The organism is Rhodanobacter thiooxydans, from assembly GCF_021545845.1.
In the GTDB taxonomy this organism is placed as follows: Bacteria; Pseudomonadota; Gammaproteobacteria; order Xanthomonadales; family Rhodanobacteraceae; genus Rhodanobacter.
The window spans coordinates 2,444,364-2,557,421 of sequence record NZ_CP088923.1 but is presented as its reverse complement, the minus strand read 5'-3'; the positions used below and the strand labels follow the sequence as shown (position 1 = coordinate 2,557,421).

The window sequence follows — 113,058 nt, the reverse complement described above, 5'->3', positions numbered from 1 at the left end:
GGTGCCGGTGCGGATGCCGGCTCGGGTTTCGGCGGCGGCGCTTCGGCCACGGTGTTCGGTGCGCGTGGCTCGTCCACGTTCCTGACCCGTGCGACCGGCGTCCTGGCTGGCCTGTTTTTCCTGCTTAGCCTCGGCATGGGCATCTACCTGCACAGCAACGGTGCGCCGCACACCAACACGCAAGACCTGGGTGTGATGGGGTCACTCGCCGACAAGCCTGCCGCCGGCAAGACGACGCCGGCCAAGTCGGCGGCTGGCACGGAAGTGCCGTCGGCGGTTCCCGCGGCAACCAACAATGCCGTTCCGGCCGCACAGCCGACGGCAACTCCCGCCCCGTCCAAGAGTCAGGGCGAGGTACCGGCAGCCACCGAGCCGCCGGCGAAACACTGAGCAACACACCTGCCCAGGTGGCGGAACTGGTAGACGCACTACCTTGAGGTGGTAGCGACGCAAGTCGTAGGGGTTCGAGTCCCCTCTTGGGCACCATATTGATGGCTTCGCTGAACGTCGCAGGAGCTTAAAAAAACCGTCTTTGGCGGTTTTTTTTGTTTGCGACGAGCGGGAGGGGAAAACGCCCTGACCAAAGGGCGCAGGTCGGCACGACGAACGCATGCTGGGGATAGGTGCGGATATCGCAACACGCTTCCCGTACAGGGAGCGTAGGCGCCGGCCGACATATCCGCTGCCATCGCCGTGACACATTGCGCCGACCACGAGGGTAGGCCGGCTGTCACGCCGCTGCAGGCTCCTCGCGGCAAGGGGGATGGGGTCCATGGTGACGATTTCGCTGGGGCAGGCGGCTGCGGGTGACTGGAATGTTCGTCGCGGCCAGGTCACGTTGTTCAGCAACCTGCAGCTCGCGGCTGCAATCAAGCTTGCCCGCGAGATGGCTCGCGATGAGCACGGGCGCCTCGGGCATCCGGTTTGCGTGGAAATGCCGGGGCCGACCGGCGCGATCGTGCTGGCGCAATACGGCTGGGGCGACACCAGTGATGCCGTCGCGGCGCTGGCGAGCTAAGCCATTCGCTGATGTTGGAACCCACCGGTGCAGCTGCTTCCGGAGGGCATCCCGCACCGTGAGTGTCGAGCGACGAGCCACTTGCAAAGGTGCCTCGCGCAGCCTAATTTCATGCAGCCCAACCAAGGAGGGCGTCAAGTGATCAATGTGGTCCTGGTGGACGATCACGAGCTGGTTCGCACCGGCTTCCGAATGATCCTGCAGCAACAACCGGACATCCGTGTTGGTGGCGAGGCGGGCAGCGCCGAGGAGGGCCTGCAGCTGATCCGGAGCCTGAGGCCCGACATCGCCCTGGTCGATGTACATATGCCCGGTATGAGCGGGATCGAGCTCACCGAGCGCGTCTGCCGCTCGAAGATGTCCACCCACGTCGTCATCGTGACCGTGGTCGATGACGCGCGTTTCCCCAAACGCCTGCTCGACGCCGGCGCGCTCGGTTACCTGACCAAGGGTTGCGGCGCCGACGAACTGGTGTCCGCCGTGCGCCAGGTGGCCAATGGCCGCCGCTATCTTGCCCCGGCCGTAGCGCAGCAGCTGGCGCTGGCCACTCTCGACGGCAGTGCCTCGCCGTTCGACGTATTGTCCAGCCGCGAACTCGAGGTCGCGATGATGCTGGTGCGCGGCAAACCGCTGACGATCATCGGTGAACAGCTCAACCTGAGTCCGAAGACGGTGTCCACCTACAAGCAGCGCCTGATGGAGAAGCTGCACGTGGACCATGTGCTCAGCCTTGCCCACCTGATGACGGTGCATGGGCTGATCGATACGCCGAATCATCATGTTGGTACGTGATGCCGCGCAGTCGGTGGCTTGAAGCGAAAAAAAACCGGACCCAGGTCCGGTTTTTTTGTCGTGCTCCACGGCGTGGCGGCTCAGCCGTTCGAGTCGCTCTTGTGGGCGTCGGACTCGCCGCGCGACTGTGGCGATGCAGCTTCGCTTTCCTCGGTGGATGGAAGCAATCTGGTCTGAGGCCCCGATTGCGCCAGCAGATCGCCCTGCTTGGGGGGCGTCAGCGAAACCGCAGGCTGGGCTGCAACCGGCGTTTCGGGCATGCCGGCAACGGGAGACACCACGCTCGTCGACGGGCTGGCCTCATGGACAAGTGAAGCGGTCGGTGCCGGAGCTGTCGCCGTTGCGGCCGGCGTGGCGATCGTCGAGCTTGCCGGGGTCACCGCTGTCGAAACGGGTTCTTCACCCGACACTGCGACGACCGCTGATGACGTGGTGTCGGAGGCCGCTCGACTGAGCGTCGTCGGTGTTGCCACGGCGGTGATGACAGCCGCCGAAGCGGGATCGGCCTTGGCGACCTGTGTATCCACGCTGTTCACCGCGACGCTGGTGGCTGGCGACATTGGCGCAGGTGTGCTTACCGGGGCGACCCTGACAAGCTCGTGTTCGTCAGCTGCGGCCATCGTCGCGGCGGACTTCACCGACTCCGGAATCGGCGGCAGCGGCGGCAGGTTGAATGCCGTGGCGACCGGCACCGCGCTGCTGGCTGCCGTCGCGACAGGCGTCACGGCTTGCGTTTCGTTCGGCTGAGCAGGCGTCGGTTGGCGCACCGGCGGAATGGTCGGTGCTGCCTCGCCAGCGGCGACCACCGGCGACGATTCATGCAACGACGGTTCGGTGCGCGCGATCGGGACGTCTGCGGTCGCAGTGGTTTCGTCGCGATCCTCGTCGTCGAGCGCCTGGGCCTGCGTGCTGTCGACACCCGTGCCGTCAGCGGCGACTTCATCGTGACGCCGGCGCCGGCGGCCGCCACGACGACCGCGGCGGCGACGCGACTGGTTGCCCTCGGCATCCGTGGTGTTGTCGGCGGCTTCGGGCATGGATGAAGCCGCCGGCGGCGTCAGCAGCAGTTCGGCTTCGTTCGCCGCATCACCCGGTGGTGCGACGGCGGGAAGCTCGTCTGCGGCGACACGCGGTTGGCGTTCCACCTTGGACGGCTGCGCCGGATTCGGCTTGCGCTCTGCGCGCGCCGGGTTGCCCTCGACTGCCGCGGTCGGCTTGGGCTGGCGGTCCGCCTTGGCGGTCTGGCTCTGGGGTTGTTGCGCAGGGCGCGCCTGGGCCTCGTTGCTGCGCTGGCGGTTGCCGCGGGCCTGCTGCGCGGAAGCGGGTTTCGTCGAGCCTGGCTGGGCGGCCTCGCGTCGCGGCTGGCGCGGCGACGATGCACTCGAACCGGTGCCGGAGCGGTTACCCCGCTCGTCACGACGGTTGCGGCCGCCGCCGTCGTTGGCGTTGTCGGTGCGTTTCGGTGCCGGTGCGGGTGCCGCCACCTCCGTGCTGTGGAACCAGCCGAACAGGCGCGAGATGATGCCGCCGCTGGGTGCAGCGGCAGGGGCGGGGGCTGCCGCCGGCTGGCGGCGGACAACCGGCGCTGCCGTGGCGACCGGCGCAACGACTTCCTCGCGCACTGGCGCCGGGCTGGCGGGCACGATGCCGCTTACCGCAGGCTGCTCGCCGCTGCCCAGGGTCTGCCCCATCTTCGGCAGTTCGACGGCGTCCACCGCGGTGAGGCGCTCGTAGCTGGGCTTGCTGTGCTCGCCCATGTCCGCCTCGCGGATGCGCTGGATCTCGATATGCGGCGTCTCCAGCTTTTCGTCGGCGACGATCACCACGTGCGCCTTGTGGCGCAGCTCGATCTCGACCACGCTGGCGCGCTTTTCGTTGAGCAGGAAGTTGGCGACACTGGTGGGTGCCTGCACCAGCACCTGGCCGGTGTTGTCTTTCATCGCGTGTTCTTCGATCAGTCGCAGGGTAGACAGCGACAGCGACTCCACGCCGCGGATATGGCCGTGGCCTTCGCAGCGCGGGCAGGTGATCTGGGTGGCTTCGCCGAGGCTGGGACGCAACCGCTGACGCGACATCTCGAGCAGACCGAAGCGCGAGATGCGACCGATCTGCACGCGGGCGCGGTCCAGTTTCAGAGCATCTTTCAGGCGATCCTCCACCTCACGCTGGTGCTTCGGACTGTCCATGTCGATGAAGTCGATCACCAGCAGGCCGCCGGCGTCGCGGATGCGCGCCTGGCGGGCGATTTCCACCGCGGCCTCGCAATTGGTGTTGAACGCCGTTTCCTCGATGTCGCTGCCCTTGGTCGCCTTGGATGAGTTGACGTCGATCGCGGTGAGCGCTTCGGTCTGGTCGATCACGATCGAACCACCCGACGGCAGGCGTACCTGGCGGTCGAACGCGCTCTCGATCTGGGTTTCGATCTGGTAGCGAGTGAACAGCGGGGTGTCGTCGCGGTACAGCTTGAGCTTGCGCAGGGCGTTGGGCATCACCTGCTGCATGAAATCGCGGGCGTCGTTGTACAGCGGCTCGTCGTCGATCAGGATCTCGCCAATGTCGCTGCGCAGGTAGTCGCGCAGGGCGCGGATGAACAGCTTCGATTCCTGGTAGATCAGGAACGGCGCTTTCTGCTTGCTGGCCGCTTCGGAGATCGACTTCCACAAGGTCAGCAGGTAGTCCAGGTCCCATTGCAGCTCTTCGGCGTCGCGGCCGAGGCCGGCGGTGCGCACGATCAGGCCGACATCGTCGGGCACCGTGACGTGATCCAGCGCCTCCTTCAGCGCCTGCCGGTCCTCGCCCTCGATCCGGCGCGAGACGCCGCCGGCCTTCGGATTGTTCGGCATCAGCACCATGTAGCGGCCGGCCAGGCTGATGAACGTGGTCAGGGCGGCGCCCTTGTTGCCGCGTTCCTCTTTCTCCACCTGCACGACGACTTCCTGACCTTCCTTGATCAGCTCGCGGATGTTCGCCTTGTGCGGGTCCAGGCCCGGGGTGAAGTACTCGCGGGAGATTTCCTTCAGTGGCAGGAAACCGTGGCGCTCGGCGCCGTACTCGATGAAGCAGGCTTCGAGTGAAGCCTCAACCCTGGTGATTCGACCCTTGTAAATATTGGACTTTTTCTGCTCCCGCGAAGGGATTTCGATGTCCAGGTCGTAGAGGTTCTGGCCATCGACAATGGCCACGCGCAACTCTTCACGCTGAGTCGCGTTGATCAACATGCGTTTCATGGTGGTAATCCTCGGCTTGGCCGCGCGTCGCGTGCCACGGTGGCGCCACAATGGCGGCCTGCCGGGGATCGCGCCGCTGCGGTTAAGCGGCAAAAAAAACGGCACCGTTTCCGGCGTCGGGATGATTCGGTCAGCTGCGCCTGCCGCCCCGATACCGCAATGGCATCGGACAAACGACGGCCCAAACCGTTACGATGAAAGGGAGTCGCGACCGGCCGCCGAAAGCAACTGGAGCAATCCTCGCCGACGTTACGGGCGGGCACCCGGCCCGATCCGGACTTCGGTGGGCTGAATGTAGCGCCCGCCGAGTATCCTATTTAAGCAGGTTTTTTTCAATGCAGACGGCAACTTCCCATGACGCACCTCACGGGTTACGTCAGGTCGAGATTGGCCCCGAGCGCGATGGGCAACGCATCGACAACGCGCTGGTGACCCTGCTCAAGGGCGTGCCCAAGAGTATGATTTATCGGCTTTTGCGTACCGGTCAGGTGCGGGTGAACGGCAAGCGGGCCAAGCCGGATACACGTCTCGCTGATGGTGATACGCTGCGTATCCCCCCGGTGCGGGTGGCGGAGCGGCCGGAGGAGCGAGCCCCGGCCAGTGGCCTGGTGGCGTCGGTGGCCGACGCGATCATTTTCGAGGACAAGCACTTCCTGGTGATCGACAAGCCGGCCGGCGTGGCCAGCCATGGCGGCAGCGGGGTCAGCCACGGGGCGATCGAACTGCTGCGCGCCGCCCGTCCGCAGGAACACCTGGAGCTGGTGCACCGGCTGGACCGCGACACCAGCGGCGTGCTGGTGTTTGCCCGGACCCGGGCCGGACTGACCGGCCTGCAGGCGGCGATCCGTGCCGGTGCGGTCACCAAGCAGTACCTGTGCCTGATGCTTGGTCATCCGGCCAAGGCGAAGTTCGACGTGAATGCGCCGCTGTTGAAGTCCGTGCTGCAGGGCGGTGAACGGATGGTGCGGGTCGCCGACAACGGCAAGCCGTCGCTGACCTTCTTCCGCGAGATGGAGCAATACCCCAGCGCCCGGCTGATGCAGGCCACACTCGGTACCGGGCGCACCCACCAGATCCGCGTGCATGCGGCGCACATCGGCCATCCGCTGGCCGGCGACGCGAAGTACGGCGATCGCGAGATGAACAAGCGCTACCGCGAGATGGGCCTGAACCGGATGTTCCTGCATGCCTCGCACATGAGCTTCGACCTGGACGGGCGTTCCTACAGTTTTTCCGCGCCATTGCCCGACGACCTCAAGGATTTCCTCGACGTGCTGGCGGTGAAGGGCAAGCGACTGGTGTGGATGCAGGAAAAGTCGCGCACCGATTTCTGATCAGCGCCCCAGCAGGGCGTCGACCCGCGCCGCGCAGATGAAGTCGTTCAGCGACAGGCCGCCCACGTCGTGGGTCGACCATAGCAGCTGACAGTGGCCGTAGCCGGCTTCGAGGTCCGGGTGATGGTCTTCCTGGTTGGCCATGAAACCCACCGCGTTGATGAAACCCAGGGTGTGGTGGAAATCGGCGAAGCGGAAATCCTTGACGATGGCCATACCGTCGCGGCGCAGCTGCCAGCCAGGTACCCGCTGCAGCAGTTCAGTCACCTGCGCGGCGTCCAGTGCATATTCCTTGCCTTTGCGCGGTTGGCAGTGCCGGCTAGCCAGGTCGTTGGCGTTCATGAGGGTCTCCATCGGAGTTGAGATTCTCGGGACGTGAAGCGTCGAAGTTGCACGCACAAAAGTCAAAGCGGGCGTATGGCTCGAAACTGGACTAAAATAGTGCTGTTTCGCTGGCGCAGCTGCCGGCATCGATTGGATACCCCGGAGCAGGCATGATCGAAATCTCGGAACGTGCGCAGCAGCATTTCCTGCGCCTTCTTTCGCAGCAGGGCATCGAGGGGCTGGGCATCCGCCTGCGGGTGACCTCGCCGGGCACGCCGGCAGCGAACTGTGAGCTGGAGTTCTGCGAGCCGGTGGACCTGGTCGGCGGGGAGTGGACGGTGGAATGCGCCGGCTTCGACTTCCATATCGACGGCGACAGCGCCAGCTGGCTGGACCAGGCCAGCATCGACTTCGAGCCGAACGCCACCGGCGGCCAGCTCAATATCCGCGCACCGAAGATCAAGGGCCATGTGCCGGGCGTGGAAGCGGGCCTGATCGAGCGCGTGCGTTACGTGCTGGAAGCGGAAATCAATCCGAAGCTGGCTTCGCATGGCGGCCGGGTCACCTTGCTGGAGATCGACGCCGACGGTGCGGTGCTGCTGCAGTTCGGCGGAGGCTGCCATGGTTGCGGCATGGTCGACGTGACGCTGAAGCAGGGCGTGGAAAAGACCTTGCGCGAGCGGGTGCCCGAAGTCACCGCCGTGCGCGACGCCACCGATCACGCCTCCGGGGCAAAGCCTTACTACAGCAAGGCGGGGGGCAAATCGGCGCTCGCCTGAACAGCGACATGGCCGGTGCAAAAGCAAAGGGCCCGCCGAGTGCGGGCCCTTTGTTCTTCGGGTGAAGATACGGCGCCTACTTGCTGCCGCTGATGTGGTTCTTGAGGGTGTCGAGCTTGCTCGGCAGGCTGGAGAAGTACGTCGAAACGTCTTCGATGTCCTGGTCGGACAAGGTGGCCACCATGCCCTTCATGATCGGGTTGTCGCGCTGGCCTTCCTTGTACTCGTGCAATACGCGCTGCAGGTAGAGGTTGTACTGGCCAGCCAGGCGCGGATACTGCGGATCCACGGCGTTGCCGTCGGTGCCGTGACAGGCGAAACAGGTGGCGGCTTTCTGCTTGCCGTTTTCGGCGTTGCCTGCAGCAAGCAACTGGGACGAAGCGAACGCCAGGATGGCGCCGAATGAAAGCAGGGTGATTGCACGTTTCATGCGGGAAGTCCTTGGCAACTTACTTGGCGAGGCTGGAAAGATAGGCGGCAATGTTCTGGATGTCCGTGGCCGACATGCTCTGCGCCTGCGCGTCCATGGTCGGGTGCTTGCGGCCGCCGCTTTGGTAACCCTGCAGGGCATTGATGATGTATTGCTCGTTCTGGCCGGCGATCTTCGGCACCGGGTACTGCGGATAGGCGTTGGTGTAGCCGGGTACGCCGTGACAACCGGCACAGGTATAGATCAGTGCGCGTCCGGCAGCCTTGTCGCCCTCGGCGTGAACGCTGGTGGCGGCAAAGAGGGCTGTGGCCAGGGCCAAGCCAAGCAAGGGCAATCGAGTCATCGAGATCATTCCCACGAGTACGACGGATAGGGAAGTACGCAAGTCACCGAGTATAGACGTTGCGTTAACGACCTAACAACACTCGGCTTGACGTTGGTCAATGTTTGCGCAGCACACATCCGATAGGGCCGGCTTGGCCACGCGGCATTGCTGTCGCGAGTGGCGTCCCCATATACTGTTGCGGTCGGATCGTTTTCCCCGGGGGTGTCCTGGCTTCGACGGGGGCAGTGAGATGACTTGGTGCATGCCGAGGGGGCAGCTTTCCTCGTTAATCCAGCAGCAAACTCATAGTTGCCAACGACGACAACTACGCTCTGGCCGCTTAAGGCCTAGCCCCGAACCCACTTGTGCTCATGCTCGTCGGTGTAGGGTCATTATCATGAGATCGCCGAACGCTGCCGCCTGGCGGTTCTAGGCTAAATCAATCAGGCTGGTTCCGCGGTGCGCCTTGCCCATCGTGCTTGTCGCGGAACGAGATCGAACGGTGGGCTACGCATGTAGATCCGGGCATTTAACGCCTTCGGACGGGGGTTCGACTCCCCCCACCTCCACCAACACAAAACCCCCGGTTTGCCGGGGGTTTTCTTTTGTATTTCCTGTGACGGCTTCAGGCCGTGCGGTTGTGCGAGCGCATGGTGCGCTGTTTCTCGATCTGCCAGTCGCGCTGCTTTTCGGTGTCGCGCTTGTCGTGCTCCTGCTTGCCGCGGGCAAGCCCGATCTCGACCTTCACCTTGTTGCCTTTCCAGTACAGCGCCGTGGGCACCAGGGTGTAGCCCTTGCGCTCGACTGCGCCGACCAGCTGGTCGATCTCCTTGCGATGCAGCAGCAGCTTGCGGGTGCGCCGGTCCTCGGCGATGACGTGGGTGGATGCACTGATCAACGGCGGGATCGAGGCGCCGACCAGGAAAATCTCGTTCTTCAGCACGACCGCGTAGGCGTCGCCAAAATTGATCCGGCCCGCGCGCAGGGCCTTCAGTTCCCAGCCTTGCAGGGCGATGCCGGCCTCGAAGCGCTGGTCGATGTGGTACTCAAAGCGTGCGCGCTTGTTGAGCGCGATGGTGCCGCTGCCCTTGTTGTCCTTGTTCTTGCTCTTGGCCATGTCCGCTAAACTTCGGGCCTCTGGCGGCCGCACTGCCTGCGCGCCTTTCAGGGGCAGCGCTTCTTTTGAGAGTGCATCCATGGATGGATGCCCGTTTGATCTTCGCATTCATGGACGAATGCAAAAACTACAGAGTGCGTCCATGGAAGGACGCTTGCCTGATCTTCGCATTCATGGATGAATGCACAAGCTCAAGAGGTTGCCGTGATCGAAATTCGTCGCAGCGCGCTGGTGAAGTACTCGCCGGCGCAGATGTTCGACCTGGTCAATGAGGTCGAAGCATACCCAAAGCGCTTCTCCTGGTGTGCCGGGGCCGAGATCCTCGAGCGCAACGGCAACGTGCTGGTGGCGCGGCTGGATCTCAAGTTTGCCGGGTTTCATCAGAGCTTCACCACGCGCAACACGGTCGATCCGCCGCGGCGCCTGCAGATGGATCTGGTCGATGGCCCGTTCCGCAGCCTGGAGGGCGTATGGGATTTCATTGCGCTGGGCGATGCGGGATGCAAGGTCGCGTTCGCGCTGGATTTCGATTACGCCGGCCGGCTCGGTGGCGGCGCCCTGAAACTGGGCTTCCAGGGGCTGGCCGGACGCATGGTGGATGACTTTTGCCGCGAGGCGGAACGAGTCCATGGCTGAGCGCACGATCCGCGTCGAGGTGGTTTACGCGGGGACGGCAGGGCCGATCCGGCGCCGGGTCGAGCTGGCGGAAGGCAGCACGGTGATGCAGGCGGTCGGCGCCTCCGGGATCGCCGCTGTGCTTCCGGCAGCTGCGGCCGATCCGGCTCGCCTCGGCCTGTTTGCGCGAAAGGTGGCGCCGGAGCGGCAGCTGCGTGAAGGAGACCGTATCGAGATCTACCGGCCGCTGCTGCTCGACCCGATGGAAGCGCGCCGCCGGCGCGCCCGCTGAGGGATCAGGCCGCCCGGTCAGTGCCCGTCATGGCCGCCCGGGTTGCCATCCTGGCCGAAGCCGCCGTCGTTCTTCTTGTCGTTCGGAGACGTGCTCTTGTCGCCCTGGGTCTCGTTGGCCGGGTAGCCGGCGCTGTATTTCTTGCTGTCGTTGATCAGCTGCTGGGCATCCTGCGCGAAGAAATTGCCTTCTGTACGCACCAACGTATCGTTGTTGAAGGTCAGTGTGAGCGTGCGCACCTTCATCGCACCGCCGCGGTGCGACAGGGTCGATACGTAATCCCAGCGGCCCTGGTCGAACGGCGTATTCACCGAGGGCGTGCCCAGTAGCACCAGCACCTGGTGCTTGGTCATGCCGGGCTTGAGCTGATCCACGGTTTTCTTGTCCAGCAGGTTGCCTTGCTGCACGTCCGGCTTGTAGACGATATGGCAGCCGGCGACGGAGAGCGCCAGCATGGCGAAAACCAGCAGGGAGATCAGCTTTTGCATGCGTTTCGCGTCCGGATCATGAAGGTGTCGGATGATACACTACCGGCTCGGAAACGCCGTGTGCGGGGTGGGTCATGGAACAGGAAACCAAAGAGCTGCGCCGGGTCGGCCTCAAGGTGACCCATCCGCGCATGCGTATCCTGCAGGTCTTCGACGAAGAGGGCACGCAGCATCTCACTGCCGAAGATGTCTACAAGAAACTGCTGGCCCACCAGGAAGACATCGGCTTGGCGACGGTATATCGCGTGCTGACCCAGTTCGAGGCAGCGGGCATCATCGTCAAGCACAACTTCGAAGGCGGCCAGGCAGTCTACGAACTCGATCGCGGCAAGCACCACGACCACATGATCGATGTGGACAGCGGCAAAGTAGTCGAGTTCATCAGCGAGGAGATCGAACGGCTGCAGCACGAGATTGCCGCGAAGCACGGCTACGTGATCGAGGATCACAGTCTGGTGCTGTATGTGAGGCCGAAGCAGCGCGCGCACAAAGGCTGAGCGTCCCGAACGCCAGCCCCGGGCGAACAGCCGTGCCCAGGCGGACATAAAAAAGCCGCGGGGAGGACTCCTGTCCACCCGCGGCTGCTCCCCTACCTGTCGGTCGGCGGCGCGAATGGCTCGCTGTCGCCTTTGACTCTCGCCAGGTAGCGGCGAAACGGCATCCTGCCGTTGTTTCAAGGCCCCCGTCCCCACGGTGACCTTGATCCGCCATCTTGCGACGGCGGCTCCCCCACATCGATGAGAAGGATGCTAACGAGGGCTTCACGTTTCCGGTATCGGAAAAATTCCTAGGCTCACTGGCTGCTTTCGGTGAGGTGATTGCTGCCCCGCAGCAGAATCCGCAGGTGGACACCGACCGGGGCGGGACGCAAGCGGAACTGTCCGCCGAGCGAAGTGACCCGGTCGCGCATCCCTTGCAGGCCGCGCCCACCACGGGGCAGGCGGTTGGGCAGGCCGGTGCCGTCGTCGCGCAGGTCGAGCACGGCCACTGCGATGCCCTGGCGCTCTCCGATGCGCAGGCGCAGCCGGAACTCGCTGGCCTTGGCGTGCTTGACGGCGTTGGTCGCGCTTTCCTGCACCAGCCGGTAGATCGCGGTGCGGGTGTCGTCGTCGAGCAGTCGCGGATCGCCGTGCAGTTCGGTGCGGTAAACCATCCCGGCGGCGCCCATCAGATCACGGATCGGGCCCTCGTCGAGCGCGCGCAGCAAACCGAATTCATCCAGTACGGCTGGGCGCAGGTCGTCCAGCAGGCGGTGCAGGGCGCGTCGCATATGCGCCAGGATGGTGTTGATCGAGGTGCTGATGTCCTCCATGCCGGCCTGCAGCAGCCGCGCCTGGGCCAGCTTCACGTGGGTCTGGATTGCGGTGATGTTCTGCCCCAGCTCATCGTGCAGCTCGGCGGCCAGGTGCCGGCGCTGGTTCTCGTCCGTCTGCAGGTTGCCGCGCGCGGCGTCGCGCAATTGATGGGCCAGCTGATCCAGTCGGCGGTTGACCGCGCCCAGGTAGACGTTCTGCTCGGCCACCCGCTCGCTGCTCCGGCGCAGGGCGTCGGTGGCCGAGCCCAACATCAGCGCGCCGGTTCCGGCCACGGCCAGAAACAGGTAGGCCGCGGCGGTCGAGGGAGCGTGCCCCAGGTGCTGGTCGACCAGGGTCATGCCGAGGCTGGTGACCAGCATGGCCAGGCTGGCGCCGCGCCAGCCATGGCGAAAGGCGAAGAACAGCACCGGCGCCAGCGACAGCACGCGGGCAAATTGCGGCTGGGGAGCGGCCTGTTCGGACAGCACCAGCAGGATCGTCATGGACGGCAGCAGCACCAGCAGGCCATCCATGAACAGGCTGGCCAGGGCGCGCCGCTCGATGCGGGTCCGCAGCAGCATGATCATCAGCGGCACGATCAACAGGATGCCCAGATAGTGGCTGAGCAGTTCCTCGCCGAGTACGCCGATGATCAGTTCCGACGAGCCCGGCGTACTGACCAGCGCCAGCAAGGCTGCGTCTACCGCGGTGGTGGCGGTCACCACCAGCACCACCGAGAGCAGCAGGCGGGTCACTTCCTGTGGGCTGTGCAGGCTGGCGTGCAGATTGAACCGTCGTAGCAGCCACAGGCTGGCGGCCATCACCAGTGGTTCGGGCAGTTCGTCGATGGCGAAGCCAAGCCAGCCCCGGGGCAGGCCATGGACCAGGCTGATGCCGGCGGTGGCGACCAGCTCGCCACCCAGCAGCCAGCCCCAGTAACGCACCGGCACCAGCAGCAGCGCACCGAAACGCAGGCCATACGGCAGCATCCAGTATGGCTGCACGGTCAGCCACAGCAGCAGCCACAGCAACAGGTAGCCGGCGCCAAGCAGCGGGCCGGAGTCGGGCAGGCGTAGGGGCTTCAGGCGCATGCGCGGATGTTACATGTGCGCCGCGGCGCGGTGGCCAGCCACGCGGCGGGCCGGATGTGCATGAGCGGGGAGTCCCTGTGTAAAGTAATGGGATGTACAGCATCGTTCTGGTCGATGACCATGCCATCGTTCGCGAGGGCTTCAAGCGGCTGATCGAGATGGAGCCCGATCTCGACGTGGTGGCCGAGTGCCGCAGCGCCGACGACGCGGTCGAGGCGGTGGGCCACTGGCACCCCGACCTGGTCGCGCTCGATCTTTCGCTGCCGGACGGCAGCGGGCTGCCCTTGATCGAACACCTGCTCAGCGTGCATGCGCAAACGCATGTCGTGGTGCTGAGCATGCACGACGGCGAACCCTACGTGTCCGAGGCGCTGCGCCGCGGTGCCAGCGGCTACGTCACCAAGGGGGTGGCGCCGGAGGAACTGGTGGCGGGCTTGCGCGCGGTGATGCAGGGGGAATGTTTCCTCAGCTCCGACCTGCGCCAGCGCCGGGCCGATCGGCCGGATGCAGCGCTGGACCCGATCAGCCGGCTGACCGCGCGCGAGCGCGAGGTATTCCTGCTGCTGGCCGGTGGCCGCGCGCCGAAGCAGGTGGCGGCGGAACTGGGGATCGGCCAGAAGACGGTCTACATCCATCGGGCCAGCCTGATGGGCAAGCTGGGTGCTGGCTCGGAACTGGACTTGTACCGGATGGCCTCCGAGCGCGGCATGTTGCCGCTGGCGAGCTGAGCGGCCGCAGGGATCAGGCGCTCTGCGCCCGCTCCAGCATCTGCCTGGCATGGGCCCGCGTCTCGCGGGTGATCTCAAGGCCGCCCAGCATGCGCGCCAGCTCGTCGCGCCGGCCGGCGGCGTCGAGCGCCTCGATCTGCGTGTGGGTGGAGTCGCCGTCGCTGTGCTTGCTGACCTTGAGGTGCGCGTGGCCCTGGGCGGCCACCTGCGGCAGGTGGGTGACGCACAGCACCTGGCGCTGGGCGCCCAGCGCGCGCAATTTCTGTCCGACCACCTCGGCAACGGCGCCGCCGATGCCGCTGTCGACCTCGTCGAAGATCATGCTGCCGACGGTGTCCTTGCCCAGGGTAACCACTTCGATCGCCAGGCTGATGCGCGCCAGTTCGCCGCCGGAGGCGACCTTGCGCAGCGGTCGCGGCGGCTGGCCGGGGTTGGCGCTCACCAGCAGCTCGCAGCGTTCACCGCCCTGCGGATCCGGCTCGTCGCCGCTGGAGGGTTCCAGCTCGACGCGCAACAGGCCGCCCACCATGCCCAGCTCGCCCATCAGCACGCTGACCTCGTCGCCGAGCCGAGCCGCCGCCGCGGCGCGAGCCTCACTGAGTTTGGCCGCCGCGTGGGTGTAGTCGCCCCGCAGGCGCTCGCGTTGCGCCATCAGTTGTTCCAGCACGTCACCGGCGCCTTCGAGCTCGGCCAGTTCGGCCTGCAAGACGGCGAGCCGGTCGTGCAGCTCGGCCGCGGGCAAGCGGTGCCGGCGCGACAGCTCGTGCAGGCGGGCCAGGTGGTTGTCGACCTCGGTGAATCGCTCGGGGTCGAGGTCGACGTCCTGTGCATAGCGCGCCAGGCCGTCGGCGGCTTCGCCGAGCTGGATACCGGCATTGTCGAGCAGTTCCAGCAGCGGGTTCAGCCGCTCGTCGAGCGCGGCCAGCTTGCCCAGTTCGGCCTGCGCCCGGCCGAGGGCGCGACGCAAGGCGAATTCGCTGTCGCCGTCGAGCAGCTCGACCACGCCGGCGGTGCCTTCGGCCAGCCGGCCAGCGTTGGCGAGGCGTTTGTGCTGCGTCTCGAGTTCGGCCAGTTCGGCGGCAGGCAGCGCCCATTTCTCCAGCTCGCCGATTTCATGGCGCAGCAGTTCGATGCGCTGGTCGCGATCGTCGCCGCCGCTGAGCTTGCGCATGCGCGTGCCGAGTTCGCGCCACCGCACGGCGTTGCCGCGCACTTGCGCCAGCAGCTCGTCGTGGCCGGCGTAGGCGTCGAGCAAGGCAAGCTGGTGCGGGCGCGACAGCAATGCCTGATGTTCGTGCTGGCCGTGGATCTCGACCAGCAGCGCGGCCAGTTCGCCGAGCTGGCGGGCGTTGGCGGGACGGCCGTTGATCCATGCCTTGGAACTGCCCTCGGCACGGATCACCCGGCGCAGCTGGCAGCCGCCGTCCTCGTCCAGTTCCTCGCGCTGCAGCCAGTCGCGCGCGGCAGGCAGTTCGGCCAGGTCGAACTCGGCGGCCAGTTCGGCGCGGTCGCTGCCGGCGCGTACCATGCCGCTGTCGGCGCGGGCGCCGGCCAGCAGCATCAGTGCGTCGACCAGCAGCGACTTGCCGGCGCCGGTCTCGCCGCTGACCACGGTCAGGCCCGGGCCGAAAGCCACCTCGGCAGCTTCGACGACGGCGAAATGGCGGACGTAGAGCGAAGTGAGCATGGGCAGGCTGCTGATGGAGTGGCGGGATTGTAGCGGCAGCCCGGCGGCGCAAGACACCGCTCCACTTGCAAGCTGCGCGCGCAAACCTTATTTCTTTGGGGTCTCAAGGATTGCTACGACAGCATGATCAAGCCACCCGGCCATGACCTCGACGCCCGCGCCCGCCGCCTGTTGCGCACGCTGATTGCCCAGTACCTGGTCGACGGCGAGCCGGTCGGTTCGCGCACGCTGTCGCGTTCGTCCGGCCTGGACGTGAGCCCGGCGACGATCCGCAACATCATGGCCGACCTCGAGGACGCTGGCCTGGTCGCCTCGCCGCATACCTCGGCAGGAAGGGTACCCACGCCGCGCGGCCTGCGCCTGTTCGTCGACAGCCTGATCGAACTGCAGCCGCTGCCGCGCGCCGAGATGGCACGGCTGCAGCGCGAGCTGCCGCCGGGGCCGACCACCACCCGCGACCTGCTCGGCAATGTGTCCACCCTGCTGTCGGCGATGACCCACTTCGCCGGCGTGGTCACGGTACCGCGCCAGGCCGATTTCCCGCTGCGGCACATCGACTTCGTGGCGCTGCCGGATGCGCGGGTGCTGGTGATCCTGGTGTTCAGCGACAACCAGGTGCAGAACCGCATCGTGCAACTGGCCCGGCCACTCGGTGGCAGCGAGCTGGAACACGCCGCCAACTACTTGAACAGCCATTTCACCGGCCTGCGTGTGGACGACATCCGCGCCCATCTGCTGGCCGAGGTGCGCAAGACCGGCAGCGAACTCAACCAGCTGCTCGCCAGCACGGTCGAGCTGGCCACCGCTTCATTTGCACCGCCGGCGACCGGACCGGGCGGCCCCGATGTGCTGGTCAGCGGCCAGACCAATCTGATGGGCTATTCCGAGCTGGCCGACCTGCAGCGCCTGCGCGAGTTGTTCGAGGCCTTCCAGCAGAAGAACGAATTGCTGCAACTGATGGAAGTCTGCGCCCGTGCGCCGGGTGTGCGCCTGTTCATCGGCGAGGAATCCGGCTTCACTGCGCTCGATGGCTGCAGCGTGGTCACCGCCAGCTACGGCGCGCAGGGGCGCGTGCTGGGCGCGGTCGGCGTGATCGGCCCGACCCGGATGGCCTACGAACGGGTGATTCCGGTGGTGCAGGCTACCGCCGGATTGCTCAGCGACGCCTTGAATCGCGCCGCCACGACCCTATAACCCCAGCGGGAGCGGGTTTATCGCGAATTTTTCCAGGGCGGCCGGCATGCATGCTGGCCATGACAACTGTTTTTGGAGTGAGCATGCAGAACAACGATCCGCAGTCGCCTGGTGATACGCCAGTCCAAGGCCAGCCGGGTGAATCGTCGGCCACGGAACTGGAAAGCCTGCAGGCGCGCGTAGCCGGGCTGGAGGCAAGCAACGCCGAGTTGCGCGAGACCGTGCTGCGCGAAAAGGCCGAACTCGAGAACCAGCGCCGCCGGCTGCACCGCGACCTGGAACAGGCCCGCCGCTTCGCCAACGAGAAATTGCTGAGCGAACTGCTGCCGGTCTACGACGGCCTGGAGAGCGGCCTGGCCATCGAAGGCGGCGACGTCGCCTCGATACGCGAGGGCCTTGGCCTGACCCTGAAGGCCTTGCTCAAGGTGGCCGAGAACCACGGCATGTCGCAGATCGATCCGCTGGGCCAGCCGCTCGATCCTGAACGCCACCATGCAGTGAGCATGGTCGAGGCGCCGGGCCAGGCGCCGGGTACCGTGGTCAGCGTGCTGCAGAAGGGTTACGTGCTGAACGATCGCCTGCTGCGCCCCGCGCTGGTCGCAGTGGCGAAGGACTGAGCGGCGCCATTGCCGGCGCCCGCCTGAATGGCGCGGCGGCAGGCATCGTCAAATCGCATCCGGGGCCTTGCCGGCATTGAATCACCCAGGCAGAACCCCATCTGGAAACCATCGCGGCCGCGGGGGCCGCACGCAAAATTCGGAGAGCAATCACATGGGCAAGATCATCGGCATCGACTTGGGTACGACCAACTCCTGCGTGGCCGTGATGGACGGCAGCACGACCAAGGTCATCGAGAACTCGGAAGGCGATCGCACCACGCCGTCCATCGTCGCCTTCACCAAGGACGGCGAGGTGCTGGTGGGCGCCTCGGCCAAGCGCCAGAGCGTGACCAACCCGAAGAACACCTTCTACGCGGTAAAGCGCCTGATCGGCCGCAAGTTCACCGACAAGGAAGTGCAAAAGGACCTGCACATCGTGCCCTATGGCGTGATCGCGCACGACAACGGTGACGCCTGGGTGCAGACCTCCGACGGCAAGAAGATGGCGCCGCAGGAAATCTCCGCCAAGGTGCTGATGAAGATGAAGAAGACCGCCGAGGACTACCTCGGCGAGACGATCACCGAGGCGGTGATCACGGTGCCTGCGTACTTCAACGACAGCCAGCGCCAGGCGACCAAGGACGCCGGCAAGATCGCCGGCCTGGAAGTGAAGCGCATCATCAACGAGCCGACCGCGGCCGCGCTGGCCTATGGCCTGGACAAGAAGGGCGGCGACCGCAAGATCGCGGTGTACGACTTGGGTGGCGGCACCTTCGACGTGTCGATCATCGAGATCGCCGAAGTCGACGGCGAGAAGCAGTTCGAGGTGCTGGCCACCAACGGCGACACCTTCCTCGGCGGCGAGGACTTCGACATGCGCGTCATCGACTATCTGGTCGAGGAGTTCCAGAAGGAGCAGGGCATCGACCTGCGCAAGGACCCGCTTGCGCTGCAGCGCCTGAAGGACGCCGCCGAGCGCGCCAAGATCGAGCTGTCCTCGAACCACCAGACCGACGTGAACCTGCCGTACGTGACGGCCGACGCGTCGGGCCCGAAGCATCTCAACATCAAGCTGACCCGCGCCAAGCTGGAAGCACTGGTGGAAGACCTGGTCAAGCGCACCATCGAGCCGTGCCGCACCGCGTTGAACGACGCCGGCCTGCGCGTGGCCGACATCGACGACGTGATCCTGGTCGGCGGCCAGACCCGCATGCCGAAGGTGCAGGAGGCGGTGAAGGACTTCTTCGGCAAGGAGCCGCGCAAGGACGTCAACCCGGACGAAGCCGTCGCCGTGGGCGCGGCGATCCAGGGCGGCGTGCTGGGCGGTTCGGTCAAGGACGTGCTGCTGCTCGACGTCACCCCGCTGTCGCTGGGCATCGAGACCATGGGCGGCGTGATGACCAAGCTGATCGAGAAGAACACCACGGTGCCGACCAAGGCGTCGCAGACCTTCTCCACCGCCGACGACAACCAGACCGCGGTGACCGTGCACGTGCTGCAGGGCGAGCGCGAGCGCGCCAGCGCGAACAAGTCGCTGGGCAAGTTCGACCTGCAGGGCATCGAGCCGGCGCCGCGCGGCATGCCGCAGATCGAGGTCACCTTCGACATCGATGCGAACGGCATCCTGCATGTGTCGGCCAAGGACAAGAAGACTGGCAAGGAACAGAAGATCGAGATCAAGGCCGGTTCGGGCCTGTCCGAGGAAGAGATCGCCCGGATGGTCGCCGACGCCGAGGCGAACAAGGAAGAGGACAAGAAGTTCCACGAGCTGGTCGCCACCCGCAACAAGGCCGACCAACTGGTGCACGCCACCCGCAGCGCGCTGAAGGAACACGGCGGCAAGGTGCCGGCCGACCAGCTCAGCAGCATCGAGGGCGCGTTGTCCGACCTGGAGAAGGCGAAGGACGGCGACGACAAGGCGACGATCGAGGCCAAGGTCGGCAAGCTGGAGCAGGTGGCGCAGGCGCTGTACGCGGCCGCGCAGGGCGGCCCGGCCGATGCCGGCGCGCAGTCCGCACCGGGCGGTTCGGCCCAGCCGGACGACGTGGTCGACGCCGAGTTCACCGAAGTGAAGGACAACAAGCAATAATCGGCGCCGTCTTCGGCATGGCCGATCGACCAGCCCGCGCCGGCTCCTCCCGGCGCGGGCTGTCTTGCTGGAGGCGAGGGCGTGGCAAGCAGTGTGGATGCATGAATGAGCAAGCGTGACTACTACGAGGTGCTGGGCGTCGAGCGCAGCGTCAGCGAAGCCGAGCTGAAGAAATCCTTTCGTCGGCTGGCGATGAAGTACCACCCGGACCGCTGCCCGGACGATCCCACCGCGCAGGACAAGTTCAAGGAGGCCAAGGAGGCCTACGAAGTCCTGTCCGACACTTCGAAGCGCGCGATGTACGACCAGCATGGTCACGCCGCCTTCGAGAACGGCATGGGCGGTCGCGGCGGTGCCGGCTTCGGCGACATGGGCGACATCTTCGGCGACATCTTCGGCGACATCTTCGGCCGCAGCGGCGGTGGACGTGGCCGTCCGCGGCGCGGCGCCGACTTGCGCTACATCATCGAGCTGGGCCTGGAGGAGGCCGTGTTCGGCGTGAGCCGGCAGATCGAGGTGCCGACCCAGGTCAACTGCCAGCACTGCAACGGCAGCGGCTCGGAGGACGGCAAGGTCAGCAAATGCAAGACCTGCAACGGCCACGGCCAGGTGCGCATGCAGAACGGCATCTTCTCCATCCAGCAGGCCTGCCCGCATTGCGGCGGCAGCGGCCAGGCGATCGAGAAGCCATGCCGCGAGTGCCATGGCGAAGGGCGCCTGGAAGAAGCCCGCACGCTATCGGTGCAGATCCCCGAGGGCGTCGACAACGGCGACCGCATCCGCCTCTCCGGGCAGGGCGAGGCCGGTCCCGCCGGTGCGCCGGCCGGCGACCTGTACGTGGAAGTGCGTGTGCGCGAGCACGAGATCTTCCAGCGCGACGGCAACGACCTGTATTGCGAATTGCCGATACGCTTTTCGCAGGCAGCGCTGGGCGCCGAACTGCCGGTGCCGACGCTGGAGGGCGAAGTGCCGGTCAGCATCCCGCCGGAAACCCAGACCGGCACCCAGTTCCGCCTGCGTGGCCGCGGCGTCAAGTCGGTGCGCAGCAGCCGCCACGGCGACCTGATCTGTCGCGTGGTGGTGGAAACCCCGGTGCGGCTGACCCGACAGCAGCGTGAATTGCTGGAATCGCTGGAAGCCACCTTTGCCGGCAGCGACGCCGGCAAGCACACGCCACGCGCCAAGGGCTGGGTCGACGGCGTGAAGAAATTCTGGTCCAGGGTTACTGCCTAGACCCCGCTGCGCGGTTAGCATGTATGCCCTGTTCCCTGGAGCGTGCCGTCGATGACTCGTCCCCTTCGCCTCGCCTTGAGCGGCGCCTCCGGTCGCATGGGCCGCGCGCTGCTCGACCTGCTCGGCGAGGACGCCGGCGTCCAACTGGTGCATGCCGTGGTGTCGCCGGGTTCGGTCCACGACGGCCAGCCGGTACCCGTTGCCGCGACGGGTTCCCTGCGCTATGCGCATGACTGGACCCAGGCGCCGCCCATCGACGTGGTCGTCGACTTCAGCAGCCCGGCTGCGCTGGCGCCAGTGCTGGACCATTGCCTGGCGCAAGGCACGGCGCTGGTCAGCGGCACCACCGGCATCGACGCCGTACTCGAGGCACGGCTGGACGATGCTGCGCGGCGCATCGCGATCCTGCGTGCCGCCAACTTCAGCCTCGGCGTGGCGGTGCTGATGCGCCTGCTGCGCGAAGCGGCGGCGGCCCTGCCGGGCTGGGACCTGGAAATCGTCGAGGCGCATCACGGCCGCAAGCAGGACGCGCCATCCGGCACCGCGCTGGCGCTCGGCCGGGCAGCGGCGGCAACGCGTGGCACCACGCTGGAGGCCGCGGCGGTCTACAGCCGCGAAGGTCGTATCGGCAGGCGGAGCGAAGGCAGTATCGGGTTTGCCGTGGTACGCGGCGGCGACATCGTGGGCGAACACACCGCCATGCTGATCGGGCAGGGTGAACGGCTGGAGCTGGCCCATCGAGCCACCGACCGCATGATCTTTGCGCGTGGCGCCCTGCACGCGGCGCATTGGCTGGCGGGTCGTGCCGCCGGGTCGTGGCAGTTGGAGGACGTGATCGCCACGCTGCGCTGATCCAGTCGCGCCAGCGCGGCACCCGCGGAGCAGACCTGGGCTCAGTCGCGATGCGAAGCGCTGCGATCGCGGCCTGCGCCCAGCCGGGTGTCGAAACGGCCGAACAGTTTCTTGAACACGCGCGAGAATTTGCCGCGTTTCGTCTTGCGCCGCTTCTCCTCCTCGCTGGTCAACCAGGCCACCTGAATCACCCGCCGCTCGCCTTCATAGGGCAGGTGGCCATGGAAGGAGTTCTCGCAACGCTTGAACACCGCGAACTCGCCGTAGAGCGGAGCCAGCTCCGGCACCACGACGCTGTCGATGTCGTCGATGCTGCGCAGGAAGCGCAGGCAGCCATCGCTGGTGTCCGGCCATCGCGGGTTCAGGTAGATCAGCGCGGTGACCACCTTGGACTTGCTGTCGGTGTGGATGGTGCCGTGGCGCTTGTTGAGCAGGCGGCACAGCGTCACCAGGGTGGGGTACTGCTCGAGGTGGTCGACGCCCAGGCGCTCGCCGATGGCGCGGGCAAACGTCGGCGCGGTCATGTTGTCGATCAGCGCGTTGACGCTCGGGCCGCAGTCGGCCGGGTCGTAGGGAAAAAAGCCGGCGCTGGTGTAGCGGGGAAAGTCGCGATCCAGGTCATCGCGCACTTCGTCCGGCAGTTGACCGTGCGCCATCATGAACGGGAAAGGCTGGTGCTGCACCGTGGTATCCGGGCGATCGAGACGAGCGGGATCGAGCAGTACGGCGGCACTCATGGGGCATCGGCCTCGAACAAGACAAGTGGCTTAGTGTACGCCGCCAGCGCGGTGCGTAAGAGCCAGAGAATTCACCGATTCACGTTCCCTGAGGTGGACAGAAACGGCCCCGCCGCTTATCATTTCCACCCGCCCGAATTTCTTTCCCCACCAAACTCCACAAGCCAGCCATGATGCGGCTTGCGGACTTTGCTGTATCCAAAAGGCGGTTACCCCGATGCCTATTCCTGCCCTGCTGGCCCTCGAAGACGGCAGCGTCTTTCGCGGCCATGCCGTTGGTGCCACCGGCGAAACCGTCGGCGAGGTGGTTTTCAACACGGCCATGACCGGTTACCAGGAGATCCTCACCGATCCTTCCTATGCACGCCAGATCGTCACGCTGACCTATCCGCACATCGGCAACACCGGCGTCAACGCCGAAGACGCCGAATCCACCACCGTGCACGCGGCCGGGCTGATCGTGCGCGACCTGCCGCGCCGCGCCAGCAGCTGGCGCAGCACCGAGAGCCTGCCCGATTACCTGAAGCGCCACGGCACGGTCGCGATCGCCGGCATCGACACCCGCCGGCTGACCCGCATCCTGCGCGACAAGGGCGCGCTCGCCGGCTGCATCGTGGCCGGTGAGCAGGTCGACGCAGATGCTGCGCTGGCCAAGGCTCGCGCGTTTCCCGGCCTGAACGGCATGGACCTGGCCAAGGTGGTCAGCACCGCCGCGCCGTACGTGTGGCAGGAGGGCGTGTACGACCTCGACCGCACCGCGTTCAACCAGCCTGCGATGCGCTTCAAGGTGGTCGCCTACGACTTCGGCACCAAGCTCAACATCCTGCGCCTGCTCGCCGAGCAGGGCTGCGAGGTCACCGTGGTGCCGGCGCAGACGCCTGCCGCCGAGGTGCTCGCCATGCAACCCGATGGCGTGTTCCTGTCCAACGGCCCCGGCGATCCGGCGGCCTGCGACTACGCCATCGCGGCAACCGGCCAGTTCCTCGAGGCGAAGATCCCGCTGTTCGGCATCTGTCTCGGCCACCAGTTGATGGGCCTGGCGCTGGGCGGCAAGACGCTGAAGATGAAGTTCGGCCATCACGGCGCCAACCACCCGGTGAAGGATCTGGACGACGGCCGGGTGCTGATCACCAGCCAGAACCATGGCTTCGCGGTGGATCCGGCCACACTGCCGGCGAACGTGCGGGTTACCCACGTCTCGCTGTTCGACGGATCGCTGCAGGGCTTCGCGCTGACCGACCGACCCGCGTTCTGCTTCCAGGGCCATCCCGAAGCAAGCCCCGGCCCGCTCGACATGGGTTATCTGTTCAAACGTTTCGCCGCACTGATGCAGGAGGCCCGCACCCATGCCTAAGCGTACCGATATCAAGAGTGTCCTCATCATCGGTGCCGGCCCGATCGTGATCGGCCAGGCCTGCGAGTTCGACTACTCCGGCGCGCAGGCGTGCAAGGCGTTGAAGGAAGAGGGTTACCGGGTGATCCTGGTGAACTCCAACCCGGCCACCATCATGACCGACCCGGACACCGCCGACGCGGTGTACATCGAGCCGATCAACTGGCAGACGGTGGAGCGCATCATCGCCAAGGAGCGCCCTGACGCGGTGCTGCCGACCATGGGCGGCCAGACCGGGCTGAATTGCGCGCTGGACCTGGCCGATCACGGTGTGCTGGAGAAGTACCACGTCGAACTGATCGGCGCCCGGCGCGAAGCCATTCGCATGGCCGAGGACCGCGAGCTGTTCAAGCGGGCGATGACCGAGATCGGGCTGGAGAGCCCGAAGTCGGACGTGGCCAGGAATTTCGAGCACGCGGTGGAGATCCAGGCCAGGCTCGGCTTCCCGGTGATCATCCGGCCCAGCTTCACGCTGGGCGGCACCGGCGGCGGCATCGCCTACAACAAGGAGGAGTTCGAGGCCATCGTCAAGCGCGGCCTGGAGATGTCGCCCACCCACGAAGTGCTGATCGACGAATCGGTACTGGGCTGGAAGGAGTACGAGATGGAAGTGGTCCGCGACACCGCGGACAACTGCATCATCATCTGCGCCATCGAGAATCTCGACCCGATGGGCGTGCACACCGGCGACTCGATCACCGTGGCGCCGGCGCAGACCCTCACCGACAAGGAATACCAGCGCCTGCGCGATGCCTCCATCGCGGTGCTGCGCAAGATCGGCGTGGACACCGGCGGCTCCAACGTCCAGTTCGGCGTCAACCCCGTCGACGGTCGCGTGGTGGTGATCGAGATGAACCCGCGCGTGTCGCGTTCGTCCGCGCTGGCGTCGAAGGCTACCGGCTTCCCGATCGCCAAGGTCGCCGCCAAGCTGGCGGTGGGCTACACGCTGGACGAGCTGAAGAACGACATCACCGGCGGTCGCACGCCGGCCTCGTTCGAGCCGTCGATCGACTACGTGGTCACCAAGATTCCACGTTTCGCCTTCGAGAAATTCCCGGCGGCCGACGCCCGCCTGACCACGCAGATGAAATCGGTCGGCGAAGTGATGGCGATCGGGCGCAGCTTCCACGAATCGCTGCAGAAGGCCTTGCGTGGGCTGGAGATCGGCAAGACCGGCCTCAACCCGACCGGCCTGGACCTGGGCACCGACGACGGGCTGGCCGTGCTCAAGCGGGAGTTGCGCGAGCCGCGGCCCGATCGCGTGTTCCACCTGGCCGACGCGTTCCGTGCCGGACTCTCGCTGGAAGAAGTGTTCGAGCTCAGCCGGATCGATCCGTGGTTCCTCGCTGCGTTTGAGGACATCGTGCAGACCGAGGCGGAAATCACCAGGCAGGGCATCACCGCGCTCGATGCGCCGCGGCTGCGCGAACTCAAGCGACTCGGTTTCGCCGACGCGCGCATTGCCGAGCTGATCGGCAGCGACGAAGCCGCCGTGCGCCACCTGCGGCAGACCCTGGGCGTGCGCCCGGTGTACAAGCGGGTGGACTCCTGCGCGGCCGAGTTCGCCACCAGCACCGCCTACATGTATTCGACCTACGAGGAAGAATGCGAGGCGGCACCGACCGGCCGCGACAAGATCATCGTGCTCGGCGGCGGCCCGAACCGGATCGGGCAGGGCATCGAGTTCGACTACTGCTGCGTGCACGCGTCGCTGGCGCTGCGCGAGGATGGTTACGAAACCATCATGGTCAACTGCAACCCGGAAACGGTGTCGACCGACTACGACACCTCCGACCGGCTTTACTTCGAACCGGTGACGCTGGAGGACGTGCTGGAAATCGTCCACGTGGAAAAGCCCAAGGGCGTGATCGTGCAGTACGGCGGGCAGACCCCGCTGAAGCTGGCGCGCGCGCTGGAGGCAGCCGGCGTGCCGATCATCGGCACCAGCCCCGATTCGATCGACCTGGCCGAGGACCGCGAGCGCTTCCAGCACATGATCGAGAAGATCGGTCTGAAGCAGCCGCCCAACCGCACCGCGCGCAACGCCGACGAGGCGCTGGCGCTGGCCCGCGAGATCGGTTACCCGCTGGTGGTGCGCCCGAGCTACGTGCTCGGCGGCCGCGCGATGGAAGTGGTGCACGACGACGCCGACCTGTCGCGCTACATCCGTGATGCGGTGAAGGTGTCGAACGATTCGCCGGTGCTGCTGGACCGCTTCCTCGACCATGCGGTCGAGGTCGACGTGGACGTGATTGCCGATGCCGAAGGCACCGTGCTGATCGGCGGCATCATGGAGCACATCGAGGAGGCTGGCGTGCACTCGGGCGATTCTTCGTGCTCGCTGCCGCCATATTCGCTGAGCGCGAAAATCCAGGACGAAATGCGCCGCCAGGTCAGCGCGATGGCGAAAGAGCTGAAGGTCATCGGCCTGATGAACACGCAGTTCGCGATCCAGGGCGACACTGTCTACATCCTGGAAGTGAATCCGCGTGCCTCGCGCACGGTGCCGTTCGTGTCCAAGGCCACCGGCGTGTCGCTGGCCAAGATCGCCGCCCGCGTGATGGCAGGCCGCTCGCTGGTCGCCCTGGGCGCGACGCGCGAGGTGATTCCCTCGTATTACTCGGTGAAAGAGGCGGTCTTCCCGTTCCTGAAGTTCCAGAATGTCGACCCGATCCTCGGCCCCGAGATGCGCTCGACCGGCGAGGTGATGGGCGTGGGGCGCAGCTTCGGCGCGGCCTTCGCGCGTGGCCACGAGGCGGCCGGGATCAAGACACCGGTGATCGGCAAGGCGTTCCTGTCGGTGCGTGACGCCGACAAGGACCGCCTGCTGCCGGTCGCCAGGGAAATCATTGCGCGCGGCTTCAGCGTGGTGGCCACCGCCGGTACCGCCAGCTACCTGACCGGGCACGGCGTGGCCTGCGAACGGGTCAACAAAGTGCTCGAAGGCCGTCCGCACATCGTCGACCTGATCAAGAACGGCGAGATCGTCTACATCGTCAACACCACCGAGGGCAAGCAGGCGATCGCCGATTCGTTCTCGATCCGGCGCGAGGCGCTGCAGCATCGCGTCACCTATTCCACCACGGTGGCCGGTGCCCGCGCGCTGGTGCATTCGCTGGATTTCCACGGCGACGGTGAGGTACACAGCCTGCAGGATCTGCACAAGGAGCTAAGCGCATGAGTCGCGCCCCGATTACCAAGACCGGTTCCGAGCGCCTGCGCGCCGAGCTGGAGCGGCTGAAGTCGGTCGAACGCCCGCGTATCATCGCGGCGATCGCCGAAGCCCGCGCCCACGGCGACCTCAAGGAGAATGCGGAGTACCACGCCGCGCGTGAGCTGCAGAGCTTCACCGAGGGACGCATCGCGCAGCTGGAAGCGCTGCTGTCGACCGCCGAGGTCATTGACGTGGTGAGGCTGAGCGCCGGCAGCAAGGTGGTGTTCGGCGCCACGGTGGACCTGGAGGACGAGGACTCCGGCGCCACGGTGACCTACCAGATCGTCGGCGACCTGGAGGCGGACATCAAGCAGCGGCTGATCGCGGTGTCCTCGCCGATCGCCCGCGCGCTGATCGGCAAGAGCGCCGGCGACAGCTTCGAATTCACCGCCCCGAACGGCGTCAAGCACTACGAGATCATCGACGTCCGCTACGAATGATCTCCGGCCAGCACCGCCGCTGGCCGGAGATCACTCGCAAAAAAGGCCGCTTTCGCGGCCTTTTTTGTGACATCGTCAGGCTGGGCTCAGCGCTGGCGAGCCTTGAAACGGGGGTTGCTCTTGCAGATCACGAACACCTTGCCGCGACGACGCACAACCTTGCAGTCGCGATGCCGCGCCTTGGCGGACTTCAAAGAGTTAAGCACCTTCACGGCCAGCTCCTGACACTAGACTAAAAATGTAAGCGCGCAAGTATAGCGGGCGGCGTGGCTGCTCACAAGTCCGGCGTGAGGGCGGTTTGCGCCACCGTGGCCAGGAATTGCTGCAGGGCGGGGGAATGGTCGTCGGTCCTGGAAGCCACGGCCAGCAACAGATAGGCATCGGAATCTTCCAGCGGCACGTAGCAAACCCCGACCAGGCGCACGGCACGCATGCTGGCCGGCACCAGGGCCAGCCCCAAGCCGGCGGCCACCAGGGCCAGCAGGCCGGTGATCTGCTGGGCGTGCTGGGTGATCGTCGGCTGGAAGCCGGCCTGCGTCGCCAGTTTCACCAGCCGGTCATAGAGCGTGGCGGCAAGTTCGCGCGGTTGCGACACGAACGCGTCGCCGGCCACTTCGGCCAGGTGCAGGCGGCTGCGGCCAGCCAGCGGATGGCCCGCGGGCAGCGCAAGCAGCAGCGGTTCGCGGTCGATCACGCTGAAGCGCAGGTCGCGGGCGTGCGGGTGCACCGGCTCGTCGCGGACAAAGCCGACGTCGATCCTGCCGGCGAGCAGGGCTGCAAACTGCGGTTCGGTGTACATCTCGTTCAGTTGCAGGCGCACGTCGGGAGCGATCTGGCCAAAACGCAGCAAGGTCCGTGGCATGACCGGGTGGAACGAGACCGAAACGGTGTAGGCCAGCCGCAACTGGCCGGTGTAACCCGCGGCAGCGGCCACCGTCTGGTTGCGCGCCTCATCCACCTTGGCCAGGATCTGCCGGGCCTGTTCAAGGAACACCCGGCCGGGTTCGGTGAGCGCCACGCTGCGTTTGGTGCGTTCCAGCAGGCGCACGCCCAGATCCTGCTCCAACGACTGGATCTGTTGCGATAGCGGAGGCTGGGAAAGGTGCAGTCTCAGCGCGGCGCGGGTGAAGCTCAGTTCTTCCGCGACAGCGACGAAGTAGCGTAATTGGCGAAGATCAAACATATAGTGATATGAAATAAATAACGTTCTAAATATATATTAGATACTTTATTCCGTCGATCATAAAATCACTTCCGTCCCGCCACTTCCCCTCCCCCCTAGTGGCGGCGGCCCTCGCCCCGCAGCGACGCTAAATACAACATCTGGTTCAACTCCCCCCCTGAACCCATGTTGATGCGTCTTCCCTGCGGGGCGCTTTCTTTTGCATGACCGGCACCGCTGCCCGATGGCAACGGTGCCGGCGTGTCGGCGTCTAGATTTCGCTGGCCACACGGGTGCCCTGGGCGATGGCGCGCTTGGCGTCCAGCTCGGCGGCCACGTCGGCGCCACCGATCACGTGCACCTTCATGCCGATCGAGATCAGTTCGTCGGCGAGGCTGCGGTTCGGCTCCTGGCCGGCACAGACCACCACGTGATCGACCGGCAGGACTTGCGGTTTGCCGTCGATGGTGATGTGCAGCCCCTGGTCGTCGAAGCGCTCATAACCGACCTTGCCCAGCATGGTCACCCGCTTCGCCTTGAGTGTGGCGCGGTGTACCCAGCCGGTCGTCTTGTTGAGCCGCGCACCGGGACGCCCCTCGCTGCGCTGGAGCAACCAGACCTGACGTGCCGGTGCTTCCGGATGCGGCGGTTGCAGGCCGCCACGCTGCCGCAGCTGCAGATCCACGCCCCATTCGCGGGTCCAGCGAACCACGTCGGTGGTGGGGGAGGGCGCGTGCTCGACCAGGAACTCGGCCATGTCGAAGCCGATGCCGCCAGCGCCGATGATCGCCACCCGAGCACCCACCGGATGGTGTCGGGCCAGCACATCGAGATAGCCCAGCACGCGCGGATCGTCGCTGCCGGGAAAGCTCACCCGACGCGGCGTGATGCCGGTGGCGATCACCACCTCGTCGTAGCCGCCGGCGCGCAGCGAGGCAGCGTCCGCCGCCTGACCGAGCCGGACGCCGACGCCGACATCCTGCAGTCGGTGGCGGAAATAGCGCAGCGTCTCGTGGAATTCTTCCTTGCCCGGGATCTGCTTGGCGTAGTTGAATTGGCCGCCGATTTCGCCGGCCTGGTCGATCAGGGTCACCGCATGGCCGCGTTCACCCAGGGTGGCAGCACAGGCCATGCCGGCCGGGCCCGCGCCGACCACGGCGATGCGCTTGCGCGCAGCACTGGCTTCGATCTTCAGCTCGGTCTCATGGCAGGCGCGCGGGTTGACCAGGCAGCTGGCGCGCTTGTTCTGGAACACGTGGTCAAGGCAGGCCTGGTTGCAGGCGATGCAGGTGTTGATGCGCTCGCTGCGCCCGGCCTTCGCCTTGTTCGCCCAGGCCGGGTCGGCCAGCAGCGGGCGCGCCATCGAGACCATGTCAGCCTCACCCTCGGCGAGGATGCGTTCGGCCACGTCCGGCATGTTGATCCGGTTGGTGGCGACCAGCGGAATCTTCACCTCGCCCTTCAGCTTCTGCGTGACCCAGGCGAAACCGGCGCGCGGCACGCTGGTGACGATGGTCGGCACGCGCGCCTCGTGCCAGCCGATGCCGGTGTTGATGATGCTGGCGCCGGCCGCCTCCACCGCCCTGGCCAGGCTGGCGACCTCCTCCCAGTCCTGGCCGCCTTCGACCAGGTCGAGCATCGACAGGCGGTAGATGATGATGAAATCGCGGCCCACCGCCTCGCGCGTACGGCGCACGATCTCGACCGGAAAACGCATGCGCCGCGCGGCGTCGCCGCCCCAGGCATCGTTGCGCTGGTTGGTGCGTGCGGCGATGAATTCGTTGATCAGATAGCCTTCCGAACCCATCACCTCGACGCCGTCGTAGCCGGCGTCCTGTGCCAGCCTCGCGCAGCGCACGAAATCGCCGATGGTGCGCTCCACCCCGCGGGTGCTGAGCGCCCGCGGCGTGAACGGGGTGATCGGCGACTTGATTCTCGATGGCGCCACCGACAGCGGGTGATAGCCATAGCGGCCGGCATGCAGGATCTGCAGGCAGATACGCCCGCCTTCGGCGCGCACGGCACGGGTCAGCTTGCGATGCCGCGGCTTGTGCCAGGGCAGGGTGAGGCGGCCGCCGAATGGCTTCAGCCAGCCCTCGATGCTCGGTGAGATGCCACCGGTGACCATCAGCCCGACGCCGCCGCGGGCACGTTCGGCGAAATACGCGGCCAGCTTATCGTAGTCGCGGGCTTTGTCCTCCAACCCGGTGTGCATCGAGCCCATCAGGATGCGGTTGGGCAGGGTGATGTGACCCAGGTCGAGCGGAGCGAACAGCTTCGGGTAATTCATGCGACCCCCTGAAATTCAAACGGCCGTATGAATGTGCCGGGATTCGGCGTTTGAAAGCAAGCGCCGCGTGTGCAAGCCGCCGCAGGCCTCAGGCCAGCAGTTGGTAGACCAGCGCGATGTAGCGCCGCATGGCCTCTTCCTCGAGAACCCCGTTCAGCTGCGCCCAGGCTTCATGCTTGGCGGTGCCGACGAAATCGAAGAAACCGGGCTGCGCCCGCTTGAGATCGCCCTCCGAGCCCTGCTTGTAGAGCGCGTAGAGCTTCAGCAAGGTGTCGTTGTCGGGGCGCCTGGCCAATCGCCGAATGTCTCTGGCAGCCTGCTCGAACTCGCGGCGAAGGTCGGTCATAAGGCGGTGCGGGCAGGGCTGGCGGACAGGGGAGACCGGCTAGATAGCACGCGTTTCCAGTAGGGTCAACGCGTTAAACTGCCGCTTCTCCAGCCAGCCCAGGACTCCGCCATGAGCCATGCTCCCGCCGTTCCCGTACTCACCATTGACGGGCCGTCGGGATCGGGCAAGGGCACCGTCAGCGCGCTGGTGGCCGAGCGGCTGGGCTGGCGGCTGCTGGACTCCGGGGCGCTGTACCGCGCGGTGGGCTACGCCGCCGGCGCGGAAGGGCTGGACCTGTCGGATGTGGAGGCGGTGACCCGCTGCGCGCAGGGCACGAAGATCCAGTTCCGCGCCGCCAGCGGCGGCGAGACCCGGGTGATCGTCAACGGCCACGACGCCACCGACGAGCTGCGCACCGAAACCGCCGGAGCGGCGGCCTCGGCGATCGCCTCGATGTCGTCGGTGCGCGAGGCCTTGGTGGCGCTGCAACTGGGTTTCCGCAGGGCGCCTGGGCTGGTCGCCGATGGGCGCGACATGGGCACGGTGATCTTCCCGGATGCCGCGCACAAGGTTTTCCTCACCGCGAGCGCCGCCGAACGGGCGAAAAGGCGCTATAAGCAGTTGAAGGAAAAGGGACTCAACGTTACACTTGGCGGCCTTCAGCGAGAAATTGAGGCGCGTGACAGCCGCGATGCATCACGTGCGGTTGCGCCGCTCAAGCCTGCCGAAGATGCCGTGCTGGTGGATACCACCGGCATGGGTATCGACGAGGTCGTCGCGAAAGTACTTGCCGTCGTGCAGTCCTGAGCGGATTGCGCGGCGGCTTCTGTGCCCCTGCCGTGGCAGGGGGTTTTGGCCCATGGTGTCGACGGTCGGTTCTGCGGAACCACCCGAAAACACCCACAACCGGTGGACCGGAAAGTCCGTGCGCAACACTCAACCAGGCGCAACGGGCGACGGTCTTTTCCCACTATGGAATCAACATGACTGAAAGTTTTGCCGAACTGTTTGAACAGAGCCAGCAGGCCATTTCCAAGCTGAAGCCCGGTGCCATCGTCACCGGCATCGTGGTGGAAATCCGCAACGACGTCGTCGTGATCAATGCCGGCCTGAAGAGCGAAGGCATCGTCCCGATCGAGCAGTTCAAGAGCGAGAGCGGCGTGCTGGAAGTGCAGGTGGGCGACGAGGTGAAGGTAGCCCTCGAAGCCCTGGAAGACGGCTTCGGCGAGACCAAGCTGTCGCGCGAGAAAGCCAAGCGCTCGATGGTGTGGGACGACTTGGAGCAGGCGTTCGACAAGGAAGAGACCATCGTCGGCATGATCTCCGGCAAGGTCAAGGGTGGTTTCACCGTCGACATCAAGGACGTCCGCGCGTTCCTGCCGGGCTCGCTGGTCGACGTGCGCCCGGTGCGCGACCCGGTCTACCTCGAGGGCAAGGAACTCGAGTTCAAGATCATCAAGCTGGACCGCAAGCGCAACAACGTGGTGGTCAGCCGCCGCGCCGTCGTCGAGACCGAGTTCTCCGAGGAGCGCGAGAAGCTGCTGGAGCGCCTGACCGAGGGCGCCGTGGTCAAGGGCACGGTCAAGAACCTCACCGACTACGGCGCGTTCGTGGACCTGGGCGGCATCGACGGCCTGCTGCACATCACCGACATGGCGTGGAAGCGCGTGCGTCATCCGTCCGAAGTGGTCAACGTCGGCGACGAGCTGGACGTGCGCGTGCTGAAGTACGACAAGGAGCGCAACCGCGTCTCGCTGGGCCTGAAGCAGCTGGGCGACGACCCGTGGGTCGCCATCGCCCGTCGCTACCCGGTCGGCAGCCGCCTGTTCGGCAAGGTCTCCAACGTCACCGATTACGGCTGCTTCGTCGAGATCGAGCCGGGCGTGGAAGGCCTGGTGCACGTGTCCGAGATGGACTGGACCAACAAGAACGTCAACCCGGCCAAGGTGGTGCAGGTCGGCGACGAGACCGAAGTGATGGTGCTGGACGTGGATGAAGAGCGTCGCCGCATCTCGCTGGGCATCAAGCAGACGCGCTCCAACCCGTGGGAAGCGTTCGCCGCCATGCACAAGAAGGGCGACAAGGTCTCCGGCCAGATCAAGTCGATCACCGACTTCGGCGTGTTCATCGGCCTGGACGGCGGCATCGACGGCCTGGTGCACCTGTCCGACATCTCCTGGCAGATGTCCGGCGAAGACCTCGTGCGCAACTTCAAGAAGGGCGACGAGATCGAGGCCGTGGTGCTGGCGGTGGATCCGGAGCGCGAGCGCATCAGCCTCGGCATCCAGCAGATGGAGCAGGATCCGTTCGGCCAGTTCATGGCGGCGAATCCGCGCGGCAGCATCGTTACCGGCACCGTCAAGGAAGTCGACGCGAAGGGCGCCGTGATCGACCTGGGCGAAGGCGTGGAGGGTTACCTGCGCGCCAACGACATCGCCAAGGAACGCATCGACGACGCCACCCAGCACCTGAAGGTGGGCGACAAGGTCGAGGCCAAGTTCACCGGCATGGATCGCAAGGGTCGCCAGCTGGCGCTCTCGATCCGCGCCAAGGACGAGGAAGATGCACCCGACACGTCGGTGGATTATTCGTCCGCGGCCAGCGGTACGACCAAGCTTGGTGCGCTGCTCAAGGAGCAGTTCAACAAGGCCGACTGAGCGCCTGCAGCAGCCTGATACGGGGCGGCGGCTCATCGCCGTCGCCCCGTTGTTTCATGTCACGGACATTGGGGCCCCATGACTAAATCCGAATTGATCGAGGCGCTCGCCAGGCGCCAGACCCATCTTGCGTTCGCGGACGTCGAGATGGCCGTCAAGAGCGTCATCGAGCAGATGAGCCATGCCCTCGCTCACGGCGAACGCATCGAGGTGCGCGGCTTCGGCAGCTTTGCGCTGCATTACCGGCCGCCGCGCATGGGGCGCAACCCCAAGACGGGCGAGGCCGTGGCGCTGCCCGGCAAGCACGTTCCGCATTTCAAGCCGGGCAAGGAATTGCGCGAGCGCGTCAACCAGGATCTGGAGCAGAAAACCGCCTGATATCCTGGCCGCCACACCGGAAAACCAATCGAAGGCAGGCGACGCAAGTTGGTCCTGCCTTTTTGTTGCCTGCCGCCAGGCGACCGCTGGCCCGCGATGAAGCGCTGCCGCACGAGGCGGCCGGTGCTGCCTGTGCCTGTCACGACCAATCGGGTAAAGTCTTGGCCATGCGACTGCTCGCCATCATCGTTCTCGTGATCTTCGTTGCCGCCGGTGTCGTGCTGGGTGCGCTCAATGCCGACCTGGTCGGTTACGACTTCGCGTTTGTCCGGATGCAGTTGCCCAAGGGTGCCGCCCTGCTGGGGGCGCTGGTGATCGGCTGGCTGCTGGGCGGGCTCACCGCCTGGCTCGGTGCAAGCATGCGCCAGCGCCGCCGGCAACCCCGCGCGGACAAGCAGTCGCCGGCCAAACCATGAATCTCCTGTATGTACTGGTTCCGCTGGTGCCGGCTGCCTTCGTGCTGGGCTGGTGGGCCTCCCGTCAGGCTGATGCGCGCCGTTCCGGTGCCGAGGTCAGCGAACTGTCCTCGGACTATTTCCGCGGCCTGAACTACCTGCTCAACGAAGAGCAGGACAAGGCGATCGAGGTCTTCCTCAAGCTGGCCGAGTACAACCGCGACACGGTCGAGACGCACCTGGCGCTGGGCAACCTGTTCCGCCGCCGCGGCGAAGTGGACCGCGCGATCCGGCTGCACCAGCACCTGGTTTCACGGCCGGGTCTGACCGATGCGATGAAGACGGTGGCCTTGCTGGAGCTGGGCGAGGATTACATGCGTGCCGGCCTGCTGGATCGTGCCGAGGCGCTGTTCTCCGACCTGGTGGCGATGGATGCACACGCGCCGTCGGCGCTGCGCCACCTGATCGCGATCTACCAGCACGAGCGTGACTGGCACAAGGCGATCGAGCACGCGCGGCGGCTGGAAGTGATGACCGGTGAGGACGAGGCGCCGATGATCGCCCAGTTCTACTGCGAGCTGGCCGACCGCTCGCGCCAGCACGGCGCCCGCGCCGAGGCGCGCGACTACCTGCGCCAGGCGTTCGAGTGCCAGCCCGGCTGCGTGCGCGCCTTCATGCTGACCGGCCGCCTGCTGTCCGAGGACGGTCAGCACGCCGAGGCGGTCGCTGCCTACGAGGCAGCGATCAAGGCTGATATTGCCTTCACCCCGGATATCCTGCCGCCGCTGCTCAACAGCTACGCCCGTTCGCAGCAGATGGAACGCGCGGAACATTTCCTGCACGACATGCTCGGGCGCTACCACGGCGTGTCGCCGGTGCTGGCGCTGACCCACCTGTACCGCCAGCGCGATGGCGAGCGGGCGGCGATCGACTTCCTGACCGCACAATTGCGCAAGCGGCCATCGGTGCGTGGGCTGATGGCCCTGATCGACGCCACCATGGACAAGATCGAAGGCGAGGCGCGCGAGAATTTTCTGATCCTGCGCGACCTCACCCGCAAGCTGCTGGAAGGCCAGGCGATGTACCGCTGCAGCCGCTGCGGTTTCGGCGCCAAGGCGCATCATTGGCAATGCCCCAGTTGCAAGAGCTGGAGCACGATCCGGCCGATCCACGGCGTCGCCAGTGAGTGAAATGAGCCGAGTGAAGTGAGCCCATTGCAGTGAGCCCATTGAAGTGAGCATGTACACGACCATCGGATGGTTGCTGGCCAGCTTGTCGATCACCCTGCTGCTGGTGCGCGGCGCGATCGGCTACGCGCAGCGGCGCGGCATGCTGGACCAGCCCGGGCCACGCCGCTCGCATCGCCTGCCCACCCCTCGCGGCGGTGGCATCGGCATCGTCGTGGCCATGCTGGCGTGTCTGCCGGGCGTGCTGCGGCATCCGCCGGCGGCGTGGCCGGCAAGCGTGATCGCCAGCCTGCTCGCCGCGCTGGTGCTGGTGGCGCTGGCTGGCTGGTGGGACGACCACCGCTCGCTGCCGATCCTGCCGCGACTGGGCGTCCAATTGCTGGCGGTGGGCCTGTTTTCGCTGGGCCTGCTGACTACCGGCTTGTCGGGATGGTGGATGCCGCTGCTGCTGATCGCCGGCGCCTGGAGCATCAACCTGCACAACTTCATGGACGGCATCGATGGCCTGCTGGCGCAGCAGGCGATCTTCGTGGGCGCCGGCCTGGCCGGGCTGGCTGTCGCAGCGGGGCAATCTGCGCTGGCGGCGGCGGCGGCGGTCTTTGCGGCATCGGCGCTGGGCTTCTGGTGCTTCAACCGGCCGCCGGCGCGGATCTTCATGGGCGACGTCGGCAGCGGCAGCGTGGGCCTGCTGATCTTCGCCTTCAGTGCCATGCTGTGGCGCGTCGATCCCTCGTGGTTGTGGCCGGCGCTGATCCTGTCATCCGCCTTCGTGGCGGATGCCAGCCTGACCCTGCTGACCCGCATGTGGCGCGGGCGGCGCTGGTACACTGCCCATCGCGAACACCTCTACCAGTGGCTGGTGCGACGCGGGGGAACTCACGCACGCTCGGACATGATCTATATGGGCTGGAACCTGCTGGTCGCGGCACCTTCGGCCTGGTTGGCCTGGAGTCATCTGTACATGGCGCTGCCGATTACCATGGCTGTCTATCTTGCAGCGGCAGTCGCCTGGCTGGCGCTGAAACGTCGCTGCCTGCGACGCCATCTGCCCAAGGTAACCCATGTCGCTGCGTAGGCTTGTCGGCTTCATCCATCCGCGTATCGCTGTCGTGCTGCACGACCTGGCCATGGCCGCGCTCGCCTGGTGGATCGCCAAGCTGCTGCGGTATGCGCTGAAACCCGACGAGATCTTCAGTTTCCGGCTGTTCGAGTTTCCGATCGTGCTGCTGGTGCAGGGGTTGATCTTCCGCTGGACCGGGCTGTACCGCAGCGTCTGGCGTTTCGCCAGCCTGCCGGATTTGTGGAACATTGCGCGCGCCGTGGTCGTCGGCTCGCTGTTCATCGGCGTGTCGCTGTTCCTCTACAACCGGCTGGAAGGGGTTCCGCGCTCGGTGCTGGTGCTCTACCCGTTGCTGCTTGCCGCGCTGCTGGGGGTACCGCGCCTGGCCTATCGCTACTGGAAGGACAGCCGCAACGACCTGCTGCAGAACCAGGTCGCCAAGCGCGTGCTGATCGTCGGCGCCGACCGGGCCGGCGAAGTACTCTCGCGCGACCTGCAGCGCGACAACCGCTACGGCGTGGTCGGTTTCGTCGACGACAACCCCAGCCTGCGCGGCGCCAGTATCAACGGTCACCCGGTGCTCGGGCGGTTCGACCAGCTGCCCGAGGTCGCCCGCGAAGTGGCGGTCGACATGCTGCTGATCGCGCTGCCCGGCGCCTCGACCGCCGAGATGCGGCGGGTGGTCTCGCTGTGCGACGCCACCGACCTGCCGTACCGGACGGTGCCGCGGCTGGAAGACGTGGTGGCCGGCCGCGCCCAGTTCAACCAGATCAAGGAAGTGGCGATCGAGGACCTGCTCGGCCGCGACACGGTGGAACTGGACTGGACCGCGATTCGCGAAACCCTGAGCGGGCGCCGCGTGCTGGTCACCGGCGGCGGCGGCTCGATCGGCTCGGAGCTGTGCCGCCAGGTGGCCCGGCTGGGCGCACAGTCGCTCACCGTGGTCGAACAGAGCGAGTACAACCTGTACCGGATCAGCCAGGAGCTGCGCGCGGATTTCCCCGAGCTGATCTTCGACGGCATCCTGGCCAACTGCGGCGACGAGGCCGCCATGCGCAAGGCCTTCGCGGACTTCCGGCCGCAGGTGGTGTTCCATGCCGCCGCCTACAAGCATGTGCCGCTGCTGCAGGACCAGTTGCGCACGGCGTTCCGCAACAATGCACTGGGCACGCGCACGGTGGCCGATGCGGCCTGCGCGGTCGGCGTGGAATGCTTCGTGCTGATCTCCACCGACAAGGCGGTCAACCCGACCAGCGTGATGGGCGCGTGCAAGCGCGTCGCGGAGATCTATTGCCAGAATCTCGATGCGCACACCGCCACGCGCTTCATGACGGTGCGTTTCGGCAACGTGCTGGATTCGGCCGGTTCGGTGGTGCCGCTGTTCCGGCGGCAGATCCGCGAGGGCGGCCCGGTTACCGTGACGCACCCGGAGATCTCGCGCTACTTCATGACCATTCCCGAGGCCTGCCAGCTGATCCTGCAGACCGCGAGCATCGGCAAGGGCGGCGAGATCTTCGCGCTGGACATGGGTGAGCCGGTGAAGATCCGCGATCTGGCCGAGCAGATGATCCGCCTCGCCGGCAAGAAGCCGGGCAGCGAGATACCGATCGTGTACACCGGCCTGCGTGCGGGCGAGAAGCTGTTCGAGGAACTGTTCCATCCGCTGGAGAACTACAGCGCCACCGCGCACGCCAAGATCTTCCTGGCGCAGCATCGCGAAGTGTCGTGGGAGTTGCTGCAGGCCATGCTGTGCAAGGCCGCCGAGGCGGCCGATGTTTTCAATGAGGAAGAACTTCGCCGCTGCGTATCCAGCCTGCTGCCTTCGTTCCGCTGGAGCGAAACGGTGCATCCGGACAACGTGGTGTCGATCCGCCGCGCCAACCCGGAGAGCAATGAGTGAGCAAGCCCCTGCGCAAAGTGGTGTTTCCCGTGGCCGGACTCGGCACGCGCTTCCTGCCGGCGACCAAGGTGGTCGCCAAGGAAATGCTGCCGGTGCTCGACAAGCCGCTGATCCAGTACGCCGTCGACGAGGCGGTGGATGCAGGTGCCGACACCCTGGTCTTCGTCACCAATCGCTACAAGCATGCGATCGCCGACTACTTCGACAAGGCCTACGAGCTGGAGTCGAAACTGCAAGAGAAGGGCAAGGCCGAGCTGCTGGCACTGGTGCAGGGCACCTTGCCGCGGCACGTTCGGGCGATCTTCGTGACCCAGCCCGAGGCGCTCGGCCTGGGCCATGCCGTGCTGTGCGCCAAGCCCGTGGTCGGCGACGAGCCGTTCGGCGTGATCCTGCCGGACGACCTGATCTGGAACGGTGCCGGCAAGGGCGCGCTGCGGCAGATGGCGGAGCTCGCCGATGCGCAGCAGGCCGGGGTGATCGCGGTGGAGGAAGTGCCGCGCGACCAGACCGACAAGTACGGCATCGTCGATGCCGTGCCGGTCGACGAGCGCAGCGCGCAGATCCGCCACATGGTGGAGAAGCCCAAGCCGGCCGACGCACCGTCGAATCTGGCCGTGGTTGGCCGCTACGTGCTGCCGGGCCGCATCTTCCAGCTGCTGGAGCAGACCACGCCCGGCGCCGGCGGCGAGATCCAGCTCACCGACGCCATCGATGCGTTGCTGAAGGAGCAAGGCAAGGTACTGGCCTACCGCTTCGAAGGCACCCGCTTCGACTGCGGCAACAAGGCCGGGCTGGTGCGCGCCACCATGCACATGGCGATGCAGGATCCGAAGCTTGCGCCCACCGTGCGAGAGTTCCTTGGCCAGCTTTGAACCACGGCGGCCACAACGCGCGGCCATGAAGGCCGTGCCCACTCCGTCACGGATACCGGCGTCGCTCATCGCTGCAGCATGAAGTCCCCCTCGGCCACGTCCTACTATCGCGCCACCGCCACGCCGTATCCGGCCTGGCAACCGCTCCAGGGCAGCACGCAGGCGCGCGTTGCGGTGATCGGCGGCGGCTTCGCCGGCCTGAACACTGCGCTGGGGCTGGCCGAGCGCGGCGTGCGCGAGGTGGTGCTGCTGGAGCACGAGCAGGTCGGCTTCGGCGCCTCCGGCCGCAACGGCGGCTTCGTCTTCGCCGGCTATTCGCTGGGCGAGCAAACGCTGCTCGACCAGTTGGGCGAGGCGCGCGCGCAGGCGCTGTTCAAACTCACCACCGAGGCGGTCGGGCGCATCCGCCAGCGCGTCGCCGATCATTCGATCGCCTGCGACATGGTCGACGAAGGGGTGATCTGGGCCAACTGGTTCCGCGATCCGGCCGTGTTGCGCCAGCGCCAGCAGTTGCTGGGCGACCATTACGGCGTACATTGGCAGTGGCTGCCCGAAACCGAATTGCGCGCGCGCATCCGCAGCGAGCGTTACCACGACGGCCTGTACGAGCGCGATGCGCTGCACCTGCACCCGCTCAACTACGCGATCGGCCTGGCCGCCGCGGCAGCCGGGAAGGGCGTGCGCATCCATGAGTACAGCGGTGTGCGCAGCCTCGTGCGCGAGGGCCTGCGGTGGCGCCTGCGCACGGCGCAAGGCGACCTGCTGGCCGACCAGGTAGTGCTGGCCTGCGGCGGCTACCTGGCCGGCCTGCAGAAAACGATCGACCGCGCGATCCTGCCGATCGCCACCTACGTGATGGTGACCGAGCCGCTCGGCGCGCGGCTGGACGACTGCCTGCACACCCACGCGGCGATCTACGACAGCCGCTTCGCCTTCGACTACTACCGCGCGCTGCCGGATACCCGCCTGCTGTGGGGCGGGCGCATCTCGGTGCTCAACCGCTCGCCGCGCGGAGTACAGCGGCTGCTGACGAAAGACCTGCTGCGGGTGTTCCCGCAACTGGATGGCGTGCGAGTCGACCACGCCTGGTCGGGCCTGATGAGCTACGCGCGGCACCAGATGCCGCAGATCGGCGGCGACGGCCGCGGCCTGTGGTGGGCGCAGGCCTTCGGCGGGCACGGGCTGGCGCCGACCTGTGTCGCCGGCGAACTGCTGGCGGCGGCGATCGCCGAAGGCGACGACCGCTGGCAACAGTTCGCCGACTACGGCCTGGGCAGCACCCATCGCCCGTTCGGTTATCTTGCGGCACAGGCCAGTTACTGGTGGCAGCAGAGCCGCGATTGTCTGAAGACGAGGCTGGAAGGATGAGCGAAGTGAATCACCCCGAGATCAGCTGGGCCGATTTCGAGCAGGTGCTGATCGTCGCCGGTACGGTGACGAAGGTGGAACCGTTTCCCGCGGCGCGCAAGCCGGCGTGGAAGGTCTGGGTGGATTTCGGCCCCTACGGCGAGAAGAAGACCAGCGCGCAAATTGCCGCGCTGTACCAAGCCGAGGATCTGCTGGGGCGGCAGGTCGTGGGGGTGATCAACTTCCCCGAAAAGCAGATCGGTCCGTTCCGCTCGCAGTTTCTGCTGACCGGCTTTCCCACCGACGCGGGCGTGGTGCTCACCGCGATCGAACGCCCGGTACCGAACGGCACCCGGCTGGCCTGAGCCGATCACGGCACGTTGCCCGCAATTTGCCTGCAACGCGCCAGCACCTGTTCGCCATCGCCAGCCACCATGACGGTCCCGTCCGGTCATGGAGCTCACGCATGAACCGCATCATCCGCACGCTGTGAATCGGCGCTGGCCTTTCTCTGGCCAGCCTGGCGCAGGCGCAGCAGGCGAGCTGGAGCCAGCCGCAGCAGCCATTCCGCATCTACGGCGACAGCTGGTACGTGGGTACACGGGGGCTGAGCGCGGTCCTGATCACTTCGCCGCAGGGCCACGTGCTGATCGACGGCACGCTGGAAGGCAACGCGGCGCAGATCGAGGCGAACATCCGCGCGCTCGGTTTCCGTCTGCGCGACGTCAGGCTGATCCTCAACTCGCACGCCCATTCCGACCACGCCGGGGCCATCGCCCGGCTGGCGCGCGACAGCGGCGCCACGGTGGCGGCCAGCGCGGCTGGTGCGAAGGCGCTACGCCTAGGCGGCGGCGACCCGGACGATCCCCAGTACGGCATGGCGCCGCGCTACCCGGCGGTCACGCCGGTCAAGGTGGTGGCCGACGGTGCAGCGGCGTAGGCAGGCTCGATCGCCGTCACGGCGTATTACACGCCCGGCCACACCACGGGCAGCACCTCGTGGACCTGGCGCTCGTGCGAAGCGGGGCGCTGCCTGTCGCTGGCCTATGTCGACAGCCTCACTGCACTCAGCCGCGAAGGCTTTCACTACAGCGACGAGCCGGCGCGGGTCGCGGCTTTCCGCCAGTCCTTCGCGACCGTCGCCGGTCTGCCTCGCGACATCCTGATCACCCCGCATCCGGAGGCCAGCGGCTTTATGCAGAAGGTTGCCGCACGCGATCGCAAGCGTTCGTCCGACGCCTTGATCGATACCGGCGCCTGCCGCAGCTACGCCGCGGCGGCGGAGCCACGTTTCGAGGAACGACTGACGAAGGAGCGGCAAGAAGCACGCACAACAGGCAAGTGAGCCGCTGCCGATCAGCGGTCCAGCCATACCTCCAGCCCCTGTGCGTTCAGCTCGATGTCCATGCCCAGCAGCTGACGCAGCGCGTCGCGGCCCTGCTGCCAGCCATGGGCTTCGGCGCGGGCGGCGTAGAGCTCGGTGAGCGATTCCATCAGCGCAGCGTGCCGGTCGGGCCGGCCGTGCGCGGCGCGGGCCAGCGCGACCATCGCGTCGATCTGCACGTGCAGATCGGCCGCCAGCCGTTCGACGTCCTCCACCTGGCCATAGTGGGTGAGGTACATCGCCTCGGGCTTCAGCGCGAGCAAGCGCTCGATCGACGCATGCAGCGCGGGCGGATCGAACTGCACCGGCGACGTGGTGGGCAGGATGAACGGGCCGTTCTTGGTATCGAAATCGTGGTAGGAGAGGCCGAATACGTCGCCAGTGAAGCACACGGCGGCGCGCTCGTCGTATACGGTGAGGTGGTGCTTCGCGTGGCCGGGGGTGTCAAGGCAGCGCAGCGGACGACCGGCCAGATCCACCACGTGTCCGTCCGGCACCGCGGTCACCCGCTCGGCCGGGATCGGGCGCAGCCGCCCGTAGGTCTGCTCCATCACCGACTCGCCGTACACCGCGCTGGCGCCGGCCCACAGCGCCGACGGATCGATCATGTGACGGGCGCCGCGCGGGTGCACCACCAGCTGCGCGTTCGGCAGCCTTGCGATCAGCTCGCCGGCGCCGCCGGCGTGGTCCAGGTGCACGTGGGTGAGGATCAGCCAGTCCACCGCGGCGGCGGAAATCCCGGCTTCGTCGAGCGCCGCCAGCATGCGCGGCACAGCGAAGTTCGTGCCGCAGTCGATGAAGGCGCCGCGGTCGTGCTCGACCACCAGGTAGGCCGCATCGAACTGCGGACGCACGAAGCCGGTGTCGATGGTGTGGATGCCGTGGATGCCGTGGATGCCGTGGGTGTGTGCCATGCCTGCCTCGTGAACCGGACGATCCGTCGAGGGTAGCAAGCCGCCGCAGCGCAGGCACCCGGACCATGGTCGAGTTCCGGCCATCCGGGACCAGCTTGTTCCTGCGCCTGCATCACCTGCAGGTCATTGCGCCGGGCCTGCTGGTCATCGGGCTGAGCGTGCTGGGTTTCCTCTGCCTGGGCGTGGCCGGCTGGCTGGGCGGCAAGCTGGTGTACGGGCGCCGGCTGGGCGTCAGCCCACCGTCTGCCTGAGCTTCGGCGGGCGTGGCACGCACCACAGGTACCAGGCCGCAGCGGTGCGGTGCGGGCTCCAGTTCGCACCGATCGCCGCCAGCGCCTTCGGCGCGGGCGCCGTGTCCAGCGACTTCAGCAGGCGATAGCCCTCGCGTACGCCGAAGTCGTCCGCTGGCAGGATGTCCGGGCGGTCCAGGCTGTAGATCAGGAACATCTCCACCGTCCAGCGGCCGATGCCTTTCAACACGCAGAGCCGGGCGACCAGTTCCTCGTCCGGCAGCGCCAATGCCGTGGCCAGATCGGGAACGACGCCGTCGACCGTGGCCGCGGCAATGCCGCGGATCGTCTCGATCTTGCGCGCCGAAAAACCGCAGCGGCGCAGGCTGTCGACATCGGCCTCCAGCAATTGCGCCGGTGACGGAAACGCCTGCTGCGGATGCAGCGCCAGCAGCCGCGCCAGGATCGCGTCGCCGGCCCGCACGTGCAGTTGCTGGTAGGCCACCGCGCGTACCAGCGCCTCGTACGGCGCGCGCGCCGGTTTTGCCTGGTGGCTGCACGGGCCGACCTGCGCGATCAGGCTTGCCCAGTCGGCGTCGAGCGCGGCCAGGAACGTGGCGGCGTCAGCCGGCACGGCGAAAACTCAGGTTGATGCGGCGCTCGCCCAGCGCGGCGTGATGGTTCGCCTTCAGCGGCAGCACGCCATGGAAGCGCAATCGCGCCCCGCCGCCCCACACCACCACGTCGCCATGCGCCAGCGGCACGCGCTGCACGGGGTCGGTGCGCCGCAGGCCGCCGAACAGGAACACCGCCGGTATGCCCAGCGACGCCGACACGATCGGCGGCCCGAGATCGCGTTCGTCGCGGTCCTGGTGCAGGCTGAGCCGGGTGCCGGGTTCGTAGCGATTGAGCAGGCAGGCATCCGGCACGAAGCCGGGAAAGCCGGCGCGTGCGGCGGCGGCCACCGCCAGCCGCATGAATGCCGGCGGCAGCGGCGGCCATGGCTCGCCGCTGTCCGGATCGCGTGGAGCGTAGCGGTAGCCGCGGCGATCGCTGGTCCAGCCCAGCGGCCCGGCATTGGTCATCGCCACCGACATGCGCAGGCCGCCGGGCGTGAGCTGATGGCGGAACGGGGCCTGCGCCGCGATCGCCGTCACCGCCTGCAGCAACGCCGATTCCTCCGCCAGGGCGAAGCCGCGCAGCACCACCGCGCCGTCGCACAGCCGCTCGTCCCGACGGACGGGATGGTGGTTGGCGCCGAACAGGTCGGTGGTGATCATGCGGCGTCGTGGAAGATGATGCCGAGCGTATGGCGGCGACCACTGCGCACGCGACTGATGCCGTGGCGCAGGTTCACCCGGTAGCTGCCGCGCGTGCCCTGCACCGGGCGCTGGTGCACCGCGAACAGCACCGCGTCGCCCTGGCGCAGCGGCACCACGTCGACGCGCGACTGCATGCGCGGGCGCTGCTCGGTCAGCACGAATTCGCCGCCGCTGAAATCGCGTCCCGGCTCGGACAGCAGGACCGCCAGCTGCAGCGGAAACACCTGCTCACCGTACAGGTCCTGGTGCAGGCAGTTGTAATCACCGGCGCCGTACTGCAGCAGCAGCGGGGTGGGACGTTGCTGGCCGGCGGCATGGCAACGGGCGATGAACTCGGCATGCGTGGCCGGGTAGCGTGTGGCCAACCCCATTGCCGCGTTCCAGCGGTTGGCGATGGGCGCCAGCGGCGGATAGATCCCGTCGCGCAGCGCGACCACCCGTTCGGGCAGGGGGTACTCGAAATAGCGGTACTCGCCACGGCCGAAACCGTGCTGGCCCATCACCACACGGCTGCGGAAACGTTCGTCGTCCGCATACATGCCGGCCAATGCCAGGCACTCTTGCGGCGACAGCAGGGCTTTCAGCATCGCGCCGCCGTGCGCGTCGAGCTCATCGGCGATGCCGGCCCAGTCGTACCCTTGCAGCCGCGCCCCGGTGCCGGCGGACGCTTGCAGCTGCGCATTCATGCCTGCGCCTCGCGCTCCAGCAGGGCGCGTTTGCGCGGCACACCCCAGCGGTAGCCGGACAGGCCGCCGTCGTTGCGCACCACGCGATGGCATGGGATCGCCACCGCCAGCAGGTTGCTGGCGCACGCCTGGGCCACCGCGCGCGCCGCCGTGGGCGCGCCGATGCGCCGCGCGATTTCGCCGTAGCTGGCGGTGCTTCCCGCTGGAATCTCGCGCAGCGCTTGCCATACGCGCTGCTGGAATGCGGTACCGCGCACATCCAGCGGCAGGTCCAGCCCGATCGCGGGCGCCTCGATGAAGCCGACCACCTGCGCCACCAGGCGTTCGTAATCGCGGTCGCCGCCGATCAGCCGGGCCTTGGCGAAGCGATCCTGCAGCTCGCGCGCGAGCGCGTCCGGGTCGTCGCCGAGCAGGATCGCGCACACGCCGCGTTCGCTCTGCGCCACCAGGATCGCGCCCAGCGAACAGGCGCCGATGGCGAAACGGATCTCGCTGTCGACGCCGCCGGCGCGATAGCTGGAAGGCGTCATGCCCAGTACCTGGTCGGCAGTTTCGTAGAAGCGGCTGCTGGCGTTGTAGCCGGCATCGAAGATCGCCGCGGTCACGCTGTGGCTGTGCTCCAGGCCATTGCGCACGCGGCGGTTGCGATGCGCCGCGGCGTATTGTTTCGGGGTCACCCCGGTGACCGCCTTGAACACGCGGTGGAAATGGAACGGGCTGAGGCCGCTCGGTTGGGCCAACTGTTCCAGCGTCGGCGCGGTCTCGGCATGCTCGATCGCGCGGCAGGCGGCGGTGACCATCGCCGCCTGCTGCTGCGCCAGCGACGGCTGATCGGGCCGGCAGCGCCTGCAGGGGCGAAAGCCGGCGCGCTCCGCTTCGGCGGCGGTGGCGTGGAAGGCGACGTTCTCCGGCCGGGCCGCTCGTGCGGCGCAGGACGGACGGCAGTACACGCCGGTGCTGCGCACCGAGTAGAAGAAGCTTCCATCGGCGTGCGCATCGCGCGCCTGTACCGCGACCCAGCGCGGGTCGGCCAGGGTGGCGGCGCGTGCCGCCTGCTTGTCGAAAGTATGCATGGCTGTCCCTTCCGTCGGATTATCGCTCAAGGCGCAATCTACGGACCGACAGCCGCCGTGGCACTCCGGGTCTTGCGGTCGAATCGAAGCGCAGCCATGCCGGCGAGCACCGGCATGGCGTCGACCGCCATGCGAAACTCAGGGCGCGGCGTCCACCAGCACCAGCTCGGCATCCTCGATCGCGGTGATGTGCAGCGTGGCCTCGTCGCGGATCGCCGCGCCGTCGCGGGCCTCCAGCTTCACGCCATTGACGTCCACCTTGCCGGTGGCCGGCACCAGGTAGGCGTAGCGACCATGCTGCAACGCGTACGCGACGCTTTCGCCGGCCTTGAGCGTGGCGCCGAGCACGCGCGCGTTGGTACGCAGCGGCAAGGCCTCGGTATCTTCCTTGAAACCGCTGGCCAGTGCCACGAAGCGGCCCGAACGGTCCCCCTTGGGGAACGGTCGCGCGCCCCAGGACGGCGGCTTGCCGTTCTCGTCGGGGATGATCCAGATCTGGAAGATGCGCGTGGTCACGTTCTCGCGGTTGTACTCGGCATGGGTGATGCCGGTGCCGGCGCTCATTACCTGCACATCGCCGGCTTCGGTGCGACCGGCGTTGCCGAGGCTGTCCTGATGGCTGATGGCGCCTTCGCGCACGTAGGTGATGATCTCCATGTCCGCATGCGGATGCGGCGGAAAGCCGGTCTGCGGCGCGATGGTGTCGTCGTTCCACACACGCAGCGCGCCCCAACCCATGCGCTTCGCGTCGTGGTAGCCGGCGAACGAGAAGTGGTGTTTCGCCTTGAGCCAGCCGTGGTCGGCTCCGCCCAGGCGGTCGAAAGGTCTGCGTTCAATCACAGCGGTATCCCTCATGCTTGATCGCGCCCGATGGCGCCTGTTCCCAACATAAGGTTACGCAGCAGCATCTGAAACCGGCGCGAAGGAAACGGATCGTCGTCGTTTCGGCGCCAGTGGACTCACCAGTCGGTCGGCCGGTAATCCTTCAGGAACTGGCCCCACACGTGCTCGCCGGTATTGATGCCGTGGATGATCGGATCGACGATGCGCGCGGCGCCGTCGACGATGTCCAGCGGCGGGTGGAAGCGCTCCTCGCGCACCTTCTTCGCCGCCAGCTCGGCCGGGTCCTCGTCGGTCACCCAGCCGGTGTCGACGCTGTTCATGTGGATACCGTCGTTGTGGTAATCGGTGGCCGCGGTGCGCGTCATCATGTTCAGCGCGGCCTTGGCCATGTTGGTGTGCGGGTGGCGGGTGGTCTTGAAGCTGCGGTAGAACTGGCCTTCCATCGCCGACACGTTGACGATGTGCTTGTCGCGCTCGCCCGTGCGCAGCATCAGCGGCTTCAGCCGCGCGTTGATGATGAACGGCGCGATCGCGTTCACCAGCTGTACCTCCAGCAATTCCACCGACGGCACCTCGGCCATCAGCAGCCGCCACGAGTTGCGCTGGCGCAGGTCGACCTGCTGCAGGTCCTGGTCCAGCCGGCCTTCGGGGAACAGGTGGCTCTGCGCCAGCAGCTCCTCCGGCAGCAGGGGGAGCTGCGACAGCTCGGCAGCGCGGGTCAGCCCGGCCAGTTCCGGACCGCGGCTGGCCAGCGCGGTGCTGCTGGGCAGGATCTCCGCGCCGCGCAGGCCCTCGTAGTGGCCTACCAGCCGGCGCACGTGCTCGGGCAACTCGTGCAGCGCGGCGGTCTCGCCTTCCATCATGTGCGCGTAGAACTCCGGCGGCCGGCGCACGGTCTGGCAGGCGTTGTTGATGATGAAATCCAGCCGTGGCCGCGTCGCCACCAGTTCCTGGCAGAACGCCTCCACGCTGGGCGTGTGGCGCAGGTCGAGGCCGTAGACCTGCAGGCGGTGACCCCATTCGGCAAAGTCGGGTTCTTCCGCATAGCGCGCGGCCGAGTCGCGTGGGAAGCGGGTGGTGACGATCAGCTCGGCACCGGCGCGCAGCAGCTTGAGTCCGGCCTGGTAACCGATCTTCACGCGGCCGCCGGTAAGCAGCGCCACCCGGCCGCGCAGGTCGGCCAGCTCGCCGCGCTTGGCATAGTTGAACGCGGCGCACTCCGGGCACAGCTGGTCGTAGAAGAAGTGGATGGCCGTGTATTTCTGCTTGCACACGTAGCAGTGCTTCGGCTCGACCGACTCGCGCGGTTGCGCGGCGTCGGCCGCCGGCGGCACGTCGTGCGGCAGGAAGCCTTCCGGCGCGAATGCGTTCGGCGTGGTGAACACCGGCTTACGGCGCAGGCTGCGGATGCCGGTCTGGTTCAGCACGGTGTCTTCAGCCGCCACCTTCGAGGCGTAGCGTGCCTTTTCGGCGGCTTTCAGCTTGATCCGGCGAGCCGCCGGGTCGGGGTGGTAGAGCTGCGCCACGGCCTGGTGCAGACGTTGGCGATCCTCGGCTGGAAGCCGGTCCAGCAGCTGCCGGTCGGCGGCTACCGATTCCAGCAGTGCCGTGGCGTCGCGCAGGCGCTCCAGCAGGTCGGCGCCCGTATGATCGGGCAGGGCGGTGGGGGCGGGCACGGTCGTCAAGAGCTGATCCATCGTCGTAGGGGCGGGCAAGTGCCTCGCCAGCCGCCTATTTTGCCTGTTTTCCGTCTCGGCCCGGAAAGCGCCGGCGCGACTCAAACAGAGTCGAAGTTCGATTATTGCGCAGCAGTGCACATTTTCGTGGCACGGCTAATGCAAAAGTGGCGTCGTGGCTGTCCAGGCGGGACGGCATCAGCGGTATCCGGGCGGCGCGGTGTGACAGAGTCGAGCATCGTGGCCGCCTTTCAGCAGCGAAGGTTTTTTGTGAGTGTGTCGACCCCCGCAAGTGTGCCCCTGAAAGAGGCCGCCAAGGCCAGAACTGCCGCTGTTGCTGTTTCCTCCGTCGATACCCTGCTGGGCGACCTGCCTACCGCGCACCGCGCGCTGCCGATCGGCCACCGGATCGCCGGGCAGGGTTGTCATGGCACCAAGGCGCCCCTCCGGCCGGGCAACGCTAGGCTCGCGGCTCGCGTACGTTTCGTCTACTTCGCGCGAAGCGGGGCCGAGCATCGGGCTGACTGTCATCGGCACCTGGTCGTGGCCGAGATCCTGCTTGGGCGGGTGCTTGCCGCCCACGCTGCCGGCCTGCGGTCGATGGCGCCGGCGCTCGATTACGCCGCCGAGGCGTGCGTCGCGCTGCGGCCGCCGCACGACATGTTCCACCCGGCTACGCTGGAGTACCGCCGCTGGTACCGCGCCGACGGCACTACGCGCACGCAGCCGCTGACCCGCGAGGCGCTCTCGCTGCGGCTGGCCGCCGACGAGAACCTGTCGATGAAAGAGGCCCGTGCCCGCGTCGCGAGCCGCTCGCGGGCGCTACCGGCAGTCGACCAGGCCTGGCTGATCGACCGCCGGAGCACCCCGCTGGCGCGCCGCCCGCTCAACCAAGCCGAGTACCTTGCGCTGGCCGCAGCCCTCGACGGCATCTGGCAAGCCTCGACCGGTAGCTCGGACGTGGAGTGCGTGAACCGACGGATCGTGTTGCGCGTGGTTGCCGCGCTGGGCAGCCTGCTCGACGAGTACGCCGCCTCGCCGTTCAAGACCGCCGCCCTGAGCGAGGTCTTCAACGAGCACCACCTGGCCCACCTGCGCCGAAGCATCGAGGACTCGCGCCGGGCGGAGTCCGATTCGGGCGCCCTGCTGGCCGGCCCGAAGGCCTGGTTTGCCGCCAAGAGCGCGCGGATGCGCGCCGAGCATCAGCTTGGCCTGGCCAAGTCGCCGGCGGCGTTCCCGGCGATGCAGCTGGCTGGCCGTGCCCAGGTCGCGGTGGTCGGGGGCCGCCTGCACATGTTCGTAGACGGCCGGCGCCCCGGCGTACGTCCGGAGCCGACGCACGTCACCTTCGGCTGAACCCCCGCGCCCCCGCTGGCGTAGCGCGACTCAGTGCACGTAGTAGTTGATCGCCAGCGGCGGCGTGATCGTGGTCGGCGTGTTGTGTCCGTCGGTGATGACACGGGTACCAAACAGCACGCCCAGCGTGGGACTCCAGCTGTACTCGATCGCCGGCGCAAAGCCGAACGCCTCGCTGGAGCGCCCGTCCAGGGGGTAGGCGAACCCGCAGCCCCATCACCGCGTACGCGGGCACCGTGACTGCGCCAACAGCTGAGGTCGAGCGCCAGCACCCAGCACCCAGCGCCGGCTGAGGCTGTATTCCCAGACGGCGTCGACGTAGAACGAGCGCCCCGGCCGAGCGTGCCTGCGAAAGCCAGCCGGGGTACCGCAGACGCTGGCATTCTCGACACGCGCCCGCGTCGAGAATGACCGCGCCACATTGAAATGCATGCGCAGGATGTGTCCGTTGGCCAGCCAGAAGTAGGTCTGCGTGTTGACCTGCAGCGTGGTGGTGGCGTCGATCGACCGGGTCTGTCGTGTGGAAGGCCCGTTTCTCGTTGCTGCCGATCACGTTCCCATGGCACGCTCCCGCGTTCACCTGCGGGACATCCTGCAGCTTTGAAACTCCATCGTTTGAATCGTGGGAGCAGTAGTGCGATACGGCCCATTCGAGAATGCTGCACGCCGACGCTGCTCGCGCATCGTTGGTTGCGCTTGGTGGCTGCTCGTCTGTGCAGGCTTGGTCAGTGCGGCGCGCGCCGAAGGCGTTGCGGCGCGCCGCAGCGCAGATGCCACGCCGCAGCGCATGGCCATCCAAGTCAACGACGACCGCATGACGGTGACGCTGGCCGGGGCGCCGCAGATTTATCTCTACGGCGTGATCGACGCCGATGCGCCGCAGCGGTTCGAGGCCTTGCTGAAGTCGGGCAAGGTTCCTGCCGGGGCCGACGTCTACCTGAACTCCGCGCAGGGCGAGCTGGCGGCCGGCATGGCGCTGGGGCGCCTGTTCCGCGCCAGCTCGATGACGACGCATCTGGGCACGCCGCGGCGCAAGCGTGGCGGCTACCGGGGCGCGAAGGCCGCCGTCTGCAGCGGTGCGTGTGCCTATGCCTACTTTGGCGGCCTTTACCGCTGGGCTCCCACGGGTGGCGATCGCATCGGTCTGATCCGCCACCGGTCCGCCGGTACCACGCCGGACCAGCCGCTGCAGGGGGAGGCGGACGCCTACCTCAAGGCGATGGGCATCGACCTCGATGCTCTCGCCGCGCCGTCAGCGTCCGCCGTCGATTCGCCGATCTGGTTGGATGCGGACCAGATGACCGTCGCCGGCCTGGCCAACAACGGCCGGTTGCCCTTGAAGACGAAAAGCTGGCTGTTGCCGCCGGCGCCTTTGCTGGAACTGCATCAGGAGAACCGGCGCGGCACCTATCGGCTGGTCCTGCAATGTCAGCCGGGCAGCGTGACGCTCACCGCCTACGACCAGGTGGGTGCCACCCGCGCCGCGCAGATCGTGGCGCACGAAACGCGATCGTATTTCGAGGTCGATCGCCAGCCTGTGCTGGTCGAACCGCGCGGTGCCGCGCGCGTCGTCGATAGCGCCGTGGTGATCAGCCGGCCGTGGTCGCCTGGCGAGCTGGGGCGGCTGCTTTCGTCGAGCTCCATCGGCGCCTGGGTCGGTGGTCGGCGCAGCGCGTTCCGCTACGGTGCCACTTTCGTGCTCTATCCGGCCCGGCAGGCCATCAAGGATTTCTACAACGCCTGCTGGCGCGCCGCGCCGTGGCCAGTCAAACAGGCACAGGAAAAGAACGGCTGAGCCTGTGGGCCGAGCGGTTGCCGTAAAAACGGGCGCGCATCGCTGCAACTTCACAGATGCATGACTTCCGACCTTCAATAACCTCTGACCCTTCGGCGCCGGCCTGACGTGGCATAGGCTGCGCGCAACCATCGCGTGGGGCCGCGCGGCTCCCGATGGCCGCGGACGGAGAGCGAATCGATACCTGCCAAGGTGGCCATCCCCAGGCCTGGCAGGCGGCCGTCCGGAATTTCCATGAGCGGATGGCCAGGCAAGCTGGCGGGCTCAGGTCCCCTGTCGTTTCAACGAAATCAGGAAAATTCCATGAACAAGCACTCCCTCCCGAGCCATCCTCCCCGGCGCCTCCGCGGCTTTCCGCTTCGGCGTCTTGCGATGATCGCGCTCGTCGGCGCATGTGCGGCGGGATCCGCCACGGCCTTCGCGCAGGCCACCATGGGCAATATTTTCGGCAAGGCACCGGTCGGCGACACCGTCTCGGTGCTAAGCACCACGTCCGGCTTGCTGCGCCAGAACCAGGTCGATGCCAAGGGCCGCTACTACATCGGGCCACTGCCGGTGGGCAATTACACGGTAACCCTGGAAGAGAACGGCCGGCCCATAGTCAAACACCTGAACGTGCCGGTCGTGGTGGACCGCGGCATCAAGGTCAACTTCGACTGCATGGAGGGCGAATGCGCGAAACTGGCGAGCAAGCCATAGCCAGGCCGTCAACAGCAACGGCGCCGTATCGCTACGGCGCCGTTGCTGTTTTCGCCGGTGGCGGCGCGGTGATTCCAGCCTTGGCCGGAATGCCGGGCGGAAGCATCAAAGCGCCTCGAAAATCCCCGCTGCGCCCATGCCGGTGCCGATGCACATGGTGACCATGCCGTACTTCTGCTTGCGCCGGCGCATGCCGTGCACCAGCGTGGCGATGCGCACCGCGCCAGTGGCGCCGAGCGGATGGCCGAGCGCGATGGCGCCGCCGAGCGGGTTGACCTTGGCCGGGTCGAGCTTGAGGTCGCCCATCACCGCCAGCGCCTGGGCGGCGAAGGCTTCGTTGAGTTCGATCCAGTCGAGCTGGTCCTGCCTGATGCCGGTCTGCGCGAGCGCTTTCGGGATCGCTTCCTTCGGGCCGATGCCCATGATCTCGGGCTTGACGCCGGCCACCGAGAAGCCGACGAAGCGCGCCAGCGGCTGCAGGTTGTACTTCTTCAGGGCCGCTTCGCTGGCCAACAACACGGCGCCGGCGCCGTCGGACATCTGGCTGGAGTTGCCGGCGGTGACGGTGCCGCCGAACTGGCCGTTGCGGAATACGGTCTTGAGCTTGGCCAGCACTTCCAGCGTGGTGCCGGCGCGCGGGCCCTCGTCGTTCCCGATCAGGCGGCTGTCGGTGACGATGCCGCGGCTGGCGAGGTCGGGGTAGTGGTCGGCGAGCTGGAACGGGGTGATCTCGTCCTTGAACTCGCCGGCGGCCTGGGCGGCCAGCGCGCGGCGGTGGCTTTCCACCGAGAAGGCGTCCTGCTGCTCGCGGCTGACCTTCCACTGCTTGGCCACGTTCTCGGCGGTGATGCCCATGCCGTAGGCGATGCCGATGTGCTCGTTGTCGAAGATGGCCGGATTCATCGCCACCTTGTGGCCCATCATCGGCACCATGCTCATGCTCTCGGTGCCGCCGGCGAGCATCAGGTCGTCCAGGCCCAGGCGGATGCGGTCGGCCGCCATCGCCACCGACTGCAGGCCGGAGGAGCAGAAGCGGTTGACGGTGACGCCGGGCACGGTGTCGGGCAGGCCGGCCAGCAGCGCGCCGATGCGCGCCACGTTCATGCCTTGCTCGGCCTCGGGCATGGCGCAGCCGATGATGACGTCGCCGATCTGGTGCGGGTCGATGCCGGGCGCCTGCGCCATCACGGCGCGGATGACGTGGGCGAGCATGTCGTCCGGACGGGTGTTGCGGAACACGCCGCGCGGCGCCTTGCCGACCGGGGTGCGGGTGGCGGCGACGATGTAGGCGTCCTGGATTTGCTTGGTCATTTGCTTTCTCCGAAAGCCGGGATTCGGGATTGGGGATTCGGGATTTGTCAGAGCGGTCCGACGTGATCCCGATCCTTTCGCGCAAACCGGCGCTTCAAATGGTGTTCGGTGAGTGGCGTTGAAAAATGCGCTGAGAATTCGGATTAGCGGCTTTGCCGAATCCCGAATCCCCAATCCCGAATCTCAGTTCCTCAGTGGCTTGCCGGTAGTCATGGTGTGGGCGATGCGCGCCTGGGTCTTTTCCATCCTGGCCAGTTCCACGAAGTGCTTGCGCTCCAGCGCCAGCAGCCATTCCTCGTCCACCGTGGAGCCGCGCTCGATCACGCCGCCGCACAAGGTGTCGGCGATGCGCCGGGCGATCTCCACGTCGTGCTCGGAGGCGAAGTAGCCGGCCTGCAGGTTGGCCAGCGAGGCGCGGAAGGTGGCGATGCCCACGTCGCCGGCGACCGGGATGGCGCGCTGGTACAACGGCGGGCGCCAGCCGGACTCGGCCAGCGAGTTCGCCACCTGCTTGGCTACGTAGAGCAGCTCGTAGGCGTTGAACACCACCACGTCGCTGTCACGCAACAGGCCCATGGCCTTGGCCTCGATCGCGCTGGGCGAGACCTTGGCCATCGCCAGGGTCTCGAACACCTTCTTCAGTTCCTCGAACGGGTCGGCTGGGTTGGCCTTGGCCGCGCGCACAGCCAGCTCGTGCAGGCCGCCGCCGGCCGGCAGCAGGCCCACGCCGGCCTCGACCAGGCCGATGTAGCTTTCCAGCGCAGCGACCGTGCGCGCCGAGTGCATCTGGAATTCGCAGCCGCCGCCCAGCGCCAGTCCGCGCACCGCCGAGACCACCGGCACCAGCGAGTGCTTGATGCGCATGCTGGTGCGCTGGAAGTTGGCGACCATCTTCTCGAAGTCGTCGAACTTGCCGGCCTGCAGCAGACCGAGCGCGCCCTTGAGGTCGGCGCCGGCGGAGAACGGCTCGCCGGTCTGCCAGATTACCACGGCCTTGAGTTTTTCCTCGGCGATGCCGATGGCGTGCTGGATGCCGTCGAGCACGCGGTCGTTGACCGTGTGCATCTTGGTCTTGAACGAGATGATGCCGACGCCGTCGTCGCCCAGCGTCCACAGGCGGATGCCGTCGTTCTCCCACACGGTGCTGCCCTGGTCGAACTTCTCGCCCAGGATCGGATCGGGGAACAGCTGGCGCCGGTACACCGGGTGCTGCGAGCGCGGCTTGTCGGCCTTGGCGCTGGCCGACCATGAGCCGGACTTGCCATGCACGCCGCTGCGGCCGTCGGTGACCCAGGCGGGCAGTGGCGCCTTGCTCATCGCCTTGCCGGCGGCGATGTCTTCCGCGATCCACTGCGCCACCTGCTGCCAGCCGGCGGCCTGCCAGGTCTCAAACGGGCCGAGCTTCCAGCCGTAGCCCCAGCGGATCGCGAAGTCCACGTCACGCGCGGTGTCGGCGATGTCGGCCAGGTGGTAGGCGGTGTAGTGGAACAGGTCGCGGAACGTCGCCCACAGGAACTGTGCCTGCTTGTCCGCGGATGCGCGCAGCTTGCCGAACTTCTCGGCCGGGTCCTTGATGGCGAGAATCGCAGCGACCTCGTCGGAGGCTTTCTGCTCGGACGGGCGATAGTCCTGCTTCGCCACGTCGAGCACGACGATGTCCTTGCCGGCCTTGCGATAGAAACCGGCGCCGTTTTTCTGGCCCAGCGCGCCCTTTTCGATCAGGCCGCTCAGCCACGCCGGCGCCTTGAAGTAGGCGTGCCACGGGTCGTCGGGCAGGGTGTCGGCCATGGTCTTGATGACGTGGGCCATGGTGTCCAGGCCGACCACGTCGGCGGTGCGGTAGGTGGCGCTCTTCGGGCGGCCCACGGCGGGTCCGGTGAGCGCGTCGACCACGTCGAAGCCCAGCCCGAACTGTTCGGTGTGGTGCATGGTGGCCAGCATCGAGAACACGCCGATGCGGTTGCCGATGAAGTTCGGCGTGTCGCGGGCGATCACCACGCCCTTGCCGACAGTGGTGACGAGGAAGGCTTCAAGGCCGTTGATCACCTTCTGGTCGGTGAGCTTGGTGGGGATCAGCTCGACCAGGTGCATGTAGCGCGGCGGGTTGAAGAAGTGCACGCCCGAGAAGCGGTGGCGCATCTCCTCCGGCAACGCCTCGGCCAGCGTATTGATCGACAGGCCGGAAGTGTTCGAAGCGATGATCGCGGTCGCTGACAGGTGCGGGGCGATCTTCCGGTACAGGTCCAGCTTCCAGTCCATGCGCTCGGCGATCGCCTCGATCACCAGGTCGACATCCTTCAAGTGCGCCATGTCCTCGTCATAGTTGGCCGGGATGATCGCGGCGGCGAGGTTCTTGTCGGCCAGTGGCGCCGGCGACAGCTTGGCCAGGTTGGCGATGGCCTTCAGCGCAATGCCGCTCTTTGGGCCTTCCTTCGCGGGCAGGTCGAACAGCACGGTTTCGACGCCGGCGTTGGTCAGGTGCGCGGCGATCTGCGCGCCCATGACACCGGCGCCCAGCACGGCAGCCTTGCGGATGCGCAGCGCTGATGTGGGTGAATATGCAGCGGTCATTGGCTTCTCCGGATGTGCAAAGGGTGGGACAGATGGATCAGGGATGGCCGAGCCCGGCGACGGCGAAACGGATCAGGTGCTGCGCGGTCTGCTCGCGGTGCGCGCGCTCGCTGACGTCGCTCTTGCGCTGGATCATGCCGAAACCGGACATCGCATGGGTCAGCGCGCCGGTGACCAGGTCGACGCGCCAGTACAGCTCTTCCTTGCTCAACTGCGGCAGCAGGCGGGCGAATTCGGCGGTGAACTGGCGCATCACGTGGCCGTAGTTCGCCGACAGGAACTGGCGCAGGGTATCGTCGTGTTCGGCGAACGCACGGGCCAGCACGCGCATGAACAAGGCGCCGCTGTCGTCGTGCGAGAGGTCCAGGGCAGGGCGGATGAACGCCTCCAGCACCTCCTCGAGTGTGGTCTGCGGCGCGCCGGCGAGGCAGGACAGGGCGGTCAGGCGGCGTTCGTTCAAGGCATCCAGCCGGCGCCGAAACACTTCCTCGACCAGCTTGTCCTTGGAGCCGAAGTGGTAGTTGACAGCAGCCAGATTGACCCCGGCCGCGGCGGTGAGCTGGCGCAGCGAGGCGCCATCGAAGCCGCGCTGGGCGAACAGGAGTTCGGCGGCGCCGAGTATCCGTTCCTTGGTCGAGCCGGAGCTGTTCACGGGCGGAACCATCCATCGGCCAGAAGGCCGTTCAAACGATCGTTTGAGCATACGCGGACAGCCTGGCGGCCGTCAAACGGACGTTTGTCGCCGGCCGCCAGCGACTTGCGTATGAGTTAGAATCTGTCAGACTTTCGTGGGCTAAACCCGCAATCCAAGTCGGAATTGGCCGCTCGCCGGCCCGCCGGCCTACCTCTTTTCCCATCCATCCGTTTCCCGGAGCAGACCCGTATGGCGCTGGAGCGCACTCTTTCCATCATCAAACCCGATGCCGTCGCCAAGAACGTCATTGGTGAAATCTATGCACGCTTTGAAAAAGCCGGCCTGAAAATCGTCGCCGCGCGCATGAAGCAGCTGTCGCGCGCCGAGGCGGAAGGCTTCTATGCGGTGCACCGCGAGCGTCCGTTCTTCAAGGCGCTGGTCGAGTTCATGATCTCCGGCCCGGTAATGATCAGCGTGCTGGAAGGCGAGAACGCCGTGCTGGCTCACCGCGACCTGATGGGCGCCACCAATCCGAAGGAAGCCGCGCCGGGCACGATCCGCGCCGACTTCGCCGAGTCGATTGACGCAAATGCCGTGCATGGCTCCGACGCCACTGACACCGCCAAGGTGGAGATTGCGTATTTCTTCGCGGCAACGGATGTCCTGTCGCGTTAATTGGTGCGTTCATTCGTGAACACGAAAACTAAATAGCGGCTATCCGTGGCCGCACAGTTGAAACAAGTGCGTTCATCGGTGAACGCGAAGATCAAAAAACGGCCATTCGTGGCCGCACCATTCAATTAAGAGTTTTTTCTTGAACAAAGTTGTTGCCAGCTCGAACAAGGTCAACCTGCTCGACTTCGATCGCCAGGGTCTGCGTGATTTCTTCACGCAGATCGGCGAGAAGCCGTATCGCGCCGAGCAGGTGATGAAGTGGATCTATCACGACCTGGAAGACAACTTCGAGAACATGACCGACGTGGGCAAGGCGCTGCGCGCCAAGCTCACCGAGGCCTGCACCATCGGCGCGCCGAAGACGTTGCTGGACAAGGTGGCCACCGACGGCACGCACAAGTGGCTGCTCGGCATGGACAGCGGCAACGCGATCGAGACGGTCTACATCCCCGAGCCGACCCGCGGCACCTTGTGCGTCTCTTCGCAGATCGGCTGCGCGCTGAACTGCCAGTTCTGCTCGACCGGTGCGCAGGGCTTCAACCGCAACCTGTCCACCGCCGAGATCATCGGCCAGGTATGGGTGGCGGCGAAGTACCTGGGCAACGTCACCCACCAGAACCGACGCATCACCAACGTGGTGATGATGGGCATGGGCGAGCCGCTGGCCAATTTCGACAACGTGCTGAAGGCGATGAAGCTGATGCGCGACGACCTTGGCTTCGGCCTGGCGGCGAAGCGCGTCACGCTGTCCACCGCCGGCCTGGTGCCGCTGATCGACCAGTTGTCGGATGCCATCGACGTGTCGCTGGCGGTGTCGCTGCATGCGGCCAACGACGAACTGCGCACCGAGCTGATGCCCATCAACAAGCGCTATCCGCTCGCCGAGCTGCTGGCGGCTTGCCAACGCTGGATTGCGCGCAAGCCGCGTACCTCGATCACCTTCGAGTACACCTTGATGCAGGGCGTCAACGACCAGCCCGAGCATGCCCGCCAGCTGATCAAGCTGATGCGCAAGCTGCCGACCTGCAAGGTCAACCTGATCCCGTTCAATCCCTTCCCGGGCACCCAGTTCAAGCGTTCGGCCCCGGACGACATCCACCAGTTCCAGACACAGCTGTTGAATGCCGGCGTGCTGACCATGCTGCGGCGTACCCGCGGCGACGACATCGACGCCGCCTGCGGCCAACTGGCTGGGCAGGTCGCAGACCGCACCCGGCGCAGCGCCAGCATCCGCAAACGGCAGGACGAGGGGGCAACGCATGCGATTTGACCGGGCCGTGATCTTCAGCCTGCTGTTGCCGCTGGCCGGCTGCGTCACCACGCACTCCGACAGCAGCTCGCTGGGCAAGAGCATGCCGCAGAGCAGCAAGGCGGACCAGGCGGAAGACGCCGCGCGGATCCACACCGAGCTGGGCCAGCGCTACATGGCCAACGGCGACCTGCAGACCGCGCTGGAAAAACTGACCAAGGCACTGCAGTTCGACCCCAACTACGCGCCGGCGCATACCGTGATCGCGGTGCTGTACGAGCGCATCAACAAGCTGCCTGAAGCCGAGCAGCATTACCGCAAGGCAGTGGCGCTGGAACCGGCCAAGGGTGCACCAAACAACAACCTCGGCGTGTTCCTTTGCCACACCGGCAAGATCGCCGAGGCGAACCAGTATTTCCAGAAAGCCGTCGCCGACCCGTTCTACCAGACCCCCGACGTGGCCCTGACCAACGCCGGCGTCTGCCAGCTGCGCGCCAACGACATCGCCGGGGCCGAAGCAAGTTTTCGTGACGCCATCGCAAGAAATCCAGATAATGCGGAGGCACTCTTCCAGCTTGCCAACACGCTTTATCTGCACAAGGATGCATTTCGCGCCAGGGCTTTCCTTCAGCGGTACGATGCGCTGGGCAAGTCGACTGCCGCGTCGCTCAAGCTAGGCCACGACATCGAAACCCGACTGGGCAACCTGGAAGGTGCCCGTTCTTACAGCAAGCGATTGCTCAGCCAGTTCCCGGACTCGGAGCAGGCGCACACCGTAGACACCACTGCCAGCCCATGACCTCCATGCAGCAGTCTCAACCGCCCGAACAGGGCTCAAGTGAGCCAGGGTTGTCCGGTATCAATTTGCCCGACCTGGATGTGGCACCGGCAAACCCCCACACGGTGAGTTTCGGCAGTCGCCTGCATGCGGCGCGTGAAGCCCATGGCCTGGATCTGGAAGCCTGTGCCCATGCATTGAAGCTGCCTGCCCGGGTGCTGCGCCAGCTCGAGCGCGACCAGTACGACGGCATCGACTCCAAGATCTACCTGGCCAGCTACATCCGCAAGTACGGCCACCATCTGGGCATCAACGAGGCGTCACTCCAGGTCGAGCTAGATCGCATCAAGCAGATCGAGCCGCCGCTGGTGGCCACCGGCGGCATCTCTCATTCGCGCTTCCTGCTCGATCGCTACGCCACTGCCGCCACCTACGTCGTGTTGACTGCAGTGATCGTGGTGCCGATGATCTGGCTGGGCGTGCGCGGCACGCTGGATCGTGACCTCAGCCACCTCGCGCCGCTGGATGCCGCTCCGGTTGCCCAGTCGGAAGCCCCCGCCACCCACGCCGCCGCGCCCGACGTGGCGGCCGCGGCTCCGCAAACGCCGCCCAAGGCAGAAGCTCCGCAGGCGCAGGAGCAGCCGCTACTGGCCTCGATGGCGCCGTTTCCGAACCTGGATAACGCCAGCCTGCCGTCGGTCAAGCCGGTTGCCTCTGCCGCGAGCAGCGAAGCGGGCAGCCACAGCCTGAGCCTCAACCTTTCCGCGGCGAGCTGGGTCGAAGTGACCCGGGCCGACGGCACCCGGCTGGAATACGGCCTGCTTCCGGCCGGCAGCAACAAGTCCTATCGCAGCGACCAGCCGTTGGATGTACGCATCGGCAACGCCAGCGGCGCCCAGGTCAGCATCGACGGCAGCGCGATCGGCCTGGATGATTTCCGGCACGCCAACGTGGCTCACTTCCGCCTGCAGATGCAGGACGGCAAGGCCTCCGCAGCCAGCCTCTGATCGCCATCGCGGGCCGCTGCGTGCGGCCCATATCGGTTATGCTTGCCCACTTGGTTCGCTCGGCAACGAGCGGGCGCAAGCGGCTTTTCCTCTGGTTACCACACTGGCCTGTGTTCGCGTCTGCGCGGGTAGCCTCTTGAATGGTGATTGCATGGCATTTGAAGAATACGACAAGTACGAACAGAGCGAGCTGGTGCAGAAATGGCTGCGCGACAATGGCATGTCGATCGTTGTCGGCATCGCGATCGGCCTGGTCGGCATCTTCGGTTGGCAACAGTGGCGCAACCATCAGGCCCGCAACGAAGGCGCGGCCTCGCAGATCTATCAGCAGATCCAGATCGCGCAGGCATCCGGCAAGCCGGATACCGCCTCGCAGCTGACCGACCAGCTGATGAAGGATTATGCCAAGTCGCCGTTTGCCGTGTTCGCCGTCAGCGAGCGAGCCAGGCAGCAGGTGCAGGCCGGCCAGCTGGACAAGGCCGAGTCGTCGCTGGAGTGGGCCGAGGCCCATGCCGGCGCCCCACCGTTGAAGTCGCTGACCTTGCTGCGCATCGCGCAGGTGGAACTGGCCCGCGACCACGGCCAGCAGGCGCTGACCACACTGGATCGCATCCCGGCCGACAGCTACCAGGGGTTGGTGCAGGAACTCCGCGGCGACGTACTGGTCAAGCTTGGACGCTCCGATGAAGCACGCAAGGCCTACCAGACGGCCCTGACTGCACTGGGCGAGGAAGCGCCGCAACGCGGTGCCTTGCAGATGAAACTCGATGATCTGGCCATGGCCGGGAAGCAGGGTGCATGAAACCTGAAATGATCAAACGTGCCTTGCTGATCACGCTGGCTTCGCTGGTGACGCTCACCGGGTGCCATTCGTTCAAGAAGGAAAATGTCCAGCCGCCGACGCCGCTGGCCAAGGACTTCAAACCGACGGTGCAGGTTACCCGCCTGTGGCGCAGCAGCGTGGGCGACGGTGCGGGCACCAGCGGCGTGCGGCTGCGCCCGACCGTGGTCGACGGCGTGCTCTATGCCGCCAGCACGGACGGCAAGCTGGTGGCGCTCGATGCCGCCAGCGGCAAGAGCCTGTGGTCGAAGAGTTCGCGCACCCACGGCTGGTTCGGCTGGGGCGACAAGAAGCGCAAGGACGCCACGTACGCCGGCGGCCCGGCGGTCAGCGGCGACCTGCTCGCCGTCGGCACGCTGGACGGCCACGTCTATGCCGTGAATGCGAAGGACGGCAGCCCCCGCTGGGACGTGGCGGTGAGCAGCCAGGTGCTGGCCTCGCCGGTGATCGTCGGCGACATGGTCGTGGTGCGTACCGGCGATGGCCGCATCTACGCGCTGGACGCCGCAACCAGCCAGCGCCGCTGGGTCTACGACCAGGGCACCGTGCCACTGCTCAGCCTGCGCGGCAACGGCCCGCTGCTGGCGGCCAACGGCGTGCTGTTCTTCGGCAGCGACGACGGCAAGCTGGTCGCCCTGCGCCAGGACAACGGCGCAAAACTGTGGGAACAGAAACTGGCCAGCGGCGAAGGCCGTACTGAAATCGATCGCCTGAACGACGCCGATGGCGCGATCCTGCTGGACGGCAGCACGCTCTACGGTACCGCCTATCACGGCAACCTCGTGGCGGTCGACGGCCCCAGCGGCAGGCCGTTGTGGACGCACCCGTTTTCCAGCTTCGAGTCACCGGCGGTCAACGACCATGCGGTCTACGGCGTCAACGACGCCTCGGTGGTATGGGCATTCGACAAGAATGGCGGCGCCGACATGTGGAAGAACGACGCGCTGAAGTACCGCTGGCTCACCGGCCCGGCCGTGCAGGGCAACTACGTCGTGGTCGGCGACCTGGAAGGCTACGTGCATTGGTTGCAGACCGGCGACGGCGCGCTGGCCGCCCGTGAACGGCTGTCGAAGAAGGCGATCCGCGCGCAGCCGCTGGTGGTGGGCGACACCGTGTACGTCGAGGACGTCGAGGGCCGCATCGGCGCCTACCGTCTGTCCGCGCACTGATCGCCGGAACAAAGTACTTCCCATGCTGCCCGTCGTCGCACTGGTTGGTCGTCCGAATGTCGGCAAGTCGACCCTTTTCAACGTGCTGACGCGCAGCCGCGACGCCCTGGTGGCCGACATGCCGGGCGTCACCCGTGATCGCCACTACGGCATCTGCCGCATCGGCGAGCGGCCATTCGTGGTGGTCGATACCGGCGGCCTGTCCGGCACCGAAGACGCCATGGATGTGCTAACCGCGAAGCAGGTGCGCTTGGCGATCGCCGAAGCGGACGCCCTGGTGTTCGTGGTCGACGCCCGCGACGGCCTGTTGCCGCAGGACGACGCGATCCTGGCCGAACTGCGGCGCAGCGGCAAACCGATCGTGGCAGTGGTCAACAAGACCGACGGCCTCGACGAACAGGCCGTGATGGCCGAGTTTTTCGCCTTCGGCATCGGTGCCACCTTGCCGTTGTCGGCGGCGCACAACCGCGGCACCGACGATTTTCTGCGCGTGCTGTTGCCGCTGCTGCCGGCCGATCGGGAGCCGGCCGCGGAAACCGAGGGCGAGGACGGCAGCATCCGCGTGGCCATCGTCGGCCGTCCGAACGCCGGCAAGTCGACCCTGATCAACCGCCTGCTGGGCGAGGAGCGGCTGATCGTCTCCGACGTCGCCGGCACCACCCGCGATCCGATCCGGGTACCACTCGAACGTGACGGCAAGCGCTACACGCTGATCGATACCGCCGGCATCCGGCGCAAGGCGCGGGTCGAGGAGGCGGTGGAAAAATTCAGCGTCATCAAGACGCTGCAGTCGATCGCCGCCGCCCAGGTGGTGGTGGTGATGATCGATGCCCGCGAGAACCTCGCCGACCAGGACCTCACCCTGATCGGCTACGCGATCGACGAGGGCAGGGCGCTGGTCATCGCAATCAACAAGTGGGACGACATGGACCCGTACCAGCGCGACGAGTGCCGCCGCGCGCTGGATCGCCGGCTGGTATTCGTCGACTGGGCCAAGCAGGTGCAGATTTCCGCGCTACACGGCTCGGGCCTGCGCGAGCTGATGCGCGCGGTGGTGCGCGCGCATGCATCGGCGACCAGGGAGCTGGTGTCCTCCGACCTCACCAAGGCACTGGAAAAGGCTTACGAGAGCTATCAGCCGCCGCTGGTGAACGGCCACGCGCCGAAGCTGCGCTTTGCGCATCCTGGCGGCACCAACCCGCCGACCATCGTCATCCACGGCAGCCGCACCAAGCACATCGCGCCGGCCTACCAGCGCTACCTCGAAAACTTCTTCCGCAAGCGCTACAAGCTGGAAGGCACGCCGATCCGGATCGTGTTCCGCGAAGGCGAGAATCCGTACGCTGGGCGCAAGAAGGTGCTGACCAAGGAACAGCAGCACAAGGCAAGACGCCGGCGCAGCGAGCTGATCAAGCGCACCCGCTGAGAGCCTGTTTGCGACCTCCGGATGCCTACGCCGTTTGTGCGCATCGGGTGCAGCCCGGATAATGGCGAATCTCGCAGCCAGGGCTTTCCCATGAACGCACGCATCCTCGACGGCAAGCGCATCGCACAGGAACTGCTGGAGCGCGTCGGTGTGCGCGTCGCCGCCAGGGTGGCGCAGGGGTTTCCCGCGCCGGGGCTGGCGGTGGTGCTGGTGGGCGACGATGCGGCATCGGCGGTCTACGTGCGCAACAAGCGCAAGGCCTGCCAGCAGGTGGGCTTCCGTTCGTTCGGCTACGACCTGCCGGCCAGCACCAGCCAGGAAGCACTGTTCGCCCTGATCGACCGGCTCAACGCCGACCCGGACGTGCACGGCATCCTGGTGCAGTCGCCGCTGCCGGCACATATCGACGAGGATGCATTGGTCGACCGCATCGACCCGAACAAGGACGTCGACGGCTTCCAGGCGATCAACGTCGGGCGCCTGGCCTTGCGCCGTTTCGGCCTGCGCCCGTGCACGCCGAAGGGCGTGATGACCCTGCTCGGCCACACCGATCGCCCGGTGCGCGGCCAGCACGCGGTGGTGATCGGCGTGTCCAACCACGTGGGCCGTCCGCTGGTGCTGGAACTGCTGATCGCCGGCTGCACCACCACCTGCTGCCACAAGTTCACCCGCGACCTGGAATGCCACGTGCGCCAGGCCGACATCATGATCGTCGCTGCGGGCAAGCCGGGGCTGGTGAAGGGCGAGTGGATCAAGCCCGGCGCGGTGGTAATCGACGTGGGCATCAACCGGCTCGACGACGGCCGCCTGGTCGGCGACGTGGAATTCGCCCCGGCCGCCGAGCGCGCCAGCTGGATCACCCCGGTACCGGGCGGCGTCGGCCCGATGACGGTGGCCACGCTGATGGAGAACACGCTGGAAGCCGCCGAGGCGCAAGCCACACTGCGCCGGGTGGCCTGACCTGCGGCTGCCGCCGAATTCAGCCGCCGTCTGGCGAGCATGCCGGCAGGGCGCGTATAATTCCCTCTTTGCAGCGGGACTTTTCGCATGCGCATCCTCGCCGAGGCCCTGACCTACGACGACGTCTATCTCGTTCCGGGCCATTCCGTCGTGCTTCCCCGCGACGTCGACACCTCCACCCGCTTCACCCGCAACCTGCGCCTGAACATTCCGATCGTGTCCGCCGCAATGGATACGGTTACCGAGGCGCGGCTGGCCATCACCATGGCGCAGCAGGGCGGCATCGGCATCATCCACAAGAACATGACCGCCGAGCAGCAGGCTGCCGAAGTGCGCCTGGTGAAGAAGTTCGAGGCCGGGGTGATCCGCAGCCCGATCACCGTGGGCCCGGACACTTCGATCCGCGAGGTGCTGCGGCTGACCCATGCGCACAACATCTCCGGCGTGCCGGTGGTCGAGGGCAGCAAGCTGGTCGGCATCGTCACCAGCCGCGACATGCGCTTCGAGCGCAAGCCCGAGGACCCGGTGCGCAACATCATGACCCGCCAGGACAAGCTGGTCACGGTGAAGGAGGGCGCCAGCCAGGACGAGGTGCTGCAGCTGCTGCACCGGCACCGCATCGAGAAGGTGCTGGTGGTCAATGACGCGTTCCAGCTGCGCGGGCTGATCACCGTGAAGGACATCCAGAAGGCGCGCGACAACCCGTACGCCGCCAAGGACAGCCACGAGGCGCTGCTGGTCGGCGCAGCGGTGGGCGTGGGCGGCGACACCGAACAGCGCGTGGCCGCGCTGGTCGACGCCGGCGTGGACGTGCTGGTGGTGGATACCGCGCACGGTCACTCGCAGGGCGTGATCGAGCGCGCCGGCTGGGTCAAGAAGCACTACCCGCAAGTGCAGGTGATCGCCGGCAACATCGTCACCGGCGAGGCGGCCCGCGCGCTGCTCGACGTGGGCGTGGACGCGGTCAAGGTGGGTGTGGGTCCCGGCTCGATCTGCACCACCCGCGTGGTCGCCGGCGTCGGCGTGCCGCAGATCACCGCGATCGATCTGGTCGCCAGCGCGCTGAAGGACGAGATCCCGCTGATCGCCGATGGCGGCATCCGCTACTCCGGCGACATCCCCAAGGCGCTCGCTGCTGGCGCGTCCAGCGTGATGCTCGGCTCGATGTTTGCCGGTACCGAGGAATCGCCGGGCGAGGTGGAACTGTTCCAGGGCCGCTCCTACAAGAGCTACCGCGGCATGGGTTCGATCGGCGCGATGCAGCTCGGCTCCAAGGATCGCTACTTCCAGGACGAGGCCGACGCCGACAAGCTGGTGCCCGAAGGCATCGAAGGCCGGGTGCCGTACCGCGGCCCGCTGCGCAACATCATCCACCAGCTGATCGGTGGCCTGCGCGCGTCGATGGGTTACCTGGGGGCGGCCACCGTCGACGACGTGCGGCACAAGGCGCAGTTCGTCAAGGTGACCTCCGCCGGCGTCACCGAGGCGCACCCGCACGACATCCAGATCACCAAGGAAGCGCCGAATTATCGGCTCAACTCGTAATGATCGGAGCCGGGAATCATGTCGGAACCCGGGCTTCCAAACCTTAATGGCGTCATTCCCGCGAACGCGGGAATCCATCTTGCTCTTGCCACAAAGGCCAAATGGATTCCCGCGTTCGCGGGAATGACGCCGTAGTTGTTTTTGCACATCCCAAGAGTCTGAAAGATGCAAAGCATCCACTCCGACAAGATCCTCATCCTCGACTTCGGCGCGCAATACACCCAGCTGATCGCACGGCGCGTGCGCGAGTTCGGCGTGTACTGCGAGATCTGGGCCTGGGACCACGACCCGGCCGAGATCGCCGCGTTCGGCGCGAAAGGCATCATCCTGTCCGGCGGCCCGGAATCCACCACGCTGAAAGGTGCGCCGAAGGCGCCGCAGGAAGTGTTTGATTCCGGCCTGCCGATCCTCGGTATCTGCTACGGCATGCAAACGTTGGCTGCGCAGCTGGGCGGCGCCACCGAGGCCGCCGATGCGCGCGAGTTCGGCCATGCCAGCGTGGACGTCGTGGCGCCCAGCCGCCTGTTCGACGGCCTCACCGATCATCCGGGCGAGCACAAGCTGGATGTATGGATGAGCCACGGCGACCACGTCTCGAAGGCGCCGCCGGGCTTCGCCATCACTGGCCGTACCGATCGCATCCCCGTTGCGGTGATGGAGAACGAGGCCAGGCGCTGGTACGGCGTGCAGTTCCACCCCGAAGTGACGCATACCAAACAGGGCGGGGCGCTGCTGAAGCGCTTCATCACCGAGATCTGCGGTTGCGCCACGTTGTGGACGGCGGCCAACATCATCGACGACCAGATCGCCCGCGTGCGCGCCCTGGTGGGCGATGACCACGTGCTGCTGGGCCTGTCCGGCGGCGTCGATTCCTCGGTGGTCGCCGCGCTGCTGCACAAGGCGATCGGCGACCGGCTGACCTGCGTGTTCGTCGATACCGGCCTGCTGCGCTGGCAGGAAGGCGACCAGGTGATGGCCACCATGGCTGCCGCCGCCGATCAGCATGGCATGGGCGTCAAGGTGATCCGCGTCAACGCCGCCGAGCGCTACTTCAAGGCGCTGGAGGGCGTGGCCGACCCGGAAGCCAAGCGCAAGATCATCGGCGGGCTGTTCGTGGAGATCTTCGACGAGGAGTCGGAGAAGCTGATTGCCGCCGGCGGCAAGGTGAAGTGGCTGGCGCAGGGCACGATCTACCCCGACGTGATCGAATCGGCCGGCAGCAAGACCGGCAAGGCCCACGTCATCAAGAGCCACCACAACGTCGGCGGCCTGCCGGCGCACATGAAGCTGAAACTGGTCGAGCCGCTGCGCGAGCTGTTCAAGGACGAGGTGCGCCGGATCGGTGTCGAACTCGGCCTGCCGCGCGCGATGGTCTATCGCCACCCGTTCCCCGGCCCGGGCCTCGGCGTGCGCATCCTGGGCGAGGTGAAGCGCGAATACGCGGAACTGCTGACCCAGGCCGACGCGATCTTCATCGACGAGCTGCGCAAGGCCGACCTGTACGACCGGACCAGCCAGGCGTTCGCGGTATTCCTGCCGGTGAAGTCGGTCGGCGTGGTGGGCGACGCGCGCGCCTACGAGTGGGTGATTGCGCTGCGTGCGGTGGAGACCATCGACTTCATGACCGCGCATTGGGCACACTTGCCCTATGAGTTTCTCGGCAAAGTTTCAAACAGAATAATCAATGAGTTGCGAGGTGTTTCTCGCGTAGTTTACGATATCAGCGGCAAGCCACCCGCCACGATTGAGTGGGAGTAGTCAAATCAATTGGTTATGTGCAGGATGGGGATGCCGACGATATGCCGGCTTTCTCATATGCTGATCGCAGCGCCATGAAATGACTGAAGAAACGCCCCTTGGCTCAAGTGAATTCTCGGCTGCCGACGAGCAGTTCATGCGCCGGGCGCTGCAACTGGCGGCGCATGCGCGCGATGCCGAGAACGAGGTACCGGTGGGCGCCGTGCTGGTGCAGGGTGGGGAGATCGTCGGGCTGGGCTGGAACCGCAACATCACCCTGCATGATCCGACCGCCCACGCCGAGATCATGGCCATGCGCGCCGCCGGCGAGAAAGTGGCCAATCACCGTCTGTCCGGCGCCACGCTGTACGTCACGCTGGAGCCGTGTGTGATGTGCGCGATGGCCATGATCCACGCCCGCCTCGGCCGCGTGGTCTACGCCGCCGCCGACCCCAAGACCGGTGCGGCCGGCAGCATGTTCGACACCCTGGTGGACGCACGCCACAACCATCGCATCGAGGCGGTCGGAGGCCTGCTGGCCGAGGAATCCGCCGCGATGCTGCGCGAGTTTTTCCGCGCCCGTCGTTGAGGGCTCAGTTGCCGCCGGAAGGGATGTCGGTCGTCGCCAGGGTGCCGCCGGCGGAGCCATCTACGCTGCTGCCCAGCAATTGCAGGTGCAACCCCCAGGGCGACACGAAATCCAGCGCCAGCCGGCCGGCCAGCGGGCCGGACGTCAGCCGATGCGGCGCGCCGCTGACGTCGACGCCCTGGCGGCGCAGCCATTGACCGTCGTGTGTCAGGTCGTCCGTCACGAATCGCACCGTCTGGCCTGCCTGTTCCGGGGCAGCGGCAACGTTCCGCTGATCGAACAGTTCGACGATCGAGCCCGAGTCACAGATCAGCAGGCGCGATGGCCGCAAGCTGCCGTTGACGGCTCTGCCGGCAGTCGACTCGATCGGGCGACAATCCAGCACGTCGGTGAAAAAGGCCACGGCCTGTGGCAGGTCCGGCACGCCGACCCTGGCGTAGTCGTCGCCATACAACGTGGCCGCACCCGCAGGCAGCGCGCCGACCATCATGCCGAGCACAAGAAGCAGCCGCAAAAATAGTGATTTGCCCATGATCCGACGCCTCGATGCGCTGGTGCGCAACGATATGGCGCCGCTCGTGGCCGACGAAACGCCCGGCAGGCGATCGGCGAGTTTCCGTGGATGGACAATCCTCCGAGCACGGCATCGTTCCAGACTGGAAACGGTGCGATCCCGTCCGGATCGTTGATCCGCCGCCGGCGACCCTGATTCTTGCGGCTGTCCGCACGATCCCACGGATCGTGCCGATCCATCCACTTGCGAGGAACCCGGAAATGAAGATGAGCTTCAGCCGCCAGCTACCCTGCCTGCGACGCCGGTTCGGCCAGTCGGACGCCACGGCGCGCAGCGTTCCCGCCGGGAACGCCGCCGCCGGCATCGACCTGCGCCCCGAGGACGGCTACGACTGGTTGCGCCGGATCAAGCCGATCAACACGGCGCAGCGGGCAGGGCGGTAACCTGCTGCTTCATCGCCGCAGCCCCGCGCTCAAAAGAACTCATACTCGACCTGCGCCAGCAAGGTGCGCTGCGGAGCGGCGGAATTGATGCCCAGCAGCAGGCCGACGCGGTATTCGACATTGCCACGCGTGCCCGGCACTTGCCATTCGCCGGTGACCACGGGACCTGCCTGATAGGAGTCGTCGTCCGGCCGGCCATACGCCTCGATGCCGGGCCGGAACGCGGAGGTCAGCGCATAGGTACCCGCGTAGCTGTAGCGGAATTCGGTGTGGTGCGATGCGCCGCCGCCAATCTGGCGTTCCCAGATCAGGTTGACGCGATGATCGAAACGGCCAGCGGTCTTCTCGATCAGTGGGCCAAACTCTAGCTCGCCAGGGCCGCTACCCTTGGGGTGACCGTAGGAGGCGAGCAGGCCAAAGTCGGCCCAATAGCGCCCCGGCTCGGTGAACTGGAACGTGTTCTCGAACTCGTAGCCCACCAGCTTTCCCCGCCCGCCGGGCTCCTTCTTGTACTCGGCCACGTAGATCTCGGGTTTCCACCAACTGGTGAATGTGTGCGCAATCGAAAGCTCGGCCGCGCGCTCGCCGTTGATATCCGCGCGGCCGTCGCTGTAGCCGTAGCCACGCAGCTCGAACTCGGTCTGGGTGGCAATCACGTGCGGCGAGTAGACGATGAAGTCATCCGCGTGCACGAGACTGGCGCCTGCGATCAGGGCGAGGCCGAGGGCCGCGGGGAGGACGCGCCGGGCGCGCCGGGGAAACGAGCGGTTTGCTTGCATGGGAAGTCCTTGGGAGTATCGAGCCACGCAGCCCACTGCCACCGGGCTGCCGCCGACGGAGAATGCGCGGCCGATCGAAACGGATGGGAAGGGATCGATGCCTCGGCAACAGGAAGCCAGGCATGGAGCCAACGGTTATTCCACGATCAGGCGCCCCTGGGCCGTGTCCTGGTGGAAGTCGCCAAAAAAGGCATAGGTACCGGCACGCAGTGGACCGACGTAAACCGTGGCACTGCCGTTGGGCAGAACCAGTTTTTCGCGGTTGAAATCCGTGCTCTCGAATTCCTCGGGCGTCGGATCCTGGTTGTTCACCACGATGCGCACCTTGGTATTGGCTGGCATCCTGATCTCGCTCGGTTGATAGCGATGGTTCTTGATGACCAGCGTGTATTCCGGCGGTTCACTTGCCGCCACATTCCCGGCAGCCAGCAGCAGGACGGTCCCGAGCAGCATCAAAAAACGATTCATCGGTAGGTTTCCTTGTGTTTAGTAAATGCTACTCATTGTTATTTAAGTCGTCAAGAAACCCCGACGACGAAGGTCGGCTCGTGCGGGAGATACGGCATGGATGTGCCCGGGGATGGTGCGTATTGCTTGCGAGGTGACCCTCGACCGCTGCCTGGTCGCCACTGGTGCGAGTTCTACGCTGCCGCCGATCCCCGGCCTGGAGGAAACGCCCTACTGGGCCTCCACCGAAGCCTTGGCGAGCGATTCGATACCGCCGCGGCTGGCGATCATCGGTTCCTCGGTGGTCGTCGCGGAACCGGCGCAGGCTTTCGCGCGGCTGGGCAGCCGGGTGACGCTGCTGGCGCGCAGCACCTTGTTCTTCCGCGAAGACCCGGCCATCGGCGAAGCAGTGACCGCCGCGTTCCGCGCCGAAGGGATCGAGGTGCGGGAATACACCCAGGCCAGCCACGTCGCCTATCGGAACGACGAATTCGTGCTCGCCACCGGCGAAGGCGAACTGCACGCCAACCGCCTGCTGATCGCCACCGGCCGTCATCCGGATACGCGCGGGCTGGGTCTCAATGCCGCAGGCGTGGCAACCCATGCGCAAGGCGCCATCCGGATCGACGCGGCTATGCGCACCAGCGCGCCGGACATCTACGCCGCCGGCACCCGTGCAGCGATCAACATGACCAGCGGCAACGCGACGCTGGAGCTGTCGGCGATGCCGGTCGTGGTGTTCACCGATCCGCAGGTCGCCACGGTTGGGCTGTCCGAAGAGGCAGCACAGCTGGAGGGAATCGAGACCGACAGCCGCGTGCTCACGCTGGACAACGTTCCGCGGGCGCTGGTCAACTTCGACATCCGCGGCTTCATCAAGCTGGTGGTCGAGGCGGCTTCGCATCGGCTGATCGGCGTGCAGGCGGTGGCGCCGGAGGCGGGCGAGCTGATCCAGGCGGCGGCGCTGGCGATCCGTGCGCGCATGACCGTCGAGGAGCTGGCCGACCAGCTGTTCCCGTATCTGACCATGGTCGAAGGGCTCAAGCTCGCGGCGCAGACCTTCGGCAAGGACGTGAGGCAACTGTCCTGCTGCGCTGGCTGAATCCGGCAGGCGAATCTCGGGTTTGTTCGGTTTCGTGCGATCCAGTCTCACGACGAGTCTGGCGGCCGATCGAGGCGCGGCCACTCCGTCAGGGTGTCGAAGCCTCGCCGCGCATGGATCAATACCACGCATCGAAAAGCCTCGATGTATAGTCCTACTTCCGAGCGGCGCCGAGTGATGCAGGCGCGCCCGGTTGGGACTTGAGTCTCCATCCGGAAAGCAAGATCTTCGGCCTCATGCAGATACCCACGTGCGACATCGACTGCGCTGGTACGGACCCGGAAGCGCTGAACCGGCGTTGCGGCTGCGCCGTGGTCGACATCGACCAATTGCGCCACACCCTGGAGGCGGCGCTTCCCGGGATGGGAGCCATCGACCCGGTGCGGCATGCGCACCTGTTTTCACCACATGCCCTGTTCGTGGACCGGGATGCGTTGGACGCCATGAGTTCCGTTGCGGAGGCCGTATTTCGGGTCGCCAGACATCCGCGCTACGTGGAGCACGTGCTGCGCCATTCCCCCGAGATCGCGCGACGTGATCCGTGTTCCGCGGGCGGCACGCTGGGGCTGGATTTTCATCTCACGGTCGAAGGGCCGCGGCTGATCGAGATCAACACCAATCCCGGTGGGCTGCTGCTCAACGCGTTCCTGCTCGATGCCGTGCATTCCTGTACGCCGGTAGCCTGGGCGCCGTTGGCGACCGGTGCCGCGGCGCAGGAGGCGGGCGTTTCGGCATGGCTCGAGGACGCGCAGCGCCAACTCGGCCGGATGCCCAGGCGCATGGCCATCGTCGATGTCGCACCGCGCGAGCAGTTCCTTTATCCGGAATTCGAGTTGTACCGGCAGGCATTCCAGGCCCGGGGCATCGACACGGTGATCCGGGCGCCCGAAGAACTCATTCACGACCGCAATGGCCTGCGTGACGCCGACGGGCCGGTCGATGCCATCTACAACCGTCTTACCGATTTCGCCCTGCGCGAACCTGCCTGCCAGCCGCTGGCCACGGCATACCTGGCGGGCTCGATTGCGCTGACACCGCACCCCCGGGCACACGCGGTGTACGCCGACAAGCGCAACCTCGCCGTACTCGATGCCCCGCAGTTGCTCGAGAGCTACGGAATCGATGCCTCCACGGCCAATCTGTTGGCAAAGGCCATCCCGTCGACGGTCGAGTTGACTGCGGAAAACCGCGATGCCCTGTGGGCCGCGCGTGACCACTACTTCTTCAAGCCCGCATCCGGCTACGGCAGTCGCGGCAGCTATCGTGGTGACAAGGTGACCCGGCGCACATGGGAAGCCATGGCTTCCGCGGCTTACGTGGCGCAGGCTTTCGCACCGCCCAGCGTGCGTATCCCGCACGCCGACATCACGCTCAAGGCCGATGTGCGCTGCTTCGCTTCAGAGGCTGGCACACTGCTGTTCGCGGCCCGCCTCTATCAGGGGCAGACCACGAACATGCGTACCGCGCACGGCGGATTCGCCGCGGTGCTCACCTCGCACGAAGCACGCGTACCCTGAGTCGGGGAGGTCACCCGTCGGTACTCGTCACTCGTTCGGCAGCGTCGGCATGCCGCAAGGCGATGTACACGATCAGGCTGACGGCCGCCGCGTAAAAGCACCACACGGAGATGAACCAGCGTGCGTAGACGGCGTAGGCCACTGCCGCCGAGATCATTGCGAGCAGGCCGAATACCTGCACGAGGGGACGGCTGGAAATCGCCAGGCTCAAGGTCGTCGCCGCCAGGTATAGCGTCAATGACAGCGGCAGGAAGAAGTGCGGCGAGGCGTATTCCAGGTGCCCGCCGACAGGCGCGACATGGATCGGTGTGGCGACCATGCCCCATGCCAGGAAGGCCGCGCTGGCGAGCCCACCCATTGCGAGCAGCCCCAGCCAACGGCGGCGCTGCGTACCGGGCTCGATGGCGCGGACCGCCCAAGGCACGTACACCGGCCACAGCAGGTGCGAGAATACCGAATACACCTGAGTCGCCACGCCACGCAATCCTGGCGCCGCCCATGGATAGCTCATCCAGACCAGACCTTCCGTGAATTGCTGCGCCGCGAACAGCAACGGGATCCAGGCGAGCAGTCGGTAGCGGCGGTCGGGCACGCGGCGCAGGCCGAGCAGCCCGATGCCGGCGAGCGCTGCGCTTGCGGTGAAACTGGCGGTAGCCGAAAAGCACATACGTGGCGGTTCCTGGAAATGATTCAGCGCTGGGCGACGTAGCCGCCCGGAAACGTGGGGGACGTCCCACCAACCATCCATGTAGGCTTCGCTGAGCCTGAGCGAGCCTTGCGCCAGCAAGCGCGCGAACAGCCGCGGGTCATGCGGCTGCAAGGCCGAGAGGCGATCCCCGTCCAGACGCACCTCGCCCGCGCCAGGAGGGGCGCGCCACGGTCGCGACAGCGTTGGAAAGACCAGTTTGGTGTCGATGCGTGTGTCATGTGTGCCGGTTCCTGGGCACCGACCGCGGGGCAATCGACGCGTCATGCACCGAGACCAGCCGCCGGCGTAGACGATGCGTCGTGATCGACGCGAGCCCGAGCAGGACGAGCCCAATGGCGAGTAGCGCACGGCCGGTGGCCGTCGCCGTGAAGGCATAGCCGCCGGCGAGACTGCCCAGCGCCTGGCCCGCGGTGGTCACGGCGGTACGCAGGCCGAGCGTCATCCCTTCGGCGCCGCCCCCTGCCGTGCGTGAAGTCCAGTAGGTGAGTGCAGGTTGCAGTACGCCCGCGCCGGCCGCGACCAGCACGATGCCCGCCGTCGTGCCCCATGCCCGGTCGACCGCGGCGAGGATCGCCAGCCCGGCGGCGGTTGCGGCAAATGCGGGCGCGACCCAGCCGAAGGCACGTACCGGATCATGACCGCGGTGGAACACCATCATCTGCGCCAACAGCATGACTACGCCGCAACCACTGAACATCAGTCCGATATCACGCGCGGTGAGCCCCAAGGCCAGTCGCCCACGCGTGGTGAGACCGACTTCGTAGACGCTCATGGCCGCCGCGGCAAGCGCTCCCAGCGCGAGCCAAACGAGCAATTCACCGCGGTGACCCACCGCCCGGGGAACCACTACTTGTGCGGTCGCCGGCAGGCTCGGTATCCGCCAGGCGACGGCCGTAGCGACGGCGAGTGCGGCCAGACCCGCCAGCGCCGGCAGTTGCAGCTGCGAGTCCGACGCCAGGACGCCGCCGAGGCCTGGGCCAAACAGCCCGCCCAGCAGCCCGCCACGCACGACATCCGCAAACCTTTGGGAACGGTCCGCTTCGTCCAGGGCCACCTGCGAAGCCTGTGCGAGCAGCGCCGGCAGGACGGCGCCAGCAAACAGACCCTGCAGTGCGCGTGCAGTGATCAGACTGGCAAGCGTCGGAGGCAGCGTGTAGAAAGCCAGGGCGCCGATCTGGCCGATCAATCCGACACGCAGCACGCGTACTGCGCCCATGCCGCTGCACAGCCACCCCCACAGCGGCGCGCTGACGATCACGGCCAGGCTGTAGACCGCCATGAGACGCCCCGTCAGCGGTGCCGCATCGATATCGGCAAGACGCGCGATCAGGACCGGAAGCACTGGTAGTACCAAACCGTATGCCAAGGCCGTCGCCGCGCTGGCCACGACCGTGGCGTGACGCCCGACCAGCGTGGACTGTCCCTGCGTCACGCGGGTTCCACCGATGCAGGCTGCGTCGGGGTTGACACGGTCCGCGTTGCGGCCAGCAGCTGCGCAAGCGTGGCGTGGAAGCTCGTGTCGAACGCCACCCCGTGCCGCGCCGCCGGCCAGCGCATGCGTGTCTCCCTCGCCAGGGCGAACGCCGCTGGTTGGTGCGGCGGTGCCAGCATCGCGAGTGCATCCAATTGCGCGAGCGGGACATCATCGAGTTCGCAGCCGTGCGCCAGGTCTCCCCCATGAACGATCCGGTGCACAACGACATCCGGTACATGCCCGTCCGTCGGCAGCCCCTGCAGCAGTGCGTCGAAAGGTTGGTCTGCACCTCCTTGGATCGGAGTTTCGATGCGGGCCGGCTTGCTCAGGTGTGCCGCGTCTGCGTGATCGGATCGAGCGAGGTGGTAAGTCGCAGCCTTGAGGGTCGCGGAGCCCAAGCTGGGCGCGAGCAGACGCAGGTCGCTCACAGGTGTCCCGAGCGGCTGATACCGATGATCAGGCGCAACGACAGCACGGCGGCAGCTACGAAAGCGATGACGGAGAGCACTGGCAGGTGGCCGAACATCCGCGGGCCGTCGCCATGGAGCGTCAGCAGTGAACCACTTACGTACAGACCCAGCGTGACCAGCGCCAGTGCGAGCCGATTACCGGTGCGGCCGATCGCTTCCTGTGTGGATACCAAGCCGCGGTGGTGGATGGTGAATGCGGGCCGTCCGCCATTGAGTTGCGCCTGGCGCAGCAAGTCGGCTGCCAGTTGCGGCAATTGCCGTGCCGTGCGTGCAAACTGCGCTGCGAGTGGACGCTGGCCCGTGTGGCTGGCGTCGTCGATGGCAGTCGCGATCTCCGGCGCGCGACGCGCCAGCGTGCCGAGCATGTCGAATTGTGGATCCAGCGCGCGCAGCGTGTTCTCGACGAGGAACAGCGTGCGCATGAGCACCAGCAGATGGGCGGGCAGGCGGAAGCTCGCGCCATGGCCGATCCGCGCGACGCGCCAGATCGCCTCGGCCACCGACCATTGGGCGAGCGGCCGACCGACCAATTCTGAAAGGATCAGGTGGATTTCACGCTCATGATCGCGCCGTTCGATGTGGGGACCGAAGAATCCCAATGCGATGGCCGCATCGAGCACATCGGCGCCGTCATTGGCGACGACCGCCTCCACCAGGCTGCCGAGAGCGAGCCGTGCGCCCGGATCAAGCACGCCAATTGAACCAAAGTCATGGAAACACAGGCGGCCGTCGTCGAGCACGAAGAGGTTGCCCGGATGTGGGTCGGCGTGGAACACGCCTGCGATGAACAACTGGTGGAGATAGGCGTCGAGAAGCGCAATGGCGAGCGCAGGCGCCTGCGGCGTCCTGTAGTAGGCTTCCAACCGCTGTCCGTGACTCATTTCCTGCACCAGCACCTCGCGCGCGGCGAAGGGCTCGATGACGTGGGGCAAGGTGACGTCGGGTAACGGGTCGAGCACGGGCGCCATGCGCCGCATGTTCTGCGCCTCGTGGCGCATGTCGATTTCGGCGTGCATGAACTGCGAGAGCTCGTCGACCAGCTCCACCGGACGCTGGCGTCGCAGCGGCGGCCAGACGACCTGGGCGATGCGAGCCGTGCGCCTGAGCAGGCGTAGGTCGGCATGAACCTGGGCCTGGATTCCTGGGCGGGTGATCTTGACCACGACCTCACGGCCATCGTGCAGGCGCGCGCGATGGATTTGCGCGACCGAGGCGGCGGCGAGCGGGTTCGGATCAAATTCCGAGAACAGGGACGACAGTGGCTGTCCGAATGCGGCATCGATCGCTGCGGCGGCCTGCGACGATGGGAACGGGGGCACGTCGCTGTGCAGGTGCGACAGCGCTTCGCGATAGGCCGCGGGGAGTAGATCCCAGCGCAGGCTCAACCCCTGGCCGAGCTTGATGAAGGTCGTGCCCAGGCGAGTGAGCGTCACGCGAACGCATTCCGGCAAGCGCTCCGGTGCGCGACGCCGCCAACGCAGCGCATCCCAGGCCAGGCCGAGGCCGGCCCACGCGATCTGCATGCCACGCCCAAAGGTTCCCTGCATTACTGCCCCCCAATCGACAGCTGCTGCACCGTGGCCGCCACTGGCAGCGCATCGATGGCGACCCGGCACACGCCATAGAGCACGCGCCAGCCGAGTGGCAGCGGGCCGCCCCGCGAATCTACACGATCGCGTGCGCGCATGCCGAGGCGTTGGACGAGGAGCCCGATTCCTGACAGCGGATACGCCAGCGAAAGTAGCGCGCGCGCGAAAAGCGCGCCCGGCGCGGCGCCCGCGATCGACAACAAGTCGATGCGCTTGCCCATGCCCGGATCGGCACTCGTCACGGACGCGCCCCATGCCGGATGGCGATGATCGTTGCGGAATTCCCGCGCCCGTCCAGTGCTGTACGTTCGTCGACGGTCAGCAACTCCTCGGTGGCGCGCTCAAGTACGCGTGCCGCCGCATCGACCACATGCGCCCAAGTGCTGCGGTTGGCGAACAACAAGCCGGGCACATCCAGCGTGCCGCCGCAATTGATGAAGCCAAGCGCCACCGTCGTCGCCGGGCCAAGATCCAGGGGGCGCAACACGCCCAGGAAGGGCTCGGGACGGGTATGGGTCAGGAAAACCCGCGGCATCGTGGGTGGAAACAATTCGTGGACGAAGGCGGCAGGCTGCACGTAAGTCGATTCATCCGGGTCGCGCGGCGCACGGAACCGTGCTGGCTCCCCGAGGTAAACCACCGTGGTCGGCACATCGTGCGCCGACAGACGTTCATACGCACGCAGGATTTCCTGTAGCTGGTAGGCGCCGGTGGCAACGAGCATCAGTTGCGCACCGTGTGGATCTCCGGCCAGATGCACTGCGCCTGCTTCCGCCAAATTGTGCGCCTGGTCCGGCGTCAACACGTCTGGCACGGAGCGCTTGGGCACGACCAGCGCGGTGACGGTACCCAGCTGCGCATAGGCATGCGCCAGCGCGGCAGCGGCGCCGTTCGAGTCGGGCGGGAAGACCACGCGTGAAACATCCGCCATTTCGCCGAGCAACGCCTCGGCCATGGTGGGATCCTGATGCGATTGCTCGTTCTTGGCGTTTTCCCAGGTGTGCGAAGTCAACACGAGCGGCACGCCGAGCCAACCAGGTGGACGCCCGGCCTGACGGAGATGGCGCGAGAAGATCAGTTCCTGGCGCACCGCGCCGAGCATCTTCGGCGCGAAGGCCTCGTAGGTGACGACCAGGTTGAGCCCGTCCTTGTTGCCGAGCGCGGCGCACATCACCGCTTCTTCGTTGAGCGCGGTGATGACCGCGCCGGTGGTCGACTCCGCGACGCCCTGCTCGGGCTCCTGCACCCGATGCTTGAGGGTGTCGAGGGTGCGGTCGAGCTTGTTGCTGCGCAGCTCGTCGGGATTACCCACGCACACGCGCAGTTGCGGATTGGCTTCGGCGATCGACGTGAACTGCGCATCCAGCGCCTGCATCGGCGAGCTCGTGCCGCCGGGCGCGCGGTCCGCGATGGGCGGAACCCGTGGTGGCGGAACTTGGCGCGTCGCCAGTGCGTGGTCGCGTTCGCGCATCCGCTGCTGGGTCTGGTGGGTATCGAGGGCGGCGAGAGCCTGATCGAGTTCGGTCCGGGGCACGAACAGCGCCGCCGCGCCCTCGTTGAAGAGGGCCCGCGCTGGTTCGTCCTGCGACGGGTTGCCCGGCAACGGCAGGTTGTGCGCGGTATTGGTCCCCGCGCCGGGGAACCCGTAGCCTTTGACTGTCTCAGCGATGCCGTAGGGAAGCACGACCCCACGATCGTGCGACTCGCCGGGTGCCTGCAGGCGCGCCTCCATCACGTGGATGCCCCAGGCGATGCTGGCCGGATCACGGCCGTCCAGGGATATCGGATCAAATCCGTTAAGGCGCAGGTGCCGGTCCAGCCAGCGCTCGCCACCCTGCTGGCTGCGCTGCTCGATACGGCGGCCGTTGAGGATGATGATGGGGCTGACCAGCCCGCTGTCCTCGGCGCGCCACCAGCGCGGCGCCCAGTCGCTGCCGCGTTGCTCCTCGAAGGCGCCGTCGCTGAGGAAGGCGACCAGGCGCTCGCCCTTGAGCGGCGCGTGCACGTACTGCAGTTCCGCGAAGCCCAGGTAACCGCCTTCCAGCACGCCACCGGCGGTGTGCGCGTTGACGTGCGAACCGAGCGGCGACGCTGCGTGCCGTCCGGATTGAGGGTGTAGGCGTAGAAGTCGCTGGCGAAGCGGCTCAGCCCGGCGTCGCTGCGGTCGTAGCGCGCGGCGTGCGCGTCGGTCATGTTGCCGACCAGCAGATTGAGCGCGTCGATGGCGGCCACGCAATATCCCTGGCCCATCATCCAGGCGCGGGTCACGCCATCGAGGGCATCCATCAGCAGATAGGCCGTGTACGCCGGCACCATGTTGAGCGACCCGCCGGTGTGGCCTTCCGGGGTCGCCTTGAAGTCGTCCGCCTCCAGCGCGCCGCCATCGGTGCGCATGCGGCGAGCGTAGGTCATATGCACGACCAGCCACATCCCGGCGCTCGCGAGGCGGTCGGCGGCTGCGAGCCGGCGCCAACCCGTCGCCGCGTCGGCGAGCCGGCCCAGCACGACGCGTTCGGCCACCATTTCGCGGACCCGCACCTGGGTGAGTGCGTCGTGCCGGATCACGCCATAGCCCGCGGCCCAGTCGGCGAAGTCAGCGTCGGCCTGCCTATGCGCAGCCGCCAACTGTTCGATGCGCTGGCGGTCGGCAGGGGGAAGCTGGTCGGCAGTGCAACAAGTGAAATGCAAATTCATGGAGCCCCCTGGGTCAGACCCCGCGCCATCAGCTCGGACACCGCTACTGCCAGCGCGTCGCCCATGGGAATGGTATTGGATGCGTGCGCGATGGTGTCGGTGCTGACGATGCGCACCAGGCCCGCGGACTGTAACCGCGCATAGGCGTCGCCCGCGAACACCGGATGGATGGCGACCAGCACCGGCGCTGGCAGTCCCAGCCGCTGTAGGTGCTTGAGCGTTTCCAGGAGGGTATGGCCCGACGAAACGATGTCGTCCACCAGCACCGGCGTGCGGCCGTTCGCGGCAGTGGCATCGGGCAGGCTGACGCGTACGTCGTAGTCGCCATGCCGCTCCTTGCTGAGCACCTGGTAAGGCAGGTGGGCCTGTGCGGCGATGCCCGCCACCCATTGTTCGCTCTCACTGTCCGGCCCGATCAGCATGGCATCGGGCACCTCCCGCGCGATCCAGCCTGCCACGGCCGGCGTGGCCGAAACTTGGCGGACGGGAATCCGGTATAGCGCGTCGAGTCGCGGATACCGGTGCAGATGGGGATCGACCGTCACCAGCCAGTCGAAGGCTTCCTCAAGGAAACGCGCGAACAGCCGCGCGCTGATGGCCTCGCCACGGTGGAAGCGGGTGTCCTGGCGCATGTATCCCAGGTAGGGGGCAACCAGTCCGACCGAGCGCGCGCCGAATTCACGGGCGGTTTGCGCGGCGAAACGCAGCGGCAGGGCAAGAGAATCCGGATCGTGCAGGCTGGCGAGGAGGACGACGTCGGCGCCCTGCAGGTCGTCATCGAGCGCGACCAGCGACTCGCCATCCGGAAAGTGGCGCCAGGCCAGCGGCGCGAGGCGCGCCCGCAGCGTCGGCGCGATGGTGGCTGCCAGCGCGGCATTGGCGGGGAAGGGGATCAGTACCCGGTTCATACCGTCTCCCTGACGATGTCGAATGGGGTGGTCGACGCGGCGTATTCCAGCGCGTAGGCCAGTTCCCCGCGCGATTGTGCGTGCACGGTGAACAGCGGCTGCCCGCGCGCTACCAGGTCGCCGACGCGCCATGCAGTCTCCAGGCCGGCGGCGGCTGAGACGGGCGCACCGGCGAGCTTCGCGATGCGCGCCAGCCGGCGATTATCGATCGCGGCGATCCGGCCGTCCGCACCAGCCGCCACGTCTGCGGTGTACGGCGCGCGTGGCGGTTCGCGGAAGCCTCCCTGCGCCTCGCAGATCGCCAGGAATTTCGCCAACGCCTGGCCGGACTGCAACGTCGCGCGAGCGCGGGCTTCCCCGCTGCCCGTGATGCTGCCGGGCACGAGGTCGAGCAGCGCACCCGCGAGCGCGATGGCGCGATCGCGCAGGTCTGCCGGCGCGTCCGGCGCGTTGCGCAGCACGCGAAGCACGTCGTGTGCTTCCAGCGCCGGGCCGATTCCGACACCGACCGGCTGCGTGCCGTCGGAGCGATGCACACCCAACGACACGCCCAGCGCGCTCGCCGTGCTGACCAGGCGGGCGGTCAGGCGGGCGGCCGCGGCGTCACTGCGCACCTTGGCAGTCGGTCCGATCGGCATGTCGATCAAGACGTGGGTCGAGCCGGCGGCAACCTTCTTGGACAGCACGCTGGCGACCAGTTGGCCGTCGCTGTCGAAATCCAACGGACGCTCGACCCGGATCAGGATGTCGTCGGCAGGACTCAGGCGCACGTTGCCACCCCAGACGATGCAACCGCCTTCCTGCTCGACCACCCGGCGCATGGCCGGCAGGTCGAGGGCGACCGGCGCCATCACTTCCATGGTGTCCGCGGTGCCCGCAGGGGAAGTGATCGCGCGCGAAGACGTCTTCGGGATGCGGTAGCCCAGCGCGGCGATGATCGCCACCACGATGGGTGTCGTGCGGTTGCCCGGCAAGCCACCGACGCAGTGCTTGTCCAGCACCAGGCCGCCGCCCCAGTCGAGCCGCTGACCGACCGCGACCATTGCCCGCGTCAGCGAGGTGCTTTCGTCCGGATCGAGGCGCTCGCCCGCACAAGCCGTGACGAACGCTGCCAGTTCCAGGTCGGACAGGCGGCTTGCGACCGTGTCCTCCATCAGCGCCAGGAACTGTGCATCATCCAGCCGTGCGTCAAATACCTTGGCCCGCAGTGCGCCAGCCGAGGCCGCCGGTTCCGGGTGGCGGAAGCTGGCCAGCGCGCCGGGAGCGGGGGCCAGGACCTGCCAGGCGGCCTCCGACAGGGCCACTTCGTCGACGGTGACCAGGTCGCCGACCACGACGTTCAGGGTCGCGATCAGCGTGCGCCCCCCGATATCCATCTGCACGCGGGTCACCGCCGCGAAGCCTTCGGAGCGGCAGACCTCGCAGTCCCTGTGCATGTACACCACCGGCTGCTGGTAGGTGTCGATGCCGGCACGGATCACGCGCAGGCGAGCAGGGGAGGATGCGTCCATGTCAGTTCGCGCCCTCCAGCGAAACGCGCTCCATGTGTTCCGGTGCGCGCGCATGCCACCCAAGCTCGTGCTCGATGCGCGCGCGAAGGGTGTCGGAGGCATCCGGTTCGCCATGGGTAACGTAGACCATCTCCGGAGCGGATGGCGTGGTCCGCATCCACGCCAGCAGTTCGTTCGCGTCGGCGTGCCCGGAGAACCCGGCCAGCGGTATGACTTCGGCGCGGATCGGCACTTCCCGGCCAAACATGCGCAAGGTGTGCGCACCGCCAGCGAGCGCCGCGCCGCGGGTGCCGCCGGCCTGGTAGCCGGAGAGCACGATCGCGTTGCGATCGTCGGGACCGAACGCTTCGATGTGGTGCAACACGCGCCCACCGGTGGCCATGCCGCTGGCGGAGATGATGATCATCGGCTCGCGCCGGCGGTTGAGCGCTTTCGACTCCTCGACGCTGTTGACGAACGTGGCGATCTCGTACATGCGGCGGCAGTCCTCGTCGGATACGTGGTGCTCGGCGTGGTGCTCGTGGTAAAGGCGCGTTGCATCCACCGCCATGGGGCTGTTGAGGAAGACGGGGACCGGAGGGATCTCGTTTCGTTGCCGCAACCGCGCCAGGTGCAACATCAGCGCCTGGGCGCGACCCACCGCGAAGGCCGGGATCACGATCACCCCGCCGCGTGCGGCGACCCGCCGCACGATGGGCGCGAGTTCCGCCTCCTGGTCGATCGGGACATGCGCGCGGTTGCCGTAGGTGGACTCGCAGACCAGTACGTCGCAGGCAGGCAGCGGCGTAGGCGGATTCATCAGCGACTCGTGCTGCCGGCCGAGGTCGCCGCTGAAGTGCAGGCGCCGGCCGTGCACGTCGAGGCTGACATGGGCGGCGCCGAGGATGTGCCCCGCGGGGTAGAAGCGCGCCCGGATGCCAGCTACGACCTCCACGTCCCGCTCGTAGTCGTGGCCGTGCAGCTGCCGCAGACTGCGCTCCGCGTCCTCCTTCGTGTAGAGCGGCAGCGGCTTGGCGTGCTTCGAGTAGCCCTTGCGTGCCGCGTATTTCGCCTCCTCCTCCAGCAGGTGCCCGCTGTCCGGCAGGAGCAGGCCGCACAGCGCGACGCTGCCTGTGGTGCAATGGATCGTGCCGCGGAATCCCTGTCTGACCAGCGCCGGCAGATAGCCGGAATGATCCAGGTGGGCGTGGGTGAGCACGACTGCATCGATCGAGTCCGGCGCGACCGGGAACGGCGCCCAGTTGCGCTCGCGCAGCTGCTTGTACCCCTGAAACAGCCCGCAGTCGACCAGCACGCGATGGCCGCCGGCTTCGATCAGGTAACGCGAGCCGGTGACCGTGCCGGCGGCGCCGAGGAACTGCAAGGTGGAATCGGTAGCGTTGTTCATATCGCTCCAGGAAAGGTGCAGGGCAGGCGGTCTGGATCAGGTCGCTGCCTTTTGGGATGGGGAGGTGTCGCCCGAGCGTGGCGCCAGGCGGACGCGGCGCAGCATCAATGCGTTGACCGCGACGATCACCGAGCTGCCGGACATCGACAGCGCCGCGATCTCCGGCGACAGCGTGAACGGGTAGAGCACGCCGGCCGCGAGCGGGAAGGCGACCACGTTGTAGCCGACCGCCCAGGCCAGGTTCTGGTGCATCTTGCGCAAGGTCGCGCGGGCAATGGTGACCGCGCGAACTACATCGTAAGGGTCGCTGCGCATCAGCACGATGTCGGCACTTTCGATCGCCACGTCGGTGCCGGCGCCGATGGCGAAACCGACCTCAGCCTGGGTCAGCGCAGGGGCGTCGTTCACCCCATCGCCCACCATGCCGACCTTCTGGCCCTGCGCCTGCAGCTTTCTCACCTCGTCGGCCTTGCCTGCGGGCAGCACGTCGGCGAGCACGATATCGATGCCAAGGTCGCGGGCCACGCGCTCGGCGGTGGGCCGATTGTCGCCGGTGATCATCGCGACCTTGACGTTGCGCCGATGCAGCTCCTCGATGGCTGCGCGCGAACTCTCGCGGATCGCATCGGCGATCGCGATGAGACCGGCGAGCTGGCCATCGACGCCGACGAAGATCACCGTTCGGCCGGCGCCGGTGAGTCGTGCCGCGTCCGCCTCCAGTCCACCCAGGTCCACGCCGTGTTCGGCCATCAGCAGGCGGTTGCCGAGCAGCACCTGCGCCCCGTCGACCACGCCGGTGGCGCCCTGGCCGTCGATGTTGGTGAATGCCGTCGCGCGCGTCGGCACCGCGCCCGCACGTTTCAGGATGGCCTGGGCAAGCGGGTGCTCGGAATGCACCTCGACCGCCGCGGCGGCGGCAAGCAGGCGTTCGGGTGTCCAGCCAGGGGCCGTCGCCAGGTCGACCACCTCCGGCTGGCCGACGGTGAGCGTACCGGTCTTGTCGAAGATCACCACGTCCAGCCGCGCGCTCAGCTCGATCGCTTCGGCATGCTTGAACAGGATGCCGTGACGCGCACCCAGGCCGGTGCCGATCATGATCGCCATCGGCGTCGCCAGCCCGAGGGCGTCGGGGCAGGCGATGACGAAGACCGTGATGGTCAGCGTGAGCGCGAACAGCAAGGACTGGTCCAGCCACCAGTACCACACGACGAAAGTCGCTACACCGATCACGATCGCCGCCAGCACCAGCCACTGCGAGGCCCGATCGGCGAGCAACTGCGCAGGAGCCTTGGAGTTCTGCGCGTCCTGCACCAGCTTGATGATCTGCGCCAGCGCCGTGTCGCCGCCAACCTTGGTGGCGGTGTAGGCGAAGGCGCCACTCTTGTTGATCGAACCGCCGACCACCGTGGCACCCGGGTCCTTGCGAACCGGCATCGACTCGCCGGTCAGCATGGACTCGTCAACTTGCGAACTACCCTCAAGTACCGTCCCATCCACCGGCACTTTGGCCCCGGGACGGACGACCACTACGTCGCCGGCCCGGACCTCGGCGGTGGCCACCTCGAGATCCTGTCCGTCGCGCCGCACGATCGCACGGGGCGGAGACAATTTGAGCAGCGCCCTCATCGCATCCGAGGCACCGGCCCGGGCCCGCATCTCCAGCCAATGGCCCAGCAGGATGAAAGTCAGCAGGACCGCGGAAGCCTCGTAGAAGTTCGGGCCTTCGAAGAAGAAGGTCGACGCAATGCTGAACCCGTAGCCCGTGCCTACGCTGAGCAGCACCAGTACGGACATGTCGAGCACGCCATGGCGCAACGAGCGGATTGCCGCGGTGAAGAACGGCCAGCCTGGATACAGCACCGCACCCGAGGCGAGCAGGAACAGCCAGACGTTTTTATCGAGGCCGAAAGGCACCGGCAGCGGTTGCATCAACCCCATCGGCGACCACAGGAATACCGGGATCGCGAACGCCAATGCGACCAGGAAACGGCGGCGCATGTCCCGTGCCGCCGCGTGCAGGTCACCGCCGTGGTGCATGCCGGCATGGGCGTCGCCTGCATCCGCGGCGTGATCGGCATGCGAGCCCGCGGCTGGCTGCTCCCGGCCCGTCTCGTCCGCGTGCGCGTGGTGGTGCGCATGCGCGTGGCCGTCATGCGCATGCGCAACGTCACGGTGACCGTTCGTGGCGCACTCGAAGCCACAGCGCCGGATCGCCTCGGCAATTCGGCTGGCATCTACCTGCGCCGGGTCGTAGTCGACCTTCAACCGTGATGCGGCGAAGCTGGCATCGGCCGCACGCACACCCGGCAGCTGGGCAATCGTCTGCTCCAGCGTGCGGGCGCAGCCAGCACTCACCATTCCGCCGATGGGCCAGGCGTGACTGCGGCTGGAGGGCGCGTGGGCATCCATAGTGTGGGTGCTCGCTTCGACGGGACCAACAAGCGCATGCAAATCACCAGCGCTTCCGCGTTGCCCGGGGTCTTGACCGGTCATGACAATCTCCTTCAGTGCGGGGGATGCTACGTCTGTGTGGCGTGCGAGCGGAGGGGAAGGAAATCGGGCACGTCCAGCATATACGCGGCGTACCTCGGGCCGAAGCGAGCGAAGCTGTCACGCTCCTCCCGACGTGCGAGACGCACGTAGGCGACGAGCATCATCGGGTACAGCACCAAGGTGATGGGGGCGACGAGGAACCACAGGCCGCAGCCATGGGACGGCGCATGCGGCATGTCAGTGCTCCGGTGGCTGGTGGTCGTGCCGAGCCGGTTGCGAATCGGGCGTCGGACCCGGTGGCATACCGTGTTGCGTGTCCCGATGTGCGCCGTGTGCTCCATGCCCATGCCCCCTGTGCATGAAAACGTGCATCAGCAGGCATAACAGAAGCAGGCCAAGCGGTAGCCAGCCGGTAAAGCCAGTACCACGTGCGTGGTAATCGCTCAGCAGATAGTAGGTGGCGATCGCCGCGAAGATCCACCAGACCCAACGTCCCCGGATGGCCGACGGCCCGGGAGCAGGGGTATGAGATGCTTTCATGAGCGCCTCCTATGACAGCGTTTGATCCGCAGGCTCGCCGTGCCCGGCGGAAGGAGTGGTCACTCGGGCTGACGTCAGGCGATGACGGTTGCGCATCGCACTGTGCTGGCGGCTTTCCGACTCCACGATGCCACGGTAAGCCGCTGCGCCGCATACGCATTTGACTATGGTCAAAAAGGATTCAGGCCCTCAGACATGCGCTGTTCTGCCGCGGCGTCAGGGAGATACTGGTAGTAACGACGCGAGCAAGCGTATCGATGAGCATGCGCGTGCCGACTAGCTGCTTTCTGCAGGAACCCAGGGGAAAACTTGCTCGACTTGTTGTTCATGGCCCCAACTTCTCGAAAGTTGGAGCCCCCTCAAATCCCAAGGGACGTTCGGGGAATGGTGCGACCAAGTGCGGTAGTAGACAGGACCGAGCAGGGCCGACGTCCGAGCCTCGGCTCGTCCCAAGGCGACGGTGCAGATGATTGACCGCCATGTCTGGCGTATGTCTTGGTTTTTGACGAAAGACAGGAAGAAGACAGGAAGGACGTGACGCGCCGGCCGAGTCGATACCACACTACCTTTAATTTTACATAATATACACATGCCCCGGATTATGCGGAGCTGAAACTGTCCCGGCGTGAGCCGGTGCAATGCCTACGGTCAAAGCAATCATTGCGGCGATTTGAGCGAGTCGAAGCCAGACCTTGCGGGCTGCGGGCGATGCCCGGTCCGCATTGATTGCCACGAACCAGCGTTCTGCTGGCTCTTTGATCGCGTTCGCCATCGCGATGACGTGATCCTCTGACGGCCACGACATGCCCTTTCGCCATTGGTGAACACCCTGCCGCGTCATGCGCAGCGATTCCGCTAAGGCGCTGTCTGACGTGATGGAGCATGCTTCGCGGTATTTGTCAAGTAAATTATTTACAGCCGACATGTCGCATTCCTCTTGACGGGGTGTCGCAATCTACTTTACGTTGCCGCCTGTCGCAATTCACTTGACAGGGGCGAATCATGCAGATCAACGAATCCGACCGGCAAGCCATCATCGAGTGTGCCGAACACTGCGAGGCCGCGATGGAGCTTGAGGCGTCTTACCGCGATGCCGGTTTCTTAGAACTCGCGGCGTTTTCCGCTGAGAACGCCGAGGCCCAATCGGCTTATGCCTTCGCGATTGCGACGTGGTGACGGCATGATCGCCCTCGCCATCCTCTACGCCGTCGCCGCCGCGCTTGCCGTGCGCGCCCTTGACCGCCGCATGCGGGCCGCCCAGCGCCGCCGCGAGGCGGTCCATTTCCAGCGCTCGACGGGTTTGCTGCTTTGAGCGCGCTTCAGGCGGAGTGCGCAGCGGTGCTTGCCGCTATCGCATGCCTTGATGCCGGGGACTGGCGCAAGGCTGCTGTCTGGCTTCGGCTCGCTGACGAAGCGAATGAGGCGCAGGCATGAGCCGGCGCAGCGCGCCGGCCCTCCCGTTGGCTAACAGGGGAGGTACTAACCTGAACGACGCGAATAGCTGGGTGCCCGCGATCCCTGATTTTCTGCGCTTCACGATTCAGCAGGCGTATATCGGTCTTGATCAGGAGTTCCGCCAGCAGCTTGATGCCGTGGAGTTCATCCGGGCGCTTGCGCCGGAGTCGGGCATCTCCGTGGAGACCGACCGCAAGGGCGGACGCCGGGGCTACACGCACCACTTTCAGCTCCTCACACCCTCGGGCGAGTCCTGCGGTGATATTAGTTTCGGCGGTGACCGCCAGATGGGGACGGTCTCTGTCGAGCTGACGGGCGCAGGCTGCGCCCGCGTTGCAGCGTCGCGCCCCTTCGCGGAAGCGTGGGGGCACGTGCGCTGTCTGCTGGAGACCGTCGGGGCCAAGATCACCCGGCTGGATATCGCCCACGACGACTATGCCGGCGTTCATGATCTGGCGCTCGCCGTCTCGATGTATGAGGCCGGCGATTTCGACGGCGCTCACGTGCGGCCAGCAATGAAGCCGAACGGGTGGAACGACGGTAGCGGCAAGACCATCGAAATCGGCAAGCCTACGGGCAGCCGCCAGCTTGTCGTCTACGAAAAGGGCAGGGAACAGGGCTTCCGTGACGGTGACGCCGGCGTTGAGTGGGTTCGCTGGGAAGCCCGGTTTTTCAACCGTGATCGACCCGTCCCTCTGGAAGCGCTCGATGCACCGTGGGAGTTCATGGTCGGCCAGTACCCGGCTCTCAGCTGGATCAGCGCGTGCATGTCCGTGATCCGCGTTGCCGTGAAGCGCACGCAAGCCAACCTCGCCAGCGCCATCCGCCACTGCAAGCGCCAGTACGGCGCGCTTCTCGGCCTGATTTCTCGTAACCAAATCGATGACGAAATGATCGGGCGGTTTATCCGCCTGAAGCTGGCGCGGGCTTCTATGCCGGGCTGGCTCAACGCAAACCCGCTAGGGCGGGTGTCACTCGGGCGCGCATTCGCTAGCCCGCAATTAGCAGTCTAGACGTCCACAAGGAGACGCTTCCATGAACGATAACCACAACATCCTGCGCGCCTACAACGAAGTGAAGCGCGCCAACGGCAAGAAAGACCCTTCCAAGGTTCACGGTTTTCAGACCTGCGGCATCGTCAAGGGTGAGGGTCGGGTTGAGGAGTTCCAGCAGTATTTCGACCCGGACAAGTCGCCGTACTTCCTTGCTCCGGGCGACTACACCGTGGTGGCAACCGGCCTGTATCTCGACCGTGACGGCCGCTTGCAGATCGGCCGCGAGTTCGTGCCGCTTAAAGCTTCCAAGGCGGCGTAATGCGTCCGCGCTGGATCGCGTACGCGTTCCTTGCTCTCGCTTTCGTGCGGTTCGGCTGTTGGCTTTTCCGCATTCGCTTCTAACCCGCTGTCCCGCTTTTGGACACCGGGGGGTGCAGGGGGAACCGATGTTTCCCCTGCGATCTTGACCTTCTGCTGTGAGGCCGTCCCGTGTTCGTTCCGCTCGTTCAAGGCTGCGATTCTGCCGACGTGGATGCGACCACGGGCGTCTGCGCGCATCCGTACTGGGTGGCGCAACAGGGCTTGTTTCCCGACTTAGATGCCACTGCCGGCATCGCCATATCCGTTGCGATTCTGACCTGCTGGGCAACGGCGTATGTCTTTCGTTCTCTCCGGCGGGTCGGAGACTGACGCCATGAACAAGTTCTTCAAGGGCAAGCGTGCCCAGCTCACCACTGCCGGCCTGCTGGGGCTGGCTGCTGTCACGAGTGCTAGTGCTGCCGTCGATACCACGGCCATCGTCGCCGTCATCACGGACGCGGCAACCGCTGCGGCGGCGATCGGTGTCGCGGTGCTGTCGATGCACTACGGCATCAAGCTCTACAAGTGGATCAAGGGTGCGGGCTGATCCAGGCGAGGCGGGCGCGGGGGGCAACCTCCGCGCCTCTTTTTTTCCAGGGCGAGAAGCGGACATGGAAATAGCAGGTTACTTCGTGTTGATCGCGCTGCTCGGTGCGGGCTGGATCGTGTTCGGCCGGAGTGATGATTGATGTGCGTTCTTCGCTGCGCGTGTGTTGTCTTTCTCTTTGCGCTGTGCCTCGGCTTGCTGCCGGCTATCTGGCTGTCGCTGTCGTGATGCTCCGATGGCTCCTCGTCGTCGTGTTGCTTTCGGTCGCCCGGCTCTCGTTTGCGCAGGGGTCGGGTTGTCCGGGGTATGACGCTGGCGTGCAGTGGTGTGCGGATCAGCGGGCGCAGATTGGCACGTCGTATCAGTCGGGCTCGTGTTCGAATCCCTGGACCACGCATTTTGTTTGGAGCTATGTCGGTATGAATGGGTCGCAGAGTGCGTTTGTGATGGATGGTGCCGCATGTCCTGCTGGCTGGACGCCTCCGCCGTCGAATCCCTGTTCCAGCATCGCGCCCGCGAATGTGTACCTGACCGGCAAGATTCTCACCGGCTATTCGATCCCGGAGAATGCGACCGATCCCATGACCGGGGGCACGGTGCAGTGCGCGATGAGCGTCACGCCCATCGGGGTTCCGACGATGCGCAGCGATGGTACGTGGGAGACGTACGGTAGCGTTGCACCTTCGGGTAATCTCGCCAGTGGTTCGGGATGGACGGACGGCAACGGCGCGGCGGTGAATCCTCAGCCGCCGATTCCGACCTTGCCGGCGACCAACGTCACGGCCCCGCCTTCGGTGTGTTCCGGCAGCAGTTGCTACAACGCCGGGACTAACCAGTATTGCGGCAGTGCAGGCGGTCAGCAGTATTGCGTCAGCGGTGCGACGGCGACGTCCTCCACGGGTGGCTGTACGGCCAGCGGCAGCGCTGCCGTGTGTGCAGGGCAGGCTGTCATTCCTCCGCCGCCTTCGGCGATCATTCCCGACCCGTCGACGCAGATTCAGGGGTCGGATAAGTACACGCAGGCTAGTCCGACCACGGGCGCCGCGATGGTGGTCACGGTTAACGCCTACGGGCTTCCTGGGACGAAGGTTACCAGCGGCCAGCAATCCGGCGACGCTGGTCCGGCGTCGGCTACCAGCAGTGGCGGCAGCACGAACGGCACCTTTGGCGGGGGGCAGGACTGTCAGACGCCGCCAGTGTGCAGCGGCGACATGGTGATGTGTGGCGCAGCGCGCACGCAGTGGGCGACGACCTGCCAAGTCCACAAGGATCTTGCCGGTACGACGGCGCCGCCGTCGCTGACGGACGGCGCGCACACCGCTGCCGACGTGTGGAGCGATGGCACGTCTACCGGCAACAGCACAGCGGACGCGGCCAACGCCGGCAACTATGACCTGTCGGGCATGGGCTTCGCGACTGCCTGCCCGTTGCACGACATGCAGGTGCCGTTGCCGGGAGGCCGCTCCTTCGCGATCAAGTTCTCGGCGGGCTGCGAGGTCGGCGGCTGGCTCAAGGCAATCATCATTGCGTTCGCGCTCTTCGCGGCGGCGCGCATTACTGCGGGAGGGGTCGGCTAATGCCTGTCATCGTGGCTTGGATCGGAAGCATGCTGCTTTCGACAATTGGGGAAATGGCGATCCGTGCCTTGATCGGTGCCGGGGTCGGTCTGGCGACGCATCAGCTGGTGATTGCGCCGGTGCGTGATGCGATCTCGGCGCGTCTGGGCGCTGCTGGTGCGATGGCGGATTACGTCGGTTTTCTCGGCATCGACGTTGCCATAACCATCGTCTTGAGCGCGTGGATAGGCCGCGTGGCGGTCGGTGCGTCAAAGGCCTTCTTTACCAAGCGGGCGGCGCACTGACATGCCTGTGAAGCTTTACAGCGGCCTTCCGGGCGCCGGCAAGACTGCGCAGATGGTCGCGGAGATCGTGCGTTACCAAGACGAACAGCCCGACCGCCCGCGTTTTCACATGGGCGTGCGCGGCTTGCTGCCGGGTCTGGCTACCGAACTCACCATGCAGCAGCTCGAACGCTGGTGGGAAGCGTTGCCTACGGACTCGGTGATCTTCATTGACGAAGCGCAGGAGGATCACTTGATGCCGCTGGATCGCGGCCAGCCGAAAGAGTGGGTGAAGCGCATCCGCAAGGTGCGGCACGAGGGCATGGACTTCGTGCTGACGGTGCAGCATCCCGCCGACCTGTCGCCGTCGGTGCGGCGGCTGGTCGATCAGCACGTGCACACGGTGCGCAAGTTCAATACGAAGGTGACCATGAAATACACGTGGGGCCGGTGCATCGAGAAGCCCGAGAACGAGCGCGCGCAGAAAGCGGGCGTGGAGTCCATCGGCACGCTGCCGGCGCATATCTTCGACCTGTACCAGTCCAGCAACAGCCACAACATGAAAGTCCGCATTCCGCGCAAGGTCTATTACTTCGCTGCGTTGTGCGTTCTCGCGGTGGTCGCGGTGGTCGCGGTGCCTTTCGTCGTGCGCCATGCGCAAGCAAAGAACGTCGAAATGATTAACGGCAAAGCTGCCGACGATCAGCCAGGGCAGAAAGCGGACGCGGGCCGCAAGTCCGCCGACGACGACATGCGTCATCGCGATTTCGCGGCGTGGATGCGTCCGCGTGTTGAGGGTCTGCCGTGGTCTGCGCCGATGTTCGACAATCTGCAAGTGCAGGCGCAGCCTCGGTTGTTCTGCGTGGCGGTCGAGGATGGCCGCTGTAGCTGCATGACCGAGCAGGGCACGCGCTACGCTGTGCCGCTGGACCGCTGCCGCTCAATGGTCGCTGATGGTGTTTACAACCCATTCGCTGGTGAGGATCACAAGCGGCAAGAGGAGACGACGGGCCGGGCGGCGTCGGTACAGCCGCAGGCGCCGCCGACGCCCGGCCCGTCGCCGACCTTGGCCGGCATCGAGACGGGCCGCGAGCGCGATACGGCGGTCCCGTACACTCCGCCTACCTTCGGCCGTTGGAATCCTGACCCTTTCGGCGGCGTTTCCAAGCACAAATAAGCAGACTTGTCAAGTACGCATTAATCATGCCATTCAGTAATCGTTCAGTTTAAGGTTATGATTCATTCATACCGTACCTAATTCGCGTGTCAAGCCCATTAATTCAATCCGCCGATATGGGCCGCAGGCCCGCTAGCGACTGGAAGGAGCGAACTTAGGCCGGCCATGGTCGATGCATGGCACGCGGTGTCCACCCCGGCCGCACCTGTCCCAGCGGTCATTCTTTCCCGTACCGCTTCCCGCCAACCGCTTTGGCTGTCGCACTATCCGGGACCAAGTGCCTGCACTTGGTCAAAACCTGTGGATGAAGTCCGTTCGGTGCCCCGGCTCGCTCGTGATCTGTGGTCAGCCCGTAGGGATGGCCATGGCCTTTGTTACCATGCTTTCACTATCAGGGAGGGGCAGGGATGAGTGAGGGGGTGAAGGTGGCTGTTGGTATCGTGGTTGCGGCGCTGCTGCTGGCCGTGGTGTACGTCGCATATCGTGAGTTCGATCGGGCGCGTGACTTGCGTCAGGCGCAGGAGGTCATGGGCCAGATTCTGCGTGTCCCGGCGCAGATGGACGTCGAGCTTGCGGAGGCCGACCAGAAGGCAGCCCAGCGCCGGCGTGAGGAAGTGGCTGTGTCGTGGAATCGTCGGCTGCTGACTGGCAATCAGCGCTGCGTCGGCGGTGTGGTGGTGCTGGTGGACGGAGCGAGCTATAGCCAGCTCGGCACGGTGGGCGATCCTGTACGTTGCAGTGGCCGCTATGCGGATCGGCCGATCAGGTAGCCTTGCCGCCTTGGATGATGGCTAATTTTGCCCAACCCCCAAAAATGTAAAGTCAGCCGAGAGGCAATTCCTGCATCTCCCTCAACGCTTTGCTCCAGTAATCCGGATCGGCGAATCTGGCGGCAAGCGCATCGATATCGACCTTGTCTGTCGTTTCGTCGAATTCGAATGTGCCAAATAGGTTGATATGCTGCCAAGCCACTGGGGATATTCCCCGCAAGAAGGCGATAGCCTCGTGGTCGCCAGCGGCTACCTTCTGTGCATACACCTTGGACAGCAGTGCCGTGTTGTAGAAGATGATCGCGTTGGCGATAAGGCGCGAGCATTCGTTCCAGATCTGTTGTTCGGCTTCGGTGTGAACTCGGAACTTGCCGCCGTTGACGTAGGCAACCGCCTTGCGGAACCGGTGATACGCCTCCCCTCGGTTCAGCGCCTTTTGCACGCTTTGCCGCAAATCCACGTCATCAATGAAGTCGAGGATGTACAGCGTGCGGCAGATGTTGTCGAGCTCCCACAGGGCCTTCTTGGTCTGGTTCTGCCGGGCATAGCTGCTCAGTTTGCGGACGATGGTGGCCTGAGTGACATCTTTCTGCGCCAGTGAGGCCATGATGCGTTGGATGTTAGGCCATTCCTTAACGATCAATTCGTCATAGACCTTGCGTGCCGGCTTGATAAGCATGTCGGCGTAGTGACTCGGATTCTCGAAGGCGACCAGAGTCTGCATCTTTTTGTGCAGATCGCGGTAGCGCGGCGCGAAGCCATACCCGAAGGTGCGCAAGATCCAGAAATTGACTTGGTTCGTACCGTGTGTATCGGTTGAATGACGTTCCGGCTTGATGTCGGACGTGTTGTTGTACAACAGATCGAACACGTAGTGACTCTCGTGCTCGTGCGTGCCGATGATGCGGGCGTTGATCGGTACGTGGTTGGCCACCAACGTGTATGCACTCACGCCCTTCTGCAGCCCAAAATACTTCGGTGAGTATCGGGCATTGATCGTGTCGATCTGGGTTTCGATGCGCTGACCGTCGCTGCTGGAGTGCATTTCGTCGCGGATATCGTACAGATGGAACGCCGGCAAGGTCGCAATGGCATTAGTGATGGCATCGTTGGCGGCCCGCAGCGTTTCGAGCCGTAGGTAGTTGCGCGCGGTGCCCTGCAACGACGAAAAGCTCAGGCCTGAAACTTCCGCCATTTTCCACAACCCCATGTTGGTGCCCAGCGCCACCACGCAGGCGAGGATTTCACGGGCATCAGGGGCGTGTTTGACGTAGCGATCGAGCACATGGGTAAAGGCACCCAAGAAGCCCGTCGCTCCCGCAACGAATCTCAGCAAATCGGCAATGCCGGTGCCAGGCAATTGGCTGTAGAACGAGCCACTAACGGGTTCCTCTGCTGTGGGGTAGATCAGCTTCCATCGCCGCTTCTCGGCACGCCCGGTGAGCTTGATGTGCTTGTTGGCGCTGTCGGTGATGCGCTGGTTGACTTGAGCAAATCGATCCTCAAGCGCTTCACGGAACGTACTCAGCGTGTCCTCGATAGGGGCCAAAAGAAGCGGTGCGCCAATCTCCTGCAGAACAGTCTCGCGCTGTTCCCAGCGTGTATCGCTGATCAGGTCATCTTCGAAACGGCGGAATTCATTGCTGCCCTTGACGAACAGATCCCCCGCCTCCAGAGCGTTCCGTAGCAGTCGGTAGACGAGAAACTCATAGCGATCGACTTCCAACCGCTTGTCCTCCTCCTTCGTATCGTCTACTCCGTCAGTCTTGGCAAAGAGGTGGCGCTGCAGACCCTTCGGGATCATTGCGGTTGGAAACAGCGCCGGCTGGGTTTGTCGCGGTGACTTGCCCGCCCGCAGCAGCTCCTGAAGGAACGTGACCGCATCCAGCAGCGGCGCATCCTCCACCCGACCAGCAAAGTCCATTTCGCAGAACAGGTGTCGAAGGTTGCGCTTGAATCGATGCGACAGCTTGGTGTAGTGGGCCCACTGGAAGGCGGCCTTGTCGAAGGCGACGTTGCGTAGGTAGTCGGCCACTGCCGCAAAGCGCTCCGGTTTCAGCAGTTTGAAGGCCTTCTTCTGGACTGTGGCGAACGGACTGTCGATGGCGATGGACTTGTCGATGAACAGACGAAGAACCTCACCCGCTGCCTGAAGGTGTTCGCTGGCGTCCACCAGCGCCTGCTGCATCGCCGCTTCGGCAGCACGCTTGGACTGATTCTCGTACTGATGGACCAGATGAATGAACGCCTCGATGAGGTTGTCGTTGATCTGCCGGAAGCGATGGAAGGCAAAACAGAGCAGGTATAGGCGCGTCGTCCCTTTGGGCATGCGCTGCAGCTTGTAAACCGTGTAGAACTTGACCAACGACGCATAGTACTTGCCGCTCTCGTTGGACAAGCCAGCTGCGACGAGAAAGCTCTGGGCGAACTCGTGCAGTGGCAGGAAAAATTTGCGCCGTTCGACTTCGCGCTTGAGCTCCTTGTAACTGAAGTCCTTCGGTTCGCGCTTGAGCGCGCTGATCCGATACATTTGTTCGTCGGCGCGCAGCAAGTCGTCGAGAGCTTGCTCGATCCCCGGAGGCATCGCCTGTTCGAGCAGGCGGGTGACGCGACTGCGCTCATGCGTCACCACCCGTCCCACCATGTCCTGCATGGTCGTGTACTGCAGCGCCACAATCCGTTCGTTGTTCAGGTACTGCAGTGACTCACGCAGGATGTACAGCGGCTGGGTCGACAGCGTCGCGATTCGCCGGGCTTTTTGCTCCAGTTCCGCCTTGGCGGCGTTGTCGCAAACACGGTAACCAAACAGGTCGAGAACGGCTTGTTGGATGGCGCCACGCGTGGGTCTGGACGGTGCCTTGATCGACTCGATGGTGTGGCCCGGAAAATACTGCTCGAGCAGATAGCGCAGGTCGTCGACCACGGCATTCTGCTCGAAGGTGAAGAACTGTCGCTTGGCTTTGAAGTAACCCAGCTCCAACGCCAAATACACGCCGACAGCAGGGGTGCGCGCGTCGATCGAAGCCCGTTCGAGCGGGCTCAGATCGAAGTAAAGGTTCCGATCATCATCGGAAAATTGAGGCAATCCATACAGGTCTTCAACTTCTTCAGGAGTGAGGATGTTCAGACGGTGAGAACTGGGGGCCGACGACATGCAAGTTACCGGTGTGAGTGGTTTTCAACGACGAAAAATGCTGGGTTAGCGCTGCTTCGATGATGGCAGCATAGAAGTCAAACTGACTGCGATACTGGTGGGGCAAGGTCATGCCGTCAGGCATGCTTTGGGGAATGCCAACGATCACGGGAATATGTTCGTGATGCCAGTGTGCGAGATCGGCCAGACGGTGTCCCAACGTGTTGATTTAGAGGGTAGGGGCGTAGGCGACCGGATAGTTCGCGACGCTCTGGATTGTCGCTGGCAGCAATCCGCCCCAAGCGATCTCGAAGTGGCGAATCGCCGAGGCGTAACTGCGCTGCGTATTCTCGCGCTGCGCAGCCTCCAGATTGAGTTGGCATGATCGGTCAGGTCGCGATTAGGGCCGGTTCATGGCAGTCTCGAAGGATTCGCCTGAATGTGCCACATCGTTGGCAACGCTGATCGATGGGCTAGGGCTGCTCAGACGCTGGGTACGCGGCATTCTTCATCGCGCCATGTTTGAACATGAAACTCGCGGTTTGATAGACCGCAATGGCTTGTCTTACCTCGTTCTCATCGACATGGGCTACCGGCGTGGCATCGCCGGTATCGACATCCGGGTGCAGTTGCTCAACCTTTTGCTTCGGTGACAATACGGTCAAACGATCGCCCTTCAAGTAACCGAGGTTTTCGTAAGTCGATGGAAACGCGCGTTCACGGCCAGGTTCCAGCGCAAACAGATCGTAGCCAAAGAAGCGGCTGCGGTAGCTGAAGTTGAGCAGCCCGAGCAGGGTGGGGGCGATGTCGATCTGCGACATCAGCCGATTCACGCGCTGCGGCTGAATGACCTTGGGCGCGTAGATCCACAGCGGAATGTGGTAACGATTGACCGGCACGCTGCTGCGCCCGGCACTGGAGGCGCAATGGTCCGCGGTAATCACGAATACGGTGTCGTCGAAGTAGGGCTTGCTGCGTGCTCGCTTGATGAAATCGGCAATGGCCCAGTCCGTGTACTTCACCGCGCTGGTGCGTTGTCCCTGCGCGCCATCGATGCGTCCGGCCGGAAACGTGTACGGCCGATGGTTGGAGGTGGTCATGATGTGCAGGAAGAACGGCTTGCCATTGGCATGGGCCTGATCCATCTGCTGCAAGCTGAGCGTGAAAAGGTCTTCGTCCGCCACGCCCCAGACGTTCTCGCTGTGGATGGGTGAGGTTTTGAGGATGTCCTTGCGGTCGACGGCGGTGTAGCCATTGTTGCCGAAAAAGTAGTTCATGTTGTCGAAGTAGCCGTAGCCGCCGTAGACAAACTTCGACTCATACCCGCGTGCATTGAAGATGTCGGCCAGCGAGAACAGATGCTCGTTGTTTCGCTGTTTGACGATGGAATCGCCGGGTGTCGGCGGCACGGATAGCGCCAGGGCTTCCAGCCCGCGTACCGTGCGTGTGCCGTTGGCGTAGAGCCGATCAAAGAACAGGCTTTGCCCGACCAGCGCATCCAGGTTCGGCGTCAGGTTCTCGGTATTGCCGAAGGTCTTCAGGTACTCGCCAGACAGGCTCTCCACACTGATCAACACCACATTGAGGTGCTTTTCGGGGCCGTCGTGATGAATGCTGCGGGTGATGTCATGGATGTCGTTGCTGACATAGGTGGCGTCAGGTGTCTTCAGCATCTGGCGCAGTTCGGTGAACGCCTGATCCTCCGGCAGCGATTGGTAGAAGTGCGCGTAGTCGAGATGGCTGTTGCGGAAGGCCGCAAAGAATTCATAGATCCCGTTGCCGGCCAGCGTATTGACGTAGGCATTGGTGCTGCGATTCTTGGCCTCGGCGTTGAACATAAAGGCGGTGAGCACCGTCAAGGCGAGCCAGCCCGCCACCCACAGCGAACGCCTGCCGAACGTGCTGCCGTCATCACGCACGCTCAGTCCGCGACGCGTCAGCCACGTCACGACGACGGCAACCAGCCCGATCAACAACATCCACAGACCGATCGGATAGGACTGCTGAATGTTTCCGATCACCTCGGTGGTGTAGACCAGATAGTCCACCGCAATGAAGTTGAAGCGGGTGGAGAATTCGCCCCAGAACACCCATTCGGATACCGCGATGAACATCAGCCCGTACAGCAACACCAGGCCGATCACGTAGGCCACCCATTGGTTCGGGCGCGAACGGTAGGCGCGGGTGGGCATCAGCCACAGGTACAACACCAGGGGCCACGCGACATAGACGAACGTGATCAGGTCGTAGACCAAACCCACACCGAAGATGTAGAGCCAGCTCAGCGGATTGAGCGGCACCGCGTGGCCGGCCCAGATCAGCAGCACAAGACGCACGATAAAAGCGATGGCGAGAAAACACGCGCCGAGCCAGCACAAGGGACGAAAGCGCTGGCGTAACGCGCTGGACGATGGATGGGTCATGTTCAACGAAACCTTCAAGGGAAATGGTGGGGTTGATGCGGTGTCAGGATGTCGCCGGTGGTGTGGACGCGTCTTCCGTCGCGGCGGCAGGAGGAGCCTTGGCGGGCGTCTCCATCGCAAGCGAGCGCTTGCTGAGGATGGTGGTGTCGGCGGCCAGCTCGTAGACAAGCACTTCGCCGGTGGCGACTTCGAGCTGTGTCACGGCTTGCGTTGACAGTCCGTCCAGGGCCATCACCAAAGCTCTCAGACTGTTGCCATGCGCGACGACCAACGCGGCCTGGCCACGCATGACGGCGGGAAGGATATGTTGGATATAGAAAGGCAGCACACGCGCGACGGTATCGCGCAGGCTTTCACCATCGGGGGGTGCATCCGCGTAGCTGCGTCGCCAGTGTTGCACTTGGTCGACGCCCCAACGCCGACGTGCTTCGTCCTTGTCGAGACCAGTCATGTCACCGTAGTTGCGTTCGTCCAGCGCGAAATCCATCGTGACGGGCATGGCTTTCAATTGAAGGTCGTCCAGAATGATGCGCGCCGTGCGTCGCGCTCGGTGCAGCGCCGAACTGAAGGCGATATCGAAGGTCAGCTCGGCGCCGCGTAGCTGTTCTGCGACCGCATGCGCCTCGTGAACGCCCTGATCGGTCAGCTCCGGGTCGAGCCAGCCGGTGAAGCGATTGCTTGCGTTGTAGGTGCTCTGGCCGTGCCGAACAAGTGTGAGATATCGTCCCATGATGGTATTCCTCGATGCAGTGATGTGAATCAGCGCTGGGGCAGCTCGCAGCTGATCTTCTTGCCGGGTTTGCTCATGAGTTCGGGCGCGGGATTGTTCGCCATGCAGAACTTCACCGTGTCGTCGTCATAGTCGTCGCCGCGCGTCCGCTGCAAGGCGGCTTCGTCCAGTTCGCGGAACGTGAAGGCGATATGCCCGTCCTTGCTGACGTGCCCGAGCAGGTAGCCGTACGCGTGCTCACGTGCATCGGGGCCGGATGTAACGCCTTCGGGTAGCGGATAACGCGACGCGCCAGCGGTACCGATCACCCAGCCGGGCACGACGGCCGCGCGATGGGCAGGATCGCGCCAGTACGCCGTGTCGTAGACGTTGGCGAGGTAGTAGTGCTCGTGGCTGGCCAAGACGTATACCGGCTTGCGGCGTTGTGCCTGGGCGAGCCGGGTATAGACGTGTTCGCCGCTGCGGATGCCCTCGTTGCTGGCACACATGCTGTGATCGTCCGACAGGCTGTGCGGCAGGGGTTCGTGCATGCCGATCACGATGCTGCGGATCGCCGGATTCGCCAGGTCGGCATCCAGCAGCGCGTCGAACCAGGCCAACTGCTCCGCATCGAACGCATCATCGGCGGTGTTGTCGAGATTGATGAAGTCGACGCCGCGCATCACCCAGTGGTCGTAGGTCTGGTCGGCCGCCGTGGCTGGCACGGCGGGGCTGGTCTTCAGGTCACTCAGACGTTGCGCCCGCAGTTCCGGCCGATCGAGCAGGGGACCGAAATCGGCTCGAAACTGGCTGCGCGATTTCGGTGGAATGACTTCGTGGTTGCCGATGCCGAGGAAAAACGGCATGTCGCCAAACGGTGCCACCTGATGCTGGCTGAAGTCGCTCCACGCCGTCTGGAGATAGTCCGAGATGCTTGGAGGCGGTGAGTAGTGCTTGAACCGCTTCTCGGCCGCGTAATCTTCGTCGACCTTGTAGATCGCCCGCAGGTCGCCCAGATGCCAGTAGAAACTGGCACCATCGCGGCGCGCGCCGGCGGCAATCGCCGGCATCACGATATTGCCGCAGTTGCGTGAATCACCGGAGACGGCGAAGGTCCACGAGCCACCGGTCCCGGTTTTTTGCGGCGAGTGTTGAGAAGCTGCGTGGCTGGTGACAGCGAACAGTGCCAACATCAGCACCGACAGCGTTTGAAAGCGATTCCATCGAAGGGCGCGCATGACTTATCTCTCCGTAGGCTGACGGGCGGGCGAGCGTTTTGTGTTGACAGGGAGTTCCGGTTCTTGGCGAAGTCGCGCGACCGCGTTTTCTTTGCGTCGTTGCATCAGAACGGTGATGCCCCATTCCAAGCCGTAGATCACGGCGACCGACACGATGGCGCTCAAGGCGGCACCGACCATGTCCGCCGGCCAGTGGATGCCGACATACACGCGGGCCCATGCCAGCATCGTGGCGAGGACAACCACTACCAAGCTCGTCCAGCGCTGCCTTCGCATCGCCAGCGTGATCGCCATGATCAGGGTGAGGGTGACATGGGTACTCGGCATGGAGTTGTTCGCGGTATGCGTGACCCAGGCAGGGCCGAAACCGACCGCGAATGGCCGGGGATGGAAGGCCAAGGCGCTCACCAGCGCCTCGATCAGGAGCGCCATGCCACCGGCTGCGATCAGCCGAACCATGCCGAGACGATCACGCTGACGGAGCAACTGCCAGCCGGTCACGCCGGCCCCCACGAACAACGGCCACTCGGCGAGAACGGTCGCTACCGCGATGAGTGCATGCGGAGACGATGACGTGGCGTGAAGGTGCTGGAACAACGCCACGTTCCATGATTCCCACAACGCATTCGAGTCGGGCAACGCGTTCACCGCTGCCGGGCTCGGCGCAGTGCGCTCTCGATCAGGATCGCGATCAACCCCGCAAACAGGATCACGCCATGCCAGACCGCGGGAATCGGCAGATGCGGTAACGCCAGCCAGAGCAACGCCAGCCAGACTAGGATCGCGATCGCAAAACTCCCGTCATCGACAAAGAGCCCGAAGATTTCCCGAAAAATGCTTTTCAACCACGACATGGAATGACTCCTGCGGCTCAAGGGACAGAGGGGGTAGCGACGGGTTGTGTGCGGCACATCGGCACGGTGATCGTCGCCACCACGAGGTAGCCCACAATCAGGCCGAAAATCGACCAGTCCTGACCGGGCCACGCCAGGCCGAGACCTTCACCGACCCAGAAGGTGCCGAAAGCCGACAGCAGCACGCCAACCACGAACTTCAGCGTGTTCTCCGGGATCCGCGACAGCGGGCGGTGCACCACGATGCCCAGCGCCACCACGACTACCAGCGCCGCCAGCGCACCGAAGCTGGCCGGTAGCAGCAGGCCGATGCCGCCGGCGCCCAGCGCGATGACGATGAAGACCACTTCGATGCCTTCGAGCATGGTGATCTTGAACGCGGTGGCGAACGCGAGCTTGTCCCAGCGGCCACCACGGCGACCCATGTGCCGCAACGTCTCTTCTTGCCGGGTATAGATCGCCGCCTCGTCGTGCATGGCGATGATGCCGGCGGCACGCAGGATCGCCTTGCGCAACCAGCGCAGGCCGAACAACAGCAACAGTGCACCCACCGCCAGTTGCACCACGCCGAGCGGAATCCGCGTCAGTGCAGGACCCAAGATCGCGATGATGGCCAGCAGCACCAATGTCGCGGCACCACTGCCCATCAGTGCGCCGCGCCAGCCACGCACCACGCCCACGGCCAGCACGACTGTCAGCGCCTCGACGAATTCGACCAGCGACGCGAGAAACGCCGCCACCACGGTAGGCCCTACATGCGTCCAGTTGATAAGCATCATTTGATCTCTTGGGAAGATGGATTACGCAGGGGAGGGTGAATCGGCGAGTGGTTTCTGATGGCGCGCCACCCAGACGAAGAACGGAATCGCCAGCAGCTGGGTCGTGACGCAGAAGGCAATGGTCCACGGCAATGAGCGGTCATAGAGAAAGCCGATCGCCGCGCTGCCGATGAACCAGAAAATGCCGTAGCCCGCCGTGAACAACCCGAACGCCGAGGCCCGATGCTGCATCTGCACCATCGGGGTGACGGCGGCGGGGATGATCGACTCATGTACACCCATGCCCATGCCCCACACCGCCGCACCGGCCAACGCAGCCCAGAATCCGCCAAGAAAAACCAACGGCGCGAACAGCGAAGCGATCACGGTCAGCACGATCAGCACGCGGAAACCAAAGCGATCAAACAGCCGTCCAAACAACAACGAGGAACTTCCACTGACCGCCATCGCCACTGAATAGAAAATCGGAATCCAGAAGGGGGAGACGCTGCCGGCGCGGGTGAAGTGGTAGGCGATCAGCGGGAAGTCCGCAAACCCAATCGCCACCAGCGACGCGCCCGCGAGATAGACCCAGAAGGTGCGGGAGAAGCGTGCGCCCGATGCAGCCACCTGCAGGCCTTGCTCCAGATCCTGCGGCTTCGGATAGAGCAGGCGCGCCGTCGCCACGAACGTCAGGTTGATCAGCGCCGGCACCAGCAGGACGGCGAAGGCCAGGTGATAGCTGCCGTGATGGGCAAGCACGGCGGCCACCACCAGCGGGCCGAACATGGCACCGAACTGATCGCAGGCCTCGTGGATACCGAAGGTCCAACCGTAGCCGCCCAGATTCTTCGCCGCGTGCGAGAGCATCACGTCGCGCGGCGGATTGCGGATCGCGCGACCTACGCGCTCGGCGATGATGCACACGGCGGCGGTCTGCCAGCTGCCGGTGAGGGCCAGCGCGGGCACCGCAGCCATCTGCAGCACGTAGCCGAAGATCGTGATCGGCCAGAACTTGCCTGTCGAATCCGCGAGCCGCCCGGAGAAGAAACGCAGCCCGTAGCCCAGCAACTCGCCGAAGCCGGTGACCGCGCCCACCACCAGGGCGGAGGCCTGCAGCGAGGCCAGGTACGGCCCCAACACGCTGCGCGCGCCTTCGTACGTGAAGTCGGCGAAGAAACTGAGGATGCCGATCAGCAGCACGAAGCGCATGGCGATGCGGCTGGCCGGCGTGCCTTGCATGCGCGGGTGATCGCGCCTCATGTGCCGGCCGCCGCCAGCAACCCTTCGTGCAGGAACAGCGTGGGGTGTTCCGCCAGCTCGTACGTGTAGAAGCGCAGGTTACCCCGGTTCATGCGCGCTTACCGCCGATGCACATGGAGAGCCCGCAGCCTGGACGCGCACGAGAAAGCTTTCGCGGTCGATGACTGATCGTTCGATGACCCACGGCTATAGCTCCTGCGGTTCGGGAGACACAAGGTGCGCGTGGGTTTCGTCGGGTGACGAACACCTGCGCGCGCCCCGGACTCCGGGGTGGGCAGGCATCATCAGCCGTGGGCGGCGGTTCACCCCAGTCAACTCGGGGCCGGAGGAATGCCATCTCCGTGGGATTGCTGCATGGTAAAGCAAACGACTCGATCGCAACACGATCGGGCGGCGACCGTTGCAGGCCACGATAGCGAGCGATCCTTAGAAGCGCCTGAGCAGCGCTCTGGAGCCATCGCCAGGAGCGGTGTACATTGAGATGAAGGAGGTGGCATTCCTCCGCCCCGGCAACCGGGGGAACCGTCGCGGTGACCGATGATGCCTGCCCACCGGAGCGTCCTGCGCTCCGCCAGCAGGAGTCGGGAATGAACGACGTCGTCGCCGTGCGTGTGCCACCCTTCGCCAGCATTCTCTATCCCGATGCGAGGGAAGCCGTCTGGCTGAGCGAGGCACCGCTTTGCTTTCGCGACCTGAATCTCGACCAGGTGATCGCGGCGATCGTCGCAGCCTGTCCCGCGGACGAACTGGCACCCTTCTTCCACGTCCCATTGCGGGATCCGAACGCAATTGCTTACCGGCAGGAGGTGATGCGGGATCTTGATGGTGCGCCACTGAGGCGAGCCGTCGCCGCCTTCGGCCAGCGCATGCGCATGATGCGCGAGCGTCTGGCGCGGATCGAGAAGCTCTATTGCAAGCCGGAAAAGGAGCGCTGGTTTCTGGACGCTGTCGCCCTCTACTGCGACGCTGTCGAGTGTCTTGGTCAGGCACTCGATCATGGCAAACCGGCCTCACGCGGCTTGCGTGCGCTGCGTGAATACCTCACGGCCTACACCGCAACGCCACCGTTCGTCCGACTTGCGGGAGAGGCGCGGGCGCTCGTCGTCGAACTCTCGAACATCTGCTACGGCCTGTTCATCAGAGGCAACCGCGTGACCGTGCGCCCGTACGAGGGCGAGGCCGACTACAGCCAGGCGGTCGAGGCGACCTTCGCGACGTTCCGTCGCGGCGTCGCGAAGGATTACCGGGCCGGCTTCCGCCGCATAATCGGCCTCAATCATGTCGAAGCGCAGATCCTGGACCGCGTGGCGCTGCTGTATCCGGAATGCTTCCGGACGCTGGAAACCTTCTGCGCCAACCACGCTCCATACCAGGACGACACGATCGTGCGGTTCGACCGCGAGGTACTGTTCTATCTGGCCTTCCTCGCGTACATGGACAAGCACCGGCAGCGCGGCCTGGATTTCTGCTACCCGGCGTTGTCTGCGACCGAGAAGGAGATCGAGGTTCGCGACGCCTGCGACCTGGCCCTGGCCGACAAGCTCATCGACGGGCGCCAACCCGTCGTCCGCAGCAGTTTCTCCCTACGCGGACGGGAACGCCTGCTGGTGGTGTCCGGGCCCAACCAAGGCGGCAAGACCACCTTCGCACGCATGGTCGGTCAACTGCACTACCTCGCCAGCCTGGGCTGTCCCGTGCCGGGCACCCGGGCGAGGCTGTTCCTGTGCGATCGCATCTTCACGCACTTCGAGAAACAGGAGGACATCGCCAGCCTGCGCGGCAAACTCAAGGACGACCTGGTACGCATCCACGCCGTCCTGGCGGCGGCCACACCCGACAGCCTCGTCATCCTGAACGAGATCTTCTCCTCGACCACACTGGAGGATGCGCTGTACCTGAGCAAGCGGATCATGACCGTCCTCTCGGCCAAGGACGTGCTGGGCGTGTGCGTCACCTTCCTGCCTGAGCTGGCATCGTTCGACGAGAAAACGGTGAGCATGGTCGGCTTGGTCGATCCGGAGGACCCGGCGATCCGCACCTACCGGGTGGAACGGCGCCCAGCCGACGGGCTGGCCTACGCCCAGGCGATCGCGCGCAAGTATCGGGTCACGGGGGAATGGCTGCAGCGGAGGATCGCATCATGAAGGCGCTGCTGATGCATCCGGATCGCGATTTCGACGTGCAGGGGCCTATGCCGGAGCATGAGTCCGATCTGCGTCAGGACCTCGCGCTGGACGTGCTGCTTGATGCGATGGCAGCCGAGGACCCGTTCCTTTTCGAGGTGGCGCGCAAGGCGCTGTTGCTGAGTTCGGGCAACGACATTGACACCGTTGTGTATCGTCAGGACATCGTGCGCGATGCGCTGGCTCATCCAGACGTGCTGCGCCAGTGCTACGACCTTGCCGTCGAGGCCATTGAGGGCAAGCGCAAGAGCCACTGGGGTTTCGCCGGCCACTATCCCTCGTCGATCCTGTACGGTGCCGTCTGTGTGCTGGGGATCTTCATGACCGTACTGGAGAAACTCAGAGAGCTCGTCGTCGCCCACGGCGCCAGCTTCGAGTCCACGGGGTTGAAGGCGTTGTGCGCCATGCTGCAATCCGAATTCGACGACGCTTACCTGGCGCGCGTCCGGACCCACCTGATCGAGCTGAAACTCGACAAGGGCGTGCTGCTCAGTGCGCAACTGAGCCAGGGCAACGAAGGCACGAACTATGCGCTGCGCGAGGCAGCCTACAGCCAGCCGTACTGGCTCGATCGCTTGTGGAGCAAGCGAGAATCCGGCTACACGTTCCGCATTGCCGATCGCGACCAGGCGGGCGCACAGGCGCTGTCCGAACTGCGCAACCGCGGGATCAACGAGGTGGCCAATGCGCTGGCCCAGGCGATGGACCATATCCTCGGCTTCTTCGAGATGCTGCGGGCGGAGCTCGCTTTCTACGTCGGCTGCGTCAACCTGCATGCGAAGCTGACCGCGCTCGGCGTAACGAACTGCTTTCCGCAGGTCGCGGGTACGCGACGCCTGCAGTTCCGTGGACTGTGCGATGCCAGCTTGGCGCTCAGCATGGGCCGCAGCGTGGTGGGCAATGCGCTGGACGCGGACGACAAACAGCTCGCCATCGTCACCGGTGCCAACCAGGGCGGCAAGTCGAGCTTCCTGCGCAGCGTGGGCCTCGCCCAGCTGATGATGCAGAGCGGCATGTTCGTGGCCGCCGAGTCGTTCGCCGGCGAACTCTGCGCCGGGCTGTTCACCCACGCCAAGCGCGAGGAGGATGCGACTCTGCGCAGCGGCAAGTTCGACGAGGAGCTGCGCCGGCTGAGCGCGATCGTCGACCGGCTCCGACCCGGCGCCGTGGTCCTGTTCAACGAATCGTTCGCCTCGACCAACGAGCTGGAAGGCTCGGAGATCGCTCGCCAGGTCGTGGGTGCCTTGCTGGAGCGGGGCATCAAGGTGTTCTTCGTGACCCATTTGTACACGTTCGCGCGGGGACTGTTCGATCATCCCCCGGATGGCGCGATCTTCCTGCGTGCGGAGCGCCTGGACGATGGTCGCCGCACCTTCCGCATCATCGAAGGCGAACCGCTCCAGACCAGTCATGGCGTCGATCTTTATCGGGAGGTTTTCGGCGACGACACCGTGCGAACGGGCGACCTGATGGCGGCCGCCCAAGCAGGTACGGGCTGATGGCCGCTCAACGCACGAACGCGGCTCGCCCGGCAAAACGCGCCCGCTCGCCCAGCTCGTGTTCGATACGCAGCAGCCGGTTGAACTTGGCGGTACGTTCACCGCGGCAACCCGAGCCGGTCTTGATGTGGCCGCATCCCAGCGCGACGGCGAGATCGGCGATGAACGTGTCTTCCGTCTCGCCGGAGCGGTGGGAGACATAGCAGCCGTAGCCGGCGGCCTTCGCTTGCGCGGCGCACTCCATGGTCTCCGTCACCGTGCCGATCTGGTTGGGCTTGATCAGGATGGCATTGGCCACGCCTTCGCGGATACCGCGCTGAAGCAAATCCGGATTGGTGCAGAAGATGTCGTCGCCGACCAGTTCCACCTGGCCGCCGAGTTGCTGTGTGATCTGAGCCCAGCCTTCCCAGTCGTTCTCGGCCAGCGGGTCTTCCAGCAGCACGATCGGGTAGCGTTGCAGCCAGTCGTCCCACAGATCGATCATCGCCGCGCTGGTGCGTTCGGACTGATTGGACTTGAAGAAGCGGTAACGGCCGTGATGCCACATCTCGCTGGTGGCCGGATCCAGCGCCAGTGACACGTCATCACCCGGGCGGTAACCGGCTGCCGTGATCGCCTCCAGGATCAGTTCGATGGCCTGCTCGTTGCTGTGCAGGTTCGGCGCAAAACCGCCTTCGTCGCCCACACCGGTCGACAGCCCGTGGGCCTGCAGCAGTTTCTTCAGCGCATGGAACACTTCCTCACCCATCCGGATGGACTCGGCAAAGCTCGTCGCATGGTGCGGAACGATCTTGTACTCCTGAAAGTCCACGGTGTTGTCGGCGTGCCGGCCGCCGTTGATGACGTTGAGGCAGGGTACTGGCAGCACTACCGCATCGTCGCCACCCAGATGGCGATACAACGGCACCTGCAGCGAGTGGGCGCAAGCGCGGGCGTAGGCGATGGAGACCGCGAGGATCGCGTTGGCACCGAGGCGTGCCTTGTTCGGGGTGCCATCCAGCTCGCACAGCAGGAGATCCAGCGTGGACTGGTCGCCGGGGTCCTTGCCGACCAACGCGCCGGCCATCTCGCCGCGCACCTGCTCTACCGCTTTCTGCACACCCCTGCCGCCATACCGGGTAGGGTCTTCGTCACGCAGTTCGGCGGCCTCGTTCGCGCCGGTGGAAGCGCCGGCGGGCGTGATGGCGGAACCTTCGGAACCGTCCTCCAATTGCAGCCATGCCTCGACCGTGGGGTTGCCGCGGGAGTCGAGGACTTCGATCGCGTCAAGTCGGGTGATGCGCATGATGGTTACTCCGGTGTGGGAACGGTTACGGTGTCGATCACCGTGGTGATGAGGGAAGGTCGAACAGTTTTTGCACGTCGAGCTCGCTGAGTCGCGTCCACGGAACAGCGGCCCCGCTGAGCATGGCGTCGGCCAAGTCGCTCTTGTGGAATTTCATGGCTTCGATCTTTTCCTCGATGGTGTCGTCGCACAACAACTTGTAGACGAAGATGGGGTCTTCGCGTCCCAGCCGATGGGCACGATCGACCGCCTGCAACTCGACCGCCGGGTTCCACCACGGGTCGTAGTGGATCACCGCGTCGGCTGCCGTGAGATTGAGGCCGACCCCGCCGGCCTTGAGGCTGGCCAGCAGAATGGGCGAGGCACCACTCTGGAACTTGCGCACAGGCGCGGCACGATCGGTGGTTTCGCCGGTGAGCACCTCATGCGCGAACCCGGCGGCATCCAGCGCTTCGGTGATCAAGGCAAGCATCGAGGTGAACTGGCTGAAGACCAGAATCTGGCGGTCTTCGTCGCGCAGCGCGCGGATCAGTTCCAGCAACGCGTCGAGCTTGGCCGATTCGGGGGGATCATTCGTCGCATCCACCAGACGCGGGTCGCAGCACACCTGGCGCAGCCGTAGTAGCGCGGACAGCACGACAATCCGCGACTGATCAGGGCGGTAGCGGGCCAGTGCCTCGCGCACCAATTCGCTTTGCGCCAGACGCAGGGATTCGTAGAGGCGACGCTGGCGTTCGCCCATCGCCACGCGCAGCACGGTTTCGGTCTTCGGTGGCAGCTCCGGCGCGACCTTTGCCTTGCTGCGCCGTAGCAGGAACGGCGCAATGCGCTGGCGCAGGATCGCGCGACGGGCATCGTCCTCGCGCCGCTCGATGGGGACACGGAAGCTGCGGTTGAACGAGCGGTAGTCGCCCAGATAACCCGGCAGCACGGCATCGAAGTGCGCCCACAGTTCGCCCAGATGGTTTTCGAGCGGCGTGCCGGTAACCACGAGCCGGTGGTCGGCGCGCAGGGAACGCACAGCGCGAGCGGTCTGGGTCCGCGGATTCTTGATCCACTGTGCCTCATCCAGCACGAGCATGGCATAGTCGATGCCTTCAAGCTGGGGCAGGTCATTGGCCAGCAACGCATAACTGGTGATGATGACGTGCGCCTGTGCCAGGCGATCGTACAGCGACGCCCGGGCGGAGCCGGTGAAATTGGGGTTTGGGGAGCAACGGAACGGAAAACCGGGATAAGCACGAAAAGTCTTTACAGATCATAGTATTTCGTATCAACGCAGCTCTCATTTTTGCTTGGATGGACGGCGTTTGTGAGCCACGGTCATCTGGTTCTCTGCGGCCACTGCGCGGGCTTCCGCTGATTGAAGTGCAGCCGTCAAGCCACTGACCTGTCCCCGTGCGTCAGCCAGCGCCAAGGCAAGCTGGTCGCGCTCTCCCGTGATGGTGGCCATCGCTGCTAAGCGCGCTTCGCCCTCCGTCAATTCCCGACGAAGATGCGCCATGTCCAGGCGCAATTCGGTGAGATTGGCCTGCTGGTCTTCACTGCGTTGCCGCAGTTTGGCCAATTGCTGCTCGGCGTGCCGCTGTCCTTCACGCGCGGCATCGGTTTCCTGCAGCATGCGCGCCTGGGCAGCCTCCATGCGTTCGTTGGCCTTGTCCCGCTCCGCCTGAAAGGCGGCATCGCGGGCGGCTATCGTTGCCTGGAAGTCGGTGGTCAACCGGTCGTGAACCTGCCGCGCGGTGTCCAGTTGCTGGGCCATGTCGGCGCGAACGGTCGCCACCTCGTGCTGCAATGACTGAACCCGGGCAAGGGCGTCACGCTTGGCCTCGATTTCTCGGGCGAGCTGCTGCTGGATCTCAATGCTCTGTTCGCGAAGTTGACTGACCTCGTGCTGCAGTTGGTGAACCGAGGCCTGCGCCGCATCTCGTTCGACGACAACGGCATCGTACGCACGCTTCTGTGCTTCCAGATCGGATTCCAGCGCTTGGCGGTGCTCGTTGAAGGCATGCTCCCCCTGTTCCACGGCTGCCACCCAGAGTGCGCGCATGGCATCGGCGATCGCCGGCGGTAGATCGGCGCCGAGGGCGTCGGCCTTGGCGCGCTCATCCTTCCACAATTTCAACTCATCGTTGATGGTGGTCCGGCTGCCTTGCTGGATGGTGGCATAGATCAGGTCGACAGTGAGCTCGTGGGGGCGTCTGCCGTCTGCGACCAGGGCAGCGGCGGCTTCGCGGGTACGTTGGCGGGTGTCACTGACACGGCTCATGGCGGCTCCAGTCACTCGGCGGGTCGTTTTTGGAAAATTCAAACAATGTATATCACAGTATTACGTTATATATATAACTATACATTCAGGAAATTTACGATAACTCCCATAATCGAAAGTCTTTTGGCAGTACGCTGCGTTTCCCGTGGTGTCGGACATCGGAAAGCATGACTGAGCCCTTGTTGAGCCTTATGACGTGGCCCCTCACCTTGCCGCCCGCCCTGTCGGGAGGTAACGGAAGCAACCGAGCCCCGGCCAGCGTGGCGCGGCAGATCGCCGCCAACGACGACGTGGCCGCCATCGGCCTGTGGCTGGCGGAATATCACGACTCGCCGCATACCTTCCGCAGCTACCGCAAAGAGGCCGAGCGGCTGCTGCTCTGGG

General features: G+C 65.7%; 109 protein-coding genes, 1 tRNA gene, 1 other RNA gene, 1 pseudogene and 2 riboswitches (2 of these 114 running past the window's edge). Of the genes and pseudogenes, 61 read left to right on the top strand and 51 right to left on the bottom strand.

Going from position 1 to position 113,058, the window contains the following annotated elements; all coding sequences use genetic code 11:
* The 4 genes from secG to LRK53_RS11475 all read left to right on the top strand — a co-directional run.
* Window positions 1-390 carry the 3' portion of a preprotein translocase subunit SecG gene (gene secG / locus LRK53_RS11490; protein ID WP_027492469.1) on the top strand. 72 nt of this gene lie to the left of the window's left edge, so the window shows 390 of its 462 coding nt (coding positions 73-462); its start codon lies beyond the left edge, outside the window; the stop codon is at window positions 388-390.
* 11 nt (window positions 391-401) lie between these two features.
* Window positions 402-486, top strand: a tRNA-Leu gene (locus LRK53_RS11485).
* 286 nt (window positions 487-772) lie between these two features.
* Complete coding sequence (locus LRK53_RS11480; RefSeq protein WP_027492470.1) at window positions 773-1,018, top strand: hypothetical protein; 246 nt, start codon at window positions 773-775, stop codon at window positions 1,016-1,018.
* 138 nt (window positions 1,019-1,156) lie between these two features.
* Complete coding sequence (locus LRK53_RS11475) at window positions 1,157-1,810, top strand: response regulator (RefSeq protein WP_027492471.1); 654 nt, start codon at window positions 1,157-1,159, stop codon at window positions 1,808-1,810.
* An 80-nt stretch (window positions 1,811-1,890) separates the two neighbouring features.
* Here LRK53_RS11475 and LRK53_RS11470 read toward each other — a convergent pair whose 3' ends face one another.
* The gene (locus tag LRK53_RS11470; protein ID WP_027492472.1) at window positions 1,891-5,037 is read right to left on the bottom strand and encodes an Rne/Rng family ribonuclease; all 3,147 of its coding nucleotides are present in this window, start codon (window positions 5,035-5,037) and stop codon (window positions 1,891-1,893) included.
* Window positions 5,038-5,465: 428 nt separating this feature from the next.
* On the opposite strand from LRK53_RS11470, the gene LRK53_RS11465 reads away from it, so the two are divergent.
* Window positions 5,466-6,371, top strand: coding sequence for an RluA family pseudouridine synthase (locus tag LRK53_RS11465; protein WP_037089486.1), 906 nt, complete (start codon window positions 5,466-5,468; stop codon window positions 6,369-6,371).
* Here the strand turns inward: LRK53_RS11465 and LRK53_RS11460 are convergent, their stop codons facing one another.
* A complete protein-coding gene (locus LRK53_RS11460) occupies window positions 6,372-6,713 on the bottom strand; it encodes a 4a-hydroxytetrahydrobiopterin dehydratase (protein ID WP_027492474.1) in 342 nt (113 codons plus the stop codon).
* A gap of 152 nt (window positions 6,714-6,865) precedes the next feature.
* Between LRK53_RS11460 and LRK53_RS11455 the strand changes: the two genes are divergently transcribed.
* On the top strand, window positions 6,866-7,474 hold the full coding sequence (locus LRK53_RS11455; RefSeq protein ID WP_027492475.1) for an NfuA family Fe-S biogenesis protein: 609 nt from the start codon (window positions 6,866-6,868) through the stop codon (window positions 7,472-7,474).
* A gap of 76 nt (window positions 7,475-7,550) precedes the next feature.
* On the opposite strand, the gene LRK53_RS11450 is transcribed toward LRK53_RS11455, so the two are convergent.
* Both LRK53_RS11450 and LRK53_RS11445 read right to left on the bottom strand, forming a co-directional pair.
* The gene (locus LRK53_RS11450) at window positions 7,551-7,904 is read right to left on the bottom strand and encodes a c-type cytochrome (RefSeq protein WP_008436183.1); all 354 of its coding nucleotides are present in this window, start codon (window positions 7,902-7,904) and stop codon (window positions 7,551-7,553) included.
* 19 nt (window positions 7,905-7,923) lie between these two features.
* Entirely contained in the window at window positions 7,924-8,247 is a 324-nt protein-coding gene (locus LRK53_RS11445) for a c-type cytochrome (protein ID WP_027492476.1), read from the bottom strand.
* Window positions 8,248-8,447: 200 nt separating this feature from the next.
* Between LRK53_RS11445 and ssrA the strand changes: the two genes are divergently transcribed.
* Window positions 8,448-8,801, top strand: a transfer-messenger RNA (tmRNA) gene (gene ssrA, locus LRK53_RS11440).
* Between the two features lie 53 nt (window positions 8,802-8,854).
* Here the strand turns inward: ssrA and smpB are convergent.
* The gene (gene smpB / locus LRK53_RS11435; RefSeq protein ID WP_027492477.1) at window positions 8,855-9,346 is read right to left on the bottom strand and encodes an SsrA-binding protein SmpB; all 492 of its coding nucleotides are present in this window, start codon (window positions 9,344-9,346) and stop codon (window positions 8,855-8,857) included.
* Window positions 9,347-9,550: 204 nt separating this feature from the next.
* Here smpB and LRK53_RS11430 point away from each other — a divergent pair, with 204 nt between their 5' ends.
* Together LRK53_RS11430 and LRK53_RS11425 are read left to right on the top strand one after the other, a co-directional pair.
* A complete protein-coding gene (locus LRK53_RS11430) occupies window positions 9,551-9,982 on the top strand; it encodes a type II toxin-antitoxin system RatA family toxin (RefSeq protein WP_027492478.1) in 432 nt (143 codons plus the stop codon).
* On the top strand, window positions 9,975-10,253 hold the full coding sequence (locus LRK53_RS11425; protein WP_235642104.1) for an RnfH family protein: 279 nt from the start codon (window positions 9,975-9,977) through the stop codon (window positions 10,251-10,253). Before LRK53_RS11430 ends, LRK53_RS11425 begins: the two co-directional genes overlap by 8 nt.
* Window positions 10,254-10,270: 17 nt before the next feature.
* Here LRK53_RS11425 and LRK53_RS11420 read toward each other — a convergent pair whose 3' ends face one another.
* Complete coding sequence (locus LRK53_RS11420; RefSeq protein ID WP_027492479.1) at window positions 10,271-10,741, bottom strand: outer membrane protein assembly factor BamE; 471 nt, start codon at window positions 10,739-10,741, stop codon at window positions 10,271-10,273.
* A 74-nt stretch (window positions 10,742-10,815) separates the two neighbouring features.
* On the opposite strand from LRK53_RS11420, the gene fur reads away from it, so the two are divergent.
* Window positions 10,816-11,238: a ferric iron uptake transcriptional regulator gene (fur, locus tag LRK53_RS11415; RefSeq protein WP_027492480.1), complete on the top strand. Its 423-nt coding sequence runs from the start codon at window positions 10,816-10,818 to the stop codon at window positions 11,236-11,238.
* A 296-nt stretch (window positions 11,239-11,534) separates the two neighbouring features.
* Here the strand turns inward: fur and LRK53_RS11410 are convergent, their stop codons facing one another.
* A complete protein-coding gene (locus tag LRK53_RS11410; RefSeq protein ID WP_027492481.1) occupies window positions 11,535-13,127 on the bottom strand; it encodes an MASE1 domain-containing sensor histidine kinase in 1,593 nt (530 codons plus the stop codon).
* A 92-nt stretch (window positions 13,128-13,219) separates the two neighbouring features.
* Between LRK53_RS11410 and LRK53_RS11405 the strand changes: the two genes are divergently transcribed.
* On the top strand, window positions 13,220-13,855 hold the full coding sequence (locus LRK53_RS11405; RefSeq protein ID WP_027492482.1) for a response regulator transcription factor: 636 nt from the start codon (window positions 13,220-13,222) through the stop codon (window positions 13,853-13,855).
* Between the two features lie 13 nt (window positions 13,856-13,868).
* On the opposite strand, the gene recN is transcribed toward LRK53_RS11405, so the two are convergent.
* On the bottom strand, window positions 13,869-15,542 hold the full coding sequence (recN, locus tag LRK53_RS11400; protein ID WP_235642096.1) for a DNA repair protein RecN: 1,674 nt from the start codon (window positions 15,540-15,542) through the stop codon (window positions 13,869-13,871).
* Between the two features lie 123 nt (window positions 15,543-15,665).
* On the opposite strand from recN, the gene hrcA reads away from it, so the two are divergent.
* From hrcA to dapB, 5 genes are all read left to right on the top strand, one after another.
* Window positions 15,666-16,736 (top strand): heat-inducible transcriptional repressor HrcA, encoded by a 1,071-nt coding sequence (gene hrcA / locus LRK53_RS11395; protein ID WP_027492484.1) that lies wholly within the window; start codon window positions 15,666-15,668, stop codon window positions 16,734-16,736.
* An 83-nt stretch (window positions 16,737-16,819) separates the two neighbouring features.
* Window positions 16,820-17,353 (top strand): nucleotide exchange factor GrpE, encoded by a 534-nt coding sequence (gene grpE, locus LRK53_RS11390; RefSeq protein ID WP_027492485.1) that lies wholly within the window; start codon window positions 16,820-16,822, stop codon window positions 17,351-17,353.
* 154 nt (window positions 17,354-17,507) lie between these two features.
* Window positions 17,508-19,424 carry a molecular chaperone DnaK gene (dnaK, locus tag LRK53_RS11385; protein ID WP_027492486.1) on the top strand — a complete coding sequence of 639 codons (1,917 nt, stop codon included), beginning with the start codon at window positions 17,508-17,510 and terminating at the stop codon, window positions 19,422-19,424.
* A gap of 105 nt (window positions 19,425-19,529) precedes the next feature.
* Entirely contained in the window at window positions 19,530-20,657 is a 1,128-nt protein-coding gene (gene dnaJ / locus LRK53_RS11380; RefSeq protein ID WP_027492487.1) for a molecular chaperone DnaJ, read from the top strand.
* A 51-nt stretch (window positions 20,658-20,708) separates the two neighbouring features.
* On the top strand, window positions 20,709-21,509 hold the full coding sequence (gene dapB, locus LRK53_RS11375) for a 4-hydroxy-tetrahydrodipicolinate reductase (protein WP_027492488.1): 801 nt from the start codon (window positions 20,709-20,711) through the stop codon (window positions 21,507-21,509).
* Between the two features lie 41 nt (window positions 21,510-21,550).
* Here dapB and LRK53_RS11370 read toward each other — a convergent pair whose 3' ends face one another.
* Entirely contained in the window at window positions 21,551-22,246 is a 696-nt protein-coding gene (locus LRK53_RS11370) for a 2OG-Fe(II) oxygenase (protein WP_027492489.1), read from the bottom strand.
* Between the two features lie 217 nt (window positions 22,247-22,463).
* Between LRK53_RS11370 and carA the strand changes: the two genes are divergently transcribed.
* Genes carA through greA form a run of 3 tightly spaced genes read left to right on the top strand, consistent with a single transcriptional unit; the run spans window position 22,464 to window position 27,293 of the window.
* A complete protein-coding gene (gene carA / locus LRK53_RS11365; protein ID WP_027492490.1) occupies window positions 22,464-23,600 on the top strand; it encodes a glutamine-hydrolyzing carbamoyl-phosphate synthase small subunit in 1,137 nt (378 codons plus the stop codon).
* Complete coding sequence (carB, locus tag LRK53_RS11360; protein WP_027492491.1) at window positions 23,593-26,820, top strand: carbamoyl-phosphate synthase large subunit; 3,228 nt, start codon at window positions 23,593-23,595, stop codon at window positions 26,818-26,820. Before carA ends, carB begins: the two co-directional genes overlap by 8 nt.
* Entirely contained in the window at window positions 26,817-27,293 is a 477-nt protein-coding gene (gene greA / locus LRK53_RS11355; RefSeq protein WP_027492492.1) for a transcription elongation factor GreA, read from the top strand. Before carB ends, greA begins: the two co-directional genes overlap by 4 nt.
* Before the next feature lie 86 nt (window positions 27,294-27,379).
* Here the strand turns inward: greA and ykgO are convergent, their stop codons facing one another.
* The 4 genes from ykgO to LRK53_RS11335 form a co-directional block, all read right to left on the bottom strand.
* The gene (ykgO, locus tag LRK53_RS11350; protein WP_007508267.1) at window positions 27,380-27,505 is read right to left on the bottom strand and encodes a type B 50S ribosomal protein L36; all 126 of its coding nucleotides are present in this window, start codon (window positions 27,503-27,505) and stop codon (window positions 27,380-27,382) included.
* Between the two features lie 62 nt (window positions 27,506-27,567).
* A complete protein-coding gene (locus LRK53_RS11345) occupies window positions 27,568-28,476 on the bottom strand; it encodes a LysR family transcriptional regulator (RefSeq protein WP_027492494.1) in 909 nt (302 codons plus the stop codon).
* 250 nt (window positions 28,477-28,726) lie between these two features.
* A complete protein-coding gene (locus LRK53_RS11340) occupies window positions 28,727-30,745 on the bottom strand; it encodes an NADPH-dependent 2,4-dienoyl-CoA reductase (RefSeq protein ID WP_027492495.1) in 2,019 nt (672 codons plus the stop codon).
* Between the two features lie 88 nt (window positions 30,746-30,833).
* Complete coding sequence (locus LRK53_RS11335) at window positions 30,834-31,091, bottom strand: acyl-CoA-binding protein (RefSeq protein WP_027492496.1); 258 nt, start codon at window positions 31,089-31,091, stop codon at window positions 30,834-30,836.
* Window positions 31,092-31,202: 111 nt separating this feature from the next.
* On the opposite strand from LRK53_RS11335, the gene cmk reads away from it, so the two are divergent.
* The 12 genes from cmk to LRK53_RS11275 all read left to right on the top strand — a co-directional run bounded on the left by cmk (window position 31,203) and on the right by LRK53_RS11275 (window position 42,214).
* Window positions 31,203-31,880, top strand: coding sequence for a (d)CMP kinase (cmk, locus tag LRK53_RS11330; protein WP_027492497.1), 678 nt, complete (start codon window positions 31,203-31,205; stop codon window positions 31,878-31,880).
* Between the two features lie 176 nt (window positions 31,881-32,056).
* Window positions 32,057-33,730: a 30S ribosomal protein S1 gene (gene rpsA, locus LRK53_RS11325; RefSeq protein WP_235642094.1), complete on the top strand. Its 1,674-nt coding sequence runs from the start codon at window positions 32,057-32,059 to the stop codon at window positions 33,728-33,730.
* Between the two features lie 78 nt (window positions 33,731-33,808).
* Window positions 33,809-34,108: an integration host factor subunit beta gene (locus tag LRK53_RS11320; RefSeq protein WP_008436224.1), complete on the top strand. Its 300-nt coding sequence runs from the start codon at window positions 33,809-33,811 to the stop codon at window positions 34,106-34,108.
* A 167-nt stretch (window positions 34,109-34,275) separates the two neighbouring features.
* Window positions 34,276-34,524, top strand: coding sequence for a lipopolysaccharide assembly protein LapA domain-containing protein (locus LRK53_RS11315; RefSeq protein ID WP_027492499.1), 249 nt, complete (start codon window positions 34,276-34,278; stop codon window positions 34,522-34,524).
* On the top strand, window positions 34,521-35,693 hold the full coding sequence (gene lapB, locus LRK53_RS11310; RefSeq protein ID WP_027492500.1) for a lipopolysaccharide assembly protein LapB: 1,173 nt from the start codon (window positions 34,521-34,523) through the stop codon (window positions 35,691-35,693). Before LRK53_RS11315 ends, lapB begins: the two co-directional genes overlap by 4 nt.
* Window positions 35,694-35,742: 49 nt before the next feature.
* Window positions 35,743-36,765, top strand: a complete 1,023-nt coding sequence (locus LRK53_RS11305; protein ID WP_235642092.1) for an MraY family glycosyltransferase — start codon at window positions 35,743-35,745, stop codon at window positions 36,763-36,765.
* A complete protein-coding gene (locus LRK53_RS11300; RefSeq protein ID WP_027492502.1) occupies window positions 36,752-38,650 on the top strand; it encodes a polysaccharide biosynthesis protein in 1,899 nt (632 codons plus the stop codon). The genes LRK53_RS11305 and LRK53_RS11300 overlap by 14 nt, the downstream gene beginning before the upstream one ends.
* Window positions 38,647-39,522 carry a UTP--glucose-1-phosphate uridylyltransferase GalU gene (gene galU, locus LRK53_RS11295; RefSeq protein WP_027492503.1) on the top strand — a complete coding sequence of 292 codons (876 nt, stop codon included), beginning with the start codon at window positions 38,647-38,649 and terminating at the stop codon, window positions 39,520-39,522. Before LRK53_RS11300 ends, galU begins: the two co-directional genes overlap by 4 nt.
* Window positions 39,523-39,600: 78 nt before the next feature.
* Entirely contained in the window at window positions 39,601-40,890 is a 1,290-nt protein-coding gene (locus LRK53_RS11290) for an NAD(P)/FAD-dependent oxidoreductase (protein ID WP_027492504.1), read from the top strand.
* Window positions 40,887-41,234, top strand: a complete 348-nt coding sequence (locus tag LRK53_RS11285; protein ID WP_027492505.1) for a tRNA-binding protein — start codon at window positions 40,887-40,889, stop codon at window positions 41,232-41,234. Before LRK53_RS11290 ends, LRK53_RS11285 begins: the two co-directional genes overlap by 4 nt.
* 227 nt (window positions 41,235-41,461) lie before the next feature.
* Window positions 41,462-41,809, top strand: a complete 348-nt coding sequence (locus tag LRK53_RS11280; protein WP_235642090.1) for an MBL fold metallo-hydrolase — start codon at window positions 41,462-41,464, stop codon at window positions 41,807-41,809.
* A gap of 255 nt (window positions 41,810-42,064) precedes the next feature.
* Window positions 42,065-42,214 (top strand): hypothetical protein, encoded by a 150-nt coding sequence (locus tag LRK53_RS11275; RefSeq protein WP_235642084.1) that lies wholly within the window; start codon window positions 42,065-42,067, stop codon window positions 42,212-42,214.
* A gap of 11 nt (window positions 42,215-42,225) precedes the next feature.
* Here LRK53_RS11275 and LRK53_RS11270 read toward each other — a convergent pair whose 3' ends face one another.
* A complete protein-coding gene (locus LRK53_RS11270) occupies window positions 42,226-43,167 on the bottom strand; it encodes an MBL fold metallo-hydrolase (RefSeq protein WP_027492506.1) in 942 nt (313 codons plus the stop codon).
* Between the two features lie 65 nt (window positions 43,168-43,232).
* Here LRK53_RS11270 and LRK53_RS11265 point away from each other — a divergent pair, with 65 nt between their 5' ends.
* Window positions 43,233-43,418 carry a DUF2231 domain-containing protein gene (locus LRK53_RS11265; RefSeq protein WP_037089494.1) on the top strand — a complete coding sequence of 62 codons (186 nt, stop codon included), beginning with the start codon at window positions 43,233-43,235 and terminating at the stop codon, window positions 43,416-43,418.
* Here the strand turns inward: LRK53_RS11265 and LRK53_RS11260 are convergent.
* The 6 genes from LRK53_RS11260 to LRK53_RS11235 form a co-directional block, all read right to left on the bottom strand.
* A complete protein-coding gene (locus LRK53_RS11260; protein ID WP_027492507.1) occupies window positions 43,399-44,031 on the bottom strand; it encodes a DNA-3-methyladenine glycosylase family protein in 633 nt (210 codons plus the stop codon). The two genes, LRK53_RS11265 and LRK53_RS11260, sit on opposite strands and share 20 nt — an antisense overlap.
* The gene (alkB, locus tag LRK53_RS11255; protein ID WP_027492508.1) at window positions 44,021-44,677 is read right to left on the bottom strand and encodes a DNA oxidative demethylase AlkB; all 657 of its coding nucleotides are present in this window, start codon (window positions 44,675-44,677) and stop codon (window positions 44,021-44,023) included. Before alkB ends, LRK53_RS11260 begins: the two co-directional genes overlap by 11 nt.
* The gene (locus LRK53_RS11250; protein ID WP_027492509.1) at window positions 44,674-45,405 is read right to left on the bottom strand and encodes a 2OG-Fe(II) oxygenase; all 732 of its coding nucleotides are present in this window, start codon (window positions 45,403-45,405) and stop codon (window positions 44,674-44,676) included. The genes alkB and LRK53_RS11250 overlap by 4 nt, the downstream gene beginning before the upstream one ends.
* Window positions 45,402-46,478 carry a bifunctional DNA-binding transcriptional regulator/O6-methylguanine-DNA methyltransferase Ada gene (ada, locus tag LRK53_RS11245; protein ID WP_027492510.1) on the bottom strand — a complete coding sequence of 359 codons (1,077 nt, stop codon included), beginning with the start codon at window positions 46,476-46,478 and terminating at the stop codon, window positions 45,402-45,404. The genes LRK53_RS11250 and ada overlap by 4 nt, the downstream gene beginning before the upstream one ends.
* A gap of 138 nt (window positions 46,479-46,616) precedes the next feature.
* The gene (locus LRK53_RS11240) at window positions 46,617-47,333 is read right to left on the bottom strand and encodes a pirin family protein (RefSeq protein WP_235642082.1); all 717 of its coding nucleotides are present in this window, start codon (window positions 47,331-47,333) and stop codon (window positions 46,617-46,619) included.
* A 104-nt stretch (window positions 47,334-47,437) separates the two neighbouring features.
* Entirely contained in the window at window positions 47,438-49,018 is a 1,581-nt protein-coding gene (locus tag LRK53_RS11235) for an SDR family NAD(P)-dependent oxidoreductase (RefSeq protein ID WP_425504504.1), read from the bottom strand.
* Between the two features lie 219 nt (window positions 49,019-49,237).
* Here LRK53_RS11235 and LRK53_RS11230 point away from each other — a divergent pair, with 219 nt between their 5' ends.
* The 3 genes from LRK53_RS11230 (at window position 49,238) to LRK53_RS11220 (ending at window position 52,847) form a co-directional block, all read left to right on the top strand.
* Window positions 49,238-50,353: a hypothetical protein gene (locus tag LRK53_RS11230; protein WP_235642076.1), complete on the top strand. Its 1,116-nt coding sequence runs from the start codon at window positions 49,238-49,240 to the stop codon at window positions 50,351-50,353.
* Window positions 50,354-51,140: 787 nt separating this feature from the next.
* On the top strand, window positions 51,141-52,148 hold the full coding sequence (locus LRK53_RS11225) for a hypothetical protein (protein ID WP_235642075.1): 1,008 nt from the start codon (window positions 51,141-51,143) through the stop codon (window positions 52,146-52,148).
* Window positions 52,149-52,451: 303 nt separating this feature from the next.
* Entirely contained in the window at window positions 52,452-52,847 is a 396-nt protein-coding gene (locus LRK53_RS11220) for a carboxypeptidase-like regulatory domain-containing protein (protein ID WP_027492515.1), read from the top strand.
* 105 nt (window positions 52,848-52,952) lie between these two features.
* On the opposite strand, the gene LRK53_RS11215 is transcribed toward LRK53_RS11220, so the two are convergent.
* The 3 genes from LRK53_RS11215 to LRK53_RS11205 all read right to left on the bottom strand — a co-directional run bounded on the left by LRK53_RS11215 (window position 52,953) and on the right by LRK53_RS11205 (window position 57,393).
* Window positions 52,953-54,158 (bottom strand): acetyl-CoA C-acyltransferase, encoded by a 1,206-nt coding sequence (locus LRK53_RS11215; RefSeq protein ID WP_027492516.1) that lies wholly within the window; start codon window positions 54,156-54,158, stop codon window positions 52,953-52,955.
* 183 nt (window positions 54,159-54,341) lie between these two features.
* A complete protein-coding gene (locus tag LRK53_RS11210; protein ID WP_235642074.1) occupies window positions 54,342-56,729 on the bottom strand; it encodes a 3-hydroxyacyl-CoA dehydrogenase/enoyl-CoA hydratase family protein in 2,388 nt (795 codons plus the stop codon).
* Between the two features lie 37 nt (window positions 56,730-56,766).
* Window positions 56,767-57,393, bottom strand: coding sequence for a TetR/AcrR family transcriptional regulator (locus LRK53_RS11205; protein WP_037089508.1), 627 nt, complete (start codon window positions 57,391-57,393; stop codon window positions 56,767-56,769).
* 219 nt (window positions 57,394-57,612) lie between these two features.
* Here LRK53_RS11205 and ndk point away from each other — a divergent pair, with 219 nt between their 5' ends.
* From ndk to tadA, 11 genes are all read left to right on the top strand, one after another.
* On the top strand, window positions 57,613-58,038 hold the full coding sequence (ndk, locus tag LRK53_RS11200) for a nucleoside-diphosphate kinase (RefSeq protein ID WP_008436261.1): 426 nt from the start codon (window positions 57,613-57,615) through the stop codon (window positions 58,036-58,038).
* Between the two features lie 139 nt (window positions 58,039-58,177).
* Window positions 58,178-59,308 carry a dual-specificity RNA methyltransferase RlmN gene (gene rlmN / locus LRK53_RS11195; protein WP_027492518.1) on the top strand — a complete coding sequence of 377 codons (1,131 nt, stop codon included), beginning with the start codon at window positions 58,178-58,180 and terminating at the stop codon, window positions 59,306-59,308.
* Window positions 59,298-60,086, top strand: a complete 789-nt coding sequence (gene pilW, locus LRK53_RS11190) for a type IV pilus biogenesis/stability protein PilW (RefSeq protein ID WP_027492519.1) — start codon at window positions 59,298-59,300, stop codon at window positions 60,084-60,086. Before rlmN ends, pilW begins: the two co-directional genes overlap by 11 nt.
* A gap of 50 nt (window positions 60,087-60,136) precedes the next feature.
* Window positions 60,137-61,072 (top strand): helix-turn-helix domain-containing protein, encoded by a 936-nt coding sequence (locus LRK53_RS11185; RefSeq protein ID WP_235642073.1) that lies wholly within the window; start codon window positions 60,137-60,139, stop codon window positions 61,070-61,072.
* Window positions 61,073-61,223: 151 nt separating this feature from the next.
* Entirely contained in the window at window positions 61,224-61,874 is a 651-nt protein-coding gene (locus tag LRK53_RS11180) for a YfgM family protein (RefSeq protein ID WP_027492521.1), read from the top strand.
* A complete protein-coding gene (gene bamB / locus LRK53_RS11175; RefSeq protein WP_027492522.1) occupies window positions 61,871-63,082 on the top strand; it encodes an outer membrane protein assembly factor BamB in 1,212 nt (403 codons plus the stop codon). The genes LRK53_RS11180 and bamB overlap by 4 nt, the downstream gene beginning before the upstream one ends.
* Window positions 63,083-63,104: 22 nt before the next feature.
* A complete protein-coding gene (gene der, locus LRK53_RS11170) occupies window positions 63,105-64,508 on the top strand; it encodes a ribosome biogenesis GTPase Der (protein WP_027492523.1) in 1,404 nt (467 codons plus the stop codon).
* 90 nt (window positions 64,509-64,598) lie between these two features.
* Window positions 64,599-65,468, top strand: a complete 870-nt coding sequence (folD, locus tag LRK53_RS11165) for a bifunctional methylenetetrahydrofolate dehydrogenase/methenyltetrahydrofolate cyclohydrolase FolD (protein WP_027492524.1) — start codon at window positions 64,599-64,601, stop codon at window positions 65,466-65,468.
* A gap of 87 nt (window positions 65,469-65,555) precedes the next feature.
* Entirely contained in the window at window positions 65,556-67,013 is a 1,458-nt protein-coding gene (gene guaB / locus LRK53_RS11160; RefSeq protein ID WP_027492525.1) for an IMP dehydrogenase, read from the top strand.
* Between the two features lie 165 nt (window positions 67,014-67,178).
* Window positions 67,179-68,771, top strand: coding sequence for a glutamine-hydrolyzing GMP synthase (gene guaA, locus LRK53_RS11155; RefSeq protein ID WP_027492526.1), 1,593 nt, complete (start codon window positions 67,179-67,181; stop codon window positions 68,769-68,771).
* A 79-nt stretch (window positions 68,772-68,850) separates the two neighbouring features.
* Complete coding sequence (gene tadA, locus LRK53_RS11150; protein WP_027492527.1) at window positions 68,851-69,339, top strand: tRNA adenosine(34) deaminase TadA; 489 nt, start codon at window positions 68,851-68,853, stop codon at window positions 69,337-69,339.
* Between the two features lie 4 nt (window positions 69,340-69,343).
* Here tadA and LRK53_RS11145 read toward each other — a convergent pair whose 3' ends face one another.
* Window positions 69,344-69,901 carry a VOC family protein gene (locus LRK53_RS11145; protein WP_235642072.1) on the bottom strand — a complete coding sequence of 186 codons (558 nt, stop codon included), beginning with the start codon at window positions 69,899-69,901 and terminating at the stop codon, window positions 69,344-69,346.
* Between the two features lie 212 nt (window positions 69,902-70,113).
* Between LRK53_RS11145 and LRK53_RS11140 the strand changes: the two genes are divergently transcribed.
* The gene (locus LRK53_RS11140) at window positions 70,114-70,296 is read left to right on the top strand and encodes a hypothetical protein (RefSeq protein WP_027492529.1); all 183 of its coding nucleotides are present in this window, start codon (window positions 70,114-70,116) and stop codon (window positions 70,294-70,296) included.
* Between the two features lie 29 nt (window positions 70,297-70,325).
* Here the strand turns inward: LRK53_RS11140 and LRK53_RS11135 are convergent, their stop codons facing one another.
* Both LRK53_RS11135 and LRK53_RS11130 read right to left on the bottom strand, forming a co-directional pair.
* On the bottom strand, window positions 70,326-71,075 hold the full coding sequence (locus tag LRK53_RS11135) for a hypothetical protein (RefSeq protein ID WP_027492530.1): 750 nt from the start codon (window positions 71,073-71,075) through the stop codon (window positions 70,326-70,328).
* Between the two features lie 135 nt (window positions 71,076-71,210).
* Window positions 71,211-71,543 carry a cupredoxin domain-containing protein gene (locus tag LRK53_RS11130; protein WP_027492531.1) on the bottom strand — a complete coding sequence of 111 codons (333 nt, stop codon included), beginning with the start codon at window positions 71,541-71,543 and terminating at the stop codon, window positions 71,211-71,213.
* A 133-nt stretch (window positions 71,544-71,676) separates the two neighbouring features.
* Here LRK53_RS11130 and LRK53_RS11125 point away from each other — a divergent pair.
* Together LRK53_RS11125 and LRK53_RS11120 are read left to right on the top strand one after the other, a co-directional pair.
* Window positions 71,677-72,624 (top strand): annotated as a pseudogene (locus LRK53_RS11125) (FAD-dependent oxidoreductase); the annotation flags it as partial.
* A 200-nt stretch (window positions 72,625-72,824) separates the two neighbouring features.
* A complete protein-coding gene (locus LRK53_RS11120) occupies window positions 72,825-74,141 on the top strand; it encodes a hypothetical protein (RefSeq protein ID WP_235642071.1) in 1,317 nt (438 codons plus the stop codon).
* Window positions 74,142-74,151: 10 nt separating this feature from the next.
* Here the strand turns inward: LRK53_RS11120 and LRK53_RS11115 are convergent, their stop codons facing one another.
* The 14 genes from LRK53_RS11115 to LRK53_RS11055 all read right to left on the bottom strand — a co-directional run bounded on the left by LRK53_RS11115 (window position 74,152) and on the right by LRK53_RS11055 (window position 88,841).
* Entirely contained in the window at window positions 74,152-75,114 is a 963-nt protein-coding gene (locus LRK53_RS11115; protein WP_235642070.1) for a DUF6629 family protein, read from the bottom strand.
* Complete coding sequence (locus LRK53_RS11110) at window positions 75,065-76,282, bottom strand: MFS transporter (protein WP_027492534.1); 1,218 nt, start codon at window positions 76,280-76,282, stop codon at window positions 75,065-75,067. The genes LRK53_RS11115 and LRK53_RS11110 overlap by 50 nt, the downstream gene beginning before the upstream one ends.
* On the bottom strand, window positions 76,279-76,752 hold the full coding sequence (locus LRK53_RS11105; protein ID WP_027492535.1) for a hypothetical protein: 474 nt from the start codon (window positions 76,750-76,752) through the stop codon (window positions 76,279-76,281). The genes LRK53_RS11110 and LRK53_RS11105 overlap by 4 nt, the downstream gene beginning before the upstream one ends.
* The gene (locus LRK53_RS11100; RefSeq protein WP_235642069.1) at window positions 76,749-78,317 is read right to left on the bottom strand and encodes an ABC1 kinase family protein; all 1,569 of its coding nucleotides are present in this window, start codon (window positions 78,315-78,317) and stop codon (window positions 76,749-76,751) included. Before LRK53_RS11100 ends, LRK53_RS11105 begins: the two co-directional genes overlap by 4 nt.
* Window positions 78,318-78,340: 23 nt before the next feature.
* Complete coding sequence (locus LRK53_RS11095) at window positions 78,341-78,604, bottom strand: hypothetical protein (RefSeq protein WP_027492537.1); 264 nt, start codon at window positions 78,602-78,604, stop codon at window positions 78,341-78,343.
* A 17-nt stretch (window positions 78,605-78,621) separates the two neighbouring features.
* Window positions 78,622-79,758: a phosphoketolase family protein gene (locus LRK53_RS11090; protein ID WP_235642660.1), complete on the bottom strand. Its 1,137-nt coding sequence runs from the start codon at window positions 79,756-79,758 to the stop codon at window positions 78,622-78,624.
* 356 nt (window positions 79,759-80,114) lie between these two features.
* The gene (locus LRK53_RS11085; RefSeq protein WP_235642068.1) at window positions 80,115-81,077 is read right to left on the bottom strand and encodes a hypothetical protein; all 963 of its coding nucleotides are present in this window, start codon (window positions 81,075-81,077) and stop codon (window positions 80,115-80,117) included.
* A complete protein-coding gene (locus tag LRK53_RS11080) occupies window positions 81,074-81,985 on the bottom strand; it encodes a ribose-phosphate diphosphokinase (protein ID WP_027492538.1) in 912 nt (303 codons plus the stop codon). Before LRK53_RS11080 ends, LRK53_RS11085 begins: the two co-directional genes overlap by 4 nt.
* A complete protein-coding gene (locus tag LRK53_RS11075) occupies window positions 81,982-83,496 on the bottom strand; it encodes a thymidine phosphorylase family protein (RefSeq protein WP_235642067.1) in 1,515 nt (504 codons plus the stop codon). Before LRK53_RS11075 ends, LRK53_RS11080 begins: the two co-directional genes overlap by 4 nt.
* 1 nt (window position 83,497) lies before the next feature.
* A complete protein-coding gene (locus tag LRK53_RS11070) occupies window positions 83,498-84,883 on the bottom strand; it encodes an MBL fold metallo-hydrolase RNA specificity domain-containing protein (protein WP_235642066.1) in 1,386 nt (461 codons plus the stop codon).
* 36 nt (window positions 84,884-84,919) lie between these two features.
* Entirely contained in the window at window positions 84,920-87,376 is a 2,457-nt protein-coding gene (locus LRK53_RS11065) for a heavy metal translocating P-type ATPase (protein ID WP_235642065.1), read from the bottom strand.
* 26 nt (window positions 87,377-87,402) lie between these two features.
* Complete coding sequence (locus LRK53_RS11060) at window positions 87,403-87,612, bottom strand: hypothetical protein (RefSeq protein ID WP_081666596.1); 210 nt, start codon at window positions 87,610-87,612, stop codon at window positions 87,403-87,405.
* A 1-nt stretch (window position 87,613) separates the two neighbouring features.
* Complete coding sequence (locus LRK53_RS19235) at window positions 87,614-87,916, bottom strand: DUF2933 domain-containing protein (protein ID WP_081666597.1); 303 nt, start codon at window positions 87,914-87,916, stop codon at window positions 87,614-87,616.
* A gap of 574 nt (window positions 87,917-88,490) precedes the next feature.
* Complete coding sequence (locus LRK53_RS11055; RefSeq protein ID WP_185754625.1) at window positions 88,491-88,841, bottom strand: helix-turn-helix domain-containing protein; 351 nt, start codon at window positions 88,839-88,841, stop codon at window positions 88,491-88,493.
* Window positions 88,842-88,918: 77 nt separating this feature from the next.
* Here LRK53_RS11055 and LRK53_RS11050 point away from each other — a divergent pair, with 77 nt between their 5' ends.
* The 9 genes from LRK53_RS11050 to LRK53_RS11015 all read left to right on the top strand — a co-directional run bounded on the left by LRK53_RS11050 (window position 88,919) and on the right by LRK53_RS11015 (window position 95,060).
* The gene (locus LRK53_RS11050) at window positions 88,919-89,092 is read left to right on the top strand and encodes a hypothetical protein (protein ID WP_185754626.1); all 174 of its coding nucleotides are present in this window, start codon (window positions 88,919-88,921) and stop codon (window positions 89,090-89,092) included.
* A 4-nt stretch (window positions 89,093-89,096) separates the two neighbouring features.
* Window positions 89,097-89,228, top strand: a complete 132-nt coding sequence (locus tag LRK53_RS19230; protein ID WP_255324853.1) for a hypothetical protein — start codon at window positions 89,097-89,099, stop codon at window positions 89,226-89,228.
* 118 nt (window positions 89,229-89,346) lie between these two features.
* Window positions 89,347-90,384, top strand: a complete 1,038-nt coding sequence (locus LRK53_RS11045) for a replication initiation factor domain-containing protein (RefSeq protein ID WP_027492541.1) — start codon at window positions 89,347-89,349, stop codon at window positions 90,382-90,384.
* Between the two features lie 22 nt (window positions 90,385-90,406).
* The gene (locus LRK53_RS11040) at window positions 90,407-90,685 is read left to right on the top strand and encodes a hypothetical protein (protein ID WP_027492542.1); all 279 of its coding nucleotides are present in this window, start codon (window positions 90,407-90,409) and stop codon (window positions 90,683-90,685) included.
* A 375-nt stretch (window positions 90,686-91,060) separates the two neighbouring features.
* Entirely contained in the window at window positions 91,061-91,273 is a 213-nt protein-coding gene (locus LRK53_RS11035) for a major capsid protein (protein WP_037089525.1), read from the top strand.
* A 134-nt stretch (window positions 91,274-91,407) separates the two neighbouring features.
* On the top strand, window positions 91,408-92,850 hold the full coding sequence (locus LRK53_RS11030) for a virulence factor TspB C-terminal domain-related protein (RefSeq protein ID WP_185754627.1): 1,443 nt from the start codon (window positions 91,408-91,410) through the stop codon (window positions 92,848-92,850).
* Window positions 92,851-92,879: 29 nt separating this feature from the next.
* Window positions 92,880-93,134 carry a hypothetical protein gene (locus LRK53_RS11025; RefSeq protein WP_185754628.1) on the top strand — a complete coding sequence of 85 codons (255 nt, stop codon included), beginning with the start codon at window positions 92,880-92,882 and terminating at the stop codon, window positions 93,132-93,134.
* 1 nt (window position 93,135) lies between these two features.
* Complete coding sequence (locus tag LRK53_RS11020) at window positions 93,136-94,290, top strand: zonular occludens toxin domain-containing protein (protein WP_081666599.1); 1,155 nt, start codon at window positions 93,136-93,138, stop codon at window positions 94,288-94,290.
* 407 nt (window positions 94,291-94,697) lie between these two features.
* On the top strand, window positions 94,698-95,060 hold the full coding sequence (locus LRK53_RS11015; RefSeq protein ID WP_027492546.1) for a hypothetical protein: 363 nt from the start codon (window positions 94,698-94,700) through the stop codon (window positions 95,058-95,060).
* A 52-nt stretch (window positions 95,061-95,112) separates the two neighbouring features.
* On the opposite strand, the gene LRK53_RS11010 is transcribed toward LRK53_RS11015, so the two are convergent.
* The 8 genes from LRK53_RS11010 to LRK53_RS10970 form a co-directional block, all read right to left on the bottom strand.
* Window positions 95,113-98,214 carry a Tn3 family transposase gene (locus LRK53_RS11010; RefSeq protein WP_027492547.1) on the bottom strand — a complete coding sequence of 1,034 codons (3,102 nt, stop codon included), beginning with the start codon at window positions 98,212-98,214 and terminating at the stop codon, window positions 95,113-95,115.
* Window positions 98,215-98,666: 452 nt separating this feature from the next.
* Window positions 98,667-100,616: an LTA synthase family protein gene (locus LRK53_RS11000; protein WP_051257553.1), complete on the bottom strand. Its 1,950-nt coding sequence runs from the start codon at window positions 100,614-100,616 to the stop codon at window positions 98,667-98,669.
* 43 nt (window positions 100,617-100,659) lie between these two features.
* Entirely contained in the window at window positions 100,660-101,346 is a 687-nt protein-coding gene (locus tag LRK53_RS10995) for a 2,3-bisphosphoglycerate-dependent phosphoglycerate mutase (protein WP_081666600.1), read from the bottom strand.
* 29 nt (window positions 101,347-101,375) lie between these two features.
* Window positions 101,376-102,563 (bottom strand): metallophosphoesterase family protein, encoded by a 1,188-nt coding sequence (locus LRK53_RS10990; protein WP_185754629.1) that lies wholly within the window; start codon window positions 102,561-102,563, stop codon window positions 101,376-101,378.
* 3 nt (window positions 102,564-102,566) lie between these two features.
* Window positions 102,567-103,211 (bottom strand): phosphatase PAP2 family protein, encoded by a 645-nt coding sequence (locus LRK53_RS10985; RefSeq protein WP_185754630.1) that lies wholly within the window; start codon window positions 103,209-103,211, stop codon window positions 102,567-102,569.
* On the bottom strand, window positions 103,208-103,417 hold the full coding sequence (locus LRK53_RS10980; RefSeq protein WP_027492550.1) for a hypothetical protein: 210 nt from the start codon (window positions 103,415-103,417) through the stop codon (window positions 103,208-103,210). Before LRK53_RS10980 ends, LRK53_RS10985 begins: the two co-directional genes overlap by 4 nt.
* 17 nt (window positions 103,418-103,434) lie before the next feature.
* Window positions 103,435-104,196, bottom strand: a complete 762-nt coding sequence (locus LRK53_RS10975) for a COG4280 domain-containing protein (protein WP_221174194.1) — start codon at window positions 104,194-104,196, stop codon at window positions 103,435-103,437.
* Window positions 104,197-104,217: 21 nt separating this feature from the next.
* Window positions 104,218-105,438 carry an MFS transporter gene (locus LRK53_RS10970; RefSeq protein WP_051257555.1) on the bottom strand — a complete coding sequence of 407 codons (1,221 nt, stop codon included), beginning with the start codon at window positions 105,436-105,438 and terminating at the stop codon, window positions 104,218-104,220.
* 268 nt (window positions 105,439-105,706) lie between these two features.
* Window positions 105,707-105,788, bottom strand: a riboswitch (Fluoride riboswitch).
* 127 nt (window positions 105,789-105,915) lie between these two features.
* Window positions 105,916-105,992: riboswitch (Fluoride riboswitch) on the top strand.
* A gap of 33 nt (window positions 105,993-106,025) precedes the next feature.
* Here LRK53_RS10970 and LRK53_RS10965 point away from each other — a divergent pair.
* Complete coding sequence (locus tag LRK53_RS10965) at window positions 106,026-107,582, top strand: MutS-related protein (protein ID WP_051257556.1); 1,557 nt, start codon at window positions 106,026-106,028, stop codon at window positions 107,580-107,582.
* Window positions 107,579-109,120 carry a MutS-related protein gene (locus LRK53_RS10960; RefSeq protein WP_051257557.1) on the top strand — a complete coding sequence of 514 codons (1,542 nt, stop codon included), beginning with the start codon at window positions 107,579-107,581 and terminating at the stop codon, window positions 109,118-109,120. Before LRK53_RS10965 ends, LRK53_RS10960 begins: the two co-directional genes overlap by 4 nt.
* 7 nt (window positions 109,121-109,127) lie before the next feature.
* Here LRK53_RS10960 and eno read toward each other — a convergent pair whose 3' ends face one another.
* From eno to LRK53_RS10945, 3 genes are all read right to left on the bottom strand, one after another.
* Window positions 109,128-110,408 carry a phosphopyruvate hydratase gene (gene eno, locus LRK53_RS10955; RefSeq protein ID WP_201029838.1) on the bottom strand — a complete coding sequence of 427 codons (1,281 nt, stop codon included), beginning with the start codon at window positions 110,406-110,408 and terminating at the stop codon, window positions 109,128-109,130.
* 34 nt (window positions 110,409-110,442) lie between these two features.
* Window positions 110,443-111,531 carry a DEAD/DEAH box helicase gene (locus LRK53_RS10950; protein ID WP_051257558.1) on the bottom strand — a complete coding sequence of 363 codons (1,089 nt, stop codon included), beginning with the start codon at window positions 111,529-111,531 and terminating at the stop codon, window positions 110,443-110,445.
* 159 nt (window positions 111,532-111,690) lie between these two features.
* Complete coding sequence (locus LRK53_RS10945) at window positions 111,691-112,674, bottom strand: DNA-binding protein (protein WP_037089531.1); 984 nt, start codon at window positions 112,672-112,674, stop codon at window positions 111,691-111,693.
* A gap of 260 nt (window positions 112,675-112,934) precedes the next feature.
* Between LRK53_RS10945 and LRK53_RS10940 the strand changes: the two genes are divergently transcribed.
* Window positions 112,935-113,058, top strand: the beginning of a protein-coding gene (locus tag LRK53_RS10940) for a tyrosine-type recombinase/integrase (protein ID WP_231378294.1). 947 nt of this gene lie beyond the right edge of the window; the window shows 124 of its 1,071 coding nt (coding positions 1-124); its start codon is at window positions 112,935-112,937; its stop codon lies off the right edge, out of view.

Coding starts and splice junctions, on each gene's coding strand:
- LRK53_RS11480 (WP_027492470.1), top strand. CDS start 773: ATGGTGACGATTTCGCTGGGGCAGGCGGCTGCGGGTGACTGGAATGTT.
- LRK53_RS11470 (WP_027492472.1), bottom strand. CDS start 5,037: ATGAAACGCATGTTGATCAACGCGACTCAGCGTGAAGAGTTGCGCGTG.
- LRK53_RS11460 (WP_027492474.1), bottom strand. CDS start 6,713: ATGAACGCCAACGACCTGGCTAGCCGGCACTGCCAACCGCGCAAAGGC.
- LRK53_RS11455 (WP_027492475.1), top strand. CDS start 6,866: ATGATCGAAATCTCGGAACGTGCGCAGCAGCATTTCCTGCGCCTTCTT.
- LRK53_RS11450 (WP_008436183.1), bottom strand. CDS start 7,904: ATGAAACGTGCAATCACCCTGCTTTCATTCGGCGCCATCCTGGCGTTC.
- LRK53_RS11445 (WP_027492476.1), bottom strand. CDS start 8,247: ATGACTCGATTGCCCTTGCTTGGCTTGGCCCTGGCCACAGCCCTCTTT.
- smpB (WP_027492477.1), bottom strand. CDS start 9,346: ATGGCCAAGAGCAAGAACAAGGACAACAAGGGCAGCGGCACCATCGCG.
- LRK53_RS11425 (WP_235642104.1), top strand. CDS start 9,975: ATGGCTGAGCGCACGATCCGCGTCGAGGTGGTTTACGCGGGGACGGCA.
- LRK53_RS11420 (WP_027492479.1), bottom strand. CDS start 10,741: ATGCAAAAGCTGATCTCCCTGCTGGTTTTCGCCATGCTGGCGCTCTCC.
- fur (WP_027492480.1), top strand. CDS start 10,816: ATGGAACAGGAAACCAAAGAGCTGCGCCGGGTCGGCCTCAAGGTGACC.
- LRK53_RS11410 (WP_027492481.1), bottom strand. CDS start 13,127: ATGCGCCTGAAGCCCCTACGCCTGCCCGACTCCGGCCCGCTGCTTGGC.
- LRK53_RS11405 (WP_027492482.1), top strand. CDS start 13,220: ATGTACAGCATCGTTCTGGTCGATGACCATGCCATCGTTCGCGAGGGC.
- recN (WP_235642096.1), bottom strand. CDS start 15,542: ATGCTCACTTCGCTCTACGTCCGCCATTTCGCCGTCGTCGAAGCTGCC.
- hrcA (WP_027492484.1), top strand. CDS start 15,666: ATGATCAAGCCACCCGGCCATGACCTCGACGCCCGCGCCCGCCGCCTG.
- grpE (WP_027492485.1), top strand. CDS start 16,820: ATGCAGAACAACGATCCGCAGTCGCCTGGTGATACGCCAGTCCAAGGC.
- dnaK (WP_027492486.1), top strand. CDS start 17,508: ATGGGCAAGATCATCGGCATCGACTTGGGTACGACCAACTCCTGCGTG.
- dnaJ (WP_027492487.1), top strand. CDS start 19,530: ATGAGCAAGCGTGACTACTACGAGGTGCTGGGCGTCGAGCGCAGCGTC.
- dapB (WP_027492488.1), top strand. CDS start 20,709: ATGACTCGTCCCCTTCGCCTCGCCTTGAGCGGCGCCTCCGGTCGCATG.
- LRK53_RS11370 (WP_027492489.1), bottom strand. CDS start 22,246: ATGAGTGCCGCCGTACTGCTCGATCCCGCTCGTCTCGATCGCCCGGAT.
- carA (WP_027492490.1), top strand. CDS start 22,464: ATGCCTATTCCTGCCCTGCTGGCCCTCGAAGACGGCAGCGTCTTTCGC.
- carB (WP_027492491.1), top strand. CDS start 23,593: ATGCCTAAGCGTACCGATATCAAGAGTGTCCTCATCATCGGTGCCGGC.
- greA (WP_027492492.1), top strand. CDS start 26,817: ATGAGTCGCGCCCCGATTACCAAGACCGGTTCCGAGCGCCTGCGCGCC.
- LRK53_RS11345 (WP_027492494.1), bottom strand. CDS start 28,476: ATGTTTGATCTTCGCCAATTACGCTACTTCGTCGCTGTCGCGGAAGAA.
- LRK53_RS11340 (WP_027492495.1), bottom strand. CDS start 30,745: ATGAATTACCCGAAGCTGTTCGCTCCGCTCGACCTGGGTCACATCACC.
- LRK53_RS11335 (WP_027492496.1), bottom strand. CDS start 31,091: ATGACCGACCTTCGCCGCGAGTTCGAGCAGGCTGCCAGAGACATTCGG.
- cmk (WP_027492497.1), top strand. CDS start 31,203: ATGAGCCATGCTCCCGCCGTTCCCGTACTCACCATTGACGGGCCGTCG.
- rpsA (WP_235642094.1), top strand. CDS start 32,057: ATGACTGAAAGTTTTGCCGAACTGTTTGAACAGAGCCAGCAGGCCATT.
- LRK53_RS11320 (WP_008436224.1), top strand. CDS start 33,809: ATGACTAAATCCGAATTGATCGAGGCGCTCGCCAGGCGCCAGACCCAT.
- LRK53_RS11315 (WP_027492499.1), top strand. CDS start 34,276: ATGCGACTGCTCGCCATCATCGTTCTCGTGATCTTCGTTGCCGCCGGT.
- lapB (WP_027492500.1), top strand. CDS start 34,521: ATGAATCTCCTGTATGTACTGGTTCCGCTGGTGCCGGCTGCCTTCGTG.
- LRK53_RS11305 (WP_235642092.1), top strand. CDS start 35,743: ATGTACACGACCATCGGATGGTTGCTGGCCAGCTTGTCGATCACCCTG.
- LRK53_RS11300 (WP_027492502.1), top strand. CDS start 36,752: ATGTCGCTGCGTAGGCTTGTCGGCTTCATCCATCCGCGTATCGCTGTC.
- LRK53_RS11290 (WP_027492504.1), top strand. CDS start 39,601: ATGAAGTCCCCCTCGGCCACGTCCTACTATCGCGCCACCGCCACGCCG.
- LRK53_RS11285 (WP_027492505.1), top strand. CDS start 40,887: ATGAGCGAAGTGAATCACCCCGAGATCAGCTGGGCCGATTTCGAGCAG.
- LRK53_RS11275 (WP_235642084.1), top strand. CDS start 42,065: ATGCAGAAGGTTGCCGCACGCGATCGCAAGCGTTCGTCCGACGCCTTG.
- LRK53_RS11270 (WP_027492506.1), bottom strand. CDS start 43,167: ATGGCACACACCCACGGCATCCACGGCATCCACGGCATCCACACCATC.
- LRK53_RS11265 (WP_037089494.1), top strand. CDS start 43,233: ATGGTCGAGTTCCGGCCATCCGGGACCAGCTTGTTCCTGCGCCTGCAT.
- alkB (WP_027492508.1), bottom strand. CDS start 44,677: ATGATCACCACCGACCTGTTCGGCGCCAACCACCATCCCGTCCGTCGG.
- LRK53_RS11250 (WP_027492509.1), bottom strand. CDS start 45,405: ATGAATGCGCAGCTGCAAGCGTCCGCCGGCACCGGGGCGCGGCTGCAA.
- ada (WP_027492510.1), bottom strand. CDS start 46,478: ATGCATACTTTCGACAAGCAGGCGGCACGCGCCGCCACCCTGGCCGAC.
- LRK53_RS11240 (WP_235642082.1), bottom strand. CDS start 47,333: ATGAGGGATACCGCTGTGATTGAACGCAGACCTTTCGACCGCCTGGGC.
- LRK53_RS11235 (WP_425504504.1), bottom strand. CDS start 49,018: ATGGATCAGCTCTTGACGACCGTGCCCGCCCCCACCGCCCTGCCCGAT.
- LRK53_RS11225 (WP_235642075.1), top strand. CDS start 51,141: ATGGCCATCCAAGTCAACGACGACCGCATGACGGTGACGCTGGCCGGG.
- LRK53_RS11220 (WP_027492515.1), top strand. CDS start 52,452: ATGAACAAGCACTCCCTCCCGAGCCATCCTCCCCGGCGCCTCCGCGGC.
- LRK53_RS11215 (WP_027492516.1), bottom strand. CDS start 54,158: ATGACCAAGCAAATCCAGGACGCCTACATCGTCGCCGCCACCCGCACC.
- LRK53_RS11210 (WP_235642074.1), bottom strand. CDS start 56,729: ATGACCGCTGCATATTCACCCACATCAGCGCTGCGCATCCGCAAGGCT.
- LRK53_RS11205 (WP_037089508.1), bottom strand. CDS start 57,393: ATGGTTCCGCCCGTGAACAGCTCCGGCTCGACCAAGGAACGGATACTC.
- ndk (WP_008436261.1), top strand. CDS start 57,613: ATGGCGCTGGAGCGCACTCTTTCCATCATCAAACCCGATGCCGTCGCC.
- pilW (WP_027492519.1), top strand. CDS start 59,298: ATGCGATTTGACCGGGCCGTGATCTTCAGCCTGCTGTTGCCGCTGGCC.
- LRK53_RS11180 (WP_027492521.1), top strand. CDS start 61,224: ATGGCATTTGAAGAATACGACAAGTACGAACAGAGCGAGCTGGTGCAG.
- bamB (WP_027492522.1), top strand. CDS start 61,871: ATGAAACCTGAAATGATCAAACGTGCCTTGCTGATCACGCTGGCTTCG.
- der (WP_027492523.1), top strand. CDS start 63,105: ATGCTGCCCGTCGTCGCACTGGTTGGTCGTCCGAATGTCGGCAAGTCG.
- folD (WP_027492524.1), top strand. CDS start 64,599: ATGAACGCACGCATCCTCGACGGCAAGCGCATCGCACAGGAACTGCTG.
- guaB (WP_027492525.1), top strand. CDS start 65,556: ATGCGCATCCTCGCCGAGGCCCTGACCTACGACGACGTCTATCTCGTT.
- guaA (WP_027492526.1), top strand. CDS start 67,179: ATGCAAAGCATCCACTCCGACAAGATCCTCATCCTCGACTTCGGCGCG.
- tadA (WP_027492527.1), top strand. CDS start 68,851: ATGACTGAAGAAACGCCCCTTGGCTCAAGTGAATTCTCGGCTGCCGAC.
- LRK53_RS11140 (WP_027492529.1), top strand. CDS start 70,114: ATGAAGATGAGCTTCAGCCGCCAGCTACCCTGCCTGCGACGCCGGTTC.
- LRK53_RS11135 (WP_027492530.1), bottom strand. CDS start 71,075: ATGCAAGCAAACCGCTCGTTTCCCCGGCGCGCCCGGCGCGTCCTCCCC.
- LRK53_RS11130 (WP_027492531.1), bottom strand. CDS start 71,543: ATGAATCGTTTTTTGATGCTGCTCGGGACCGTCCTGCTGCTGGCTGCC.
- LRK53_RS11115 (WP_235642070.1), bottom strand. CDS start 75,114: ATGACGCGTCGATTGCCCCGCGGTCGGTGCCCAGGAACCGGCACACAT.
- LRK53_RS11100 (WP_235642069.1), bottom strand. CDS start 78,317: ATGCAGATCGCGTGGGCCGGCCTCGGCCTGGCCTGGGATGCGCTGCGT.
- LRK53_RS11095 (WP_027492537.1), bottom strand. CDS start 78,604: ATGGGCAAGCGCATCGACTTGTTGTCGATCGCGGGCGCCGCGCCGGGC.
- LRK53_RS11090 (WP_235642660.1), bottom strand. CDS start 79,758: ATGCAGGCGCTGGATGCGCAGTTCACGTCGATCGCCGAAGCCAATCCG.
- LRK53_RS11085 (WP_235642068.1), bottom strand. CDS start 81,077: ATGAATTTGCATTTCACTTGTTGCACTGCCGACCAGCTTCCCCCTGCC.
- LRK53_RS11080 (WP_027492538.1), bottom strand. CDS start 81,985: ATGAACCGGGTACTGATCCCCTTCCCCGCCAATGCCGCGCTGGCAGCC.
- LRK53_RS11075 (WP_235642067.1), bottom strand. CDS start 83,496: ATGGACGCATCCTCCCCTGCTCGCCTGCGCGTGATCCGTGCCGGCATC.
- LRK53_RS11070 (WP_235642066.1), bottom strand. CDS start 84,883: ATGAACAACGCTACCGATTCCACCTTGCAGTTCCTCGGCGCCGCCGGC.
- LRK53_RS11065 (WP_235642065.1), bottom strand. CDS start 87,376: ATGACCGGTCAAGACCCCGGGCAACGCGGAAGCGCTGGTGATTTGCAT.
- LRK53_RS11060 (WP_081666596.1), bottom strand. CDS start 87,612: ATGCCGCATGCGCCGTCCCATGGCTGCGGCCTGTGGTTCCTCGTCGCC.
- LRK53_RS19235 (WP_081666597.1), bottom strand. CDS start 87,916: ATGAAAGCATCTCATACCCCTGCTCCCGGGCCGTCGGCCATCCGGGGA.
- LRK53_RS11055 (WP_185754625.1), bottom strand. CDS start 88,841: ATGTCGGCTGTAAATAATTTACTTGACAAATACCGCGAAGCATGCTCC.
- LRK53_RS11050 (WP_185754626.1), top strand. CDS start 88,919: ATGCAGATCAACGAATCCGACCGGCAAGCCATCATCGAGTGTGCCGAA.
- LRK53_RS19230 (WP_255324853.1), top strand. CDS start 89,097: ATGATCGCCCTCGCCATCCTCTACGCCGTCGCCGCCGCGCTTGCCGTG.
- LRK53_RS11045 (WP_027492541.1), top strand. CDS start 89,347: ATGAGCCGGCGCAGCGCGCCGGCCCTCCCGTTGGCTAACAGGGGAGGT.
- LRK53_RS11040 (WP_027492542.1), top strand. CDS start 90,407: ATGAACGATAACCACAACATCCTGCGCGCCTACAACGAAGTGAAGCGC.
- LRK53_RS11035 (WP_037089525.1), top strand. CDS start 91,061: ATGAACAAGTTCTTCAAGGGCAAGCGTGCCCAGCTCACCACTGCCGGC.
- LRK53_RS11030 (WP_185754627.1), top strand. CDS start 91,408: ATGATTGATGTGCGTTCTTCGCTGCGCGTGTGTTGTCTTTCTCTTTGC.
- LRK53_RS11025 (WP_185754628.1), top strand. CDS start 92,880: ATGCTGCTTTCGACAATTGGGGAAATGGCGATCCGTGCCTTGATCGGT.
- LRK53_RS11020 (WP_081666599.1), top strand. CDS start 93,136: ATGCCTGTGAAGCTTTACAGCGGCCTTCCGGGCGCCGGCAAGACTGCG.
- LRK53_RS11015 (WP_027492546.1), top strand. CDS start 94,698: ATGAGTGAGGGGGTGAAGGTGGCTGTTGGTATCGTGGTTGCGGCGCTG.
- LRK53_RS11010 (WP_027492547.1), bottom strand. CDS start 98,214: ATGTCGTCGGCCCCCAGTTCTCACCGTCTGAACATCCTCACTCCTGAA.
- LRK53_RS11000 (WP_051257553.1), bottom strand. CDS start 100,616: ATGACCCATCCATCGTCCAGCGCGTTACGCCAGCGCTTTCGTCCCTTG.
- LRK53_RS10995 (WP_081666600.1), bottom strand. CDS start 101,346: ATGGGACGATATCTCACACTTGTTCGGCACGGCCAGAGCACCTACAAC.
- LRK53_RS10990 (WP_185754629.1), bottom strand. CDS start 102,563: ATGCGCGCCCTTCGATGGAATCGCTTTCAAACGCTGTCGGTGCTGATG.
- LRK53_RS10980 (WP_027492550.1), bottom strand. CDS start 103,417: ATGTCGTGGTTGAAAAGCATTTTTCGGGAAATCTTCGGGCTCTTTGTC.
- LRK53_RS10975 (WP_221174194.1), bottom strand. CDS start 104,196: ATGATGCTTATCAACTGGACGCATGTAGGGCCTACCGTGGTGGCGGCG.
- LRK53_RS10970 (WP_051257555.1), bottom strand. CDS start 105,438: ATGAGGCGCGATCACCCGCGCATGCAAGGCACGCCGGCCAGCCGCATC.
- LRK53_RS10965 (WP_051257556.1), top strand. CDS start 106,026: ATGAACGACGTCGTCGCCGTGCGTGTGCCACCCTTCGCCAGCATTCTC.
- LRK53_RS10960 (WP_051257557.1), top strand. CDS start 107,579: ATGAAGGCGCTGCTGATGCATCCGGATCGCGATTTCGACGTGCAGGGG.
- LRK53_RS10945 (WP_037089531.1), bottom strand. CDS start 112,674: ATGAGCCGTGTCAGTGACACCCGCCAACGTACCCGCGAAGCCGCCGCT.